96 protein-coding genes and 1 riboswitch (2 of these 97 running past the window's edge) are annotated in these 115,343 nt (G+C 65.4%); of the genes, 52 read left to right on the top strand and 44 right to left on the bottom strand.

Annotation, left to right across the window (positions count from 1 at the left end):
- Window positions 1–1,549: the 5' portion of a hypothetical protein gene (locus CH306_RS04705; protein WP_094645848.1), read on the bottom strand. The gene continues 440 nt to the left of window position 1, outside the view; the window shows 1,549 of its 1,989 coding nt (coding positions 1–1,549); its start codon is at window positions 1,547–1,549; its stop codon lies beyond the left edge, outside the window.
- Between the two features lie 41 nt (window positions 1,550–1,590).
- Window positions 1,591–2,832, bottom strand: a complete 1,242-nt coding sequence (locus tag CH306_RS04700) for an ATP-grasp domain-containing protein (protein WP_094645777.1) — start codon at window positions 2,830–2,832, stop codon at window positions 1,591–1,593.
- Between the two features lie 299 nt (window positions 2,833–3,131).
- Between CH306_RS04700 and CH306_RS04695 the strand changes: the two genes are divergently transcribed.
- The 4 genes from CH306_RS04695 (at window position 3,132) to CH306_RS04680 (ending at window position 8,349) form a co-directional block, all read left to right on the top strand.
- Window positions 3,132–6,287 (top strand): DUF4132 domain-containing protein, encoded by a 3,156-nt coding sequence (locus CH306_RS04695; protein WP_179272983.1) that lies wholly within the window; start codon window positions 3,132–3,134, stop codon window positions 6,285–6,287.
- 99 nt (window positions 6,288–6,386) lie between these two features.
- A complete protein-coding gene (locus CH306_RS04690; RefSeq protein WP_094645775.1) occupies window positions 6,387–6,728 on the top strand; it encodes a GNAT family N-acetyltransferase in 342 nt (113 codons plus the stop codon).
- 81 nt (window positions 6,729–6,809) lie between these two features.
- A complete protein-coding gene (locus CH306_RS04685) occupies window positions 6,810–7,745 on the top strand; it encodes a pirin family protein (protein WP_094645774.1) in 936 nt (311 codons plus the stop codon).
- A 28-nt stretch (window positions 7,746–7,773) separates the two neighbouring features.
- The gene (locus CH306_RS04680) at window positions 7,774–8,349 is read left to right on the top strand and encodes a hypothetical protein (RefSeq protein ID WP_094630395.1); all 576 of its coding nucleotides are present in this window, start codon (window positions 7,774–7,776) and stop codon (window positions 8,347–8,349) included.
- Here the strand turns inward: CH306_RS04680 and CH306_RS04675 are convergent.
- Window positions 8,346–9,299: a DAPG hydrolase family protein gene (locus CH306_RS04675; RefSeq protein ID WP_256981030.1), complete on the bottom strand. Its 954-nt coding sequence runs from the start codon at window positions 9,297–9,299 to the stop codon at window positions 8,346–8,348. The two genes, CH306_RS04680 and CH306_RS04675, sit on opposite strands and share 4 nt — an antisense overlap.
- Window positions 9,300–9,359: 60 nt before the next feature.
- Here CH306_RS04675 and CH306_RS04670 point away from each other — a divergent pair, with 60 nt between their 5' ends.
- Window positions 9,360–9,974 carry a TetR/AcrR family transcriptional regulator gene (locus tag CH306_RS04670; protein ID WP_052049656.1) on the top strand — a complete coding sequence of 205 codons (615 nt, stop codon included), beginning with the start codon at window positions 9,360–9,362 and terminating at the stop codon, window positions 9,972–9,974.
- Between the two features lie 15 nt (window positions 9,975–9,989).
- On the opposite strand, the gene CH306_RS04665 is transcribed toward CH306_RS04670, so the two are convergent.
- From CH306_RS04665 to CH306_RS04630, 8 genes are all read right to left on the bottom strand, one after another.
- Window positions 9,990–10,715: a YoaK family protein gene (locus tag CH306_RS04665; protein ID WP_045196782.1), complete on the bottom strand. Its 726-nt coding sequence runs from the start codon at window positions 10,713–10,715 to the stop codon at window positions 9,990–9,992.
- Between the two features lie 50 nt (window positions 10,716–10,765).
- Window positions 10,766–11,518, bottom strand: a complete 753-nt coding sequence (locus CH306_RS04660) for a TauD/TfdA dioxygenase family protein (protein ID WP_094645773.1) — start codon at window positions 11,516–11,518, stop codon at window positions 10,766–10,768.
- Entirely contained in the window at window positions 11,515–12,537 is a 1,023-nt protein-coding gene (locus CH306_RS04655) for a D-alanine--D-alanine ligase family protein (RefSeq protein ID WP_094645772.1), read from the bottom strand. Before CH306_RS04655 ends, CH306_RS04660 begins: the two co-directional genes overlap by 4 nt.
- Window positions 12,537–13,823, bottom strand: a complete 1,287-nt coding sequence (locus tag CH306_RS04650) for an ATP-grasp enzyme (protein WP_032395995.1) — start codon at window positions 13,821–13,823, stop codon at window positions 12,537–12,539. The genes CH306_RS04655 and CH306_RS04650 overlap by 1 nt, the downstream gene beginning before the upstream one ends.
- Window positions 13,820–14,599: an O-methyltransferase gene (locus CH306_RS04645; RefSeq protein WP_094645847.1), complete on the bottom strand. Its 780-nt coding sequence runs from the start codon at window positions 14,597–14,599 to the stop codon at window positions 13,820–13,822. The genes CH306_RS04650 and CH306_RS04645 overlap by 4 nt, the downstream gene beginning before the upstream one ends.
- 17 nt (window positions 14,600–14,616) lie before the next feature.
- The gene (locus CH306_RS04640; protein WP_094645771.1) at window positions 14,617–15,828 is read right to left on the bottom strand and encodes a sedoheptulose 7-phosphate cyclase; all 1,212 of its coding nucleotides are present in this window, start codon (window positions 15,826–15,828) and stop codon (window positions 14,617–14,619) included.
- 61 nt (window positions 15,829–15,889) lie between these two features.
- Window positions 15,890–16,555: an HAD-IA family hydrolase gene (locus CH306_RS04635; RefSeq protein WP_032395993.1), complete on the bottom strand. Its 666-nt coding sequence runs from the start codon at window positions 16,553–16,555 to the stop codon at window positions 15,890–15,892.
- 134 nt (window positions 16,556–16,689) lie between these two features.
- Complete coding sequence (locus CH306_RS04630; protein ID WP_094645770.1) at window positions 16,690–18,195, bottom strand: adenylate/guanylate cyclase domain-containing protein; 1,506 nt, start codon at window positions 18,193–18,195, stop codon at window positions 16,690–16,692.
- 153 nt (window positions 18,196–18,348) lie between these two features.
- On the opposite strand from CH306_RS04630, the gene CH306_RS04625 reads away from it, so the two are divergent.
- From CH306_RS04625 to CH306_RS04610, 4 genes are all read left to right on the top strand, one after another.
- Window positions 18,349–19,254, top strand: a complete 906-nt coding sequence (locus CH306_RS04625) for an AurF N-oxygenase family protein (protein WP_045200329.1) — start codon at window positions 18,349–18,351, stop codon at window positions 19,252–19,254.
- 44 nt (window positions 19,255–19,298) lie between these two features.
- Window positions 19,299–20,795, top strand: a complete 1,497-nt coding sequence (locus CH306_RS04620; protein ID WP_094645769.1) for an FAD-dependent oxidoreductase — start codon at window positions 19,299–19,301, stop codon at window positions 20,793–20,795.
- Between the two features lie 99 nt (window positions 20,796–20,894).
- A complete protein-coding gene (locus CH306_RS04615) occupies window positions 20,895–21,992 on the top strand; it encodes a ferredoxin reductase (RefSeq protein ID WP_179272981.1) in 1,098 nt (365 codons plus the stop codon).
- Between the two features lie 24 nt (window positions 21,993–22,016).
- Window positions 22,017–23,459 (top strand): fatty acid desaturase family protein, encoded by a 1,443-nt coding sequence (locus tag CH306_RS04610; protein WP_094645767.1) that lies wholly within the window; start codon window positions 22,017–22,019, stop codon window positions 23,457–23,459.
- Between the two features lie 75 nt (window positions 23,460–23,534).
- On the opposite strand, the gene CH306_RS04605 is transcribed toward CH306_RS04610, so the two are convergent.
- Window positions 23,535–24,887 carry an MFS transporter gene (locus CH306_RS04605; RefSeq protein ID WP_094645766.1) on the bottom strand — a complete coding sequence of 451 codons (1,353 nt, stop codon included), beginning with the start codon at window positions 24,885–24,887 and terminating at the stop codon, window positions 23,535–23,537.
- Between the two features lie 224 nt (window positions 24,888–25,111).
- Between CH306_RS04605 and CH306_RS04600 the strand changes: the two genes are divergently transcribed.
- The gene (locus tag CH306_RS04600) at window positions 25,112–25,933 is read left to right on the top strand and encodes a class I SAM-dependent methyltransferase (protein WP_094645765.1); all 822 of its coding nucleotides are present in this window, start codon (window positions 25,112–25,114) and stop codon (window positions 25,931–25,933) included.
- A 6-nt stretch (window positions 25,934–25,939) separates the two neighbouring features.
- On the opposite strand, the gene CH306_RS04595 is transcribed toward CH306_RS04600, so the two are convergent.
- Both CH306_RS04595 and CH306_RS04590 read right to left on the bottom strand, forming a co-directional pair.
- A complete protein-coding gene (locus CH306_RS04595) occupies window positions 25,940–26,380 on the bottom strand; it encodes an SRPBCC family protein (protein WP_094645764.1) in 441 nt (146 codons plus the stop codon).
- 28 nt (window positions 26,381–26,408) lie between these two features.
- Window positions 26,409–26,876 (bottom strand): SRPBCC domain-containing protein, encoded by a 468-nt coding sequence (locus CH306_RS04590; protein WP_032395985.1) that lies wholly within the window; start codon window positions 26,874–26,876, stop codon window positions 26,409–26,411.
- 191 nt (window positions 26,877–27,067) lie between these two features.
- Here CH306_RS04590 and CH306_RS04585 point away from each other — a divergent pair, with 191 nt between their 5' ends.
- The gene (locus CH306_RS04585; protein ID WP_032395984.1) at window positions 27,068–29,248 is read left to right on the top strand and encodes a glutamine synthetase III family protein; all 2,181 of its coding nucleotides are present in this window, start codon (window positions 27,068–27,070) and stop codon (window positions 29,246–29,248) included.
- Window positions 29,249–29,446: 198 nt separating this feature from the next.
- Entirely contained in the window at window positions 29,447–30,520 is a 1,074-nt protein-coding gene (locus CH306_RS04580; RefSeq protein WP_094645763.1) for an alkene reductase, read from the top strand.
- Between the two features lie 102 nt (window positions 30,521–30,622).
- Here CH306_RS04580 and CH306_RS04575 read toward each other — a convergent pair whose 3' ends face one another.
- Genes CH306_RS04575 through CH306_RS04565 form a run of 3 tightly spaced genes read right to left on the bottom strand, consistent with a single transcriptional unit; the run spans window position 30,623 to window position 33,661 of the window.
- Entirely contained in the window at window positions 30,623–32,128 is a 1,506-nt protein-coding gene (locus tag CH306_RS04575) for a tripartite tricarboxylate transporter permease (RefSeq protein ID WP_032395982.1), read from the bottom strand.
- A 16-nt stretch (window positions 32,129–32,144) separates the two neighbouring features.
- Window positions 32,145–32,675 (bottom strand): tripartite tricarboxylate transporter TctB family protein, encoded by a 531-nt coding sequence (locus CH306_RS04570; protein WP_032395981.1) that lies wholly within the window; start codon window positions 32,673–32,675, stop codon window positions 32,145–32,147.
- Window positions 32,672–33,661 carry a Bug family tripartite tricarboxylate transporter substrate binding protein gene (locus CH306_RS04565; protein ID WP_032395980.1) on the bottom strand — a complete coding sequence of 330 codons (990 nt, stop codon included), beginning with the start codon at window positions 33,659–33,661 and terminating at the stop codon, window positions 32,672–32,674. Before CH306_RS04565 ends, CH306_RS04570 begins: the two co-directional genes overlap by 4 nt.
- A gap of 89 nt (window positions 33,662–33,750) precedes the next feature.
- On the opposite strand from CH306_RS04565, the gene CH306_RS04560 reads away from it, so the two are divergent.
- The 3 genes from CH306_RS04560 to CH306_RS04550 all read left to right on the top strand — a co-directional run bounded on the left by CH306_RS04560 (window position 33,751) and on the right by CH306_RS04550 (window position 36,733).
- Window positions 33,751–34,182, top strand: a complete 432-nt coding sequence (locus CH306_RS04560) for a universal stress protein (protein WP_230596844.1) — start codon at window positions 33,751–33,753, stop codon at window positions 34,180–34,182.
- 131 nt (window positions 34,183–34,313) lie between these two features.
- Window positions 34,314–35,717, top strand: a complete 1,404-nt coding sequence (locus tag CH306_RS04555; protein WP_094630407.1) for a hemolysin family protein — start codon at window positions 34,314–34,316, stop codon at window positions 35,715–35,717.
- Window positions 35,714–36,733 carry a hemolysin family protein gene (locus tag CH306_RS04550; protein ID WP_094645762.1) on the top strand — a complete coding sequence of 340 codons (1,020 nt, stop codon included), beginning with the start codon at window positions 35,714–35,716 and terminating at the stop codon, window positions 36,731–36,733. The genes CH306_RS04555 and CH306_RS04550 overlap by 4 nt, the downstream gene beginning before the upstream one ends.
- 320 nt (window positions 36,734–37,053) lie before the next feature.
- Here CH306_RS04550 and CH306_RS04545 read toward each other — a convergent pair whose 3' ends face one another.
- On the bottom strand, window positions 37,054–37,533 hold the full coding sequence (locus CH306_RS04545; protein ID WP_032395976.1) for a DUF6764 family protein: 480 nt from the start codon (window positions 37,531–37,533) through the stop codon (window positions 37,054–37,056).
- A gap of 207 nt (window positions 37,534–37,740) precedes the next feature.
- On the opposite strand from CH306_RS04545, the gene CH306_RS04540 reads away from it, so the two are divergent.
- A complete protein-coding gene (locus tag CH306_RS04540) occupies window positions 37,741–38,091 on the top strand; it encodes a VOC family protein (protein ID WP_045196759.1) in 351 nt (116 codons plus the stop codon).
- 10 nt (window positions 38,092–38,101) lie between these two features.
- Here CH306_RS04540 and CH306_RS04535 read toward each other — a convergent pair whose 3' ends face one another.
- The gene (locus tag CH306_RS04535; protein WP_032395975.1) at window positions 38,102–38,476 is read right to left on the bottom strand and encodes a winged helix-turn-helix transcriptional regulator; all 375 of its coding nucleotides are present in this window, start codon (window positions 38,474–38,476) and stop codon (window positions 38,102–38,104) included.
- A 113-nt stretch (window positions 38,477–38,589) separates the two neighbouring features.
- Here CH306_RS04535 and CH306_RS04530 point away from each other — a divergent pair, with 113 nt between their 5' ends.
- Both CH306_RS04530 and CH306_RS04525 read left to right on the top strand, forming a co-directional pair.
- Window positions 38,590–39,444, top strand: a complete 855-nt coding sequence (locus CH306_RS04530) for an SDR family oxidoreductase (RefSeq protein WP_045196757.1) — start codon at window positions 38,590–38,592, stop codon at window positions 39,442–39,444.
- 59 nt (window positions 39,445–39,503) lie between these two features.
- Window positions 39,504–40,088, top strand: a complete 585-nt coding sequence (locus tag CH306_RS04525; RefSeq protein ID WP_094645846.1) for an FKBP-type peptidyl-prolyl cis-trans isomerase — start codon at window positions 39,504–39,506, stop codon at window positions 40,086–40,088.
- 70 nt (window positions 40,089–40,158) lie between these two features.
- Here CH306_RS04525 and CH306_RS04520 read toward each other — a convergent pair whose 3' ends face one another.
- Both CH306_RS04520 and CH306_RS04515 read right to left on the bottom strand, forming a co-directional pair.
- A complete protein-coding gene (locus CH306_RS04520) occupies window positions 40,159–40,788 on the bottom strand; it encodes a lipocalin family protein (RefSeq protein WP_094645761.1) in 630 nt (209 codons plus the stop codon).
- Window positions 40,788–42,851, bottom strand: coding sequence for an MMPL family transporter (locus tag CH306_RS04515; protein ID WP_373453964.1), 2,064 nt, complete (start codon window positions 42,849–42,851; stop codon window positions 40,788–40,790). The genes CH306_RS04520 and CH306_RS04515 overlap by 1 nt, the downstream gene beginning before the upstream one ends.
- A gap of 148 nt (window positions 42,852–42,999) precedes the next feature.
- Here CH306_RS04515 and CH306_RS04510 point away from each other — a divergent pair, with 148 nt between their 5' ends.
- Together CH306_RS04510 and CH306_RS04505 are read left to right on the top strand one after the other, a co-directional pair.
- Entirely contained in the window at window positions 43,000–43,479 is a 480-nt protein-coding gene (locus CH306_RS04510; protein WP_045196752.1) for a MarR family winged helix-turn-helix transcriptional regulator, read from the top strand.
- Between the two features lie 279 nt (window positions 43,480–43,758).
- Complete coding sequence (locus tag CH306_RS04505; protein ID WP_230596842.1) at window positions 43,759–44,097, top strand: STAS domain-containing protein; 339 nt, start codon at window positions 43,759–43,761, stop codon at window positions 44,095–44,097.
- A gap of 167 nt (window positions 44,098–44,264) precedes the next feature.
- Here CH306_RS04505 and CH306_RS04500 read toward each other — a convergent pair whose 3' ends face one another.
- The 3 genes from CH306_RS04500 to pruA form a co-directional block, all read right to left on the bottom strand.
- A complete protein-coding gene (locus CH306_RS04500; RefSeq protein WP_045196749.1) occupies window positions 44,265–44,453 on the bottom strand; it encodes a hypothetical protein in 189 nt (62 codons plus the stop codon).
- 262 nt (window positions 44,454–44,715) lie between these two features.
- Window positions 44,716–45,660 (bottom strand): proline dehydrogenase family protein, encoded by a 945-nt coding sequence (locus CH306_RS04495; protein ID WP_094645760.1) that lies wholly within the window; start codon window positions 45,658–45,660, stop codon window positions 44,716–44,718.
- The gene (pruA, locus tag CH306_RS04490) at window positions 45,657–47,306 is read right to left on the bottom strand and encodes an L-glutamate gamma-semialdehyde dehydrogenase (protein ID WP_094645759.1); all 1,650 of its coding nucleotides are present in this window, start codon (window positions 47,304–47,306) and stop codon (window positions 45,657–45,659) included. The genes CH306_RS04495 and pruA overlap by 4 nt, the downstream gene beginning before the upstream one ends.
- Window positions 47,307–47,405: 99 nt before the next feature.
- Between pruA and CH306_RS04485 the strand changes: the two genes are divergently transcribed.
- Window positions 47,406–48,977: a PucR family transcriptional regulator gene (locus CH306_RS04485; RefSeq protein WP_094630410.1), complete on the top strand. Its 1,572-nt coding sequence runs from the start codon at window positions 47,406–47,408 to the stop codon at window positions 48,975–48,977.
- A gap of 49 nt (window positions 48,978–49,026) precedes the next feature.
- On the opposite strand, the gene CH306_RS04480 is transcribed toward CH306_RS04485, so the two are convergent.
- The 8 genes from CH306_RS04480 to CH306_RS04445 all read right to left on the bottom strand — a co-directional run bounded on the left by CH306_RS04480 (window position 49,027) and on the right by CH306_RS04445 (window position 57,267).
- Entirely contained in the window at window positions 49,027–50,037 is a 1,011-nt protein-coding gene (locus tag CH306_RS04480; RefSeq protein WP_045196742.1) for a LacI family DNA-binding transcriptional regulator, read from the bottom strand.
- A gap of 75 nt (window positions 50,038–50,112) precedes the next feature.
- Window positions 50,113–51,444 (bottom strand): multiple monosaccharide ABC transporter permease, encoded by a 1,332-nt coding sequence (mmsB, locus tag CH306_RS04475; RefSeq protein ID WP_094645758.1) that lies wholly within the window; start codon window positions 51,442–51,444, stop codon window positions 50,113–50,115.
- The gene (gene mmsA, locus CH306_RS04470) at window positions 51,441–52,979 is read right to left on the bottom strand and encodes a multiple monosaccharide ABC transporter ATP-binding protein (protein WP_094645844.1); all 1,539 of its coding nucleotides are present in this window, start codon (window positions 52,977–52,979) and stop codon (window positions 51,441–51,443) included. Before mmsA ends, mmsB begins: the two co-directional genes overlap by 4 nt.
- 8 nt (window positions 52,980–52,987) lie before the next feature.
- Window positions 52,988–54,124, bottom strand: a complete 1,137-nt coding sequence (chvE, locus tag CH306_RS04465; RefSeq protein WP_032395966.1) for a multiple monosaccharide ABC transporter substrate-binding protein — start codon at window positions 54,122–54,124, stop codon at window positions 52,988–52,990.
- Between the two features lie 196 nt (window positions 54,125–54,320).
- Window positions 54,321–55,124, bottom strand: coding sequence for a hypothetical protein (locus CH306_RS04460; protein ID WP_037194493.1), 804 nt, complete (start codon window positions 55,122–55,124; stop codon window positions 54,321–54,323).
- Window positions 55,125–55,156: 32 nt separating this feature from the next.
- Complete coding sequence (locus tag CH306_RS04455) at window positions 55,157–55,471, bottom strand: DMT family transporter (RefSeq protein WP_094645757.1); 315 nt, start codon at window positions 55,469–55,471, stop codon at window positions 55,157–55,159.
- Between the two features lie 12 nt (window positions 55,472–55,483).
- A riboswitch (guanidine-III (ykkC-III) riboswitch) is annotated at window positions 55,484–55,546 on the bottom strand.
- A gap of 36 nt (window positions 55,547–55,582) precedes the next feature.
- Window positions 55,583–56,320, bottom strand: coding sequence for a TIGR03943 family putative permease subunit (locus tag CH306_RS04450; protein ID WP_094645756.1), 738 nt, complete (start codon window positions 56,318–56,320; stop codon window positions 55,583–55,585).
- A complete protein-coding gene (locus tag CH306_RS04445; RefSeq protein ID WP_256981029.1) occupies window positions 56,317–57,267 on the bottom strand; it encodes a permease in 951 nt (316 codons plus the stop codon). The genes CH306_RS04450 and CH306_RS04445 overlap by 4 nt, the downstream gene beginning before the upstream one ends.
- Window positions 57,268–57,405: 138 nt before the next feature.
- Between CH306_RS04445 and CH306_RS04440 the strand changes: the two genes are divergently transcribed.
- Together CH306_RS04440 and CH306_RS04435 are read left to right on the top strand one after the other, a co-directional pair.
- Window positions 57,406–58,113, top strand: coding sequence for a response regulator transcription factor (locus CH306_RS04440; RefSeq protein ID WP_032396315.1), 708 nt, complete (start codon window positions 57,406–57,408; stop codon window positions 58,111–58,113).
- A gap of 26 nt (window positions 58,114–58,139) precedes the next feature.
- Window positions 58,140–59,525: a sensor histidine kinase gene (locus CH306_RS04435; protein WP_052049787.1), complete on the top strand. Its 1,386-nt coding sequence runs from the start codon at window positions 58,140–58,142 to the stop codon at window positions 59,523–59,525.
- Here CH306_RS04435 and CH306_RS04430 read toward each other — a convergent pair.
- From CH306_RS04430 to CH306_RS04420, 3 genes are read right to left on the bottom strand one after another with little or no spacing between them, the layout of a single operon-like run.
- Window positions 59,505–60,626 (bottom strand): AbrB family transcriptional regulator, encoded by a 1,122-nt coding sequence (locus tag CH306_RS04430; RefSeq protein WP_094645754.1) that lies wholly within the window; start codon window positions 60,624–60,626, stop codon window positions 59,505–59,507. The genes CH306_RS04435 and CH306_RS04430 overlap by 21 nt on opposite strands.
- Window positions 60,623–61,033: a universal stress protein gene (locus tag CH306_RS04425; protein WP_032395960.1), complete on the bottom strand. Its 411-nt coding sequence runs from the start codon at window positions 61,031–61,033 to the stop codon at window positions 60,623–60,625. Before CH306_RS04425 ends, CH306_RS04430 begins: the two co-directional genes overlap by 4 nt.
- A 33-nt stretch (window positions 61,034–61,066) precedes the next feature.
- Window positions 61,067–62,449, bottom strand: coding sequence for a CitMHS family transporter (locus tag CH306_RS04420; RefSeq protein WP_094645753.1), 1,383 nt, complete (start codon window positions 62,447–62,449; stop codon window positions 61,067–61,069).
- Between the two features lie 168 nt (window positions 62,450–62,617).
- Between CH306_RS04420 and CH306_RS04415 the strand changes: the two genes are divergently transcribed.
- Together CH306_RS04415 and CH306_RS04410 are read left to right on the top strand one after the other, a co-directional pair.
- Window positions 62,618–64,282 (top strand): sensor histidine kinase, encoded by a 1,665-nt coding sequence (locus tag CH306_RS04415; RefSeq protein ID WP_094645752.1) that lies wholly within the window; start codon window positions 62,618–62,620, stop codon window positions 64,280–64,282.
- Entirely contained in the window at window positions 64,279–64,935 is a 657-nt protein-coding gene (locus CH306_RS04410) for a response regulator (RefSeq protein ID WP_094645751.1), read from the top strand. Before CH306_RS04415 ends, CH306_RS04410 begins: the two co-directional genes overlap by 4 nt.
- Here the strand turns inward: CH306_RS04410 and CH306_RS04405 are convergent.
- The gene (locus CH306_RS04405) at window positions 64,918–66,300 is read right to left on the bottom strand and encodes an MFS transporter (RefSeq protein ID WP_094645750.1); all 1,383 of its coding nucleotides are present in this window, start codon (window positions 66,298–66,300) and stop codon (window positions 64,918–64,920) included. The genes CH306_RS04410 and CH306_RS04405 overlap by 18 nt on opposite strands.
- Window positions 66,301–66,374: 74 nt before the next feature.
- Between CH306_RS04405 and CH306_RS04400 the strand changes: the two genes are divergently transcribed.
- Window positions 66,375–66,899 carry a winged helix-turn-helix transcriptional regulator gene (locus CH306_RS04400; RefSeq protein WP_094645749.1) on the top strand — a complete coding sequence of 175 codons (525 nt, stop codon included), beginning with the start codon at window positions 66,375–66,377 and terminating at the stop codon, window positions 66,897–66,899.
- Window positions 66,900–66,909: 10 nt separating this feature from the next.
- Here the strand turns inward: CH306_RS04400 and CH306_RS04395 are convergent, their stop codons facing one another.
- Window positions 66,910–67,335: an HIT family protein gene (locus CH306_RS04395; protein ID WP_094645748.1), complete on the bottom strand. Its 426-nt coding sequence runs from the start codon at window positions 67,333–67,335 to the stop codon at window positions 66,910–66,912.
- 114 nt (window positions 67,336–67,449) lie between these two features.
- Here CH306_RS04395 and CH306_RS04390 point away from each other — a divergent pair, with 114 nt between their 5' ends.
- The 4 genes from CH306_RS04390 to CH306_RS04375 all read left to right on the top strand — a co-directional run bounded on the left by CH306_RS04390 (window position 67,450) and on the right by CH306_RS04375 (window position 73,410).
- Complete coding sequence (locus tag CH306_RS04390; RefSeq protein ID WP_032395953.1) at window positions 67,450–68,703, top strand: bifunctional glycosyltransferase family 2/GtrA family protein; 1,254 nt, start codon at window positions 67,450–67,452, stop codon at window positions 68,701–68,703.
- Complete coding sequence (locus CH306_RS04385) at window positions 68,700–70,754, top strand: ArnT family glycosyltransferase (protein ID WP_094645747.1); 2,055 nt, start codon at window positions 68,700–68,702, stop codon at window positions 70,752–70,754. Before CH306_RS04390 ends, CH306_RS04385 begins: the two co-directional genes overlap by 4 nt.
- 78 nt (window positions 70,755–70,832) lie before the next feature.
- Entirely contained in the window at window positions 70,833–72,083 is a 1,251-nt protein-coding gene (gene purD, locus CH306_RS04380) for a phosphoribosylamine--glycine ligase (RefSeq protein WP_094645746.1), read from the top strand.
- Between the two features lie 178 nt (window positions 72,084–72,261).
- Entirely contained in the window at window positions 72,262–73,410 is a 1,149-nt protein-coding gene (locus CH306_RS04375; RefSeq protein WP_094645745.1) for a pyridoxal phosphate-dependent aminotransferase, read from the top strand.
- A 65-nt stretch (window positions 73,411–73,475) separates the two neighbouring features.
- Here CH306_RS04375 and CH306_RS04370 read toward each other — a convergent pair whose 3' ends face one another.
- A complete protein-coding gene (locus tag CH306_RS04370; RefSeq protein ID WP_256981028.1) occupies window positions 73,476–74,489 on the bottom strand; it encodes a threonine aldolase family protein in 1,014 nt (337 codons plus the stop codon).
- 67 nt (window positions 74,490–74,556) lie between these two features.
- On the opposite strand from CH306_RS04370, the gene CH306_RS04365 reads away from it, so the two are divergent.
- On the top strand, window positions 74,557–75,195 hold the full coding sequence (locus CH306_RS04365) for a TetR/AcrR family transcriptional regulator (protein WP_045196709.1): 639 nt from the start codon (window positions 74,557–74,559) through the stop codon (window positions 75,193–75,195).
- 3 nt (window positions 75,196–75,198) lie between these two features.
- Here the strand turns inward: CH306_RS04365 and CH306_RS28970 are convergent, their stop codons facing one another.
- Together CH306_RS28970 and CH306_RS04360 are read right to left on the bottom strand one after the other, a co-directional pair.
- On the bottom strand, window positions 75,199–75,339 hold the full coding sequence (locus CH306_RS28970; RefSeq protein ID WP_155290808.1) for a hypothetical protein: 141 nt from the start codon (window positions 75,337–75,339) through the stop codon (window positions 75,199–75,201).
- Window positions 75,336–75,986 (bottom strand): DsbA family oxidoreductase, encoded by a 651-nt coding sequence (locus CH306_RS04360; protein ID WP_094645743.1) that lies wholly within the window; start codon window positions 75,984–75,986, stop codon window positions 75,336–75,338. The genes CH306_RS28970 and CH306_RS04360 overlap by 4 nt, the downstream gene beginning before the upstream one ends.
- Window positions 75,987–76,144: 158 nt before the next feature.
- Between CH306_RS04360 and purB the strand changes: the two genes are divergently transcribed.
- Complete coding sequence (gene purB / locus CH306_RS04355; protein WP_045200318.1) at window positions 76,145–77,563, top strand: adenylosuccinate lyase; 1,419 nt, start codon at window positions 76,145–76,147, stop codon at window positions 77,561–77,563.
- Here the strand turns inward: purB and CH306_RS04350 are convergent, their stop codons facing one another.
- Window positions 77,564–78,355: an HAD-IIA family hydrolase gene (locus CH306_RS04350; RefSeq protein ID WP_032395946.1), complete on the bottom strand. Its 792-nt coding sequence runs from the start codon at window positions 78,353–78,355 to the stop codon at window positions 77,564–77,566.
- A gap of 96 nt (window positions 78,356–78,451) precedes the next feature.
- Here CH306_RS04350 and CH306_RS04345 point away from each other — a divergent pair, with 96 nt between their 5' ends.
- Both CH306_RS04345 and CH306_RS04340 read left to right on the top strand, forming a co-directional pair.
- Window positions 78,452–79,498 (top strand): hypothetical protein, encoded by a 1,047-nt coding sequence (locus tag CH306_RS04345; protein WP_094645742.1) that lies wholly within the window; start codon window positions 78,452–78,454, stop codon window positions 79,496–79,498.
- An 11-nt stretch (window positions 79,499–79,509) separates the two neighbouring features.
- Entirely contained in the window at window positions 79,510–79,935 is a 426-nt protein-coding gene (locus CH306_RS04340; protein WP_045196704.1) for an HIT family protein, read from the top strand.
- Here the strand turns inward: CH306_RS04340 and CH306_RS04335 are convergent.
- The gene (locus CH306_RS04335; protein ID WP_094645741.1) at window positions 79,922–81,043 is read right to left on the bottom strand and encodes an ABC transporter substrate-binding protein; all 1,122 of its coding nucleotides are present in this window, start codon (window positions 81,041–81,043) and stop codon (window positions 79,922–79,924) included. The genes CH306_RS04340 and CH306_RS04335 overlap by 14 nt on opposite strands.
- A gap of 197 nt (window positions 81,044–81,240) precedes the next feature.
- On the opposite strand from CH306_RS04335, the gene CH306_RS04330 reads away from it, so the two are divergent.
- The 13 genes from CH306_RS04330 to CH306_RS04270 all read left to right on the top strand — a co-directional run bounded on the left by CH306_RS04330 (window position 81,241) and on the right by CH306_RS04270 (window position 107,592).
- The gene (locus tag CH306_RS04330) at window positions 81,241–84,726 is read left to right on the top strand and encodes a non-ribosomal peptide synthetase (RefSeq protein WP_094645740.1); all 3,486 of its coding nucleotides are present in this window, start codon (window positions 81,241–81,243) and stop codon (window positions 84,724–84,726) included.
- A gap of 6 nt (window positions 84,727–84,732) precedes the next feature.
- Entirely contained in the window at window positions 84,733–86,427 is a 1,695-nt protein-coding gene (locus CH306_RS04325; RefSeq protein WP_179272980.1) for a (2,3-dihydroxybenzoyl)adenylate synthase, read from the top strand.
- On the top strand, window positions 86,424–89,786 hold the full coding sequence (locus CH306_RS04320) for a non-ribosomal peptide synthetase (protein ID WP_094645739.1): 3,363 nt from the start codon (window positions 86,424–86,426) through the stop codon (window positions 89,784–89,786). Before CH306_RS04325 ends, CH306_RS04320 begins: the two co-directional genes overlap by 4 nt.
- Window positions 89,787–97,430, top strand: a complete 7,644-nt coding sequence (locus CH306_RS04315) for a non-ribosomal peptide synthetase (protein ID WP_094645738.1) — start codon at window positions 89,787–89,789, stop codon at window positions 97,428–97,430.
- A gap of 80 nt (window positions 97,431–97,510) precedes the next feature.
- Window positions 97,511–98,584, top strand: coding sequence for an ABC transporter substrate-binding protein (locus CH306_RS04310; RefSeq protein WP_256981027.1), 1,074 nt, complete (start codon window positions 97,511–97,513; stop codon window positions 98,582–98,584).
- A 65-nt stretch (window positions 98,585–98,649) separates the two neighbouring features.
- Entirely contained in the window at window positions 98,650–100,542 is a 1,893-nt protein-coding gene (locus CH306_RS04305; protein WP_094645737.1) for a siderophore-interacting protein, read from the top strand.
- A gap of 105 nt (window positions 100,543–100,647) precedes the next feature.
- Entirely contained in the window at window positions 100,648–101,994 is a 1,347-nt protein-coding gene (locus CH306_RS04300; protein ID WP_094630435.1) for a salicylate synthase, read from the top strand.
- Entirely contained in the window at window positions 101,994–102,410 is a 417-nt protein-coding gene (gene panD, locus CH306_RS04295; RefSeq protein ID WP_032395938.1) for an aspartate 1-decarboxylase, read from the top strand. The genes CH306_RS04300 and panD overlap by 1 nt, the downstream gene beginning before the upstream one ends.
- Window positions 102,407–103,678: a lysine N(6)-hydroxylase/L-ornithine N(5)-oxygenase family protein gene (locus CH306_RS04290; RefSeq protein ID WP_045196691.1), complete on the top strand. Its 1,272-nt coding sequence runs from the start codon at window positions 102,407–102,409 to the stop codon at window positions 103,676–103,678. The genes panD and CH306_RS04290 overlap by 4 nt, the downstream gene beginning before the upstream one ends.
- Window positions 103,679–103,683: 5 nt before the next feature.
- Window positions 103,684–104,748, top strand: a complete 1,065-nt coding sequence (locus CH306_RS04285; RefSeq protein ID WP_094630650.1) for an iron chelate uptake ABC transporter family permease subunit — start codon at window positions 103,684–103,686, stop codon at window positions 104,746–104,748.
- A complete protein-coding gene (locus tag CH306_RS04280; protein ID WP_094645841.1) occupies window positions 104,748–105,812 on the top strand; it encodes a FecCD family ABC transporter permease in 1,065 nt (354 codons plus the stop codon). The genes CH306_RS04285 and CH306_RS04280 overlap by 1 nt, the downstream gene beginning before the upstream one ends.
- Window positions 105,809–106,615, top strand: a complete 807-nt coding sequence (locus CH306_RS04275; RefSeq protein WP_094630436.1) for an ABC transporter ATP-binding protein — start codon at window positions 105,809–105,811, stop codon at window positions 106,613–106,615. Before CH306_RS04280 ends, CH306_RS04275 begins: the two co-directional genes overlap by 4 nt.
- An 83-nt stretch (window positions 106,616–106,698) precedes the next feature.
- A complete protein-coding gene (locus CH306_RS04270) occupies window positions 106,699–107,592 on the top strand; it encodes a siderophore-interacting protein (RefSeq protein WP_094645736.1) in 894 nt (297 codons plus the stop codon).
- Between the two features lie 29 nt (window positions 107,593–107,621).
- Here CH306_RS04270 and CH306_RS04265 read toward each other — a convergent pair whose 3' ends face one another.
- Entirely contained in the window at window positions 107,622–108,830 is a 1,209-nt protein-coding gene (locus tag CH306_RS04265) for an FAD-dependent monooxygenase (protein ID WP_094645735.1), read from the bottom strand.
- 118 nt (window positions 108,831–108,948) lie between these two features.
- On the opposite strand from CH306_RS04265, the gene CH306_RS04260 reads away from it, so the two are divergent.
- From CH306_RS04260 to CH306_RS04250, 3 genes are read left to right on the top strand one after another with little or no spacing between them, the layout of a single operon-like run.
- The gene (locus CH306_RS04260; RefSeq protein WP_094645734.1) at window positions 108,949–109,992 is read left to right on the top strand and encodes an iron ABC transporter substrate-binding protein; all 1,044 of its coding nucleotides are present in this window, start codon (window positions 108,949–108,951) and stop codon (window positions 109,990–109,992) included.
- A 21-nt stretch (window positions 109,993–110,013) separates the two neighbouring features.
- On the top strand, window positions 110,014–111,576 hold the full coding sequence (locus CH306_RS04255; protein WP_256981026.1) for an ABC transporter permease: 1,563 nt from the start codon (window positions 110,014–110,016) through the stop codon (window positions 111,574–111,576).
- A complete protein-coding gene (locus CH306_RS04250; protein WP_094645733.1) occupies window positions 111,573–112,628 on the top strand; it encodes an ABC transporter ATP-binding protein in 1,056 nt (351 codons plus the stop codon). The genes CH306_RS04255 and CH306_RS04250 overlap by 4 nt, the downstream gene beginning before the upstream one ends.
- Before the next feature lie 97 nt (window positions 112,629–112,725).
- Here CH306_RS04250 and CH306_RS04245 read toward each other — a convergent pair whose 3' ends face one another.
- The gene (locus CH306_RS04245) at window positions 112,726–114,138 is read right to left on the bottom strand and encodes an MDR family MFS transporter (protein ID WP_045200315.1); all 1,413 of its coding nucleotides are present in this window, start codon (window positions 114,136–114,138) and stop codon (window positions 112,726–112,728) included.
- Between the two features lie 62 nt (window positions 114,139–114,200).
- Here CH306_RS04245 and CH306_RS04240 point away from each other — a divergent pair, with 62 nt between their 5' ends.
- Together CH306_RS04240 and CH306_RS04235 are read left to right on the top strand one after the other, a co-directional pair.
- On the top strand, window positions 114,201–115,085 hold the full coding sequence (locus CH306_RS04240) for a phosphoribosylaminoimidazolesuccinocarboxamide synthase (RefSeq protein ID WP_045200314.1): 885 nt from the start codon (window positions 114,201–114,203) through the stop codon (window positions 115,083–115,085).
- Window positions 115,082–115,343 carry the start of a S9 family peptidase gene (locus tag CH306_RS04235; RefSeq protein WP_094645732.1) on the top strand. Its footprint extends 1,865 nt past the window's final position, so 262 of the gene's 2,127 nt are visible here — the first part of the coding sequence; it begins with the start codon at window positions 115,082–115,084; its stop codon lies off the right edge, out of view. Before CH306_RS04240 ends, CH306_RS04235 begins: the two co-directional genes overlap by 4 nt.

Below are 115,343 nucleotides of genomic sequence, written 5' to 3'. Positions count from 1 at the left end.
GATTGCCGGTCGCGACGTCGACGTCGATGTGGAATTCGCGTGCCGACCACCAGCCGTGGAACTCGGGGTTGACCCAGCGGTGCGGATCACCGGGACGATCGGCGCAACGGCGGACCATCTCGGCGTAGATGCGGTCGAGGTGCGGAACCAACAACAACGACGCGGGATCGAGGTCAACCGGATCGGACGTGGCGACGCCGCTGACGCTCTCGGTCGACGAGATCGACTGCCCCTCGAAGTGCATGACGATCTCCTCGTCACGCGCCGCCCACACCACCATCTGCAGCAAGTAGTCGGGATCGTTGTAGGCCCACATCGACAACGCCCGCGCCGACTGACACGTCGGGTTGTCCCCCTGGCCGACGCCCAGGGGCTGCCCGAGCATCGAGAGCAAACCCCCGAGCAAGCGTGACTCCGGCGCGGGGACGGGCCCGAACGAGGTGATCAGTCGCTCCCGCACCGCGGGAGCGAGTTTCAGCGAGATCTGGCGCCACAGGGACGGCACGATCGGCGGCTGATGCAGAATTCCCCGATCGAGCAGCAGCGCCAATCCGTAGAGGCACTGCGCGGTCTCGGGATACACCGTCTCCTCGATGAGGCGATGAACCAGTTCGGGATACCGCGTCAGGCAGGTCCGGCCGGTATCGGACAGACCGAGCGCCTCGGGCAGAACATACGAGTAATGGTCGACGAGATACTGCGTCAGCGTCGCGTGGTACGGCGAGACCAGACCGGTGTCGTGCATGGCCCGCGCGAATCCACGGGCCTCGAACTGCAATGCCTCGACGTCCATCGCCTCGAGCCGAGACCGGTACACCTCGACGCCCGGGTCCTCGCGGCAGGCATCGGTGGTGCCGAACAGCGCCGTGATCAATCGATCGAGGCCCTGCCCGGAGTTGCCGAGGTCCACGGTCGGGTCGTCGCGATAGATGGCGATGCGCGTGACCATCGCCTTGATGGTGTCCACCTGAATCGGACGCTGGCGCAGAATCCGCCAGATCTCCTCGACCAACTCGTCGAGCACGCTGTCGTACCCGATCTGCTGCGCGACGTAGCCGAACAGATCACGAATCAGATGCGCGGTGCGGCCCAATCGAACTCGCTCCGACTCCGACGGCGGTGTGAAGAGCACGTCGAGGTTGAGTGCGAGAACCTGCGAGAGAAATCGTCGAGCCTCCTCGGCGGTCACGGCCGGATGCTCGTACTCACCCGCGACGATCGCGATCATGCGCAGTTCGCTGGTCGCCTCGAGCACCACGGTGTCGTCGTTGCCGCTGCGCAGGCTCGGCCCCACGAACGCCGGGACGAGAATGTCCGGCTGGGCCCAGTCGGTACCTGCGAACAGTCCGGCCTGCTCGAGCATCGCGGCGCGTTCGCGAATTGCGCTGCAACCGCCAGGCTGCAACAACACTCGATGCAGGCCGTCGAGAACCCGTCGCACCTTGGTGTTCTTGCTGAACTCGGGTGCTCCGGCCAGCGCCTCGGTGGCGTGGTCCAGCTGGGCCAGCCGTGACACCAGAGCCTTGTCGACCGGTGCAGAGTCGTTCATCGTCTGCGTCGATGGTTCGTGGTCGTTGCCGAGTTGCTGCTTCACACGTAGAAGTCCAGTTCTTCCTGTTGCCTGAGCAGATCACGCATTCGGTACGGGTCCTCGCCGAAGAAGTACAGCAGGCCCCAGTGAGTACCGAATGCTGTTCTCTTGGTGACGGTTTCCTCGACCGGAGCGGACAGGTCGTTGGTCTCGTAGTAGTCGTCGTCTGCGGTGACATCGGGGATGACGAGATCGCTGACGACGCGTCGCCGCGGGTAGACGCCGAAGCACCCGGCGTGACCGGTGGCGTCGACCACCTCCTTCGGGAAGAAGGCGTCGATCTCCTCCTCGGTGGTTTTCGGGTCGAACGCCAATGCCAAGCCCTGGTAGGCGTTGAATCCGTAGGCTCGCTCCAGCAGCTCGAACACCTTGAAACCCGGTGGCCGGTAAGCCACTTCACCGAAGTACATTTCACCGTCACTGGTCACGAAGTACTCGGGGTGAATGAATCCGAACTCGATGTCGAAGGTCTTGATCAGCTTCTCGATCTGCACCGTGATCTGCTCGCGGTACTTCTCCAGCTCGGGTGTCGCAGGAACGAACACCGAGTAGCCGAGCGTGACGTACTCCGAGATGTTGAGAAACTTGATCTTGCCGTTGTGAATCCATGCTTCGACAGCGAACTCCCAGCCGTCGAGGTGAGATTCCATCAGCGCCGGAAATTCCTCGTCGGGAATGGAGTCGACCTCGTCAGGGGTGCGAATGACGCGGTGGCCCAGGCAACCGGCCTTGTCGAAAGCCTTGACATGAATCGGGTCGTTGGGATCGCCGTCGAGCTTGAGTAGCGTTTGGTTGACACGTTTGAGGAATCGAATGACGTCCTCACGGTCGTGGGCTTCCTCGAAGATGCCCACCCGAATGCCGCCGAGCTGAGCACGGCGCTTCATCAAGGACTTGTCGCGCAACAGCATTGCCTGACCGAACAGGCGTGGGTTGCCGAGCAACACCGAATTGATGGCGCCGGCCCACTCCACTGTCTCCTCGTAGAGCGGGATCGCGACGTCCACGCCTTTGCTCTGCAGTGTTTCGGCGATCTCGAGCGAGCGATCGTTGAGTCGCTCGAAGTTCCACGGTAGGTACGGAATGTCGTGCTCGGTGCAGTACGCCTCGGCCCACTCCGGGGCAACGACGACGTAGCGCCGATCGAACTTGTCCAGTGCTTCCACCGCGGCCAAACTCCACCCCAGCAGGGCCACGAAACCCTTGTTCGGGTCTTTCTCCAGCCTGTCTGGCTGAGCCATGAAGTTCCTTCCCCTTGATGATTCATCGGTCGAGGTCCTTCGCTCCACCGTACAGAGGCGCTGGTCGGCAATTCCGAGCGGTGTTGAACTGGGCTTATGCGACGACGTCGTATCGGAATCAGCCTCCCGACTTTCCCGCCGGCGTAGGCGTTCTGTTCTATGGTCGTCGGGTGGGTGCGCGACAGACCGGATGGCAAGTCCCCGCTTTGTGGTGGCGACGCGGCGAGGCGTTCCACGGACGGAGTCCGCAACCTCGATCCACCCGGCCGAGAGCCAGCACGAAGGCGGCAGTCACAGCGGTGGCTGCGAAGGAAGCCGCTATCGACGACCTGCTTGTTCGAACCGCCGGACGTTTCGGCGAAACAGTCGACCATCCCGAGTCGAATTCGGAGCTGTCGGCGGCCGCGCACGCGTTCGTCGACGGACGGTTCTCGGGCACCGGTGTGACCCCTACCGGTGCTGCTGTGACTCTTACGGTCGTCACCGATCAGCCGGAGCACAAGATGCGAGTTCCATTCGTGGACTTCGTCATCGGCCGCTTCGGCGCGGTATTCGCTGCGGAGATGCTCGCCGAGGCCGTAGGCGTGGAGTTGGTGACCCGCGAACTCGTACCGGATCGATCGCGTACCCGGCACTCACTCGGCGTGCGAGATCCCGACGACCTTCGCAATGTCGTGTTCGGAGATTCGGCGAGCAGGGTGCGCACGGCGTTGGCTGCCCTCCCCGCCGACGACTATGCGAACGCGGTGGACAGGCTCGCGCCGCAGCGTGGCGCGCGAATCGGGTGCAATCTGTTGACGTCGTTCCTGTTCCCGACCCAGCACGAGTGGGTTGCTGCGGACATCGCGCGGTCGCAGACCGTCCACCGCTATTACCGGAGCTACTGCTATTACCTCTTGGCCAGCGTCGACTCGGTCGAGTCGGTCGAGAAAATTCTCGCGCTCGAAGAAACCCGAGATCATGCGATCTGGTCCACCGGGATGAGCATGAACTTCGTATACGCACTGTGTGCGAATATCGGACCGGGTGTCGAGCCCTTCGTAGCCGAGTTGTTCGAGGGCAACCTGTCTGCCCAGCACAAGAAATGGTGTGCCGGGATACTCGGTGAGATAGACACGGACTCGGGATTCGAGCACTTGGTGTCTCGGCTGGGTAGCAAGTACATCGAGCCCGCCGTGATCGAGGCGATAGCACGATCGCCCGAGCGAGCCGCGCGGTTGCTGGCCGACGCCTCCGGGCCGGAGGCGGAGCGGCTGCGCCGGGATCTGGAGCACGTTCATCCGGAGTCCGCGATGCGCAAGCGGGTATCCGGAACAACGCTCGAATCGTCGGATGTCCCTGCGCTGCTGCGTGATCCACCGTGGCTCGACCGCGCCGAATCCATGGATCGCGGAGACGTCCGAGAGCAGGTATTTCGTCTCGAAAGTCCCCCAGCGCCGCTGCGTGTGGCATGGCGGGGAGACGAGCAGCGACAGTGGGCCGAGGCCATCGACGTCTATGTGCCCTATCTCGGGCGCCGGGATTGGCCGGAGGTGGTCGCCGCGTTCGGTCGAGGCACAGGTTTCTGGTCGTTGCACGAGATCTCGTACGCTCCGGAACATCTGCTGCGTCCGGTGCTGTCGTACGCCCCGACGCCGCGTTACGCGTATCGAGGTGCCATCTCGTTGGGCCGACTGTTGGCCCGATTCGAAGGCGATGCACTCGATTTCGTGCTTCGTGCCGTCCTCGCTGCACCGGCCGGTCAGGCGCAGGTGTTACTGCCCGTCGTCGGGGGACAACTGACGACGACAATGCTCGAATGGCTCGGCAAGAAGTCGCTCAGACCGGTCGCGTTCGAATGGTTCGATCGCCACATCGACAGTGCAACATCGGATCTGGTTCCTCTTGCTCTCGGCCGTACCGGACCGAGCCGAACCCTTGCCCGACGCGCACTGTGCACTCTTGCGCGACGCGGACATCGAGACGCCGTGGTCGCTGCTGGACGGTCGTACGGGGCGCCGGCTGATGCGGCGATAGTAGATATCGTCGACGCAGATCCACTTCTGGACCTGCCGCGGCACATTCCGGTCATCCCGGACTGGCTGGACCCGGCGTTGCTCCCCCCGTTGACGTTGCAGGGAGAGCGCGCACAGCTGCCGTCCGACGCGATCCGCACGATCTGCACCATGTTCTCGCTGTCACGAATGGACGAGGTGTACGCCGGCGTCGATATCGTTCGTGAACTCGTCGGCCATCCCGAACTCGCGAAGTTCGTCTGGGACATGTTCGAGAGGTGGTTGCGGGCGGGCGCTCCGGAAGCGCAGAGCTGGACTCTCGACGCCCTCGGGATAGTGGGTGACGACGACACTGCGCGGCAATTGACCCCGCTGATCAGGACCTGGCCGCTTCAGTCGGCGCACCGACGCGCGGCGATGGGACTCGAGGCCCTCGCCATGATCGGGAGCGACGCCGCGCTCGGACACCTGTGGTCGATCTCGCAGTCGCTCCGGTTTCCTGCTCTTCGCGCCAAGGCCGACAAACTGATTCACCGAATCGCCGACGAGCTGAATCTGACGCCTCTCGAACTTGCCGACCGATTGGTGCCGAACCTGGGGCTCGATGCGGACGGTACGACGACCTTCGATTACGGAGACCGAACCTTCACCCTCACGTTCGATCACGAGCTTCGAATAGTGGTCGAAGACAACGACGGTAGGGTCCGAGACCGGGTACCGAGGCCCGGCCGCACCGATTCCGACGGTGCGCGCGAGGAATACCGTCGGTACACCGACCTGAGGAAGGATCTCGAGGGGGTGCGCACCGAACTCGTTTCTCGGTTCGAGAAAGCCATGGTGAACCAGCGGCGCTGGACCCTGTCGCAGGTTCGGACCCATCTCGTCGGGCATCCGTTGACCTGGCATCTGTGCAGTGCTCTGGTGTGGTCGACGACGGACGGACGATACTTCCGATTTTCCGAGCTGCGTCGCCCCGTGGGCCCGGACGGCCGCGATATCGAGGTCGCAGACGGCGATCTTGTTGTCGTGGCCCACCCGGCAACGATGGGCGACTCGCTCGGCAGCTGGACCTTCATGCCGGAACAGGCTTTCGAGCAGGTCCGACGGGAGGTCTTCAGGACGGATGTCGCCGCCGAGATGGCAGCACTCAAGGGTCGCAAGACGACTACCGATCAGCTGCTCGCGCTGGGTGAAAGAGGATGGAAGCGTGAGGATCCGCAAGACAAGGGTGCCCAGATCTCGCTGAACAAGCGTCTGGATTCCACGACGGCGGTGATCATGGCGTTTCCCGGCTTCAATGTGTCGAATCCGAGAATGTGGGGCGAACAGAAGATCGTCCACGTCTTTCACAGTGGACTCGAATTGTCGGTGATTGCGGCATCGGAACTGCTCCGTGATCTGGCGATGCTCGAGACCGAGCCGATTCGAGGCGACGAACCCGACCTTCGAGGTGAACCGTGATTGTCCGTACGGTCGAGTTCTTCGAACGGCTGCAATTTCGACGAGAATGATCGACGATGATTCGGCGCGGTATGCGCCTGGCGAAGCGAGGAGCGCGACATGACGGTCGACAAAACGGGTGCGCAGGTCGAAATCACCCAGCAGGCAGATCGTTTCACCGTCTCGGTGGAGGGTTCGCAGGTCGGCTTCACCGAGTTCGCCGACGACGAGCAGGGCAGGCGCATCTTCTTCCACACCGAGGTCGACGCAGCCTACGGCGGACGTGGTCTGGCAACGATTCTCGTGCAGCAGGCGCTCGACGCCACCCGTTCCGACGCCAGGCGAATCGTTCCGATCTGCGAACTGGTGGCCGCCTTCGTGGGTAAGCATCGGGAGTACGACGACATCGTCGAACCGGTCACCGACGAGATCCGGCAGTGGCTGGCCGACCGGCAGGGCTGACCGCGGGAATACCGTCGGACACCGCCGGGTTGAAGCGCGTAGAGTAGTTGCAGAGTCAACTACATTGCCGAAAGGGAGCCCATGCCCGCAGTGACGGTCGACAACATCCTCGCGTTGCCCCGCATCCCCATGCCCGACGCCACCGCCGTCCCCCGGCCGGTCCGGTCGGTCACGACGGCACCGACGGGATACGAGGGGGAGGGCTTTCCCGTTCGCAGAGCATTCGCCGGGCTGGACATGTCGTCCCTCGACCCGTTCATTCACATGGATCAGATGGGCGAGGTGAATTACGCGCCCGGTGAGCCGAAGGGGACGCCGTGGCATCCGCACCGCGGGTTCGAGACGGTGACCTACATGATCGATGGGATCATGGAGCACAAGGACTCCCACGGCGGCGGCGGAATCATCAGCGGTGGCGACACCCAGTGGATGACGGCGGGCGGTGGCATTCTGCACATCGAGGCTCCGCCCGAGCATCTGGTGATGTCGGGCGGGCTGTTCCACGGTGTGCAACTCTGGGTCAATCTGCCGCGCGAGAACAAGATGGCGCATCCGCGTTACCAGGACATCACCGGGAGCAAGGTATCGCTGGCGTCGAGTCCGGACGGCGGTGCGCTGGTGCGTGTCATCGCCGGCGAGATCGCCGGTATGCAGGGACCGGGTTCGACGTACACCCCGATTGCGCTCTCGCACAGCACGATCGCGCCGGGAGCGGCGCTGACGCTGCCGTGGAATCGAGAATTCAACGCACTCGTCTATGTTCTCGCGGGAGAGGGCACGGTGGGCGCGGAGAAGCGTCCGATCAGGATGGGGCAGACGGCACTGTTCGGCCGCGGCGACACCATCGAGATGTCCGCATCCGCGGTGGGGGAGTCGCTCGAGGTGTTCGTTCTGGGTGGCCGGCCGATACGGGAACCCGTCGCGATGGCAGGCCCGTTCGTGATGAACACCAAGTCCGAAGTGCTGCAGGCGTTCGAGGACTACCAGGCCGGTCGGCTCGGAGTCCCCGTCGAATAATCGCGCCTACCGTGCAACGATCTCCGGCATGAGCGACGCAGAACCCGGTATCGGTGGAACACGGCTGTACAGCCGATTGGTCACCCGCGCGGACGGCCCGCTCGAGCCCGCGCGGGCGGCCAGGAGGCTTTCCGCCTACGTCTACGGAAACATCCTGGTCCTCGCGGCGGTCGCAGCATCGACGCCCAGCTCGATCGAGCACGGAACGGCGGCTGTTCTGGTTCTGGCCACTGCGGTGACGACGTTTCTCGCGCATGTGTTCGCGGACTTCGTCGCGGGCAGTCAGATCCCCGAAGCGCACGGTGATGCCACCGACGAGCAACGCAAGTTCAAGGCCGTCGAGGAATTTCGCGATGCCGTTCCCATCCTGAGTTCCGGCACCGTCCCTGCGTTGATGCTGGCCCTCGGTTGGTTGTCGGTGCTCCCGGGCCAGTGGTCGGAATTGCTGGCCGGCGGAGTGATCGTGGTGCGCATCGCCACGATTCAGATGGTCACCCAGCGAATTCGCGGCAATCGCTTGACCTTCCGTGCCTTTCTGGGTGGCCTGGCCACCGCTGCGGTTGCTGCGTCGATCGTGCTGGCGAAGGTGTTCCTGGGGCACTAGCTCCCGAACTCGGCGTACAACTCCGGTAGGAAGCCCGCGAGATGGTTCATCTCCTGTCCGCAGTGCAGCAGGAGGTCTCGGGCGAGATCGAGGCCAAGAACGAGGTCCGTCGGGTCCACCGACGCCCCACGGCCGACGGCGCACGCGGCCTGCTTGACGTCCGGTACGTGGAGCCCTCGTAGGTTCAGGAAGAAGCGGCTACGCATCTCGGCACCACCGTCGACAGGGCGCACCTGGTGGGCCAGCCAGCCCAGATCCACCGGTGCGATGGAACTGCCCACTCGGCCGAAGACGATCGTCTGATCTGCGGGAACGTCGAATCCGTGCGCGATCGGATCGCGAAAGGCAATGCCCAGCTGCTGCAGCTTCGGACCGACGTATTCGTCCACGAACGTCGTGTTGCCGATGTACTTGGCCTTGTCGGGAATGTCGAGTGACGTTCGATCCTCGGCGAAGTCTGCGTAGAGGTGGGCATCGGGATGCCACAGCTTGTATCGCGCGGCCTCGGTGGAATGCCAGCCGAACCACCAGTCCCACATCGCTGCCGTCACGCGCGGCATCACCGTACGGACCGCTACGAACGTCACCCCGTCGGCGCGGCGACCGTATCCGGTCTCGATCGTGGAGTAGCCGGTGGACGCGAGATCGGTTGTGATCGCATCGAATCCGGGGATCGACTCGGGCGCGAGGGCAGGTCCCGCGTAGGCGTCCGCGACGACCGCCGGTGCGGGCGTCGTCCTCGGTGCCATGTATCTGGCATACGGCAGGTTTCGATCGGCCTCGCGGTAGCCCTGGTAGCGCTCGGTGCACTGGCCGCCCGAGCCGGTCGCCGGGGCCGCTGCCGCCTTGGCGACCGGGCCGACGACGGCGATGGTGGCCGCGGCAGCCGCTCCGATCATGATCTGGCGTCTGGTGGGCCCCCGGCCCGTGTTCCCCCCGTTGCTCAACATCGGTTGAGACTAGGTCTCGGAATCGACGAATGTCAACGGCCTGGCACTACACTGCGCGGTATGAGGTCGGCACACTCCAAGGACGACGAGTCGAGAGTGCGTCGGCGCGACGAGATCGCCACTGCCGCCATCGAGGTGCTCGCCACGCAGGGGCTGCGCGGCTTGACCCACCGGGCGGTGGACGCCGCAGCGGGACTCGGCCCCGGATCGGTGAACTACCACGCGCCCACCCGGAGTCGGCTGCTTCACCTGGCTCTCGGTCAACTGTTCGTCCGCGACTTCGAGGTGGCCGGAGCGACGTTCGGCACTCTGGTGGACGTCAAACCGCTCACCGTCGACGTCGTGATCTCCCACATCATCGACTTCATCGACGCCATGACATCGGCAGACGCGGTCAAACGGGTGATCGCGCGCCACATCATGCTCGGCGAGGCGCAGCACGACGACGAAATCCGCGAGTTGTTCGACAGTCAACGTGCAGCATTCGTCACCTACACCCAGTGGATCGTCGCCTCGCTGGACTCCGAGGATCCGCCCTCCGACGCCGAAACTCTCGTGGTGATGATCGAAGGTCTCGTTCAGCGGCAAGTGCTGATCGGATCGCGCCTTTCCCCCACCTTCATCGAGCAGATGTTGCGCAAGATCATCGTGGCCTCGCCGTTGGTCGAGGGCTGACCGGGGGACGTTGCTTCATCCCAGCAGCGTGCGACGCTCGGTGTGGGTGAAGGTGAAGATCGTTGCGCCGAAGCTGAGCAGTGCGGTCAGAAGCAGCACCTGGGGTCCGGTGATGACGACGCCGATGAAGGCTCCGATCGCTCCGCCCAACGCGAACGATCCGAGAAGGGCTGTGTAGCACAGCCAGTCGTAGCGCGTTCCCCCGCCGAACAGGTGCCGTTCGATACCCTGGCCCAGCTTCACCAGCGTTCCGGTGACGTAGCTCAGCGGAATGTAGGTCTCTTCCTTCTTCGTGAACGCGGTGTTGAGTGCGCCGAGTGCGAAGGCCACCAACAGAATCGGGTAGAAGTTCACGTTCGCCGACGACCATCCCGAGATGGCGATGTCGATGGCTCCCGCTCCGGCGAGCGCGATCGTGGTCAGCACCGTTGCTCCGTGGGGATGGTTCGACCAGTACCGACGGCGGCAGATCGACGAGATCACCACCCCGGCCAGAAAAGAGCCCATGAGCGCGAGAGCCGCTATCGGTGAGGCGCCCGGGGTGACCTCCTTGCCCTCGGGGTGCCCGAAGTGCCCGACGACAGCACGTTCGGTGTTGCCGGTCATGAAGGTCACGAAGTAGCCGGCAGAATGCAAGAACGCCACTGCGCCCACCATCCCGGCCAGTCCGGACAATATCCAGGACAGACGAGCTTCGGGACCGACTGCTGTGTCGCGGCTGATTGCCACCGGAGAAGTCATGACTCGATTCTCCTGGCTACGGGCGAACCGGCAAATCTTTGAGTTGTCAATCACATAACCGACGCCGATTCACCATTCGCCACCATTCCGCGATGCATCACCCTGTTTCCCACGACTCCGCTGTGATCGGCTCGATGCATCACACATCGGTTGTCCCACATCACCACATCGCCGGGTGCCCACGCATGCCGCAACAGGTTGGTTTCGCGAGTCGAGTGCTCGAACAGCACTCGCACGGTCTCGTGCGCCTCCTCGGAGGACATTCCACTGATCGCGACGCACCGCGCCGGTGCCGACAACGCCAGTGCAGTGCGCCCGGACACGGGATGCACTGCGAACAGGGGATGTTCGGCACTGGAATCGGTGTCCGACGCCACCCCGGTCACTCGATGCGTCACGGTTCGCCCGGCCAGGTTCGCTTTCAGGTCGGCGGGCAGTGTGTCGTAGGCCTCGTACTGGTCGCTGAACAGCGTGCTGCCTCCGGCTTCCGGTACCTCGACCGCGCGTAACGCGGTGTAGGCAGGCGGATTCGGCACATACGTGGTGTCGACGTGGAACGTCGACTTCGGCGGGGTGGTTCGGCCGACGTTGCTGATGACGTTCAGATCGGGGAAGCCCGGCACCGGCGTCTCGCCCTCGGTGAACATCATGTCGCCGAACCGTCGGAGAAACGCCAGGAAACCCGCGTCGTCCAAGGGCTGCTCGCGCAGAATCAGCACGCCGTGTTCGGCCAACAGCGCTCGCAGTTCTTCGGTGTCGGTAGAGCTCAGGTCCAGCTCGGCGATCTCGATTCCCAACGTCACGAGGACAGCTCCTTCACCGACAGTTCGTCGAGCGATCGTGCGAACAGTTCGTCGACGGCGATGCCCGCCGCCGAGGCCATCACCGCGAGCACGCTCGACGGCGAGTACGAGCAGTACAACCCGGCCTCGAGGAACCACGGCTCCCCGTCGGGGTCGATTCGGAAGTCGAAGAGACCGTAGTGTCGGCAGCCGAGAGAGCGATAGCACGATCGTGCTGCGGCCCAGACCTTCTCGGTGATCGGATCGGAGACGTCGACCATCCACGCCTTGGTCTGCTCCTTCGCGACCAGGTACAGATCTCCGTCCGAGGTGCGATTCAACTTGTCGGCGCTGGTGCGGATCGACTCGACGGCGTACTCCTCGAGCGGAAGACAGATCAGCTCGTCGCCTCGGGCGATGATGCCGCAACGTACCTCCCGGCCGAGTGGAACGTACGACTCCACCAGTGCCGCAGACGAGTACGCCAGAGCCTCGCTCACTGCGGTTGCCAGACGGTCGGATTCGCGAACGAGCGCGACGCCCATCGAGTTGTCCGAGTCGACCGGCTTGACGACCACGGGCAGGTCGACGTCGATGTCGTCGCCGCAGCGGACCACCACCCCGGTGGGTACGGCGACCCCGGCCGCAGCGACGACGGCTCGGGCACGGGCCTTGTCCGCCGTCATCGCCATCACGTCCGGACCGTTGCCCACGTACGGCACGCCCAACAGATCGAACAGACTGCGGTACGTCGTCATCCCGGGCAGGCAGAACATCTGCGGCACCATGACGTCGAAATGCCACGACGACATGATTTCCACTGCCTGTGCCAACGACATCTGCTGCGCCGCAGCCACACTGGCGGCATCGATACCGCCGGGGAAGCTCCAGAGCCCACCGGGGGAGACGAACGCCACCTCGAAGCGGTAGTCGGGATTCCCGCCGAGCGCGTCGAGGAATCCGCCCGCGTACACCCGTGACAGATCGCAATGGAACTCGTCCACCGACGATCCGACCAACACCAGTACCGACAAGGTCATCAGTCGCCTCCGTTCTCCACGAGCTTGCCGATGTTGAAGTCGATGCGCGACCAGCCACGTCGCGCCAGCAGATTGCGCAGCAACAGGGACGGGATCTGGAGGTGGTGCACGAGAAAGTACGGCAGAGGATCCCATCCGGTCAGGATGGCGTCCTTGCCGCGGAAGATGCTGCGAAGGCGAGCTTTTCGGTTGCCCTCGGAGAACAAGCGCCATATCTCGTGGTAGACCCAGTAGGTCGGCCGAGCCGTCGGACGCGGCACGATCACCGGGTGGCCGTCGTCGAGATACGCGGCCGCCAGGTCGGGATGGTCGTAGAACATCGTGATGGCCGAGTGGGTGCGGGGGTTGCATTCGATCGCGTATATGTGGCCGTCGGCGGCGGATTCTATGAAGTCGAACGACAGCTGGCCGGTCACGTCCAGAGAAGAGACGAATGTTTCCACCCAGCGCAGGATGTCCGGCTTGTCCACCATCTCGTAGTTGACCTGGAACGCCGAGGACACGCAACAGCCGTACACCTGCAGCCGACCCTGGCGTACCGTGCCGTGCGTGCAGTACTCCTGACCGGCGATGAACTCCTGCAGAATCCACGGATCGTCGTCCGTGATGTGCAGGCTCCTGGCGAACGACGAGTTCCGCTCCGGTGTGCGTGCCGACAACCGCGTCAGGTCCATTCGCCCGACCGGGTTGTACGAGATCCGTTTCAGAATGTATTCGCGACCCGGCGGAAACTCGAAGTCGTCGATCTGGGCCGGATCGGTGATCCGCCGGAAGTCGGGCACGCGAAGTCCCAACGATGTTGCGTGCTCGGAGAATCGGGACTTGTCGTCGACCATTCGCACGGTGTCCGCGTCGCCGTGGATCACTTCGCAGTGCGGGTCGAGCACGGCCCTGGCGTCTGCGTCGTGAATGCTCGCCGCAGGGCTGGCCACGGGGACGAAGACATCGACGTTCTCGCGTCGCACGATGTCCAGCAGAGCCTGCGCGTATCCCGGGGCACCCGGATCGGGTACACAGTGAAATCGGTCGACGGCCCGGGAGAACCGGTGGCCGGTGAAGCGGTACTTGGCCGATTCCACCAGGATCACCCGATGCCCGGCGAGGTGAAAGGAGCGAGCGAGCTGCAGTGCCTTGGTCATCTTGCCGCCGCTGATCAGCACCGTTCTGGGTGACTCGGATCGGCGGGTGGGCGGCGCAGTGCCACCGATCGCGGCCACCGCCGTCGCCGCGAGGTCGACGGGCAGGGTGGCCGCGAGACCGAGCAGCGCGGCAACCGTACGAATCATGTTCGACGGATGAGCGTGACGCCGTCGCGCAGAGGAAGCAGAACCTGCTCCACGCGAGGGTCTTTCGCTACGTAGTCGTTGAATTCGGCGACGGCCCTGCCGTTCTCGGTTGGCTGCTCGCTGTACGGCTGGCCCTGCAGCAGCGTGTTGTCGACCGCGATCACGGCGTTCTCGGCGAGCAGTTCGCTACCGAGCAGATACTCCACGTAGGCGCGGTACCCGGTTTTGTCGGCGTCGATGAATACCAGGTCGAAGCGACCGTCGAGCCGTCGAAGGGTCTCCAGTGCCGGACCGACCTCCACCGTGATGGACGAGCCGGCAGGTGATTCCGCGAAGCAGGACTGCGCGAACTCGGCCACGTACGGATCCACCTCGCACGCCACCACCTCACCGCCCGCAGGCAGAGCCTCGGCCATCGCCAGTGCCGAATAGCCGGTGAACATACCGATCTCGAGTACCCGCTTCGCCCCGGACATGTGCACGAGAAACGCGAGGAAGCGTCCCTCCACGTGGCCGGAGAGCATCTCCATCTCCAGGGGCCCCGAGCCGGAGACCACGTCGCGTGATCTCCAGTCCTCGGTGCGGGTCCGCGACGCCAGTGTCGCCAGCGCTGCGGATTGGGAGGTGGTACAGGTGTCGAGATACGGGTCGAGTCCCGCTGCGAGATCGCGGGCTCGATGAACACGGGTGGTCAGCTCGTCGGTCACCCCGGTGCCGGCGTCGAGCAGATCTGCTATCTCGCTCAGCTCACGCGCCAGAATGGTCGTCGGGGTCACCGGTCGCGGGGCCTTCGTCACGGCGTCGGCGCGGTGAACATGTCGAGGCCCTCGCCTGCCCGGGGGAAGTCCAGGCAGATCTTCTTGTGCAGCGTCAGGACATCGGCCAGCTCCGCTGCGTCGAGGTCGTTGAGGAAGCGGCACGTGCCGATCGGATCGGGCACCGCGGCACGCAGGATCCCGTCGCGTGTCTTGAGGATCGATGCCGTTGCCTCGGAAAGCAATTCGGGTGTCAGGTACGGGCTGTCCAGGGCCAGGCCGATGCTGGACATCACACCGAGTACGCGATCGCGGTCGGCCGTGGACAGATGTCCGCGTTGCTCGGCGACGGTCGTCGAGAGCGCCATGTCGATGTTGATCGCGTGACCGTGGAAGAACGGTGCAGGCGGGGTCAGCTCGAGCGTCGGACTCCAGGTGTGACCGAAGGCGATGACGCGATCGAGATCGATCTCGTGCAGATTGGGGGCCTCGAGTTCGAGCATCGTCGCGATCGCCGAGTAGGTCAGTTTGTCTGCGACCGAACGTAATTCCGCTGTTCCGTCGAGATGGCCGAATCGGGTTCGCAGCAGTTCGGGCCCGTACTGTTCGAGCATCTCGAAGATTTCCAGATTGCCGACCACGGAGATCTTGATCAGCTCGGCCATGCCGTTGCGCACCTGGTCCTCGGGCAGCGTGCCGAGGAACGAGAAGTCCAGCAGCACCTTCTGTGACGCGTGGTAGGCACCGACGCGGTTCTTGTGCTTTCCGTAGTTGACGGCCACCTTGATGGACACGCTTGCATCGATCAAGCCGATCAGGGTGGTGGGAATGCGGATGTACGGGGTGTTGCGGCGGTAGCTGGCGCACGCGAATCCTGCTACGTCCGTTGTCAGTCCGCCGCCCACCACCAGTACCGGCTCGGTGCGGACCAGACCGAATGCATCGAACTCACCCACGATGCGCTCGAAGGTCTCCAGCGACTTGGCGGTCTCCGCGATGTGCACCGGAACCACCGTCAGCGCGATCTCGTGGTGATCGAAGTATGCGCTGATCCGGTCGCCGTAGATGTCGTGCACCGCTTCGTCGACGACCATCAGCGCGCGACCGTACGGCCGGTAGCTGTCGGCCAATTCGGTGTTCTCGATCGCGAACACCCCGTCGACGTAGATCAGGTCGTACTCGATGCGCTCGTATCCCTCGACGCGAAACGACCTGTCCCCGGCAACGACCTGGGCCTGAAGATTGCTCACTGGTTACTCCTGGAGGATTGGATGAAAAGGTCAGACAAAACGCGCGCTCCGCAGGTCGGGCTCAGGCGGAGAGCAGAGCTCGGACGCGCTCGGGATCGAGTGCATCGACGGTCTCGGTGGCCGAGTCGAATTCGGTGCCTGCAGTGTTCTCGTTGGGGAATGCCACACAGGTGATGCCCGCAGCCGCTGCCGCCTGGACACCGCCGGCGTTGTCTTCGATGGCCACACTGTCGGACGCGTTCTCGCCCAGCGTCTTCAGCGCGTACTGGTACGAGGCGGGGTCGGGCTTTCCCGGCTCGACCGAGGTGGCGTCGACGATGACGTCGAACGAGTCGGCGGTGAGTTCGGGAGACAGAGCCGCGAGGAGCGCGTCGATGTTCTCTCGCGAGGTCGTCGTCACGAAGCCGACTTTGAGGCCGTTCGCTTTGGCGGAGTCGATCGTGTCGGCGACTCCCGGACGTGTCTTGACGTCGGACTCGCCGATCAGTCGTTGGAAGATCTCCGATTTGGTGGCGTGTACGGCCGCGGCGTCCACCTCGGTTCCGGTCTCGGACGCGTATTCGCTGATTCGGTCGGCACCACCGTTCGAGCCGAGCATGGCCCGGTAGTCGTCCCGGGACCAGTTCCAGTTCAGATCGTGCGCTGCGAACGCCTCGTTGAACGAGCGACGCTGCAGTTCGGACGTGTCGACGAGTGTGCTGATCGAGCCGAACAGAATTGCGGGCATGGTTGCCTTTCGGAGCGAGAGACGTTGTACCAGTCAACGTCTCGCGTAAGCGCGATGGGGTGAGTTGGTTCGGGGGGTATGCCCCATCGGAGTCGAACGGGAAACCTTCGAATTTTTTTTCGGCCGAGCGTTCGTCAGCGGGGCCGCACGGGTGCAGCCAGAATGGTCGGTGTCGAGCGGCCGCGCAGTGTCACCGTCTCGCCCGTCGTCCAGTGCGTGCGTTCGTCGTCGGATGCGTGATCGAGCACCGTCGACGACGTGAGCACATCGGTGTCGGGGTCATCCTTGGCGAGATCGGTGAGCCGGGCCGCCTGGTTCACCGTGTCGCCGATGACGGTGTACTCGAAACGCGACTCGGCGCCGATGTTGCCTGCGATGACCGATCCGTACGTGACTCCGATGCCCAACTCGTAGTCGCCGTCGATGGACAGTTCGGCCGCCAGGGTGCGCGCGGTGCGTAGTGCGGCGGTCGCGGGATCCGGGTGATCGACCGGAGCACCGAAGATCAGCAATGCGGCATCACCCTCGAACTTGTTGACGAATCCGCCGCCTCGCTCGCCGTGCTCCACGACGACCGCGAAGAATCGATTGAGCCAGTCCACCACGGCTTCGGCCGATTCTCGTTCGGCGCGAGCCGTCGAACCCACGAGATCGACGAACAGCACCGCCACAGTCCGATTCTCGCCGCCGAGGCGGGGTGCGCTCGCGAGCGCTCGCTGGGCGACGTCGTGGCCCACGTGGCGACCGAACAGCGATCGGAGACGTTCGCGCTCGTCCAGTCCGACCACCATCTTGTTGAACCCGTTCTGCAAACGGCCGATCTCGGAGGCGTCGTAGACGTCGACACGGGTATCGGTCGCCCCGGCTTCGACGCGTTGCATGGCGCTGCTGACCTGCTGCAGCGGGTCCGAGACGGAGCGTCCGACCAGAAACATGCCGCCGAATCCGACGACCAGGGCAACCGCGGAGAGCGACACCATCGCGGGGGAAAGATCGACGTCGGGAGGGATGACGGTGTCGATCAACCTGCCGAGTCCGATGAGGCCCAACCCGAGAACGGGAATCGCTGTGCTCAGGACCCAGATGAGAACGACACGAAGCCGAACACCGAGAGCTGCGGAATCGGTGACCGCACCGACGTCCATCACCGCGGCTGTGATCGGGCGAAGAGTTCGTTCGGCCACCAGGTAACCCAGCGAGCACGTTGCCAAGCCGCCGAAGCTGACGGCGATCGCCACGATGATCGACAGCGCCGCACCGGCCGACGCATTGACCGAGACGAACACCGCGACGCCGAGCGCCCACAGCAGAACGTGGACGCCGAGTTGGCGCAACGGCAGTCGGACGACGCCGATCGCGGTCTCGTCCGTCGGTGTTCCTCCGGTGTGCAGCCACCGAATCAGGGGTGCTGCGACGCGGAGCCCGAGCCCGATACCGATGGCTATCGCGACCGGTAGGTACACGAAGAACGCCAGGTAATTTCGGTCCGACAGGATCTCTTCGGAACCGACCGGCAGCGGCAGGACGAAGCGCGCCAATACGAACACGATGACGGCCCCGATGGCGTTGGCCGACACCATTCCCACCGCGTACAGACGCATGGGTCTGCGTTCGAGGGCAGATCGCAGGGCGGCGATCACCGGTGGTTCTCCGTGTTCGGCACGCTCGAACTCTAGGGGTCCGGCGAAAAGAATCCAGGAACTTCTGCCCGAACGACTACCTGTGTCGCTGAGTACCTGGTAATCTCCGTAACAGTTACCTACAGCTTTTCGACGATGGAAGGAACCACGGCGATGACCAGCACACTGTCCCGGAACGACGTTCTCGAGCCGGAGGACGTTTCCGCTCGTCTGCTCGATTCCGCCGCCCAGCTGTCCTACGACCCGTCCGAGGAAGTCGACTGGGAAGCCGACCTCGATCCCTCCCTCTACGGACTCAATCCGGAGTGGAGCACCCTGTACGGGACGAAGCTGTGGGACGAGATGAGCGAGGAGCAGCGCATCACGCTCACTCGCCACGAGGTCTGCTCCATCATGAGCACCGGCATCTGGTTCGAGATGATCCTGCAGCAGATGGTTCTGCGCGATCAGTACTGCAAGGACTCGTCGAACTCCGACTTCCAGTTCGCGCTCACCGAGATCGCCGACGAGTGCCGTCACTCGATCATGTTCGCCCGCGCCTGCCAGAAGATGGGCATCAAGGCATACCTGCCGCGTCGATCGAGCATCGAACTCGGCCGCGGCTTCAAGGCTCTGGCGTCCGCCGAGGTCGCCTACGGCGGCATCCTCGTCGCCGAAGAGGTGCTCGACGTCATGCAGCGCGACTGGATGCGCGGCGAGAACGTGCTGCCACTCGTGCGCACCACCAGCAAGATCCACGTCGTCGAGGAATCACGGCACATGACCTTCGCGCGCGCTCAGATGCGTGAGGAGATCGCCCAGAAGAGCCCGGCTCGCCGCAAGACCAGTGCGCTCGTCGTCGCGATCGCTGCTCGGCTGATCGTGTCCAACATGGTCAACAAGGAGGTCTACGCAGCAGCGGGCCTCGACGTCGACCGCGCGGTGAAGGAAGCGAAGAACAACGCGCACCACCACACGATGATGCGTACTTCGAGCGAGCACCTGATGGCATTTCTTCTCGACTGCGGTTTGATCACCAAGCCGGCCGAGATGATCTACCGTCGCTTGCACATGCTCTGATCGCACCGCTCCCGCTCGAGGCCGTGAAGGACATCCGATAACCCATGCCGTTCGCGATCACGCAGAACTGTTGCAACGACGCATCCTGCCTGTCGGTGTGTCCGGTCAATTGCATTCACCCGACACCCGACGAGCCGGACTTCGGTAAGACGGAGCTGCTCTACATCGATCCGCGCTCGTGCATCGACTGCGGAGCCTGCGCCGACGCGTGTCCGGTGGACGCGATCACGCGCGTCTCGAGACTGACGCCGGATCAGCAGATCTATGCCGACATCAACGCCGACTACTACAAGGACAAGCCCGCCGTGGCCGAGTGGGGCGCGCCCCGATTCCCGGTGGCGACGGTCAACGACCTACCGCCGATCGACATCGCCATCGTCGGAACCGGGCCTGCGGCCTGCTACACCGCTCAGGCGTTGCTGAGGGTGCCCGGCACCAGCGTCACCTTCTACGACCGGCTGCCCGTCGCGGGCGGTCTCGCCCGCTACGGCGTCGCTCCCGATCACCTGGGTACCCGACGCATCAGCGAGCACTTCCGTGGGATCTTCGCCCATCCTCGGGTGACGATGAAGCTGGGCGTCGAGGTCGGCAAGGACGTCGACCACGTCGAACTGGCCCGCAAGTTCGATTCGGTGGTCTACGCCGTCGGTGCCGACAAGGACCGGTCCCTCGAGATTCCCGGTATCGACCTCGACGGATCCGTCAGCGCGCGCACCCTGGTGGGCTGGTACACCGGCCACCCCGACGTTCCCGCCGACGCGATCGATCTCGCCGGCGTCGACCGCGTCACCATCATCGGAAACGGCAACGTCGCGCTCGACGCGGCTCGTATCCTCACCGCCGACCCGGACGGGCTCGACGGAACCGAGATCGCCCCGCACGCGCTGGCCGAGCTGCGTCGCCATCGAGTGAACGAGGTCGTCGTACTCGCCCGTCGTGGGCCCGAGTTCGCGGCGTTCACTCGTTCCGAGTGCAAGGCTCTGGTCGATCGGGCAGGCGTCGACGTCGTGGTGGCAGGTCCGGACGGAATCGTCGACGCGATCGATCGGCTGCCGTTGTCCGCTCCCGCATCGGCTCTTGCCGGGGCAACGCGAGTCGAGCTGGGATCGTCTGTGCAGGGCCGCCGCATCGTCTTTGCGTTCGGCCGGGCACCGGCTGCTCTGCACGGAAGCGGCTCGGTGGAGTCCATCGAGGTGGGGGTGGGTGAACACGCGGTCACTCTCTCGTCGGAGCTGGTGCTGCTCGCGATCGGATACCGCGGAACTCCGTCGCCGGGCATTCCGTTCGACGACATCACGGGCACCATTCGCAACGAGGGTGGTCGTATCACCGCCGCCGACGGCACTCCGGTTCCAGGCTGTTACGTCGTCGGTTGGGCCAAGAGAGGTGCCACCGGTGGCATCGGCGACAACAAGATCGACGCCGAGGAAACCGCCGAAGCGCTGCTGGCCGACGTGCCGACACGCGGGTCTGCGCGTCCGCTCGGGTGGTACGGAAAAGTGAGCGCGGCCCTGGGCGACCGCGTCTCGCGAGTGCGCTGACCGGCCGGTATCGCTCGGTTCTGTTCACCTTGTGTAGCAGTCTCATTCGAGTCTGAGCGATTCGGATGTGCAGCGCGGCGCGCAGGGTTACCGTTGAGTATGGCTGAACGGGGGGCCAAGCCCCAGGTTTCTTTTGTGAGACGGACGATGCTGCGCGCAGTCCGATCGTTGTTCAATCCGCTCCGGCCCGACGACTACCTGTCGATGATCAATCCGCTGTGGACCACTCGCGAACTTCGAGGGAAGGTCGAGCGGGTGGTTCCGGAGGGGTCGGAGGCCGTCTCGGTGTACATCCGTCCAGGTTTCGAGTGGCAGGGCCACACGCCCGGGCAGTACGTCCGACTCGGAGTGCTCATCGACGGTCGGTACCACTGGCGGGCGTATTCGATCACCTCCGATCCGGATCCGGTGGACGGCCTGGTCAGTGTCAGCCCCAAGCTGGTGCCCTCGGGCACTGTCTCGCCGTACCTGGTGGGCACCATCAGAACGGGCGATATCGTCCGGCTCAGCGAAGTCGAGGGTGAGTTCACTCTGCCGAGCCCGATTCCGGAAAAAATGGTCTTCATCAGCGCGGGCAGCGGGATCACGCCCATCATCAGCATGTTGCGCGCCCTCGACCACCACGATCAGGTGACCGATGCAGTCGTGGTGCACTCGGTGCACAACCGCGAGCAGTTGATGTTCGCGGACACGCTCGACGAGCTGGAAGCCAAGCACGCCGGGCTCACGGTGAAGTTGCGGATCACCAGCGACGAGGGGCGGATGAAGGCCTCCGAACTGGACGAGCTGGTTCCGGATTGGCGTGAGCGGGAAGCATTCTGCTCCGGCCCGGGTGAACATCTGGACGATCTGCGCTCGTACTGGAAAGACCAGGGCGACTACGACAGATTCCATCACGAGAGCTTCCAGCCCGTCATCGGCGGCGGAGACGATGCAGGTGAGGGCGGCACGGTCAAGTTCCTCAACAGCAAGAAGGACGTCGAATGTGACGGCGGCACAACGATTCTCGCAGCAGGCGAAGAAGCCGGGCTGGATCTGACGTTCGGCTGCCGCATCGGCATCTGTCACACCTGCGTAGGTACCCTGAAGAAGGGGCGTTTACGTGACCTACGTAACGGGGATATCTCCGAACCTACGGGGCAAGCGGTTCGGATCTGTGTCAACACTGCTGAGGGCGACATCGAAATCGAACTCTGATCAACACATCGAACAGGGGAATTCATGACGATCGACGAAACCACCAGGCGTACCGGCACCAGTGACGAACCGGTGAACCCGCTGGCACACCTGAGCGACGAGACCATTGCCGAACTGGCCAAGGAGTTCGACGCGATCCACGACGAGGTGTACGCCAGCCTCGGTGACAAGGATCGCAAGTACATCACGTCGGTGATCGCCGCCCAGCGTCAGTTGCTGGTCGCGGGGCGTGTGCTGCTTCTCGGCTCCACCAGCAAGCCGGCCTGGCTCGCCGGAACGACATGCCTCGGGATCGCGAAGATCCTCGAGAACATGGAGATCGGCCACAACGTCATGCACGGCCAGTGGGACTGGATGAACGATCCGGAAATCCATTCGTCCGTGTGGGACTGGGACACCGCCTCCACCGCCAGTTCGTGGAAGCACTCCCACAACTACGTGCACCACACGTACACGAACATTCGCGGCAAGGACAAGGATCTCGGGTACGAGATCATGCGTATCGACCCACGTCAGAAGTGGCACCCTGCGTACCTGGCCCAGCCGTTCTACAACGTTCTGCTGATGGCGTTCTTCGAGTGGGGCGTCGCCCTGCACGATCTCGACATCGAGGCCATCCGTCGTGGCGAGAAGCCGATCAAGGATCTCGTCGAGGACCTCAAGGGCATCGGCGTCAAGGCTCGTAAGCAGTTCGTCAAGGACTACGTGGGCTGGCCGATCATCAGCGCCGGTGCGTTCGCGCTGGCGCAGCTGGCTTCGGGTGGCCGGTTGCCCGAGAGCAAGAGGTCGCGTCTGGCGTCCAAGCTGCGTGGGTCGGCTCGGTTCGGCAAGAACCGCCGGACGGCCGCTCTGTTGGACAGCCGCCTCAGTGGTGTCGAGAGCACGTTCCTGTCCACGTTGGCCGCCAACTTCACCGCCAACATCATTCGCAACGTCTGGTCGAACGCGATCATCTTCTGCGGCCACTTTCCCGACCAGGCCTACACCTTCAGCCAGGAAGAGGTCGAGAACGAGACTCGCGGCGGATGGTACGTCCGTCAGCTGGTCGGTGCCGCCAACATCGACGGCGGACCACTGTTCCACCTGATGAGCGGCAACCTCAGCTACCAGGTGGAACACCACCTCTACCCGGACATGCCCAGCACTCGCTACGCGGACGTCGCGCCGAAGATCAAGGACATCTGCGAGCGCTACGAACTTCCGTACAACACCGGACCGTTCTTCAAGCAGTGGGGCATGGTCCAGCGGACCATCGCACGGCTGGCGTTCCCGGGCGGCAAGACTCGGCCGAAGCCGGGCCCCTACCGGCCTGAGGAGAGCTGGCGTCGTAAGTTCGCCGAGGGTGCCACCAAGGACAGCGAGGCCGCGAAGACGCGTGGGCGCGTGCCCGCCGGGCACCCGGCAGCCGGGCCCGAGCACAACTCCGGTGGCGTCGACGTTGCGCCACCGCCCCGCGGCGACGACTGAGTTTCGTCCGTAGAGAGCCGACAAGAACCGCGGCCACCCGACTTCCGGGTGGCCGCGGTTCTGCGTTGTGGTGGGTCAGGTCATGTCGACGTCCTTGGTCTCGATCAGCCTCTTGGTGCACACCAGACTCAGTACCGACAACAGGGCCAGCATGACGCCGATGGAGATGCTGCCGAATGCGGCCGTGAGCGGTGCGGCGAGCATCGGCGGAATCGCTCCACCGAGAACTCCGGCGAGGTTGTAGCCCAAACCTGCTCCGGTGTAACGGAATCGAGTCTGGAACAGCTCGGGGAGCAGGGCTCCGGTCGGTCCGTAGGCCACTCCGAAGATGGCCAGCGTGACGCACATGCCGATCACGAACGCTGCCGGTGACCCGGTGTCGAGAACGGGGAACAGTGCGATCGACCAGGGTATCGCGATGATGCACGCTCCCATGATCACCCGCCGACGTCCCACGCGATCGGAGTAGGTGGCAGAGACTGCGATCGCGATTCCGAAGATCACCGCGGCTCCGATTCCGGTGATCAACACGAACGGGCGCTCGAATCCGAGTGTCTTGGTGCCGTAGCTCGTCAGGTACGCGGTTCCCATGTAGAAGAAGGCGAACAGTGATGCCAATGCACCTGCAGCAGTGATGATTTCGCGCTTCTGGATGCGCCAGGCGTCGAAGATCGGCAGTTTCGTCGGAGCCGCGTTCGCCGGTGCCTGCTCCTCGACGAGTTTGTTGGCGCGAAAGACCGGGGTCTCCTCGATGGCCAACCGCATGTACAGGCCGATGAGTACCAGAACGGCGCTGAGCAGGAACGGGATTCGCCAACCGTAATTGAGGAACGTCGCGTTGGTATCGCCGAGCAGGAGGCCGGTCGCGAGGAATGTGGCGCTGGAGAAGATGAAGGCGGCCGACGGTCCCAGCTGGGGGAACATCGCGTAGAACCCGCGTTTGCCGGGCGGTGCGTATTCGGCCGTGAGCAGGGTCGCGCCGGCCCATTCGCCGCCGACCGCGAACCCTTGTCCGAACCTGAGCAGTACCAGGATGATCGGCGCGGCCACGCCGATGGTCTCGGCGCCGGGGAGCAGACCGATCGCGAACGTGGACACACCCATCAGCAGCAGTGTCGAGATCAGGGTCTTCTTGCGGCCGATGCGGTCACCGAAGTGTCCGAACAGCACTGCGCCGACGGGCCTGGCGATGAACGCGACGGCGAACGTCGCGAACGAGGCCACCGTGCCTGCGGTGGAGCCGAGGGCCGGGAAGAAGATCGTCGGGAAGACCAGCGCTGCTGCGGTGCCGTAGATGAAGAAGTCGTAGAACTCGATCGTCGTGCCGATGCCACTGGCGACAGCGACCCGGCGGACACTGGTCTTGGTCTGCACCGCAGGTGGCGTCGACGCGGACACACCCGGGTCGTCGGGTGAGACAGTGGTCATTGTTCCTCCGTTTTGTCGGGTATCGGGTAAATGTGCGATACCGAGTGCGACGAACGGTAGTGACACGGGTCACCCCACGAATACCCCCGGATGGGGGTGTGGGTGGCGGAGAGTGCGCACGTCCGCCGAGGGTTCGACTCAGGCGCACCTCAGGGTTCGCCGGTACCGTTTCGTCACGGGGGCGGAGAGCCCGTTTCTGCGGTCGGTGAAGCGGAGGTGTTCGTATGTCCATAGACCACAATCGAGACGTGTTCGACAGCGCGCGGGTAGCCGCTGCATACGTGGAGTACGCGGGTCCCACCGATGGGTTTCTCGACCGTGGGGAGGCGGCGGCGCTGGTCGCAGCAGCCGGGGTTGCTCGCGGGAGACCGGTACTGGATGTGGGCGTCGGCAGCGGCCGAACCACGGCGCTGCTGCGACTGCTCAGCGACAACTACGTCGCGATCGACTACGCACCGAACATGATCGCGAGCTTTCGACGGAACTTTCCCGACCTACCGGCGCACGTGGCCGACGCACGTGATCTCGCGGACTTCGCCGACGGGGAGTTCGGCTTGGTTGTGTTCAGCAACAACGGAATCGACACCGTGACACACGATGAACGCCGTCGGGTACTGGCAGAATTCCACCGAGTCCTCGGCGAGTCCGGAACTCTGGTCTTCTCCACTCTCAACCGCAACGGACCGTCGTTCGGGGAGAAGCCGTTTCAGCTGAGCAGGCCGACCCAGAAATTCACGTTCTCACTCGAGCGCATCGTGACCGCCGTCGGCAGGCGACTGCTCGATCCCGCCGGAGTCGTTCGTAGCGTTGCCAATTGGTGGTCTGCGCGCAGTCGAGTCGTCGATCGCGGAACGTGGGCCGTCGCTCCGCTCGCTGCGCACGATTTCGCTCCGTTCATGCACTTCACCACGGTGACGGATGTGCGACGACTGGTGACCGACGCCGGATTCACCATCTCCGAGATCTTCGCCGACGACGGTTCGATCGTGGCCCCCGACGCTCCGACGAGCTCGGCGGACAACTTCACCGTCGTCGCGCGAAAGTAAGGGCCCTCAGCCCAATCGCTCGAGTGCCTCGGTCATCTTCTCCACCGTATCCGGCGCGACCTTGGCCTCGAACCCTGCCTTCAGAAACGGGCCGGCCACCTTGGCGGCACCGTTGAATTCGATTTTCGCGTGGTAGTCGACTCGGGTCGAGCGCGGTCCTTCGGCGGTCAACGTGATGTCGTCGACGCTCGTGGCCGTCTTGTTCTCACCTTCGAACACGACGTGATCGGGCTCGTCGGTGACCAATGTGTAGGCCAGTTCGGTGGTGATACCGAACAACTTCGAAACGTTGTGCCACTGCGTGCCGACGGCAACCGGACCGTCGGAAATCTGTGTACAACTCTGGGTCCCGGGATCCCACGCTGCCGCATTGGAGAAGTCCCGGAGAAATGCCGCTGCCTTCTCGATCTCCACTGCGGCGGTGAATGTTCTGGTGACGTCGACCATGACGCTCTCTCTTTCTTCTTCGTGTGGATCAGTCTTCGAGGCGGACGCCGAGATGGTCGGCGAGACGGCGCATGGTGTCGACGATCTGATCCTCGGTCACCCGGGGGAAGCCGGCCATCTTCCTGAACTCCTGGTCGGTGACGCGTGACCAGTCGTAGACCTGAGTCAGGGCAGTGCGATCCTCGGAGACCGCGTCGAGCTCCCAGGACCACCGCGTACCGCGAGGCTCCATGCCTCGACGACGAGGAATCCATCCGATGCGCCGGTCCTGCTCGAACACGAACACGGTGTTCTCCATGACGTACTCGCCGAGCTCCGGCTGATACATGTCCATCGCGAAGGTGTCGCCCACGGCCCCCAACGGCATCGGGTCGATAGCCCCACGCAGCATTTCCGAGCCGTCGACCGCGGCCTGGACCTCGGGGTTGACGAGCGCGGTGAACACGGAGGCGGGGGGAGCGTCGATCACGCGCCGAACGGTCAACTCGTCGGTCATGGAACACGCCTTTCAGTTGTTTGTGCTGGCTACGGACTTACCCCCGGCTGCGGGGAAAGAAACTCCGATCGCCGTTTTTGCCTCGCAGTGGACACAGCGACGAAACACGACCGCCACCAATCGTTCGTACAGTCGCCGGGTCGGACTCCGCACAATCCAGGTGCGGAGCAGCACCTTGTCAAGGGGTAGCCATGAGTGGAAATACCGTCCGCCTGCAGGCGATCAAAGACGTCGAGGCGTATGTACCGCCTGCGGTCAGCTTCGTCGGAGACGAGAAGCCGGGCGAGATCTTCGGTGAGAACGTCTTCAGCAAGGTCGTCATGCAGAAGCGTCTGCCCAAATCGGTCTTCAAATCGGTGATGGCAACGATCGACAAAGGCAAGAAGCTCGACCCCATGGTCGCCGACGCTGTCGCGTCGGCGATGAAGGACTGGGCACTCGAGAAAGGCGCGACGCACTACGCGCACGTCTTCTACCCGCTCACCGGGTTGACGGCCGAGAAGCACGACAGCTTCTTCGATCCGGTCGGTGACGGCAGCGCACTCGCGGAATTCGCGGGCAAGACCCTGATCCAGGGCGAGCCCGACGCATCGAGCTTCCCCAACGGCGGCCTGCGCAACACGTTCGAGGCGCGCGGATACACCGGCTGGGACGTCACCAGCCCGGCATACGTGCTCGAGAACCCGAACGGCAACACTCTCTGTATCCCGACGGTGTTCGTCTCGATGACCGGTGAAGCCCTCGACCACAAAACGCCGCTGCTGCGCAGCCAGCAGGCGATGGGCGGTCATGCCGAGCGCATCCTGAAGCTCTTCGGCCACGAGAACGTCGAGAACATCGTCTCGTTCTGCGGCCCCGAGCAGGAGTACTTCCTCGTCGACAGGCACTTCTTCCTCGCCCGGCCGGACCTGCTCAATGCGGGCCGCACCCTGTTCGGCTCGAAGCCGCCCAAGGGCCAGGAGTTCGACGATCACTACTTCGGTGCCATCCCCGAGCGGGTGCTCGGCTTCATGATGGACACCGAACGCGAGCTGTTCAAGCTCGGCATCCCGGCCAAGACCAGGCACAACGAGGTCGCACCCGGACAGTTCGAGATCGCCCCGATGTTCGAGCGCGGAAACATCGCGGCCGATCACCAGCAACTGCTGATGACGACGTTCAAGACCATCGCCAAGAAGCACGGCATGGAGTGCCTGTTCCACGAGAAGCCCTTCGAGGGCGTCAACGGCTCCGGCAAGCACGTCAACTTCTCGCTCGGAAACTCCGACCTCGGATCGCTGCTGGTTCCCGGCGACAACCCACACGACAACGCGCAGTTCCTGGTCTTCTGTGCCGCCGTCATCCGCGCGGTACACAAGTACGGCGGTCTGCTGCGCGCGTCGGTGGCGTCGGCGACCAACGATCACCGCCTCGGCGCGAACGAGGCTCCGCCCGCGATCATCTCGATCTTCCTCGGCGATCAGCTCGCCGACGTGTTCGATCAGATCGCCAAGGGCGCGGCCACCTCGTCGAAGGGTAAGGGCACCATGATGATCGGTGCCGACACCCTGCCCGTGCTGCCGACCGATCCCGGTGACCGCAACCGAACCAGCCCGTTCGCCTTCACCGGCAACAGGTTCGAGTTCCGTGCACCCGGTTCGATGCAGACCGTCAACGGCCCCATGGTCACGATCAACACGATCATGGCCGAGGCTCTCGACTACATGGCGACCAACCTCGAGACGGCCGTCGCCGACGGCACCGATTTCGACACCGCGGTGCAGAACCTGTTGACGGAGATCATCACCGAACACGGCGCCGTGGTGTTCAACGGCGACGGCTACTCCGACAACTGGCAGATCGAGGCCGAGGCACGCGGTCTACCGAACCTGCGTACGACGCTCGACGCGTTGCCGGAGCTGATCTCGGATTCGGCCATGGAGCTGTTCGAGAAGTACAAGGTCTTCAACCACCGTGAGATGCACTCGCGCTACGAGGTGGGACTCGAACAGTACGCGTTGACGGTGTTCGTCGAGGCTCGTCTGACCCTCGAGATGGGCCAGACCTCCATCCTGCCCGCAGCGGTGCGATACCAGACCGAGTTGGCGCAGAACGTCAGCGCGCTCAAGGGTGCCGGTGTCGACGATGTGGACATGACTGCGCTGCAAGCAGTGTCGGCTCCACTGTCGGAGCTGCGCGCAGCGTTGACGACGTTGAAGACCGCCCTCGAAGCCGATCCCGGCGGCGAGGCACTCGCCGAGGCGACACACGCGAAGGACGAACTGCTGCCGGCAATGGCCGCCGTTCGATCTGCCGCGGACACCCTCGAGGCAATGGTGGCGGACGATCTCTGGCCGCTGCCGACGTACCAGGAGATGCTGTACATCCTGTAGTGCGCTGCGGGCAGGAGTGGAGCCTGCGGAACGACCGGGTAGCGCAGTGGTGTGGATAAATGCCCCGGAGGGCACTTATCCACACCACTGTTGTGTTCGGGGTGAGCAATATCTCGAGTCGGAATAGCTCGATGGATCTTTCGGGTTCGGAGTGGACAGTGGCAAAGACTGTGCACGCACTCGTGAGGAGAGAGATTCATGAAGTTGTTTTCCCCGTTGGCACTCGGTGAGCTGAAGCTCGACAACCGGTTGGTGATGGCCCCGTTGACACGCGTGCGTTCCGGCAAGGACGGTGTGCCGGGCCCGCTGGTGGTCGAGCACTACAAGCAGCGCGCATCGCTGGGGCTGATCGTCAGCGAAGGCACCTACCCGAGCCGCGCCGGCCAGGGCTTCCCGGGTCAGCCGGGCCTGGTGACGGACGAGCAGATCGCCGGCTGGCGCAATGTCGCCGACGCGGTGCATGCCGACGGCGGACTGATCGTCGCGCAGGTGATGCACGCCGGTCGGGTGACGCACGAGGCGACGACGGGTGGCCACGAGGTCGTCGGACCCAGTGCCATCGCCATCGAGGGGGACACCCACACCTACGAGGGTAAGAAGCCGTACCCCACCCCGCGTGCGCTGCGCGAAGACGAATTGCCCTCCGTGATCGCAGATTTCGTGCAGGCGTCGAAGAATGCCATCGCCGCCGGAATGGACGGCGTCGAGATTCACGGTGCCAACGGCTACCTGTTGCACGAGTTCCTCTCGCCCGCCTCGAACCAGCGCGACGACGCCTACGGTGGCTCGCCGGAAAACCGGGTGCGCTTCGTGGCCGAGGTCGTCGAAGCAGTGGTCGCTGCTCTCGGAGCGGGCAAGGTCGGAATTCGCATCTCTCCCGAGCACAACATCCAGGATGCGCTCGAGACGGACGCCGACGACGTGCGCGCCACCTACCGTGCGTTGGTCGAGCGGCTCGCGCCGCTGGGACTGGCGTACCTCAGTGTGCTGCACAAGGATCCGTCGGGCGATCTGGTCCAGGATCTGCGACAGGCGTTCGGCGGACCGGTGCTCGTCAACAGTGGCTTCGGTGAGATCACCACCCGCGACGAGGCGCTCTCACTCCTCGACAACGGAATCGGCGACGCAGTTGTCGTCGGCCGTCCGGCGATCGCGAACCCCGACCTCGCCTACCGTTGGCGCGAGGATCTGCCGTTGAACGAGCCCGATCCGAGCACCTTCTACACCGATGGTGCCAAGGGCTACACGGATTACCCGGCCCTGCAGCACTGAGAGTGCCTGCGGCAGTGGTGCGGTCGAGTGCCCCTGAGGGCACGCAGGGGTGGAGCCTGCGGAACGACCCGAGAACAGAGCCGCACCACTGCGCGGAGCGCACTAGAAGTCGGCGGTCTTGCGGGCCCTGATCTTGCTGACGATCGAGAACACCACGGCGATGATCATCAGTGCGTAGAGCACGATGGTGATCGCGCTGCCGACCAGGATCGACGGGTCGCCCTCGCTGACGGCCAGTGCGCGTCGGAGTGACTCCTCGGCCAGCGGGCCGAGGATCACCGCGATCAACACCGGTGCCAACGGAATGTCGTATCGGCGCATCATGAATCCGACTATGCCGAGCCCGAGCATGAAGATCAGATCCACGATCGAGGCACTCGATGCGTACACGCCGAGGGCCGCGAACACCGAGATGCCGGCGTAGAGGTAGTTCTTCGGGATCTTGAGCAACTGCGCCCACAACGGTGCGAACGGCAGGTTGAGGATCAACAGCACGATCATCGCCACGAACAGGCTGGCCAGTAGGGCCCAGACGATGTCGCCGCTGCGCTCGAACAACAGCGGTCCGGGCTGCATGCCGTACTGCTGGAAGGCAGCCAACATGATGGCCGCCGTCGCCGACGTCGGAAGACCCAGGGCCAGAAGCGCTCCCATGGCCGTACCGGCCGTGGAGTTGCCGGCTGCCTCGGGTCCCGCGACACCGCGAATGGCACCCTTTCCGAACATCGGCTTCGTGCGCTTGCGATCGAGTCTGCGCTCGGTGCCGTACGCCAGGAAGCTCGGCACTTCGGCACCACCTGCGGGGATCACACCGAACGGCACACCGAATGCCGTGCCGCGCAACCACGCCGGCATCGCATCGCGGAACTCGGCCTTGCTCAGCCAGGGGCGTCCCTGCGACTTGATCAGGCTGCGATCCTCGGGTCGACCGATCTTGGACGCGATGTGGATGACCTCACCGAGCGCGAGCATCGCGACGGTGATGACGACGATGTGAATGCCGTCGAACAGGGCGGGTACCTCGAACGTGAATCGTGAAGCGCCCGAGGGGCCGTCGATGCCGATCACGGCCAGGGTGAGGCCGATCAGGAGTGCGGTCAGGCCTTTGAGGGCCGAGTCCGAGACCACGGCCGAGGTGGCGATGAACGCGAACACCGCGAGGGCCAGGTACTCGGCCGGGCCGAAGTTCGTCGCCAACGACGCAAGGGTGGGAGCGAAGAACACCACCAGGGTGGTGGCGACGATGCCGCCGATGAACGCTCCGATGGCGGAGGTGGCCAAAGCCTGTGGGGCGCGGCCGTTCTTGGCCATCCGGTGCCCCTCGAACGTCCCGGCGATCGCGGTGCTGTTGCCGGGTGTGTTCATCAGGATGCCGGAGATGGAATCGCCGAACAGGCCGCCGAAATACACGCCGGCGAACATGATCAGCGCTGCGGTGGGGTCGAGGGTGAAGGTGACGGGCAGCAGCAGGGCCACCGCCATGGCGGAGCCGAGACCGGGTAGGACGCCGACGGCGGTGCCGAGCAGCGCGCCGACGAACACCCAGACCAGGTTCATCGGGGTCAGCGCGGTGCCGAACCCGTCGATCAGATTGCTCAGTGAATCCATCGTAAGTTCAGCTCCGTCAGAAGATCTGGGCGAGAACGCCGCCGGGGAGGGTCAGGCCGAGGCCCGCGGAGAATGCGATCTGAACCGCGCTCGAGACCAGCAGAGCGACGGCGGCGTCGAATACGTAACGGCGACCGCCCAATCCGATCGAGACACCCCAGAACAACAGCGCGCCGGCGAGAACCCACCCGAGCGGATCGAGCAGTGCGATGAACACCGCCACCGATCCGACGGTGATCGACAGGGTTCGCCAGTTGCTGACGGTGCCGGTGTGCGGCACGCCGTCGCCGTCCACCCCACGGTCGACGACGTCGGGCTTGATCAACAGTTGAAGGGTGACCAGCAGGGCGACGACGAAGCAGCCTCCTGCAACGATGGCCGGAAAGACCTGCGGGCCAGGTGATGTGGCGGTGGGCGGAACCTGCATCGTGACGGTTCCGTAGACCAGGAAGGCTCCGAGTGCGACGAGCAGCGCCGGAACGATCAGTCCACTGCGGCCCGTCCAGAACGATCGGGATGTGTCCGTGTCGGTGGTCGTCGTTGTCATACCAGTCCCAACTCCTCGAGAATTCCGGTGATACGTGTCTGTTCGACGTCGAGGAACTCTCCGAATTCGTCTCCGGTCAGAACCGATTCCTTCCAGCGGTTGCGTTCGACGGCCGTGGCCCACTGTTCGGTCTCGACCATCTCGGAGACGATCTCGACCAGCGTCTGTCGGTCCTCGTCCGAGATGCCGGGTGGGGCAACGATTCCGCGCCAGTTGACGAGGTCGACGTTGTACCCCTGTTCGATGAACGTGTCCACGTCGAATCCCTCGAGGGGCTCGGGCGCGGCGACTGCGAGTGCGCGCACATTGCCCGCCTCGATCTGATCGCGGAAGTCGTTGAACCCACTCACTGCCACACCGACGGTGTTCGACAGCAGTGACGTGAGTACTTCACCGCCGCCGGAGTAGGCGATGTAATTGATTGCGGCCGGATCGATGTCGGCTTCCTGTGCCAACTGGCCCGCGACGATGTGGTCGATGCCGCCGAGCGAACCGCCGCCGATCGGAAGTCCTCCGGGGTTCGCCCGCCACGCCTCGATCATGTCTTCGAGATTCTGGATCGGTGAATCCCTCGGCACGACGAACACTTCGAAGTCCTCGGCCAGTTTCGCGATCGGGACGGTGTCGGCCAGAGTGGTCTCGGAGTTGTTGATCGCGATGCCGCCGAGCATGACGGTGCCGGTGATCATGACGGTGGTGGGTTGTCCGCTCAGGTTCTCGAGCTGGCTCAGACCGATGGTGCCGCCTGCACCGGGGACGTTGACGACCTGGGCGTTGTTGACGATGCCGTCGCTGCGCAGTGCCTGCTGCGATTCACGGGCGACGAGATCCCAGCCGCCACCTGCGGCGGCGGGCGCGATCAGCGTCAGTTTCGCTCGTGCGTCCGAGCCGCTGGCGCTGCGAGCGGCATCGATACCTGCCACGGTCACCGCTCCCACCACCACCAATGCGCCGACCGTCCGTAGCAGTGTGGGCGATATCGCCATCAGAGACCTTTCGTGTGGTGTGTCACAGCGTCAGGTTAGATACAGTTTGTCTGATTAGTCCAGTTCACAACTCTCCGAGGTGATCCTCGGTGGATACGACCAACGAGCAACGAACAACGGGAGAGAACGTGTCGGTATCGAGCGCAGTGGCAGTGGCGATGAGCAACACACCGGAGGGGCAGGAAGCGTTGCGTCGCGGTGCCGCCGAGGCCGAACTTCGTCAGGCTCCGTTGATCGTATTGTCCGTGGTGGACCGGGATTCGGTGTCCGCGGACGACCGCAACTCCGCGCAGGCCGAGGTCGAACGGACTCTGCCCGGTATCGCGACCATGGTTCGAGTGGAACCCGACGGCGGAGACCCGGCCGGTGCTCTGGTCGACCTCGTCGCGGACGTCGGTGCGGGAATGGTCGTCATCGGTTCCAAGCGTCGATCCGCGGTCGGCAAGTTCTTGATGGGCAGCACCGTGCAGAGAGTGCTGCTCGACTGCCCGGTGCCCGTTCTCGTCGTCAAGGCACCGTGACCACGACGTCGCACGGTAGTATCGGACAAAACTCTCACCACACGACCCTGAGGAATCATGGACAGCGATAAACCCGGGCCGGACACGGCTCCCCGCACTACGGCTACTACGTGCGAGGCGGTGTCCGGCGAATGAGCGTAGTGCTCACTCTCTTGCTCGGCCTGCTCGTCGTTTTTCTCATCACCGTCGCGACCGGCTACTTCGTAGCCCAGGAATTCGCGTACATGACCGTCGACCGCTCCCGGCTCAAGGCTCGCGCCGAGGCCGGTGACGCCGTCGCGGCTCGGACGTTGACGGTCACCAAACGCACCTCCTTCATGCTGTCCGGTGCGCAGTTGGGCATCACGGTCACCGGCCTGCTCGTCGGCTACGTGGCCGAACCGCTGATCGGGCAGTCGTTCGGCGCGATACTGGGCGGCGTCGGGGTTCCGACGGCCGTCGGTGTCGGACTCGGTGCCGTACTGGCGATCACGTTCGCGACATTCGTGCAGATGCTCTTCGGTGAACTGTTTCCGAAGAACTTCGCCATCGCGCGTCCCGAGCCGGTGGCCCGCTGGCTGTCGCTCTCGACCACCATCTACCTCAAACTCTTCGGCTGGTTGATCACCATCTTCGACCAGTCGTCGAACCTGCTGCTCAAAGCGCTCAAGATCGAGCCGGTGCACGACGTGGAGCATTCGGCCAGCCTGCGCGACCTCGAGCACATCGTCTCGGACTCACGCGAGACAGGCGATCTGCCCGACGAACTGTCGACACTGCTCGACCGTATCCTCGACTTCCCAACTCGCACAGTCGAACACGCGATGATTCCGCGTTCGCGCTCGGCCACGGTCCGAGACACCGACACCCTTGCCGAGGTCGCGGCTCTGATGGGCCAGGAGCATTCTCGATATCCGGTGCTCGACGAGGACGACGGCATCGTCGGCGTCGTCCATCTCGCGGACGTCCTGTCCGCGACGGTGCCGGGGTCCACCCCGATCTCCGAGCTCACGCGGGACGCGCTGATCCTCCCGGAGATTCAGAGCCTGCCCGACGCGATGCGCGAGTTGCGCTCGACGAAGAACCAATTGGCCTGTGTGATCGACGAATACGGCGGTCTGACCGGTGTCATCACGATCGAGGACCTGGCCGAGGAACTGGTCGGCGAGATCACCGACGAGCACGACGACGACCTGTCCGATCCGAGCCCGGTCAGTGCCGACGACGGCAGCTGGACAATGGCCGGTGAGGTACACGTCGACGAGGTCGAGCGAGCGATCGGCATCGATCTTCCCGAGGGCGATTACGAGACCATCGCCGGTTTCGCCATCGCGCACAACGGATCTCTCCCCGACGTCGGGGAACGGATCGAAGTGGACCTACCACCGGACAACGCCGATCTGGCGAACGACGAGGAGAGTCCCGTTCGCTTCGTGATCCTGGAGATCGAAGAGATCGACAGCCACGTCCCGTCCCTGCTGACCCTGACGCTCGGCGAGCGTGACCCCGAGCACGACGACGAGTCGGCCGAGACGAAGGAAAGTGTGCACCGATGAGCAACATCTGGGTCTTCCTGGCCGTCACGATCGGCCTCATCGCTGCCAGTGCCTTCTTCGTCGCCGTCGAGTTCGCGCTGTTGGCCGCCAAGCGGCACCGACTCGAGGACGCCGCTCCCAATTCACGCTCTGCGCGGGCAGCTCTGCGCAGCTCGTCCGAGCTGACAGTCCTGCTCGCCGGCTCCCAGCTGGGTATCACCGTCTGCACCCTCGGTCTCGGTGCGACGACCAAACCGGCCGTGCACTACTGGCTCACGCCGCTGTTCGAGAGCGGCGGCCTGCCGTACTGGTTCGCCGACGTTCTCGGCTTCGTGCTCGCGCTGATCGTCGTCACCTTCCTGCACCTGGTGGTCGGAGAGATGGCTCCGAAGTCCTGGGCCATCGCCCATCCGGAGAAGTCCGCGACGATGCTCGCAATCCCGATGCGCGGCTTCATGTTTCTCACCCGTCCGGTGCTGACGGCGCTGAACAACATGGCCAACTGGTGCCTGCGGCGGGTCGGCGTCGAGCCGGCCGACACCGTGGGCACGGGCCAGAACGCGGACGATCTGCGTCAGCTGGTGGAGCATTCGGTGAATGTCGGTGCTCTCGATGCCAGCTACCAGGCGCAGATCTCGAGTGCGCTCGAACTGCAGGAGCTGACGGTCGGTGACCTGGTGCGCGAGTTCGGCAAGCCCACGTCGGTACCGTCGACGGCGACCATCGACGACGTGCGCGAGGCCTCGCGTCGCTCGGGGCATCTGCGGATCCTGGTCAGCGACGCGGATGTGGTCAAGGGCGTGGTGCACGTCCGCGACACGTTGACCGCACCGCAGACCCTCGCCGAGATCACGCGTCCGGCGTACACGCTGGAGGCGACGACCCCGGTGTACGTTGCGCTGCAGTCGATGCGGGAGACCAGGCACCACCTGGCGCTGGTGGTCGACGGTTCTGCTGCCGCTGACGATCCGGCGCGCAGCGTCGGCGTCGTGACACTGTCCGATGTGCTGACGCGGCTGTTGCCCCAACCCGTCTGATTCGATTCCGCCTTCGAACGAGGCATCCCCGCCCGGCCTGCGTGGCCGAGCGGGGATGCTTTGTCGTATCGGGTCGTAGATCTCAGACCGGGGCGACAACCAGCAGGTGTGCCCAGTACGACGCGACGTCGTGGCCGAGTTGGGGGAGCAGAACGTCGTAGAGCAGGTAGGACATCATTGCCGTCGAACTCCTTGTTCAGCGGGTCGTTGCCGACTCGCGTTCCGAGACTGTGGGTGACCGAGACTGTGGGTCATTCAGACTCTAGATCACGCGGCCGTCGGTGACATCCATATCGCGCACTCGCCCCCCGTGGCGCACGTCAGCCGATGCAGCCCTGCAGGGTGGTGAAGCTGCCCGCGATTCCGGCACCGTCGCACACCGCGCCGGTCGGGGTGAGGGTGACGGTGGATCCCGGTGCTGCCACCGCGATGGAGAGCCCGAGGCCGGCTGCCGTGTTCTGTGCCACGGCACCGGGGCCGAATGCGATCGCTGCAGGCGCACCACCGAAACTGCCGTTGCTGACTGCGGTTCCACCGTTCAGTCCGAGTGCAAGGGCTGCGGCATTGTTCATTGCCTCGGCCGAACCCCACCCCTCGAGGCCGAGGCCGGCCGCTGCACTCGCGACGTCTGCGGAGCTGTCGCACTGCGATCCTCCGAGGATCGCAGCGATATCCGCCCCTCCCGGTGCGGTGGTGCATGCGACCGGCGCTGCTGATGCGGTGCCGGGTACCAGTGCCGCGAACGCGCAGGCGAATCCGAATGCTGCGGCTCCGCCGACAATCCTCTTGGTGTGGAACATGGTGAATGCCTCCCGAGATCGGTGCGTCGGCACCGGTGTGCCGAGCGTGACGGTCGCTGGGCCGTGTTACTGGGGACCCGACTCCCTGATACCGAGTCTCGACCCGCCCGGGCGCAGCGGGGGTTCGGCAATATCTCGAAAACGTCTCGTTAGAATAACGCTGAGGTAACAGTGTTGAGGAGTGTGGTCGGTCCCTACGATTGCTTGATGATCGGACGTATCGATGAGGTCGTTTTCGACTGCTCGGATCCGGCGTTGCTCGCGCAATTCTGGGCCGGCGTGCTCGGTGGGAAACCCGCAGTACGCGACGACCGCTGGCATTACGTCGACGTTCCCGGCTTCACCCGGCTGGCGTTTCAGCGGGTCCCGGAGGGCAAGTCGGTCAAAAATCGACTCCATCTCGACGTCGACGTGCCGAGCATCGACGTTGCTGTCGAGCAGGCTATTGCGATGGGTGCGTCGGTGTTCGGCGACCGGCACTCCGACGCGGCGGGATCCTTTCAGGTGCTCCTCGACCCCGAGGGCAACGAGTGGTGCCTGGTGACGCCGCCCGGGTGAGCTCGGTCGATCAGCGAGTGTCGTGTTCGGCGCGTGATTCGAGGACGGTGGGCATGTTGCCCTCGATGAGTTCGATGAGATCGCTCAATCGGGTACCGACTTCGCGTCCCAGCGGGGTGAGGCTGTACTCCACCTTGGGCGGAATGGTCCCCTGCACGGTGCGAATCACGAGGCCATCCCGTTCCAGGGTCTGCAGAGTCTGCGAGAGCATGCGTTCGCTGACGCCGTCGACGCGTCGGCGCAACGCATTGAACCGGTAATCACCCTCGGTGAGCGCCGCGAGCGCGAGCACGCCCCACCTGCTGGTGGCGTTCTGCAACGTCTGCCTCGACGCACAGTCCCGCGCGAAGACGGACGCTTCGAGTGATTCGGTGGCCTCGGACATACCTCCATGCTAGCGCATGCGAAAGGCATAGTGATGACCATGGGGGTTGCACTGCACGAAAAGTAAGTGCATAGTGGGTGAGTACTTGAAACCTCAACCTCAGGAGCTCGATCATGACTACAGCGGTAACCGGAGCAACGGGCAACCTCGGCGGCCTCGTCGTCGACGCACTCATCGAGCGTGGCGTTGCACCCGCCGAGATCGTGGCGGTGGTCCGAAACGCAGACAAGGCCTCGCCACTGGCCGAACGAGGCGTCGTGGTTCGGGTTGCCGACTACTCCGATTCGGCCGCGATGACGGCAGCTCTCGCAGGCGTCGACAAGCTGCTGCTCGTCTCGGGTTCGGAGGTAGGTCAGCGAATTGCACAGCACACCAACGTGATCGAGGCAGCCGAGACAGCCGGAGTCGGCCTCATCGCCTACACGAGCCTGCTGGCCGCCGATACATCCGGAGTGAGCCTCGCGCCCGAGCACAAGGCCACCGAGGAACGCCTCGCCGCGTCCAGCGTTCCCGCGGTGTTCCTGCGCAACGGCTGGTACTGGGAGAACTACCTCGGCTCGCTCGCGCAGACCATCGAGGGCGGAGTGCTCCTCGGCGCGGCAGGAAACGGCAAGCTGGCCGCCGCGTCCCGCGTCGACTTCGCGCACGCGGCCGCCGCCGTGCTGACGCTCGACGATCAGGGCGGAAAGATCTACGAGCTCGGTGGCGACGAACGCCTCACCTACGCCGAGCTCGCGGCCGTCATCGGCGAGATCTCCGGCAAGTCGATCGCTTACAAGGACGTTTCCGAGTCCGAGTACGCCGCGATTCTCCAGGGCGCAGGACTGCCCGACTTCGTGGCAACCATGTTGGCCAGCGCAGATGCGGGAATCGCGCGCGGCGAGCTCGACACCGACTCCGGCGACCTGCAGGCCCTGATCGGTCGAGCATCCACTCCGGCCGCAGAAGTACTCCGCGCCGCAGTGTGACGGGCATCGGGGGCGGTACTTGTAGCGTGGGCGCGGTGAATCACTCCTACACCCGCACCATGTTCCTGGCCGCCTCCGTCTCGCTCGTCCTACTGACGGGTGCGTGCAGCTCGGACTCCGACGCCTCGTCCTCGGCGACGTCCACGTCCTTGGCTTCGTCCGCCGCCGGTGCCCCGGCCGCCGCGAGCACCTGCCCCACAGCGGCACCCGACGCCGCGGCCACCCCCGACTGGACCCTCGACGGGGACTCGGGCAGCATCGCCGTCGTCGGATCCACCGACACCGCCGCGCCCGCGGTCACCGTCGACACCCCGTTCAGCGTCGCCGAGACCCAGGTCGAAACGTTGACAGCGGGGGACGGGCCGGTCATCGCGTCCGACGCCGAGGTGTCGGTCTGCTACGTGGGCGTCAACGGACGTACCGGAGAGACGTTCGACAGCAGCTTCGAGCGGGGTGCACCGATCGAATTTCCACTGGACGGAGTCGTCGCCGGCTTCCAGAAGGCCATCGCCGGACAGACCGTCGGCTCGACCGTCGCCGTGGCGGTCACCTCGGCCGATGGATACGCGACCGGCAATCCGGCAGCCGGAATCGAGCCGGGAGACAGCTTGATCTTCGCGATCTCGATCCTGTCCGCGAGCTGAGTGCCTCCGGCAGTGGTGCGGTTGTGCGCCCTCCGCGGCACACAACCGCACCACTGCGGCTCCGCCGCACTTACACCGTCGAGAGCTGCTGAATGGTCGTCGCGCCGCCCGGCGTGGGTGTCGTGGTGATGAAGTTCGAGTCGTAACCCAGCGATTCGACGACTCCGCGGATCTCGCGGAACTGCTCGACGCTGACGTCGGGCGTGCGCTTGAGCACGAATCCGGACGTGCGGTTGGGGCTTCCGACGAACGCCCACGAGTAGTCGTCGGCAATGTAGGCGACGATGTAGTTGGTCGGACCGTCGAGGCTCTCCTGGGTGGGCACCCCCGGGAAGCTCACGTGCAGTTGGGCATTGGTGACGGTGTCGTTGACCCTGGCGTTTCCGACGATGCGGTTCTCGCCGCCGGTCCAGGTGGTGCAGGTGTTCTCGACGCGAATGTTGGTTTCGTCGATCATCTGGTAGTTCGCCTGGGTGTCACGAGCACAGATCAGGTTGAACGGCTGTGGCACCGCGGCAACCTGGTTCCAGGTGCCCAGGTAGCGCTCGACATCGAGTGACGGGATCGGAGCCAGCGGCTCCAGGCCGACCGATCCCAGTGGACCGACCGGCTGCGCCTGAGCCGGGGCCGCGGTCAGCAGTGCGCCTGCGGCCAATGCTCCGGCAATTGCGGTGCGTCCGAGTGCGGTACGGATGTTCATCAATTCGCTCCTTGGGTTGCGGTTGTGGTTACGGTCTCGCTGGAATCGATTCTGTTCGGCCACCAGATTTTCGGGCCGATGAGGGTGAACAGGGCGGGAATCACGACGGTGCGCACCACGAAGGTATCGAGCAGAATGCCGAGTCCGACGATGATGCCGAGTTGGGTCAGGGTGATCAGGGGCAGGACGCCGAGCACGCAGAAGACTGCTGCCAGAACGATTCCCGCGCTCGTGATGACACCGCCGGTGGCCGAGACGGCGCGCACGATGGCCGATCCGGTGCCGTGCCGAGGCGTCTCCTCGCGGGTGCGAGTGACCAGGAAGATGGTGTAGTCCACACCGAGCGCGACCAGGAACAGGAACGCGAACAGCGGGGTGTTGTCGTCGAGGGCGGGGAAGCCGAAGACGTGCAGGCTCACCCAGCTGCCGATTCCGATCGCTGCTACTGCACTCAATACCGTTGTGGCAACCAGGATCACGGGTGCGACGAGGGCACGCAGCAGTACCAGGAGCACGGCGAGCACGACCGCGAGGATCGCGGGGATGACCACGAGGCGATCGCGGGCGGCTGCGTCGGATGTGTCGAGTGCCTTGGCGTCGCTGCCGCCGACCTGTGCGCGGTCCACGCCAGCGAGTGCGGCGCGCAGGTCCTGTACGACGGCGAACGACTCGTCCGACGCGGGGGCCGCAGCGGTGACGACCGAGAGGCGGGTGAGTCCGGTGTCGGAATCCGCGACGCGATCGACCGACACGACACCGTCGATGCCCTGGGCGGTGCCGATGACTGCGTCGATGTCTGCGGTGGGAGCCAGGACCGTCATCGGATCGGCGGATCCGGCCGGAAAGTGTTGCGAGAGAGTCTCGAAGCCTTCGACGGACTCGGCGGTGACACGGAACTGCTCGGTCTGCGAGAGTCCGATCTGCGTTCCGAACAAGGCCGCGCAGCAGGCCAGCAGCGCGACGATGGTCACCGAGGCCGTCGCCACGGGGCGTCGGGCAACACCTGCCGCGATCGAGTGCCAGACGCCCTCCGTGGTGGTGTCACGGTCGGACTCCTTGGGCACGAAGGGCCAGAACAGCTTCGGGCCACACAGTGCCAGCAGGGGCGGCAGTACGAACAGCACGAACACCGCTGCCACGACGAGGCCTGCGGCGGCCAGGGCACCCAGGCTGCGGGTGCTGGGCAATATTGCCAGGAGCAAGGTCAGAAGTGCCAGGACGACGGTGGCGTTGCTGGCGAGGATGGCGGGCCCGGCCTGGCGAACGGCGTGGCGCAGGGCGAGGCGATGATCGGGCTCGCGCCGCAGTTCCTCGCGGTACCGTGAGATCAACAGCAGCGCATAGTTGGTGCCGGCACCGAAGACCAGCACGCTGGTGATGCCCGACGTGGACCCGTCGAAGGACAGGCCGGTGACCTCGGCCAGCGCGGTGCCGACGGTAGTGGCGAATCGGTCTGCGAAACCGATGACGGCCAACGGCACCAACCACAGGACGGGCGATCGGTAGGTGACGATGAGCAGAACGGCCACCACGAGCGCGGTGACGGCGAGAAGGGTGAAGTTGGCACCGGAGAACGAGTTCGCGATGTCGGCTCCGAAGGCCGGTCCGCCGGTGACCTGGGCGGTCAGATCGGGCGACAGGCCCTCGGTTGCTGCGGACCGCAGTTCGGTGATCAGTTCGTTGAGGGTGAAGCCCGACAACTCGGAATCGACCTGAACCAGCGCGATCGCAGCTCTGCCGTCGGGTGCGACGATCGGGGGCGGGCCGGGCTCGTCCGGTACCGAGCGATCCACGGCGATCAACCGGCTCTGGGCGGCAGCTGCGTCCTCGATGTCGGCCGGTGTGAGGTCACCGCCGTCTGTGCGGCTCAGAACCAGAATGACGGGTGCGGTGTCGGAGTCGGGGAACTGAGAGAGGAGCTCGTCCACCTGGTAGGACTCGGCCGACGTCGGCAACGAGTTCGGTGACTGGCCGGCGGAGTCGTTGCTGCCGACCAGACCCATGACGGCGACGGACAGAACGAGGACGGCGAGCGCGATCGCCCACGATCCACGGTGCGTCACGACTGAGGCGACGCGGTCCCAGGCTGCGGTGTTCTCGGTTCGAGTGTCGTCCACGTGACAAACAATCTCATTTACTTAGATATTAAGCAACTGAATCTCTTGTGGGCAGTAGTCTGACCATGACCACAGCGAAGGAGTTACCACCGACATGGCCGACCGAAACCAGCTCGAATCCGCGATCTCCGCGGATCTCCGAGCGCTGTCGTCGGTCTCGGAACAGATCGGCCAAGTGTTCGGTGCTCTGCACAGCCTGCGGCCCAACGACTTTCGTGCGCTGCTCCACGTCATGGTTGCCGACGTCGAGGGTGCGCCGCTGACGGCGGGGGAACTGGGCACGATGTTGGGGCTGTCGTCGGCGGCGATGACCTACCTCGTCGAACGCATGATCACCTCCGGGCACATCCGCCGCGAATCCGACGCATCCGATCGACGCAAGGTCATTCTGCGATACGACGAGCACGGAATGGAGGTTGCACGCGGGTTCTTCGGCCCCCTCGGCAGGCGCACGAGCGCCGCGTTGGCGGACCTTCCCGACGCCGATCTCGCCGCCGCACATCGGGTGTTCGAAGCGCTCATCGGAGCCATGCGAGAACACCACGCCGACCTGGGAGACAGCCGCCGGTCGTAGCGAATGTTCCCGGTCCGATGTTCGAACCGCTGGTGGACGGCCTGCGCAGAATCGATGCTGGACTCCGAGCGTGCGAGTGCCGTAGGGTTGGCGCTGGTTGAGCTAACAGCCGGTCACGGGGAAACGCAGCGAAGTCGGCGTCCGGGTCAGGCTCCATTCTGCTCCCGCTGCATCGATCGGTTTCCCCCTCAGTTCGACCGATCGATGGGATCTGCCATGAGTGTTGAATCTTCAGGCAACAAAGTTCGAACCACCCCGGTGACTGTCGCGGAGAAGTCCGTGTCCGTCGCAGCGACCGGAGCAATCTTCACCGCGCACGACGGCCCCGACGGTTCACTCGTCGTCGCCGTCCACGGCGACATCGACATGCGCAGCGCGCCGATGTTCTCCGATTTCGTCTGCAGCCGCATGTCCAGCAAAAGGCATGTCACTCTCGATCTGTCCGATGTCGAATTCTTCGGCATCGCAGGTCTCACAGTCTTCGATGCAGTCCGTGAGTACACGGTAGGCATCGGCGCATCATGGTCGATCGTCGCAGGACGCTCGGTCTCACGTCTGATCCAGGTCGCCGACCTCGAGTCCACGATTCCGACGGCTCGTCCCTCGAACGACCGGTAGTACTCCGGCGATCATCGCCGCGACAAGAGGTGGGCAGCTCCGATTCAGGGGCTGCCCACTGTTCGTTCGGCCCCCGATCGCATCACCCCGACTCACAGATCGGACGACCCCGATCGACGGTGTGACCGAAGTTCGGGATCGTCCGAAACTGTTGCAACACAGGCGAACTAGTCTTTGGTTCCTTCGGAGTCGCTGAAGAACGCCCACTCGCCGTCGTGCTCGACCTCGAGCCGCCACCCCAACTCCTCGTTGTCGGCGCGGCTGTCCTTGAACCAGGCGTGCGCGTCCTCGGAACTGGCGATGTCCTTGGTCTCGACGACGGTTCCGTGCGGATCGATAACTCTGTAATTTGCCATGCAGCCAGGGTGCCCCGATGTCGCAGAACCTAATCCACGTCGGGATGCCGCGGCCGACTCCTGGGATCCGCACATGCGCGCGCATTCGTCGAATGCGCGCAGAATCGCCTCCGAAACGATGAGATTCTGCGCGCGGATGACAAACGCGCGCGCGTTTGCGGGGACCGGGTGGTGCGGCGACCGGGTGGTGCGGCGACCGGGTGGTGCGGCGACCGGGTGGTGCGGCGACCGGGTGGTGCGGCGAGTGAGTTCCGGTGCACCCTCAGGTGCGCGAGAGGACCGATCGCGCGAAGAACACCAGGTTCGCGGGGCGTTCGGCAAGCCTGCGCATGAAGTAGCCGTACCACTGCGATCCGTACGGGACGTACACGCGTACTTTGCGTCCCGCGTCCACGAGTCGACGCTGTTCGGGATCGCGGATTCCGTACAGCATCTGGAACTCGAAGTCCTCGGACGATCGTCCCGCAGCCGACGCCAGCCTGTCCGCCGCCTCGATCATCTCCGGGTCGTGAGAGGCCACCATGGGGTAGCCGCAGCCGTTCATCAGGATCTGCAGGCATCGGAGGTAGGAGTCGGAGACCTCGCGTGCACCCTGGAACGCCACCGACGACGGTTCGTTGTACGCACCTTTGCACAGTCGGATACGAGATCTCGGCCCGGACAGGTCGTGGCAGTCGGCTTCGGTGCGCCGCAGGTAGGCCTGCAACACCGTGCCCAGGTCGGGGAAGTCGACGCGTAGTTCGCGGACGATCGACAGGGTCGAATCGGTGGTGGTGTGGTCCTCGGCATCGACCGTCACCCACACCCCGGCCGCGGCGGCGGCCGTACAGATCGTCCGTGCGTTCTCGAGCGCCAGAGTCCGGTCGATTCCCTGGCCGAGTGCGGACAGCTTGAGTGATATCTCGAGCGCGGTTGCATCGGCTTCTCGCGTCGAAAAGCGTTGTACAAGTGAGAGATAGGCGTCCACGGTTGCCTTCGCCTGGCCTCGGTCGGTGGTGTCCTCACCGAGGTAGTCCACCGAGACGAACCGGCCCGACGCCAGCAGGGCGTCGACTGCGCTGACGGCCGCGGGCTCGGATTCGCCCGCAACGAAGCGGTCGACGAGGGACCGGGTGGCGCGTAGACGTGTCACGGTCGCCTGCAGTTTGGGTGAACGTGCGGCCGCGAGCAGGGCCGGACGCAGCGGATTGCTCAGCAGGGTGGTCATCGCGTGCCCTCGCCTTCCTGATGCGGGTAGCCGTGAGTGGTCGGCGGGACGAACGTTTCCTTCACGGTGCGGGCCGAGGTCCACCGCAGCAGGTTCTGCGGTGAGCCCGCCTTGTCGTTGGTTCCCGACGCGCGGGCCCCGCCGAACGGTTGCTGTCCCACCACCGCGCCGGTCGGTTTGTCGTTGACGTAGAAATTGCCTGCGGCGAATCGCAGTGCCGCATGGGCCTGTTCGACGGCGGTGCGATCGGTGGCGATGACCGCTCCGGTCAACGCGTACTTCGATCCGGTGTCGACGGTGCGCAGTGTCTCGGCATAGGCGTCCGGCCTGCTGTCGTCGTAGACGTGCACGGCCAGGATCGGCCCGAAGTACTCGGTGGTGAAGGCCTCGTCGGTGGGGTCGTCCCCGAGAAGCACCGTGGGGGAGACGAAGTACCCCTCCGAGTCGTCGCAGGTACCACCGGCGGCGATGGTCAGGCCGGGAACGGACTTCGCTCGATCGAGAGCAGCTGCGTTGCGGTCGAACGCCTTTCGGTCGATGACGGCACCGCCGTAGTTGGACAGGTCGGTCACGTCGCCGTACTTCAGTGCCGAGACCTGCTCGATGAACCCGTCGCCCATCGAAGCCCACAGCGACTTCGGTACGAAGGCCCTCGACGCTGCCGAGCACTTCTGACCCTGGAAGTCGAAGGCACCGCGAATCATGGCGGTGGTCAGCACATCCGGATCGGCGGAGCTGTGCGCGACGACGAAGTCCTTGCCGCCGGTCTCACCCACGAGCCGTGGATACGAGTGGTAGTTCGAGATGTTGTTGCCCACCTCGCGCCACAGCGTCTGGAATGTCGCGGTGGACCCGGTGAAATGGATACCGGCCAGCCGTGGATCGGCAAGGGCCACTTCGGAAACCATCGGTCCGTCACCGAGAACCAGATTGATCACCCCCGGCGGAAGGCCTGCGGCTTCGAGCAACTGGAGCGTCAGATATGCAGCGACGGCCTGCGTGGGCGAGGGCTTCCACAGCACGGTGTTGCCCATCAGCGCAGGTGCGGTGGGCAGATTGCCTGCGATGGCGGTGAAGTTGAACGGGGTGATGGCGTAGACGAAGCCTTCGAGCGGACGGTATTCGACGCGATTCCACACTCCCGGTGCCGAGACCGGCTGCTCGGCGAGAATCTGCCGGGCGAACGCGACGTTGAACCGCCAGAAGTCGATCAGCTCGCAGGGTGCGTCGATCTCCGCCTGGTAGGCCGACTTGGACTGACCGAGCATCGTTGCCGCAGCTATTCTTTCGCGCCACGGACCGGACAGCAGATCGGCGGCTCGCAGGAACACCGCGGCGCGCTCGTCGAAGGGAAGCTCGCGCCACGCGGGGGCCGCTGCCGTCGCAGCATCGATGGCGTCGCGCACGTCCCGGTGGGTGGCACCGGTGAAGCCACCGATGACCGACGAGTGTCTGTGCGGTTCGACGACGTTCTCGACCGGGCCGTCGGCCTCTCGGTGAATGCCGCCGATGACCTGACGGATCTCGACGGGGGAACTCCGGAGCTCGTCCAATCGGCTGCGCAAGCGGGCCCGTTCCGGGCTTCCGGGGGCGTAGGTGTTGACCGGCTCGTTGATGGGGGTGGGGACGGATGTGACGGCGTCCATGGCTGCTCCTCGTCTTCGGTGTGTGCTGCTCATTGAAGTCCGATCCGCACCTCGTTCAATCAGCCCACCGGCCAAAGAATCGGTGATCTACTTGTCCGCATGGCCAACACTGTGTCGCTGCGTTCGATGCTGACCTCGCTGCACAGCGCTGTCGTCGAACTCGTCCTCGCGCCGGCAGGAACGGATATGGAGGTCGAGTCCGTCGCGCTGCTCGATGCCGACGACCTGCGGCTGCCTCCGGGAGCATCCTCCGATCTGACGCTGCTGGTGGGCGTGACCGAGGCCGACGTGGTGCGGTGGTTCGACGATCTCGCGTTGCGCCCGGTGGCGGATCGACCGCTCGCGGTGCTGACCAAGGTCGCCGCCTCGACTGCGCTGTCCCACGGTGCGCGGGAGGCAGGTATCGCACTGGTCGCGGTGCACCAGCAGACACGGTGGGAGCTGTTGCTGTCGATGATGCGGGGAGTTCTCGACCAGGTCCGTGCCCAGAGCTCCGACGACGGACTGTTCGGAGCCGATACCGATCTCTACGAACTCGCGCAGACGGTGGCGTCGCTGACGAAGGGCATGGTGAGCATCGAGGACGAGCGCTCACATGTGTTGGCCTACTCGGCATCCGACGACGCGGCCGACGAACTGCGGACCCTGTCGATCCTCGGACGCGAAGGTCCGGCCGACTACCTGCGCAGACTGCACGAGCGAGGTGTGTTCGATCGACTCCGCCGCACCGACGACGTGATCGACGTACCGGCCGATACCGAACTGGGAATTCGGCGACGCCTCGCGGTCGGGATACGTCGCATGCACGGGAGCGCGACGACTCTCGGGACGATCTGGGTGCAGGAGGGTGCCGCCCCGCTCGCCGCCGACGCCGACGCGGTACTGCGCGGTGCCTCGGCCGTCGCGGCTCGACTGATCACCCGCATCGCGAACGCCCCGACCAACGAGGCCCTGCAGATTCAGCGCCTGCTCGGTGCACGGGGTGGCGGTGTCGACGTCCCGTCGCTCGCGTCGGCACTGTCGATCCCCGCCTCGGGATCGGCGGCGGTCGTCGGATTCGCTGCCTGCGGGGAATTCGAGATCAGCGCCCTGGCACCGTCTATCCGATTGCACGCCAGCGCTTTTCGCCGTGACTCGTTGGTCACCACCATCGGTGAGAGGATCTACGCACTGTTTCCCGGGGTGGCGTCGGGCACGGGGATCGCGGCGTGGACCGCCGATGCCGTCGGGCGAATCGAGACGCGCACCTCGCTGGCGTTGCGCGCTGCGGTCGCCGCACCGATCGCCGATCTCGACGGGGTGGCCGTGGCCAGATTCGAGGTCGACCGAGTGCTCGACGGCACCACCGGCGAGGTGCGGGTCACGACGCTCGAGGAGTCGAGAACCTCCGTGCTGCTGGGCGAAATCCTGGAACTGATCGCCAATCACGAACAGCTACGAGACCCGCGCATCACCGCCCTCGACCGATACGACGCGACCAACGACTCCAGAATGCGCGAGAGTCTCGAGTCGTACCTGGCGTGTTTCGGTGACGTTCGGGCGGCCGCCGAGCGACTGCACATCCACCCGAACACCCTGCGCTACCGCATTCGCCGCGTCGAGCAGATCCTGGACCTCGATCTCGGCGATTCCGATGCTCGCCTGTTGGTGGAACTGCAGCTGCGCATGTGAGAGCGGCTTCGCCGCACGTGAGCGGAAATTCGTAGCCGGCTACGAATTTTCATGCACGTGCGGCACCGGTGCTCGACCTGATCACCAGGCTCGGTTCGATGCTCGAACGCATGGTGCTTCGATTTCCGGTGTCGATCTGGTCGAGCAGAATCTCGACGCTCCGGATGCCGACGTCGGTGAACTCCTGGCGGATGGTGGTCAGGGGCGGCGAGAAGAATTCCGCGTCGGGAACGTCGTCGAAGCCGACCACACTGACGTCCTGCGGTACTCGCCTGCCGTGGACGTCCAGTGCGCGAAGCACCCCGAGCGCCATGGAGTCGTTGCCTGCGAACACCGCGGTGACGTCGGCGTTCCCGGCCAGTTCGCTGCCGGCCTCGAACCCCGATCTCGCGGTCCAGTCGCCGCCGAGAGTGGGCGGTGGCTCCACGCCGGCATCCTCGTGGGCCATCCGCCACCCGGTGACGCGATCGGTGGCCTCGTACCACCCCAGCGGCCCGGCAACGTGCCACACGGCGCGGTGCCCGAGCGAGAGCAGGTGCGCGGTTGCGGCCTTGGCTCCGGCGATCTGATCGACCGAGACCACGGCCAGATCACCGGCGGGCGAACCCTCGACGGCCACCAGCGGCAGCTCCCCGGCCAGATCGGCGATGTCGCCGCCGTCGGTGCGCAGTGGCGCGATGACGACCACGCCGTCGACGCCCTGCTTCTGCAACCGGCGCACGCAGGTGATGATCGCCGATTCGTCGAAGGAGGTGGGGACGGCGACCACCACCGAGTAGCCGGCGTGGCGTGCTGCGTACTCGACGCTGTAAAGGGTCGAGACCGGGCCGTACAGAGCGTTTCCGGTGCCGACGATTCCGATGGTCTTGCTGCGGCCGGTCACCAGAGCACGAGCGGCGGTGTTGGGGCGGTATCCGAGCTCCGAGATCGCCCGATCCACTTTCGTTCGCGTCGCCTCGGTCACGTTGGGATGACCGTTGATGACGCGGGAGACGGTCTGGTGGGACACACCTGCGAGCCGGGCGACATCGGTCATGGCTGGTCCGCGTGTCGGCGTCATCGTCGTGCTGCTCCTCTCGCGTCGTCGAAGACAATCACAGCATGCCGGGTCCCTCGGCGCCCGCGAACATGCACGTCAGGTGGGTGTGTTCACCGCCGTGCCGGTCGTGGTGGGCGCAGGCTTGCCCTGCTCGGCACCGGTGAACATCTCGGCGGGCACGGGCACACCGAGATAGCTGCTCGGGGGCGCGGCTTTGTCGCCCTTGTTGCCCTTGCCGCTCGCTGCTCGACGCTTGGTCCAGATGTCGAACGCAACCGCCGCGAGCAGGACCAGGCCCTTGACCAGCTGAACGCGCTCACTGGGCGAGCCGATGAGCGACATTCCACTGTTGATCACGGCGATGATCAGCCCGCCGGTGAGTGCGCCGACGATGCGGCCGACGCCGCCCTGCACTGCCGCGCCGCCGATGAAGGCCGCCGCGATGGCGTCGAGCTCGAAGCCGTTGCCCGCGGTGGGTCCGGCCTGATTGAGTCGACCGGCGAAGATGATTCCGGCCAGAGCCGAGAGCACGCCCATGTTGACGAAGATCCAGAAGGTGACCGGCTTGACCTTGATGCCGGACAGCGAGGCAGCGTGGATGTTGCCGCCGATCGCGTACACGTGCCGACCGAACACCGTCTTGCCCGCGAGGGTGGAGTAGCCCATCACCAGCACGGCGAGCAGGATCAGTACGTACGGCAGGTTCTTGAACCGCGCCAGCTGCACCGCGATGGCGAGTACGAGAGCGGCAGCGAAGGCCATCTTGATCAGGAACAGCGGCAGTGCGTCCACGGTCTGGCCGTACTTCTGCCGACCCGTGCGAGATCGCCACTGGCCGAACACGATTCCGACGACGGCCACAATGGCGACGAGCAACGTGAAGATGTCGGCCCCACCCAGTGGTCCGAGTCCCACGTTGCCGAGGAAGCCGGGCAGGAAGCCGTTGGACAGGGTGCGGACCGGTCCGGGGAACGGCCCGATGCCCTGGTTGCCGAGAACGATGAGAGTGACTGCGCGGAAGACGAGCATGCCTGCCAGCGTCACGATGAACGCCGGTATGCCGAAGTACGCGACCCAATAGCCCTGCCAGGCACCGATCAGGCCGCCGACGATCAACGTGATGAGCACCGCCAGTGGCCACGGCACGTTCTGTTGAACCATGAGGACACCGGCGATGGCACCGGTGGCCGCGACGACCGAGCCGACGGACAGGTCGATGTGGCCCGCGATGATGATCACGACCATGCCGATGGCCAGGATGAGGATGTACGAGTTCTGCACCACCATGTTGCTGATGTTCTGCGGCACCAGAAGCTGACCGCCCGTCAGCACGGTGAACAGCACGATGATCAGCGCGAAGGCGATGAAGATTCCGCTCTGGCGAAGGTTGCGCGTGAGCAACCCCCGCACGGTCGACAACTGATTCATCGAAGTACTCCTGTTCCACGGGTCATGAGATGCATGAGCGATTCCTGGGTCGCGTCCTCGCGAGTGACCTCACCGGTGATACGGCCTGCCGACAGTGCATAGATCCGATCGCACAGCCCGAGCAGTTCCGGGAGCTCGGAGGAGATCACCAGGACCGCCTTCCCGGCGTCGGCGAGATCGTTGATGATCGAATAGATTTCGAACTTCGCGCCGACGTCGATTCCTCGTGTCGGTTCGTCGAGAATGAGCACATCGGGATCGCTGAAGATCCATTTGCTCAACACGACCTTCTGCTGATTGCCGCCGGAGAGTTTGCCGACCACGGCGGCCACGTTCGGTGCCTTGATGTTCATGCTCTTGCGGAAACCCTCGGCGACCTTGAACTCCTGGTTGTCGTCGACGAAGCCTCCCGTCACCAGCTTGTCCAGGGCGGCGGTGGAGATGTTGCGCTTGATGTCGTCGATCAGATTGAGGCCGTACCGCTTTCGGTCCTCGGTGGCGTAGGCGATCCCGTGATGGATGGCATCGTTGACCGACTTGACGTGAATTTCCTTGCCGTACTTGTACAGTCGCCCCGAGATGTCGATGCCGTAGCTTCGGCCGAAGACGCTCATGGCCAACTCGGTGCGTCCGGCACCCATCAAGCCGGCAAGACCGACGATCTCCCCGCGGCGCAGACTGAGATTCGCCTTGTCGACAACGGTCCGGCCGTGTTGCGTAGGACTGTGCACGGTCCAGTCCTCGATGCGCAGAACTTCCTCTCCCACGGTCGATTCGTGCGGCGGAAACCGGTGCTCGAGATCGCGGCCGACCATGAGCGAGATGATGCGATCCTCGGTGACGTCCGGGTCTCGCATATCCAGGGTCTTGATGGTCCGGCCGTCACGGATGATCGTCGTCCGGTCCGCGATGGCCGCGATCTCGTTGAGCTTGTGCGAGATGATCACGCACGTGATGCCCTCGTCCCGCAGACCGCGTAGCAGGTCGAGGAGGTGAGCGGAATCCGAATCGTTCAGTGCCGCAGTCGGTTCGTCGAGAATCAGCAGCGTCACGTCCTTGGACAACGCCTTGGCGATCTCGACGAGCTGCTGCTTGCCGACACCGAGGTCGCTGACGACGCTGACGGGGTTCTCCCGCAGCCCTACCCGGTTCAGTAGGGCTGCGGCCTCGGAATTGGTGCGGTTCCAGTCGATGAACCCGCGCTTGGACCGCTCGTTGCCGAGAAAGATGTTCTCGGCGATCGAGAGGTACGGACTCAGTGCGAGTTCCTGATGGATGATGACGATGCCCTCGGCCTCGCTGCCCCGGATGTCGGAGAACTCGCACGGCTTACCGTCGAACACGATGTCGCCGTCGAAGGTGTCGTGTGGATACACACCCGACAAGACCTTCATGAGCGTCGACTTGCCTGCGCCGTTCTCGCCGCAGATCGCGTGGATTTCGCCGCGATTCACCGAGAGAGTGACGTCCTGTAGAGCCTTGACGCCGGGAAAGGTCTTGGTGATGCCACGCATCTCCAGGATCGGGCTCGTCATCGCCGAACTCACTTCAACTGATCCTCGGTGTAGTAGCCACCCTCGACCAGCAGCTTCTCGTAGTTGTCCTTGTAGACGATCTCGGGCTGCAGCAGGTACGCGGGAACGACCTTGTCGCCGTTGTCGTAATCGGTGGTGTTGTTGGTCTCGGGCGTCTGACCGTCGAGCATGGCCTGAGCCATCGCGATCGTGACCTCGGCCAGCTGACGGGTGTCCTTGTAGATCGTGGAGTACTGCTCACCGGCGATGATGGACTTCACGGACGGCACCTCGGCGTCCTGTCCGGTGACGATCGGGTACGGCTGCCCTGCTGTTCCGTATCCGTTGCTCTTGAGTGCGGAGAGGATGCCGATGGACAAGCCGTCGTACGGCGAGAGCACGCCCTGCACCTTCTGGCCGGAGGAATACGTCTTGGTGAGCAGATCCTCCATGCGCTTCTGGGCGGTGGCCGGATCCCAGCGCAGTGTCGCAGCCGTCTCGAAATCGGACTCGCCGCTGCCGATCTTCAGAGTTCCCTTGTCCAGGTACGGCTTCAGGGTGTCCATGGCACCGTCGAAGAAGAAGGTTGCGTTGTTGTCGTCGGGCGAACCGGCGAAGACCTCGATGTTCAACGGGCCGGCCGGGGCATCGGCCTTGTCGGTGCCGTCCTCGTTCTTCAGGCCGAGACCGACGAGAAGTGACGTGGCCTGGTCGACGCCGACCTTGTAGTTGTCGAACGTCGCGTAGTAGTCGACGTTGGGCGAGTTACGGATGAGGCGGTCGTAGGCGATGACGCCGATGCCGTTGTCCTTTGCTTCCTGCAGCTGGGTGGTGATGGCGGTGCCGTCCACGGAGGCCACGATGAGAAGCTTTGCGCCCTGGGTGATCTGGTTCTCGATCTGGTTCACCTGGGTGGGAATGTCGTTCTCGGCGTACTGCAGATCGACCTTGTAGCCCTGCCCCTCCAGCGCGCTCTTCAGGTTGTCGCCGTCGGCGATCCATCGAGCCGAGGATTTCGTCGGCATCGTGACGCCGATCAGGGCGCCCGCCGTGCTTCCGCCTTCGGCCGGAGCCTGGTCCGCGGTCTTGGTGCTCGATCCACACGCGCCGAGCGTGAGGGTGAGCGCCACCGCGGCTGCGGCGATGGATAGGTGTCGAAACTTCATCGTTTCTCCCTGCGTAGTGGAGTAGACCGTGAAGCGGGGTCCGCCGGGGTGTCCCGTGTGGTTCGCATCACATCAAGACGAAAGTGTGAGCGATAACATCGGCATTGTCAAAGATTTCATTTTTGCACCCACGTGACCAGTGTGAGCGCTAACATCGGCCGACCCGAGAACGCCCGGGACGTACCCGTGGGACGGGTCAGTGCAGTTCGTGCACCGACTGCTTGCCGCTCTTGAGCCACCGACTCGGAAGTCGCCCGACCAGCTCTCCCAGCGGATGTACCGCGGCCGAAAGGATCTCCACGGAATCCTGCAGGATGTCGATCGAGATGCTCATCCGCTCGATGTTGGGGGCCACCGACGTCAACGTCTCCGAGAGCTTGACCAACTGATCGAGTGGGCCACCCTTGGCGGTCAGTCGCTCGATGGCTCCGTCCTCGGCGAGGAGCGTTTCGAGGATGCCCTCCTCGGCGATGGCGCGTTCGATGAGGCCGTCCTGACGCGTGAGCACCTCGAGCGGACCGTCCTTGGCCGTCAGTCGTTCCAGCGGTCCGTTGGTGGCGGTGATGCGGTCCAGCAGACCGCCTTCGGCGAGCAGTCGTTCGAGCGGTCCGTCCTCGGCGAGCAGCCGGTCCAGGGGTCCGCCGGGGGCCAGGATTCGCTCGACCGGGCCGCCAGGGGACAGCAGCCGCTCGAGGGTGCCGTCCTCGGAGGTGAGGCGGTCCACGACGCCACCCTGGGCGAGCAGGCGATCGAGTGGCCCGCCTTCCTTGAGGGCGTTGCCCAGGGCGCGGTCGTCGGAGGTGAGCTGGCCGAGCTGGGCCAGCAGTTGCATCGTGCCGCCGCGCGGGTTGGCGAGCGAGGCGACACCAGCGGTGCCCGACGCACCGGTGGCCAAGGCCATCCTGGTGGTCGCCAGAGCGACCTCCGCGACGCCGATCGCCTGTTCGGCGATGGCAATTCCGGCGCGCGCGGGCAGTGTGATCGCTGACACCCAGTTCATCGTTTTACTGTAACTGCTCGTAGCCCGGAAAATCAGTGAAGAACCTTCAGTCCGACGACGCATCCGACGATGCCGACCAGAAGCGCAACCTTGAGCAGCGAGGCGGATTCGGCACCGGTGATCATCGCGTACGCGACGGTGAGGGTGGCACCGATTCCCACCCAGACGGCGTAGGCGGTGCCGGTGGGCAACGATCGCATCGCGATCGCGAGTCCGATCATGCTGAGCACCACCGCGACGCCGAAGACGACGGACGGTCCGAGTTTGGTGAAGCCCTCGGACTTACCGAGTGCGGTTGCCCAGATCGCTTCGAGGACGCCGGAGACGACGAGAATCAGCCAAGCCATGAGAAATCACTCCTTGCACCGTCTTGTCGCTGTTCGGGTACGGTGCGCTCGTCCGATTGTCGGAAGTGACTTGTACGATCGTACCAATTTGTGTGCACGGTGGCCATGGCGTCAGTAGGCGTACGTGTTCGCCGGTGCCTCGATCCGCGCGACCGCCGACACCGTCATCGTGGGTGTGAACGACGTGTCCTCGGTCGCGGTCGCCGCGTCGACCGTCCCCGAGATCTCCAGCCAGGTGCCGTCCGGAATGTCGTCGAGAGCCGCGCTACCTGCGTCGAGATGGATGCGAACGGACCTGGCGTCGGCCGCGCAACAGATGATGAGAATGCGGGCGAGGTCGAGGCCCTCTCTCGTGCCGTCGGCGCGCGGCGAGCCTCCGTTCGCGGTGGCGACGGCGAATCCGGTGACGCGAATCTCCCGTCCGTCCAGGCTGCCTTCGGTGTCCCTGACCGCGCGTTGTACGACATCGAGCAGCGGAACCTCGGGCGCGTACTCGTCCGGCAGGGGTGGAAACGCCGTCCTCTGACGATCGGCCGCCGAGGTGACGGATCGGTCACCCACTGCCGAGACTCCCAGCGCGGGCGGTGCGACGAACTGGATGACCGCGAGCGGGACCAGGAGCAGCCAGTACGGTCGCGAATCATGGTCGTGTCCGTCGTCTCCGGGCCCACCGCGGCGGATGTCGGCGACGATCGACGCGATCGCCAGGGCGGCGATCAACACCCCGGCGGTCAGCAGATACGGATGCAGTGACGGTTTGACGTATCGCACAAAGCTTCCGTCCACCGAGATCTTGACCGTGGCTCCGCCGAGGAGCAGCAGCAGCAGATTCTGTACCTCGCGTCTCATCGCACACCCAGGAACACGTAGCCGCTCACCGAGGCGCACACGATCGCCACGACGAAGGTCAGGGGAGCGAAGCGAGCCACGAAGCCGCGTCCGAAGCTGCCCGCCTGCATCGCCATCAGCTTCACGTCGACAGCTGGTCCCACCACCAGGAAGACCAGCCGCGGCAGCAGCGGCAGCATCGACATGCTCGCCGCGACGAACGCGTCGGCCTCCGAGCACAGCGCCAGGACCACCGCGAGGACGGCCATCACCAGGATCGACAGCAACAACTGGCCGGCGAGATGGGCGAACACCCAGTCGGGGACCACCAGATGGAGCAACGCGGCGGCCGCTGCTCCGAACACGAGAAAGGCTCCGGCCTGCAGCAGGTCCGCACGCGCGGACTCACGGAACGTCTCCCACTTCGAGGTGCCGTGCCGGTGTTCGCGATCGGCGAGGCGAGCGGTGATCCACTCGGCCTTGCCGAACCTTGTCCACAGCCGGCCCATCACCAGAGCGGTGGCGAGCGAGCCGAAGAACCGCGCGAGAACCATCGCCGGCTCGCCGGGAAAGGCCACCGCGGTGGAGACCAGGACGACGGGGTTGATCGCCGGTGCCGAGAGCAGAAACGCCAGGGCTGCAGACGTCGGAACACCCTGATCCATCAGCCGGCGCGAAACGGGAACGGCACCGCACTCGCAACCGGGCAACGCCATTCCCGCCAGTCCGCTCACTCCGACGGCAGCGGTGGCGTTCTTCGGCACCACCTTCTGCAGCACCGCGGGCGAGACGAACGCGGCGATGCCTCCGCTGACGAGCACTCCGAGCACCAGGAACGGCGTCGCCTGCACGAAGATCCCGGTGAACACCGTCGCTCCGGTCCGCAGTGCAGGGGACGAGTCGACCCACCGGGCCACGTCGGCACCGAACGCGATGCCCAACACGAGCAGAGTTGCGAATACGTGCATGGATGACACGAGAGGCCGAACCCTGGTGCGGGTGCCCGGGTTCGCGTCGACCATGGTGCTGCCATCATGCCTCCTCGTCGGGGGCTCACAGCAACCTCACAGCGAGAGTCCAGCGAACGGGCAGCATCTCGCGCGATGATGGACACCGTGAGCGAGACACCCGAGGCCCGAGTCCTGATCGTCGACGACGAACCGACGATCGTCGAACTGCTGTCGGTCAGCCTCAGGTACCAGGGATTCGAGGTGGCGACGGCGTCGTCCGGCCCCGAGGCATTGGACAAGGCCCGCAACTTCAGGCCCGAGGCTCTCATTCTCGACGTGATGATGCCCGGCATGGACGGCTTCGGTCTGCTGCGTCGGCTGCGGGCGGACGGAATCGATGCGCCCGCACTGTTCCTGACCGCACGAGACTCCGTGGAGGACAAGGTGACCGGGCTGACCCTCGGTGCGGACGACTACGTGACCAAGCCGTTCTCGCTCGAGGAGGTGGTGGCCCGACTCCGGGTGATCCTGCGCCGTTCGGGCAAGAGCGAGGACGCGCAGCCCTCCCGAGTTGCGTTCGCGGACATCGAACTCGACGACGACACCCACGAGGTCTGGAAGGCGGGCGAGCCGGTCTCGCTCTCGCCCACCGAATTCACACTGCTGCGGTACTTCATGGTCAATGCGGGAACGGTACTGAGCAAGCCGCGGATTCTCGATCACGTGTGGCACTACGACTTCGGCGGAGAAGTGGGAGTGGTGGAGTCCTACGTGTCCTATCTGCGCCGCAAGGTCGATACGGGCGACACCCGATTGATCCACACGTTGCGGGGCGTCGGCTACGTCATGCGCCAGCCACGGTGACGGGCATTCGAGGTCGGATTCGAAGTCTGCCGCTGCGCTTCACCTTGGTCGCCGCGTTGTTGCTCCTGGTCGGTCTCGGCCTGTTGGCGTCGGGGATTGCAGTGACCTCCTCGCTCGAGACGTCGTTGATGCGTCGTCTCGATCAACAACTGATCGAGGCGTCCGTGGGCTGGGCCAGGCCGGGTAACGAACGCCCGCCCTTCCCGGTCGACGAGCCCAATCCAAGTCGCCCGCCGTCCAACTTCTACGTTCGTTTCGTCGCCGACGACGGTACCGTGCGCGGCCCGATCAACGATGTGACAGAGGATGTTCCGGATCTGTCGGGCACGCCGTCGGCGGCCCCGAAAACCGTCGGTTCCGAGGGCGACCCGTCGAAGCAGTGGCGGGTGATCACGGTGACCAACAACGAGGGCTCCACCACCGTCGGAATGTCGCTCAGCGCCAATCAGCAGACCGTCAGCAGACTCGTGGTACTCCAGTTCTACATCGGCGCAGCCGTGTTGCTGGCACTGGCCGTGATCGCCTACTTCGTGGTGCGGCGCAGCCTGCGACCGTTGCGTGAGGTGGAGACCACTGCCGCGGCCATCGCCGCCGGAGACCTCCACCGTCGAGTTCCCGAGTGGAGTGAGAAGACCGAGGTGGGCCGGTTGTCGGCGGCGCTGAACGGCATGCTCTCGCAGATTCAGCGTGCGTTCGCGGCCACTGCCGCCTCCGAGGAGGCCGCGCGCGCATCCGAGGATCGAATGCGCCGCTTCGTCGCCGATGCCAGCCACGAATTACGAACACCGCTGACGACCATTCGCGGGTTCGCCGAGCTGTACCGGCAGGGTGCGATGAGCGACATCTCGCTGCTGATGAATCGAATCGAGGGCGAGTCGGCGCGCATGGGCCTGCTCGTCGAAGACCTGTTGATGCTCGCGCGCCTCGACGCGCAACGGCCTCTGGACATGCGGCGCGTCGACCTGCTGACCGTCGCCGCCGATGCCGTGCACGACGCCAAGGCCGTCTCGCCCACGCGGGACATCTCCCTGAAAGTGTTGGCCGGGCCGGGAATACCCGAAGTCCGCGGCGACGACGCGCGGCTGCGTCAGGTGCTCGCGAACCTCGTCGGAAACGCCGTACGGCACACGCCGGAATCCGCGTCGATCACCGTGTGCGTCGGGACCACCCAGTCGTCGGTGCTGCTCGAAGTACAGGACACCGGACCCGGTCTGGGCAAGGAAGAGGCCGCACACGTCTTCGAGCGCTTCTATCGAGCCGACTCCTCGCGCACACGCGAGAGCGGGGGCAGCGGGCTCGGTCTGTCGATCGTGGCGGCCCTGGTCGCGGCGCACAGCGGAACTGTGACAGTGCAGAGCGCCCCGGGGCAGGGCGCGACCTTCCGAGTCGAATTACCCCGCGCCGACGGATGATTCGCGTGCCGTTGCGGCCTTCTTGCGGTCGGCCAGCTTCGTGTACGCGGCTGCGGCGAGTGGCGCGGCGACGAGCATCGACACCAACCGAATCACCTGAACGCACGCGACGAAGGTGACGTCCGATCCCGTCGTCGCGGACACGGCCAGCACGGCGGCCAATCCACCGGGCGTGGTCGCGAGGTAGCCGGTGAGCATGCTGACTCCGGTGATCGCAGACAGTGCCCAGCCGAACAATGCGCAGATCACCCCGATCGATACGACCAGCAGTGCAGCCCACGGGAAGATGCGACCGATCGCCCGCAGGCTGGAGACGGTGAAGGCGAGCCCCGCCTGCCATCCGATGACGATGAACGCCACCGGCAGCAGCACGGCGGGTACCGAGATGTCGACCGGCCAGCCGAGCAGTTCGCAGGTGCCGGCGACGATCAGTGGTCCGAGGGTGGCGGGCGCGGGCAGTCGGATGATCCGAGCGAGAACGATTCCGGCGATGACGGCAGCGATCAGAAAGGCGGTACCGATGTACCAGGGCGTCGTCAAACGCTCGGACGATGCTGTCCCACCACCGGTGTCGGTATGGAACGCGAACGTGACGATCAGCGGCATCGTGACCACCACGAGTGCGACGCGTAGGTACTGGACCACCGCGACGATGCGCTCGTCCCCGCCGAGTTCTCGGGCGATGGACACCAGACCCGTTGCGCCACCGGCAATCAGGGACAGCGCTCCGGTGACCGGGTCGACATCGCGATGCAGAGCCAGCAGCGCGCCGCAGCCTGCACTGACGACCAGTGTCCCCGCACCGACGAGAACTGCGGGAATCCAGTTCTCGCCCAACGCACCCAGTGTGTCGGTGTCGAGCATCAACCCGATCGTCACCGCCAGTGTGCCCTGCGCCGCCATCGATGCCGGACGGGGGACGGCAGCCGGACCGAGGCCGGTGAGTGCGAAGACAACGGCGACGACAAGTGCGGCGAACAGCGACGGTGCTGTCAGACCCAGAGTCGCGAAAAGGGCCCAGCCCCCGACGGATACGGCCGCGAGGCCGATCCATCGGAGGCTGTACCCGAGTACTCGTTTCATCGGTGTGGGAGCACTCATGCTCCGGACTTGACCAGCAGAACCGGGACCGGGATCTCGAGGAGCAGACGCTGAATGGTCTGTCCCATCAGGAACTTTCCGACCGCCGAGCGGTGCCGCGAACCCACCACCAGGATCTCCGACTTCTGCTCCTCCACCAGGGTCAGCAGTGTGTTGACGGCGTCGGGGTCGGGCCGACCCACTGCCACGGTCCAGGAGACCGCGTCGGCGTGGTCGATGTCGGTCAGAGCGGTCTCCACCGACGTGGACACGGCCTGCGTCTCGGCGGCCTCGGCGGACGGTTCGGCCGATCCGGAGAGTGCGTGCAGGACGACCAGGTCCGTCTCGCGGATGCGTGCTTCTCGAACGGCTGCCGCCAGTGCTGCGCGGCCCTCGGGTGAATTGTTGTGCAGTACGCCAACAGTCATGACGGTTTCTCCTACGCGAGATGGGGTGGGGGATCAGCCGAACGGGATCTGGCCGAGGACGATGCCGACGGCAAGCATCGCGAGGGAGACGACCACCGCTCGCCACAGCACCTTCTTGTGGTGATCGGCCAGTGACACTCCGGCGAGGGTGACCAGCAGCAGGATGGCCGGAACCAGCGGGCTCTGCAGGTGGACGGGCTGACCGGTGATCGACGCACGGGCCATCTCGACCGGGTCGATGCCGTACTTGCCTGCGGTCTCGGTCAGCACCGGCAGGATGCCGAAGTAGAAGGCGTCGTTGGTCATGAAGAACGTCAGCGGGATGCTCAGGATGCCGGTGATGACGGCCAGGTACGGGCCCATGCCGGACGGGATGACGTTGAGCAGCCACTCCGCCATGGCCTCGACCATGCCGGTGCCCTGGAAGACGCCGGTCAGAATTGCCGCGGCGAGCACCATGGCTACCACCGAGACGATGGACGACGAGTGCCGTGCGATCGCGTCGCCCTGCTCCTTGACCTTGGGGAAGTTGACCGTCAGGGCAATGGAGGCAGCGATCATGAACAGCACCGGGATGGGCAGGATGTCCATGACGAGGATGACGAGGAGGATGACCGTCAGAGCAGCGTTGAACCACAGCAGCTTCGGGCGCAGGGTGTCGCGGTTGGGGTCGAGACCGTCGAAGAACTGACCCGATTCGCCGTCGTCCGATCCGCCGGTGCCTGCACCGCCGGTTGCCTTGCCACCCTTGCGGATACTGCCGCCGCCACCGGAGGCCACCAACTCGGGCTCGTAGATCAGCTTGCCGATGCGTCGGCGCTCCATGATGCCCAGGTGAACGGCGAAGAGCAGCACGATGATCAGGCCGACGATCATGGAAGGAACCATCGGAACGAACACGTCGGACGGGGAGATGCCGAGAGCGGAAGCAGCGCGAACCGTCGGGCCGCCCCACGGAATGATGTTCATCGTGCCGTTGGCGAGACCGGCGACGACCGTCAGAATGACCGGGCTGACATCGAGTTTGAGATACAGCGGCAACAGGGCGGACGTGACGATGATGAACGTGGTGGAGCCGTCACCGTCGAGCGAGACGACCATGGCCAGAATGGCCGTTCCGACAACGAGTTTCATCGGATCGTTGCGCACCAGGCGCAGAATGCCGCGCACCAGTGGGTCGAACAGTCCGACGTCGATCATGATGCCGAAGAAGATGATGGCGAAGAACAGCAGGGCCGCGGTGGGGGCCAGCGACTTGATGCCGTCGGTGATCATGTCACCGATGCCGAGCCCTGCGCCGGCCAGCAGACCGAAGATGACGGGTACGAGGGTGAGTGCGACGACGGGCGTGGCTCTCTTGGTCAGGATCAAGAACATGAAGGCGGCTACCATGAGGAAGCCGAGTATCACCAACATCGTGCACTCCTTCTCGAATGTGTGAGGTGGGTCCGGTTGGACTGCGTGTGTGACTGAAGTTACGTAACCGGCATCACATGGTCGCCGTTGTGCGCACTACCCGCGCAAGCAACGTAAAGAGCCTTTTGCGCATTGTGCTCGAGCCCGCCCGACGCATAGCCTGAACGAGTGCGATTGAGGACCCAGGTGCTGTTGTTGCAGGCAGCGCTGGTGGCGGTGGCCCTGGCTGTGGCGTTCGGGGTGTTCGCGATCAGCAGCGGCAGGCAGGCGAGCGAGGAGTACGGCGAGCGCGCGCTCGCGGTCGCCCGGACGGTGGCGTCGGACCCGGAGGTGCGCTCGCTCGTCGAGCAGTTCTCGGCAGTCGACACCGCAGGCACCGACGCCGCGCCCGCGGGAGTGCTGGCGGGCGGGGCCTTGCAGCGCGCGGCCGAGGGCGCCCGCACCCGCACCGACGCCCTGTTCGTCGTCATCACCGACGATCGCGGTCTTCGCTTGGCGCACCCCGATCCGACGGTGTTGGGCCAGCGGGTGAGTACCGATCCATCCGGTGCGCTGGCGGGCAACGAGGTGGTCGAGCAGGAGCGCGGCACCCTCGGCGACTCCGTACGCGCGAAAGTGCCTGTGCTGGCGCTCGGTTCGACCGACGTGGTGGTCGGCGAAGTGAGCGTGGGCATATCGACCACGGCCGTGCGTACCGAGCTGGTGAAGGATCTGGTCAACGGCGGGTTGGTGACCGGTGCCGTGCTGTTGCTCGGGCTGGCCGGCTCGACCCTGTTGGCGCGCAGGTGGAAACGACTGACGCTGGGGCTCGAGCCGGAGGAGCTCGCCGAATTGGTGCGTGAACAGGAGGCCGTGCTGCACGGCATCGGCGAGGGCGTGGTCGCCATCGATCCGAACGGCGTCGTCACGGTCGTCAACGACGAAGCGCGCGCGTTGCTCTCGATCGACGGTAAGCCGGGGATGCGGATCGAGGACGTCGGTCTGACTCCGAGACTGCTCGAGGTCATCGAATCTCCGACGGCCGAACCCGTACTCGCGGCGGTGAACGAGGTCGTGGTCGTCGCAGCCGCTCGAAAAGTGCTGCGTGACAATCGAAATCTGGGTACGGTGCTGACCGTGCGTGACCGAACGGACGTCGAGACGCTGACGCGTCAACTCGACGCGGTGCAGTCGATGTCCGCCGTACTGCGCGCCCAGCGCCACGAGTTCGCGAACCGAATGCATCTGGTCAGCGGACTGCTGCACGAGGGCCACCCGGATCGTGCGTCGCAGTACATCGACGAAATACTCGGCGTGGGGCCGAGATCGGAAACCGTCGAGGGTATCGATGCGCTGTCCGACGCCTATCTGCGGTCGTTCCTGACCGCGAAAGCCGCGCACGCGCGTGAGAGCGGGGTGCGAATGGTGTTGGGCGAGAACACCTGGGTCGGGGGAGAGGTCGCCGTTCCCGTCGACGTGACGACTGTGCTGGGCAACCTCGTCGACAATGCGATCGATGCTGCCAGGCTGGGAGTCCGCAGGCCCGCCGAGGTGGAAGTGGAACTGGTGCAGGACGGTTCGACCCTGCACATCGTGGTCGTCGATTCCGGCGACGGTGTGGATCTGGAAGTCGATCAGGTGTTCGTGGAGGGAGTCTCGACCAAGTCGACGGCGGACTCTCCGGGCGGCCGAGGGGTGGGATTGGCGCTGAGTCGGCAGATCGCACGTACCCGCGGCGGCGACGTGACGCTGGCCGATGTCGGTGGGCAGATCACCGACGAGAACGAACGAGGAGGCGCAGTGTTCATCGCGTCGATCCCGGACGCACTACTGACCGACGAGGTGTCGCAATGAGAGTACTGGTGGTGGACGACGACTTCCGGGTCGCGGATCTACATGCGGCACTGGTGAATTCGCTGGCCGACTACGAGGTGGCCGCGGTGGCGACGAGCATCGCCCAGGCGCGGGAGTTGGCGTCGACGCAGGCGTTCGATCTGGCGCTGGTCGACGTCTATCTGCCCGACGGATCGGGAATCGACCTGGTACGCGAACTCGAGTGCGACGCCGTGGTGCTCTCCGCCGCGGCGGATCAGCAGACCGTTCGATCGGCGTTGGCCGCGGGTGCCTGGACGTATCTGATCAAACCGTTTCCGCGCTCGGCGTTGGTCGATCGCCTCACCGGATACCGGACGTACCGCGGCGCTCTCGACCGTTCGGACGAGCTGAGCCAGGCCGACATCGACAGCGGACTCGACGCGTTGCGTCCGCGCGCGGCGGCACCGCTGCCGTCCTCGCAGTCCGTCACCCGTGATCTGGTGCTCGACGCCGTGCGCGCGACCGCCGATCCGATGTCCGCGGGTGAAGTTGCTGCGGCCATCGGCATTTCACGTGCGACCGCGCAGCGTTACCTGGCCACCCTCGTGTCCAAGGGTCGACTGCGCATGCAGCTGCGCTATGGGTCGACCGGCAGGCCGGAGCAGGAGTACTCGCTACCGCCGGGAGCGTGAGACCGCCACGACCACGGCCCCGAGCACCGATATCGCAGCAGTCACCAAGGCTGCCGTGTTCCAGCCCGTCGTCAGCGCCGCCGCGGAATGCTCGCCCGATGGGACAGCCACCACCGCAACGACGGTGACTCCGATGGCGGAGCCGACGTAGCGCGCGGTGTTGTTGGCACCGCTGCCCATGCCGCCGCGGCCGGTGGGCACGCTGGCCACGGCCTCGCGTCCGAGAGCGGCGTTGAGTACCCCGCTGGCGACTCCTGCCACGAGCAGTCCCGGCAGCAGTCGCGGCCAGGATGCGTTCTCGGACAACCCCGTGAGCATCACCATGCCGATCGCGACGCCGACCAGACCGACGGCGAGTTGCGTCCGACCGCTCATCGATGCGGGCAGCCTGCGGGCGAGCAAGGCGGTGACCACGGACGTGGCCGACCACCCGAACAGCAGCAGGGCGGCACCGAGCGCATCGATTCCCAGAACGGTTCCGAGAAATCCCGGCATGTACGACATCAGGGCGATGATGCCGCCGCCGGTGGCCAGCGCGGCGACCGTGGCGGCCAGAAACGGTGGGTGCCGGAAGAGTGTCAGATCGAGCATCGCAGTGGCACCGCGCAATTCGAGGACCACGAACGCGGACAGTAGCAGGGCCGCGAGGACGAAGAGCACGATCGGAGTGACGGCGATCCAGCCCTGCCTGCCCTCGACGAGAGCGGCCAGCAACGCGGCGACGCCCGTGGCCAACAGCAGCGCACCGACCGGATCGAGGCCACGCGGGGCGTCGGACCTGGATTCTTCGACGAGCACATGCGCGGCGACGGCCAATGCGACCGTGGCGACCGCGAGAACCACGTAGGCCTCACGCCAACTCGCCCAGCGATCGAGTACGGCGGCGAGCAGCGGGCCGAGAGCGATGCCTGCACCCACGCTCGCGCCCCACACCCCGCTCGCCTTCGCACGCACCGGACCGGCCGGGTGAGTGTGCGCGATGATCCCCAGGCTCGACGCGATGACGGCCGCGCCGCCGAGACCCTGCAGGATGCGGGCGAGGACGAAGATCAGAGTGTCGGGAGAGACGGCGCAGACGATCGCACCGACGGCCAGCACCGCCGCACCGAGTGCGAAGGTGCGTCGACGGCCGAAGTCGTCGGCGACGGTACCGGTGGTGAGCAGGGCGGCAGCGAGGCCGATGCTCATCGAGCTGAGAATCCAGGTGCGTCCTGCTGCGTCGGACATCAGGTCCGCGGCGGTGCTGTTGATCGTGGCGAGTGGTGCGGTGAACGCCATCAGAGTCAGCAGGGTGCCCAGCGCTGCGATGGTGAGCGCGCGGGTGCTGTTGTCGGTGCTGACGGGCGAGGGTGCAGCGTCGGTCATCGTCGTCCTTTTGGTCTGGTGATCGAACTGTAAACGCCCAACTTGGTTCGGTCAACAGACTGTACTATCGCGTCATGGCACTCGGAATCGACTACGCCCGCCAGGACTGCTCGCTGGCCCGTGCCCTCGAACTCGTCGGCGAGCGATGGACGATGCTCATCGTGCGCGATTGCTTCTTCGGGGTCCGACGCTTCGGTGATTTCCAGGTCCACCTCGACATCTCCAAGGCGGTCCTCGCGCAACGACTCGGCGCACTGGTCGAGGCCGGGCTGCTCGAACGACGAGCCCGCGCCGTCGAGGGCGGACGCGACGACTACGTCCCGACCGTCGCCCTCGAACGACTGTGGCCCGCCGTGTTCGCCCTGAGCTACTGGGGTGAGGAACAGACGGCGAAACCCGCAGGGAAGCGTCGACGGTTCCTGCACGCGACCTGCGGAACCGACCTCGGACCGTTGGGGATCTGCCCCGAATGCGGACTCGCGCCCGGTCCGCACGACATCGACACCGATATCGGCCCGGGCTACGACCCCGACACCCGATCCGACGAGGTGTCCATGCACCTGCGGACGCGTCGACGCTTGCTCACGCCTCTGCGGTGAGCGAGGTGCGTCAGTCCGGGACGTGAGCCGCGTGCCCGAGTTCACGCAACGCCGCGCGCAGCTTGGTCGCTGCCTCGTCCTGCGACTCCGCCGACGGATTCGGGTCGGCACCGGAGATGTCGAAGTTGCCCATGTCGTATGCCGGAAACACGTGCAGATGCAGGTGCGGCACTTCGAGCCCGGCGATCAGCAGTCCGGCGCGGGGAGCGTCGAACGCGGTCCTGACCGCCTGGCCGATGATCTGGGCAACGGCAGTGATCTTCGCGAACGTGGCACCGTCGACGTCCTGCCACTGGTCGATCTCCTCGCGCGGAACCACCAGTGTGTGGCCCTGAGTGACCGGTGCGATCGTCAGAAACGCCACCACGTCGTCGTCCTGCCAGACGAAACGTCCCGGGATTTCGCCGGCGATGATCTTGCTGAAAATGGAAGCCATGGGAACAGGATGCCCTACCCGATTCGACCGGGGCCGTTCCACCGGTCGCGTCTCCCAGGTGATTGCCAGGTTCATCGCAGGGTGGGTCCAGCTCGGGGCCCGATTCTGGTCCACATGACAACGAATTCCCTCGCACGAGCAGGCCAGCGGCCCGGCTCGAACGCCACGGCCACTCTCGAGGTGGTCATCCCGGTATACAACGAAGAGGCGGATCTCGAACAGTGCATTCGTCGTCTACACGAGCATCTGGAAGACCGGATCCCGTTCCGGTCGCGCATCACGATCGCCGACAACGCCAGTACCGACGGCACCCTCGCGGTGGCACACCGGCTGGCCGACGAGATCGAGGGAGTTCGGGTTCATCACCTGGACGAGAAGGGCCGCGGACGGGCACTCAAAGCCGTCTGGCTCGCATCGGACGCCGATGTCGTGGCCTACATGGACGTCGATCTGTCGACCGACCTCAACGCTCTGATGCCGCTGATCGCGCCGTTGATGTCCGGTCACTCGGACCTCGCCATCGGATCACGACTCAACCGATCGTCCCGGGTGGTCCGCGGTGCGAAACGCGAATTCATCTCGCGCAGTTACAATCTCATTCTGCGCACATCGCTGCGCGCACGCTTCTCGGATGCGCAGTGCGGTTTCAAGGCCATGCGCACCGACGTCGCCCGACAGCTGTTGCCGCTCGTCGAGGACACCGGATGGTTCTTCGACACCGAATTGCTCGTCATCGCAGAGAAAGTCGGCCTGCGTATCCACGAGGTGCCCGTCGACTGGGTCGACGACCCGAACAGCAGCGTCAACATCGTCGACACCGCCGTCAAGGACCTGCAGGGATGCTGGCGCGTCGGCCGCGCCCTGGCCACCGGCGTACTGCCGGTCGCCGAACTGCGTCGAAGCCTGGGACGGGAGCCGCTCGTGCCCGGAGTGCCGCACGGAATGATCAGCCAGATGGTGCGATTCGGCATCATCGGTATCGCCAGCACCGTCGCGTACGCGCTGCTGTACCTGGTGCTGCACTCGTTGATCGGCGCGCAGGCCGCGAACTTCTTCGGACTACTGATCACCGCGGTACTCAACACTGCGGCCAATCGCGCCTTCACCTTCGGCGTCCGCGGATCGGACGGCGCAGGCAAGCATCAGCTGCAGGGACTGGCGATCTTCGGTTTCGCTCTGCTCGTCACCAGCGGATCGCTCGCGGTACTGCATGCCTGGGTGCCCGATGTGTCCCGGCACGTCGAACTCGCCGTCCTCATCGTCGCCAATCTCGTTGCCACGGTGTGCCGATTCGTCGCACTGCGGTGGGTCTTCCGTAGCTCCACGTCGTCCGATTCGCAGTCCGCCGGTTCGGAGAAGAATCTGTGACGACGACGATCGAACGCCCCGCCGCGGACGCCTCGGCCGCGCCCGTCACCTCCCCGCGATGGGAGTGGATCGGTCTGGTCGCGTTGCTGGTCGGCACCGGCGTCGCCTACATCTGGGGACTCGGTGCCTCGGGTTGGGCCAACTCCTTCTATTCCGCTGCGGTGCAGGCGGGTTCGGTGTCGTGGAAGGCATTCTTCTTCGGATCCTCCGACGCCGCCAACTCGATCACCGTCGACAAGCCCCCGATGTCGCTGTGGCTGATGTCGTTGTCGGTGCGCATCTTCGGCCTCAACACCTGGGCGATGCTGGTGCCGCAGGCGCTCCTCGGAGTCGCCTCGGTGGCCCTGCTGCGCGCCACCGTCAAGCGTCGCTTCGGTGGCGCGGCCGGTCTGCTCGCAGGCCTGGTGCTGGCCGTGACTCCGGTCGCCGCACTGATGTTCCGGTTCAACAATCCCGACGCGCTGCTCGTGCTGCTGATGATCGCATCGGTGTGGGCACTGCTGCGCGGCGTCGAGACCGGAAAGACCAAGTGGCTGTTGATCACCGGCATGTTCGTCGGATTCGGCTTCCTCACCAAGCAGCTCCAGGTGATGCTCGTCGTACCGCCGCTGGCGTTGACCTACCTGATCGCCGGACCGCCGAAGTTTCTCACCCGGCTGATGCAGTTGTTCGGTGCACTCGGCGCGATGATCGTCTCGGCCGGATGGTGGATTCTGATCGTGGAATTCTGGCCGGCGTCGTCGCGGCCGTGGGTCGGCGGTTCGCAGAACAATTCGATCCTCGAACTCACGCTCGGCTACAACGGATTCGGTCGGCTCAGCGGTGACGAAACCGGAAGTGTCACCCCCGGCCGCGGCGGTATGGGCGGGGGTATGGGTGCCGACATGGCCGGGGGAATGCCCGGGGGCATGCCCGGTGGTATCTGGGGAGAGACCGGCATCCTCCGCATGTTCGACGCCTCGCAGGGCGGCCAGATCGCCTGGCTTCTCCCGGCCGCGTTGATCCTGTTCGTGGTCGGACTCGTGTTGCGCGGCAGGGCACCTCGAACCGACGGGCAGCGTGCGTCGCTGATCGTGTGGGGATCGTGGTTGCTCGTGACGGGGCTGACGTTCAGTTTCATGGCCGGAATCTTCCACGCGTACTACACCGTTGCTCTCGCACCTGCCGTCGCCGCACTGATCGGCATCGGCAGCGTGGTGCTGTGGCGTCGACGCGATACGTACTGGGTACGCATCGCGATGGCCGCCGCCGTGGCGTCCACCGTGGCGATGGCGTGGGTGTTGTTGCGCCGCAGTGAGAGTTTCGTGCCGTGGTTGAAGTGGGCGATTCTCGTCGTCGGAGTTGTTGCCGTCGTGACGCTGCTCGTACCCGCGCTGACCCGGGGCAGGCTGGCGGCGGCGTCGATCCTGGCGGTGATGTTCGCCGGACTCGCCGGGCCGACGGCCTACGCGGTCGACACGATCGGTACTTCGCACACCGGCGCCATCGTCTCGGCCGGCCCGAACACCGGTATGCGCGGGTTCGGCGGTATGGGCGAGGGCCGTCGCGGTCAGGGCGGTATGCCGGGCGGAATGCAGTTGCCGGCAGGCGTCCAGCTACCGGCCGGGATGCAGCCACCGGCGGGATTCCCGGGACAGGCCGGTGCTCCCGGCCAGATGCCGGGTGGTGCCGAGATGGGCGGCATGGGCGGCGCAATGGGCGGTCTTCTCGAGGGCAGCAAGCCGACCACCGCGATCACCGAGATGCTCGAGCAGGACGCCGACTCCTACACCTGGGTGGCAGCGGCCATCGGAGCCAACACGGCGGCCGGCTATCAATTGGCCACCGAGGAGCCCGTCATGCCCGTCGGCGGGTTCAACGGCACCGACCCGTCCCCGACTCTCGCCGAGTTCCAGCAGTACGTCGCCGAGGGACAGATCCACTACTTCATCGGCGGCGGAGGGATGCCGGGAATGGAGTCGGGTACCTCGGCGGAGATCTCCGCCTGGGTCACCGAGAACTTCACCGCGACCACGGTCGACAACGTGACGTTCTACGACCTCACGCAGTGACACCGAACCACCACGAAAGAGCCCCGCACCATGACAGGTGCGGGGCGCTTTCGCGTCGAGCAGATAGTCTGATGCACTGTGCGCGTACTAGTCATTGGTTCCGGTGCTCGTGAGCACGCCCTTCTACTTGCGTTGAAGGCCGATCCGTCGGTCGAGAAGCTGTTCGTGGCTCCCGGCAACGCAGGCACCGCGAAGCTCGCCGAGCAGCACGTGGTCGACGTCGCTTCCGGTGAGGCGGTGACCGCGCTGGCGAAGAAACTCGACGCCGACCTGGTCGTCATCGGACCGGAGGTGCCCCTGGTCCTCGGTGTGGCCGACGCACTCCGCGAGGCAGGCATCGCCGCATTCGGACCGTCCGCCGACGCCGCTCGCATCGAGGGATCCAAGGCCTTCGCCAAGGACGTGATGGCAGCAGCAGGTGTCCGCACCGCGCACAGCGAAATCGTCGACTCACCCGCCCTGCTCGACGCAGCCCTCGACCGCTTCGGCCCCAACTGGGTGGTCAAGGACGACGGCCTGGCTGCAGGCAAGGGAGTTGTCGTCACCACCGACCGCCTCGTCGCGCGCGATCACGCTGCCGAACTGCTCGAGAACGGCCACCCGGTGTTGCTCGAATCGTTCCTCGACGGACCCGAGGTGTCCCTGTTCTGCCTCGTCGACGGCGAGACCGTGGTGCCTCTGCTGCCCGCGCAGGACCACAAACGCGTCGGCGACGGCGACACCGGGCCCAACACCGGCGGCATGGGCGCATACACCCCGCTGCCGTGGTTGCCCGAGGGCGCAGTCGAGGAGATCGTCCGTGACGTCGTGAAACCCGTTGCCGCCGAGATGGTGCAGCGTGGCGTGCCGTTCTCCGGTCTGCTGTACGCCGGTCTGGCGATGGGTGCCGACGGCCCGGCGGTCGTCGAATTCAACTGCCGCTTCGGTGATCCCGAGACCCAGGCGGTGCTGGCGCTGCTCGATTCCCCTCTCGGTGAGGTGCTGAACGCGACGGCGACCGGCACGCTTGCCTCACTGCCGCCGTTGCGCTGGAAGGACGGTGCGGCCGTCACCGTCGTCATCGCCGCCGAGAACTACCCCGGTCGACCGCGCACCGGTGACGAGATCCTCGGCTCCGACGGGGAAGGCGTGCTGCACGCAGGCACCGCGGTGAAGGACGGCGCAGTCGTCTCCGCGGGCGGACGCGTGCTGAGCGTGGTCGGCACCGGATTCGACCTCACCGCCGCCCGCGACGACGCATACTCCCGTATCGCGGGAATCCGATTGCCGGGCAGTCACTTCCGCACCGACATCGGCCTGGCTGCGGTGGAGGGTCGCATCTCGCTGTAGGTGCGCCGCGTCGGCCGGGTTCGTCGAAGCCGGTCGTCGGGGGCAAACGCGCGCGCATTTGTCGGATGCGAGCGAAATCGCCTCCGAAACGACGCGATTTTGCGCGCACATGGCACATGCGCGCGCGTTTGCGAAGGCGTGAGGTACCGAGCGTCCCGGGATCAGTAGGGTCGAAACAATGCACAGTGAATCCCAGCGATCGATGGTCGAGCCGTTCCACGTGATGGATGTGTTCGCCGCGGCGGCCGAGCGGGCGCGCACTCACGGCGACGTGCTCTCTCTTGCTGCAGGTCAGCCCTCGACGCGAGCGCCCGAGCCGGTACTGCGCGCCACCCGCGAGGCCCTGGACGCGCAGCTGCTCGGGTACACCGAGACGCTGGGCATTCTGCCGCTGCGTCGCGCGATTGCCGAGTACCACAGCGCGCGGTACGGTATCTCCGTCGACGCCGACGACGTGGTGATCACGACCGGGTCGTCGGGCGCATTCACGTTGCTGTTCCTCGCTGCGTTCGACGCGGGGGACACGGTCGTCATGGCCAGGCCGGGTTATCCGGCGTATCGAAACACGTTGGCGGCGTTGGGCTGTCGCGTCGTCGAACTGGATTGCGTCGAAGAGACCCGGTTCCAACCGACCGTCGCCATGCTCGAGGAACTGCCCGAGCCGCCCGCCGGGCTCATCATCGCGAGCCCGGCCAACCCCACCGGCACGATCATCGACCCCGACGAGCTCGCCGCGATCGCGCGCTGGTGCGACGAGCACGGAACTCTGTTGATCTCGGACGAGATCTACCACGGCATCGCCTACGGGGACGCGCGGACGTCCAGCGCCTGGGAGACCTCCAAGGAATCCGTCGCCATCGGATCGGTGTCGAAGTACTTCTCGATGACCGGGTGGCGTCTGGGCTGGATGCTGCTGCCGACGCGATTGCGCAGAGCCGTCGAACGATTGGCGTCGAACATGACGGTCTGCCCACCGGCGATCTCCCAGGTTGCCGCCATCGCGGCGTTCACCGAGGAGTCCCGCATCGAGCTGGATTCACATGTCGAGCGCTACGCCGTCAACCGTCGCATTCTGCTCGACGGTTTGCCGGCCATGGGGATCACCGACCTCGCACCGGCCGATGGTGCCTTCTACGTGTACGCCGACATCGCGCACCTGACCGACGAATCACGAAGTTGGTGTGCGCGAGTGCTGTCCGAGACCGGGGTCGCATTGGCACCGGGCATCGATTTCGACACCGTACGCGGGAACCACACCGTGCGATTCTCGTTCGCAGGCACCACGGCCGACGTCGAGGAGGCGTTGGAGCGCCTTCGTCGCAATTGAGTGTTTCCTCGTAGCAGACTACGAGGCAGGAGTGGAGCCTGCGGAACGACAGGAAGGCACGGCGCTCACATGCTGCGCAGCCGCTCCAGCGCCTCGGCGATATCGGCGGCATCGACGTCGCGGTGGGTCACGAAACGCACCTTGCCCGCGACGGTCACCGCGGCGATACCCGACTCGGCCAACTCGGTGACCGTCGATGCCGGGTCGGGAACCGTTGCGAGCACGATGTTCGTCTCCGGCTCGGTCACCTCCCAACCACGCTCGCGCAAACCGGACGCGAGGGTCGATGCGTTGGCGTGATCGACGGCCAGATCACCGATCCGATCCAACGCCACGAGCCCGGCCGCAGCCAGGACGCCACCCTGACGGACGCCGCCGCCCAACATCTTTCGTACACGCCGAGCCTCGTGAATCCTCGCGGAATCCGAGACCAACATCGAACCGACCGGCGCGCCGAGGCCCTTGCTCAGGCACACCTGCACCGTGTCCGCACCGGCAGCGAGCGAGGCGATCGGAACATCCAGAGCCACAGCGGCATTCCACAGTCGCGCCCCGTCCAGGTGCACCTTCAGTCCGCAATCACGGCCGGCGGCAACGAGATCCGACCACTCGTCCGCTCCGAACACGGTACCGCCTGCGAAATTGTGGGTGTTCTCGAGCGACAGCAGCGTGGTCCGCAGCGCGAAGTACGGTCCGTCGCCGCCGGCTTTCGCGCGCACCGTCGACGCGAGGGGACGGCCGGGCCCACCGTCGTGGGGTAGGGCGTCGGGCATTCCGCCCGCCAACCATGCGGCGGTACCGAGCTCGGACCCCAGCACATGGGCGTGCTCGGGTGCCAGGAATCGATCGCCGCGCTGCAGATGCAGCATCAGCGCGATGATGTTGCCCATCGACCCCGACGGCACCCACAGTGCCGCCTCGAATCCGAGCAGACCTGCAACGGCTTCTTCCAGTGCCGCCATCGTCGGATCGTGATCGAGGACGTCGTCGCCCACTTCGGCGTCGGCCATGGCTTTTCGCATGACCGAATCGGGTCGGGTGATGGTGTCGGAGCGGAGGTCGATCGTTCGATGTGCCACGAATACTGACAATTCCATAGCGCGAAAGCAGTCCGACGAACGGCCTCGAGCTGGCACGATGACTTGAATGTCCGCAGGTCCGACCGAGTCGCAGCACAAGGTGTCGGGTGCGACTCCGAAGGGGGTGCGCCGCCGGCAGGCACTGGCGTCGGCCGCTGCGGACCTTCTCGTCGAAGGCGGATTCGACGCGGTGCGGCACCGTTCCGTGGCCGCACGAGCCGGGCTCCCTCTTGCGTCGACCACCTACTATTTCGAGTCCCTCGGAGACCTGGTGGCCGCGGCGGTCGACGTCGTGGGCACCCGTGAGATCGATGTGATGCGCGGCCGCATCGAGGACGAGGGCAAGTGCTCGAACGAAATGGAGTCGACGGTCGACCTCATCGTCGACCTGCTGATCGGACCCCAGGACGGACACGAGCAGCTGATCGCGAGATACGAACGCTTCATCGCCTCGGCACGCCATCCCGAGCTACGGGAGGTTCAGCTGCGCCTACGCGCCCAGATCGACGACCTGCTCACCGACGTCCTGCGCCGGTCGGGTCGAACCGTGCAGGAAGAGCAGCTTCGACGACTCGTGGCGGTGGTGGACGGAGCCGTGGTGGGCGCGCTCAGCGAAGTGGACCCCGACCCCCGCCACATGGCCCGAAGCATGTTGCTGGCCGTCATCGACATCGTCGCACCGGCGGAACAGGTGCCGGCGGACTGACTGCTACCTAGCCGAGATGTTCGGCCCCGACTCGGCCCGGTCGGTCTCGCCGGAGTCTGCGTCGTGGATCGGTGGCACCTCGCACACGCCGTCCGTGCAGACGAGGCCGTGGTCGTCGCCGACGATCTCCAGAGGACCGCTCATGAGCCGGCAGCGGCCTTCTGCAGGACGTCGGCGAACACCGACGGGTCCTGAGCGCCGGACACACCGAACCGTCCGTCGATCACGAAGAACGGCACACCGTTGATTCCGTAGGCGATGGCCTGCTCCTTGTCCGCGCGCACCGCCGGCAGGAATTCCTCGGACTTCAGCGCCTCGACCACCTCGTCACGGTCGAGGCCGACCTCCGCGGCCAGGTCGGCGAGGTCATCGGTGCGGCCGACATGGCGCCCCTCCTCGAAATAGGCCGCCAGCAGGCGCTCCTTCATCTCGACCTGCTTGCCCTTCGACTTGGCGAAATGCAGCAGCTCGTGCGCCTTGACTGTGTTGGTGTGCTGCAGGGCGTCGAAGTCGTACGCGAGCCCCTCGCCTGCGGCCAGCTCGGTCATCTGCCCCAACATCTGCGTGACCTGGGCGGCCGGCATGCCTTTGTGGGAGACGAGAAAATCGACCTCGCTGCCGTCGAAGTCGACCGGTGTGTCGGGTGCCAGCTCGAACGAGTGGAACTCCACCTCGAGTGTCCCACCCCCGGCGGTGAATTCCGCGGCGCCTGCCTCGAAACGGCGCTTACCGACGAAGCACCACGGGCATGCGATATCGGACCAGATGTCGACCTTCACTGTTCGGCTCACGACGCCTCCAACAGCGGAATGCGCTGCGGTTATTCCACGCGGCGTCGACGGGCGAACGAGACGCGTGCACGAACGCGGGCGGTCGGTGGTGCAGTCCTTTCCGAAAGAGTGCAGTCGTCTTCCGAGGCCGACAACTGCGCCACGTAAGCTGGGTGCTCGTGAGCATCCCGAATGTCCTGGCCACCCGTTACGCGAGTCCCGAACTGGTGGAGCTGTGGTCTCCGGAGCACAAGATCGCCCTGGAACGCCAACTGTGGATCGCTGTGCTGCGCGCGCAGTCCTCCCTGGGAGTCGACGTACCCAACGCTGCGATTGCCGACTACGAAGCCGTCGTGGACCAGGTCGATCTCGCGTCCATCGCCGAGCGTGAGCGCGTCACCCGGCACGACGTGAAGGCACGCATCGAGGAGTTCAACGCCCTCGCCGGCCACGAGCACATCCACAAGGGGCTCACCAGCCGCGACCTCACCGAGAACGTCGAGCAACTGCAGATTCTGCGTTCACTCGAACACGTGCACGCGCACGGTGTCGCCGTCGCGAAACGGTTGGCCGAGCGCGCTGCCGAATACTCCTCCCTGGTGATGGCCGGCCGCAGCCACAACGTCGCAGCTCAGGCCACGACGCTGGGCAAGCGTTTCGCGTCCGCGGCGGACGAGCTGCTGCTGGCTCTGGCCCGGGTGCAGGAGCTGATCGCTCGTTATCCGCTCCGCGGAATCAAGGGGCCGATGGGCACCTCGCAGGACATGCTCGATCTCTTCGGCGGCGACTCCGCCAAGCTCGTTGCGCTCGAACGCATCGTCGCCGACCACCTCGGTTTCCGGCACACGCTCACCAGTGTCGGCCAGGTCTACCCCCGTTCGCTCGACCACGAGGTCGTCTCCGCGCTGGTTCAGATCGGTGCCGGACCGTCCTCGTTCGCCCACACCGTTCGCCTGATGGCGGGCCACGAACTCGTCACCGAGGGCTTCCAGGCGGGACAGGTCGGCTCGTCGGCGATGCCGCACAAGATGAACACTCGCTCGTGCGAACGCGTCAACGGCCTGCAGGTGGTGCTGCGCGGCTACGGCTCGATGGCCGCTGAGCTCGCCGGAGCGCAGTGGAACGAGGGCGACGTCTTCTGTTCCGTCGTGCGCCGCGTGGCGCTGCCCGACGCCTTCTTCGCCATCGACGGACTCATCGAGACATTCCTGACGGTGCTCGACGAATTCGGCGCGTACCCGGCCGTCATCGCCAAGGAACTCGACCGCTACCTGCCGTTCCTCGCGACGACCAAGGTGCTGATGGCTGCCGTGCGCGCGGGCGTCGGACGCGAAACCGCACACGAGGCGATCAAAGAACACGCCGTCGCGGTGGCGCTGGCCATGCGTGAGCAGGGACTGGAACCGGACCTGCTCGACCGTCTGGCCGCCGACGATCGCCTGCCCCTCGATCGCGCTGCCCTCGATGCGGCGCTGGCCGACAAGACGGCCTTCATCGGGGCGGCCGACGCCCAGGTCGCTGCCGTCGTCTCGGCAGTGGAGCGGCTGATCGCGAAATTCCCGGCCGGGGCGTCGTACACGCCGTCGCCGATTCTGTAGTCAGGAGAGGACGTCGGGCAGGTCGGCGACAGAGTCGATCACGTGGTCGGGTTCCATCGCGAACTCGTCCGTGATGCGTCGATCGAGCATGTCCTGACGGAACTTTCCGGTGCGCACGAGCACTCCCGTCATCCCGACGACCTGGGCGGCGAGTACGTCGTTGTCCAGATCGTCCCCGACCATGACGACGTCGTCCGGGTCGACGCCCATTCGCTCGGACGCCGTCCGGAATCCCAGCGGTGCAGGTTTTCCGATGGCCTTCGCGGTGTGCCCCGACGCCTGCTCCATACCGCCGAGGTACATGCCCGTGTCGATGCGCAGCCCGGCACCGGTGCTCCACATCAGCGATCGATGCATCGCAACGACGGGTATGCCTCGGCACAGCCAGTCGTAGACGCGGCTGAGCCGCTCGTGCGTGAACTCCGGGCCTGCGCCGCCGACGACCACGACATCGGGATCATCGGACGTCTCGTCGACGAACTCGATTCCCGGCATGTCGCCTGCGATCTCGCCGTTGTTGATCAGCACCACCCGCGCGTCGGGATAGTTCTCCCGGAGATGGTCCGCAGTGAGTGACGCGGCCGTGACGATTTCGTCCGAGTGCACGTCCAGCCCCACCTCGCGCAGTGCCGTAGCGATCTGCTCACGCGTCTTCGACGTCGTATTGGTCAGAAACGCGCGCGCAATGTCCTTGCTGTCCAGGTACTTCAGAGTGTCCGCTGCCCCTGGCACCGCCTGCCACGACGTGACCAGGACGCCGTCGATGTCGAAGAGAACCCCGCCGATGCTCATCGGCAAACAGTAGTCGGGTTACCGAACGCCTGCAGCCTCAGCCATCTCGTCCACGTAGGGTCGACAGCGCCTGATGGAGGCAGTGAGGAGCCGGCGATGGATGCACACCATGTCGCGCGCTGCGCCCGCCACATGGCTGCGAGTGCACTTCTGTCGTCGATGAGCGACCGAGAACTCGCGCGGGCAGTAGCGACGGCCGCTCCGCTCGGTGCAGGAATCGGCGGTCGCTCGATGGCGATGGACCTCGATGGTGACCGGGTCTTCGTCAAACGAATCCCCCTGACCGACATCGAGATGCTGCCGCAGAACATGTTCTCGACCGCGAACGTTTTCGGACTCCCGACGTTCTATCAGTACGGGTTGGGGTCGTCCGGTTTCGGTGCGTGGCGAGAACTCGCCGCTCACACCATGACGACCGAGTGGGTCCTCGGCAGGACCTTTTCAGGATTTCCGTTGATGCATCACTGGCGTATTCTCCCGGACTCGATACCCGAAGGATTCGTCGACGAATTCGGAGGCGTGGAACGCGCGGTGACCTACTGGGAGCGTTCGCCTGCAGTGCGGAGTCGTTTGAAGGCGATCGGCGAGTGCACGCACAGTGTGGTGCTGTTCCTGGAGTACGTGCCACATACCCTCGCCGAATGGATTGCCCTGCAACACAACAATTCCGACACCGACGACGATTCGATGTATTTCTGGATGGAGGACGCACTCGCTCGCGGAACTGCTTTCATGAGTGCGCATGGTCTCGTCCACTTCGATGCTCACTTCGCCAACATTCTGACCGACGGGCAGCAGCTCTACTTCGCGGATTTCGGACTCGCCCTGAGCTCGAGCTTCGACTTGTCGATGCGCGAGTCCACGTTTCTCGCCCGCCACCTGTCGTACGACAGTGTCTACTGCGCCGGGCATTTGCTTCGGTGCGTGATCGCCGAGAAGTTCACCGGGACCGAACGCGCCGAATTTCCGGACACTTGGATCGGACGTGCACGTCCCGATGGCGTCACGTCGGACCTCGCCGCACTGATCGATCGCCACGTTCGTCCGACAGCCCTGCTGAATGCCTTCCATCGACGCCTCGTCAGCGATAGCAAAGAAACGCCTTTCCCGATGGAAGAAATCGAGAGGGAGCGAAAGCCCTAGAGTCGGTGACTGTGAACCCTTACACGATTTTCGCCGAGATCATTGCCGGGACGGCCGAGGCGTCGCGCGTCCACGAGGACGAGACAGCGGTTGCGTTCATGGACATTCGCCCGCTCACCAGCGGACATGTGTTGGTGGTGCCCCGGCAGCAGTTCCGGACATTGGCGGAGTTGCCACCCGAGATCGGGGCGCACCTGTTCGTGGTGGGGCAGAAGGTGGCCGCCGCTGTGCGAGCGAGCAACCCGCGTGTCGCCGGCGTCAACTTCTTTCTCGCCGACGGCACGGTGGCCGGTCAGGAAATCTTCCACGTGCACCTGCACGTCATCCCCCGGATGATCGGCGACGGCTTCGGGCTGCGGGCTCGGCCGTCGTCGCCGCAGCGATCCGAACTGGACAGGCAGGCCGCCGAGATCGCCGCGGCTCTCACTCGGCCGTGACCTTCTGCGCCTTGGACAGTGCGTCGGCGTAGATGTCGATGGTCTTGGTGTACCGGCTGTAGCTCTTGTTGGCGCCGTAGTCCCACAGCACCATCTGCTGGTTGTCGACGGCCGAGATGGCGTCGAAGCCGGGGTAGCGGCCGGGAATGTCCGCAAGCTTCACGTCGGCAGCGTTGGCGACGTCGTGGTAGACGAACGCCACGTCGGCGTCGACGGTCGATACGTTCTCCCACGACACCTTCTTCCAGTACCCGTCGTCGGTACCGTCGGGGGTGTACATCTTCAGTCCCCAGCGTTGGTAGTCGCCGAAGTCTGGGTCCGCAGACGGATCGAGTACGTACGCGACGTCGAGTGGCCAGACTCCGACGCCGGTGAGGTCCTGGCGTTCGGAAGCAACCTTCTCGAAATTCGCGACGGCAGCGTCGTATTCGGCCTTGATGTCTGCCAGTTGTGGGGTGTCGAGGTCGACTCCGAGTGAGGACGCGAGCCCCGCGTAGTTCTCGATGGTCTTTGCCGTCGATGTCGTGTCCAAGGTGACTCCCAGGGTGGGAGCGAGCTGATCGATGGTGTCGGCCTCGGACGAATCGGCCGTGGTGGTCAGCTTGCCGAATTGCCCGAATCGAGGGTTGAACTCACCGACGACCAGATCCGGGTCGAGGCTCGCAGCCTTCTCGAAATCGAATGTCCCCCAGCTCTCGCCGACCGATTCGATGCCGGACAGGTCGGAGCAGCTCAGAATGGGGCTGGTGCTCATCGGCGTCGTCGACCAGATGGCGACGGGTTTGATTCCGTACGACATCAGCGCTGCGGCGGATTCCTCGTCGGCGATGATTCTGGTCGGTTGCGACTCGAGCGAGATGGTCCGACCGCGGCCGTCGGTGTAGGTGAACGGTCCTTCTTCTCGATCGACTGTGTCGACGCGGTCGTTCTCGCTGCACGCGGCCGGGTTGGCGTTCAGGTCGACGACCTGGGTGCCGTGGTCTTCCAGGTCCGTGTCGTTGCTGCTGCACGCCGATGCAGCAAGAAGAACCAGGACCGCGACGCCTCCGACGAGTGCGTGCTGTCGGGATCCGAAGTGGCCCGTCCTGTGGTTGTGGTGGGAAATCATGAGTCACTTCCGTTGTGGGTCTGCCGGTCCGATGTCCTGGGCGGGTGGTGCAGGTCCGACCACTCCTCCGGGCGGACAGATGTTAGCCTGCTGAGGGTCGACTAAGCGAGGGTAGCCTTTCCTTATGCATCTGGGTGGCAAACCTCCTGGCCGCGACCGGTACGACGCACAGCAGCCGATCGAAGGGGATGCACCGAATGGATCAGCAGGGAACAGGGCTCGACGAACTGCGAACGTCGGTCGCAGAGCTGATCGGCTCCGAGCCCGACGCTGTGCCGGTCGATGCGAACCTGTTCGAGTTGGGGCTGGAATCGATCGTGCTGATGCGGTTGGTCGGTAGGTTTCGCAAACAGGGCAGTGCGGTGACGTTCGCCGACCTCGCGGCGCAGCCGACGATATCGGCGTGGTGCGAATTAGTCGGTGCCGCAGACGAACCGGCACCCCGGGCACCCGTCCCCGAGGCGGTAACGGCCGCGCGCACGCTCGACACGGACAGCTTCGATCTCGCTGTACTGCAGCATGCCTACTGGATCGGCCGCAGCGCTGAGCAGCGGTTCGGTGGTGTCTCGCCGCACCTCTACACCGAGTTCGACGGCAGCGCAGTCGATCCCGATCGACTGCGTGTAGCACTCGAAGCCGTGGCCCGCAGGCACGACATGCTGCGGGCTCGGATCACCGACAACGGACAGCAGGTGATCGAGTTCACGCCAGGGTGGCGCGGGTTGACGGTGCACGATCTGCGGAGCGAGGACGACGCAACGGACGAGCTGGAACGAACTCGTCAACGCCTGACGCACCAGATGCTCGACATCGAAGCAGGAGAGGTGTTCTCGGCCGATCTGTCGTTGCTCCCGGACGGTCGAACGCGACTGCATCTCGACATGGACATGATTGCGGGCGACGCCGTCAGCTTCAGAATCCTGGTCGCAGATCTGGCCAAGGTATACGACGGACAGGTGCTTCCCACCGTCGATTACAGCTATGCGCGCTACCTCGCCGACCGCCCGCAGGATCGCCGCGAGGCGCGGGCGCAGGCACAGCGATACTGGACCGATCGACTCGAGGCTCTGCCCGGTGCACCCACTCTGCCTCTGCTGGAACATCATTCGGGATCTCCGTCGGCGACCAGGCGGTCGTTTCACCTCGATGCGCAGAACTATTCGCTCTTGCAGTCGCGGGCTCGCGCACATGGCGTCACCCCGGCGGTAGCGGTGGCATCGGCGTTCGCCGAGGTGGTCGGGGCCTGGTCACGTGAGCAGCGATTTCTGCTCAACGTTCCGATGTTCGACCGCGCCCCGACGCACCCCGCTGTCGGTGCCCTCGTCGGCGACTTCTCGTCCTCGGTCATGCTGGACGTCGATCTGAGCGAGAACCTGTCGTTCGCCGAGCGGTCCCGGCAACTGAGGGCTCGACTGCACGAGGATGCCTCGCACGTCGACTACTCCGGAGTCGAGGTTCTCCGTGACCTCGGCCGTCGTCGGGGAGAACCGGTGCTCGCGCCCGTGGTCTTCACCAGTGCGCTCGGGTTGGGCGAGTTGTTCGACGCCCGCGCGCGGGAGATTTTCGGGGACCCGGTGTGGATCATGTCGCAGGGACCGCAGGTCGTACTGGACGCCCAGATCACCGAGCTCGACGGCGGCGTGCTGGTCAACTGGGACATTCGCGAGAACGAGTTCCTGCCAGGGGTTTCCGAGGCGATGTTCGACGCCTTCGAGGCGCTGGTTCGCGGACTCGTCGTCGACGGTGACACCGTGTGGTCGGAACCGGTGGGTCGGCTGGTTCCGCCGCGTCAGCTGGTCTCACGAACTCCGTCGGCCGATGTGCCCCGAACGGACGCGTCGCAGGCAGCCGGGAACGAGTCCCTGCACCGCGCCTTCTTCGATCACGCGTTGCAGAATCCCGATGCGGTGGCGCTCGAGTGGGGCGAGAACGAGTCGATGACGTACGGCGATCTGTGTGACCGAGCGCTGAGAGTGGCTGCGACACTGAAGGATCGAGATGTGGCAGTGGGCGACACCGTAGGGGTGACGCTGCCGAAGGGGCCCGATCAAGTGGTCGCCGTTCTCGGTGTGCTCGCCGCGGGCGGGGTGTACGTCCCGATCGGCGTCGACCAACCGGCGAGTCGCGCTGCTCTGATCGCGCGAAAAGCAGGGTTCGCGGTGACGATCGGAGGATCGGGTGGCGACGGCCTCGCGGTGTCCGACGCGGTCCTCGCTGACGCTCTGCCCGCCCCACATCTCGGACCCGACACCGCTCCCGCGTACATGATCTTCACCTCCGGTTCGACGGGGGAGCCCAAGGGTGTGGTCGTGTCGCATCGTGCGGCGATGAACACGATCGGCGACTTGGTTGACCGATTCGCGCTGGACGAGCGCTACCGCCCGTTGTGCCTGTCCGAGTTGGATTTCGACCTCTGCACGTTCGACCTGTTCTCGGTATTCGCCGCCGGGGGCAGCGCCGTGCTCGTCCAGGAGCACGAGCGCAAGGATCCGCAGCGGTGGGCCGCTCTGATTCGTGGGCATCGAGTCACGGTGATCAGCTGCGTACCGCCGCTGCTGGACATGATCCTCTCCGCCGGTGAGGATCTGGGTGACTCGCTGCAGGTCGTCATGCTCGGCGGCGACAAGGTCGGTGTCGATCTCTACCGCCGACTGAGGGCAGCCGTTCCGGAATGCCGATTCGCCGGACTCGGCGGCGCAACCGAAACGGCCATCCACAACAGCATCTGCGAGGTCGTCGAGGTCGATCCGCACTGGCGTACGGTGCCGTTCGGACTGCCGCTGCGTTCGATGGCGTTGCGGGTCGTCGATGCGCGTGGGTATCCGGTGCCGGACTGGGTGCCCGGCGAGCTGTGGGTGGCAGGAACAGGATTGGCCGACGGTTACCTGGACGACCCCGAGCGCACGAGCGAACGCTTCGTCGAGGTCGAGGGATATCGCTGGTACCGCACCGGCGATCTGGTTCGCTACGGCACGGACTCGATGGTGGAATTCGTCGGCCGCGTCGACAATCAGATCAAGATCAACGGGTTTCGCATCGAGCTGGGAGAGATTGAGTCGGTCCTGGTCGGCGATCCCGACGTAGCCGCCGCCGCGGCAGTTGTCGATCGCTCGGGCGCTGCGGTGGTGATGGCAGCGGTGGTGCTCGGCGATTCCGACGCAGATTCCGACGAGACCGTCGCGGGCATCACCGCCAGGGTTGCCGACCGTTTGCCTGCCCACATGGTGCCGGACCGGATGGTGGCACTGCGGGCCCTGCCGCTGACCGTCAACGGGAAGATCGATTCGGCGGCAATCGTCCGACTGTGCCGGGCGGCAGGTGATACCGAGCGGGCCAGGGCTCGTGTCGCGCCTCGAACTCGACTCGAGGGTGCACTCGCCCTGATCTGGCAGAGCGTGCTCGGTGCCGAGGAGGTGGGAGTCACCGACACCCTGTTCGCGCTGGGCGGCGACTCAGTGCTCGCGACCACCATTGTCGCTCGAATTCGCGCGGCCTTCGACATCACCTCCGTCACGGTGAGGATGCTGTTCTCCGCGCCGACCGTGTCGGGTCTGGCGGAGTCGATGATCGCAGCCGAAGGTGACGCCGAACTGCTGGAGGCGACCGCAGAGATCTACGTATCGATCGAATCCATGACGGAGGACCAACTGCTGGCCGCACTCGACCACCAGCACACCCCCTGAATCGACATGCCCACCCACTCCTTCCACGATCGGGAATCCACAGTGCACCCAGTCATCGAGCACAACGCTGACTTCGTACCGTTCGACCGGGGCCGCTCCCGAACGTACCTCGACGCCGGACTCTGGCGCGAGACAACACTTCCCGACGTGTTCACCTCGTGGGTGCACCGCTTCGGCTCCAGACGCGCGGTAGTGGACGAATCCGAGGAGCTGACGTACGACGAGCTGTATTCGCGAGTACGAGCGACCGCAGCAGGGTTTGCCGACCGCGGCATCGGGCCGGGGGATCGAGTGGTGGTGCAACTACCCAATTCGGTGTCGTTCGCGGTCGTACTGCTGGCGTTGCTCGAGTGCGGCGCGGTCCCGGTACTGACTCTCCCCGCACATCGCCGACGCGAAATCATCCATCTGGCAGCCACATCGAAGGCCGTGGCGTACGTGATCGCCGACCGGGACGGACAGTTCGACTACCGTGCGCTCGCCGACGAGACAGTGGCGGCGGTACCGAGCATTCGGGACGTCTTCGTCGATGGATCGTGCGGCTCGCACAGTCCGTTGTCCGAGGTCGTCGGTACGCCACGGGATCTTCCGCGCGCGGCCCCTGCGGATATCGCGGTGCTGTTGGTATCCGGCGGAACGACGGGTCTGCCGAAGTTGATTCCGCGTACCCACAACGACTACGAGTACAACGCACGGGCCAGCGCGGAGGTCTGTGAGCTGACGGCCGAGGACGTGTATCTCGCGGTTCTGCCTGCCGCGCACAACTTTCCGCTGGCCTGTCCTGGTCTGCTCGGTGCTCTCGGGGTCGGAGCAACAGTGGTGTTCTCCCGTACCCCCAGTCCCGATCAGGTGTTCACGGTGATCGAGCGGCATCGGGTCACGGTCACCGCGCTGGTTCCGACGTTGACACATCTGTGGTGCGAGGCGACGGACTGGGAAGAGGCGGACCTGTCCAGCCTGCGCTTGTTGCAGGTCGGGGGAGCGAAGCTGACACCCGAGATCGCCAAGATCGTCGAACCGTCGCTCGGGTGCCGGTTGCAGCAGGTGTTCGGGATGGCCGAGGGGCTCTTGAACTACACACGGACCGACGACGCACCGGAGCTGGTGATCGGCACCCAAGGACGTCCCCTGTCCGAGCACGACGAGATCCGGATCGTCGACGCCGACGGTCACGACGTCCCAGCAGGGCAGACGGGCGAGCTGCTCACCCGCGGCCCGTACACCATCAACGGCTACTACGCTGCGGCAGAGCACAATACGACGGCCATCACCCCCGACGGTTTCTACCGCAGCGGAGATCAGGTACGACGATTGCCTTCCGGTCACCTGGTCGTCACCGGCCGGATCAAGGACGTCATCACCCGCAACGGGGAGAACGTCGCGGCCGACGAGCTCGAGGATCTCCTGCTCACCCATCCCGGAGTTGCCCGAGCCGCGGTGATCGGAGTACCCGATCCCGATGTGGGCGAGAGCATCTGCGCCGTGATCGTGCCGAACGACAGTACTGGGAACGACAGCGCTGGAAACGACAGCGCTCCGACCGTCGCCGAGGTGCGAGCATTCCTCACGGCCGCAGGCTGCGCGGGGTTCAAGCTGCCCGACCGCGTGGTGACCCGACCGTCGCTGCCCGTGACGGCAATCGGCAAAGTGGACAAGTCCTTGCTCGTCACGCAATCCTCCGAACGGCAGGCGACTCGATGAAGGCGACGGATCTCGACGATATCAAGCGCCGGTTGCTGGCGGATCGGCTCCGGCGCGCCCGGGGTGGCGAGACCGCCGAGATCGAGCGCGGTCCTCTCGCCGACCTCGAATCACCCGAATTCGGTTCGCTGAAAGCACGATTCGGCTCCGTCGACGATGTATGGCCGTTGTCTGCGCTGCAGCTCGGGCTGGTCTATCAGGTCGGCGTGGATGCGGACGCCACCGAGCTCTACACCGTTCGTACCGTGGTCGAGGTGAACCGGGTTCTGGACGGCGACAGGGTTCGTCGTGCTCTGCAGTCGGTGGTCGACTCCACTGCGGCGCTGCGCACGGCATTCGTCACTCCCGACGGCGGCATGCCGGTGCAAGTGGTTCTGTCGACGGTGCAGGCACCGTTGACGGTGGTGGACCTCGGTAGCTGCTCGGCGAGCGAGATCGACCAGCAGTGGAACCGGATACTCGCCGACGACCGGCAGCGGTCGTTCGACATCGCTGCGCCGCCACTGTTCCGGGTCACGCTCGTGCACTTTCCCGACGGTGTCGATCGCCTGTTGACGACCTATTGGTTCGGGTGTTTCGACGGCGGGTCCTCGGCGTTGTTGGTCTCGCGTGTCCTGGAACAGTACGACGGCGCGAGCCCGAACCTCGATCACGGCTACCGGGAGTATCTGCGCTGGTTGGCCTCTCGCGACCGGGTCGAGTCCGAGCGGGCATGGCAGCGCTGGTTCGGCGATGTCGACACGCCCACGCTGGTGGCCGAATCGGGTCAGGGCGGCGACGAGGCTCCTCGACGCGTCGAACGGAGACTGTCGCAGGCGGTCTCCGGACGACTGGATTCGATTGCGCGCGAATCCGGGTCGACGCTCTTCACCGTGTTGGCGGCCGCGTGGGCCGGCGTGCTCATGCGCATATCCGGTCGGTCCGACGTGGTGTTCGGTACCGCCGTTGCCGGGCGCCCGATGGAGGTGCCGGGCTCGGAGCATGCCATCGGCGCGTTCATCAGTACCGTTCCCCTCCGGGTCACGGCAGGCGGATCCGACACTGTCGCGGGCATCGCTGCGCGAGTGCAGGATCAGCGCCTGGATCTGATGGCACACGACATCCTCGGTCTCGGCGGAATTCAGAAGGCGATCGGTGCCGGTGCGCTGTTCGACACCCTGCTGGTGCTGCGCAACGCGGCCGGTCCTGCAGGCGACACCGGTGCTCCGTCGGAGCGGCAGGTGCGACACGTCTCGACCGTCGACGGCTCGGAGTTCCCGGTGTCGATTGCCGTCGACCCGGGTAGCGAGCTGAACCTGTCGGTGACGTACCTGCCCGACTCGGTGGACGACGATCGCGCACGGTATCTGCTCGAGTCCTTCGAGAACGCTCTGAAAACCGTTGCCGAGCAGCCCGATCTGCCGATATCGCAGTGGCCGGCACCGGCCACCGAATCGGTGAGCATCGTGGACAACGGTTTCGACGACAGGCTCGAGCGCCTGGGCGATTCCACGATCGCCGAGTTGCTCGCCGACCGGGCCGCATTCGTGCCCGACGCGACCGCGCTGGTGTTCGGGGCCGAACGAGTGACGTTCGGAGACTTGGACGCGCGCGTCGGTGCGTGCGCACGGGCACTCCTGCGCCGAGGTGCCGGTCCGGAACGCATCGTCGCCCTCGCGCTGCCGCGGTCGGTGGAGATGGTGGTGGCGCTGTTCGCGGTACTGCGCACCGGCTCGGCCTATCTGCCCCTCGAACTCGACTATCCGAGCGATCGCCTCGACCTGATGTTGGCCGACGCGCGGCCCGCGATCCTGGTGACGACCACCGAGACGCAGGCCCGAGGACTGACGACCGACGCCACCGCGATGATCGTCGACGATCCCGCCGTGGCAGCCGAATTGGCGGAACTCGTCAACGCGTCGGAGTTCGACTCGGGGCCGTTCGCGCCGGGGACACCCGGCCGCCTCGAGCACCCGGCCTACGTCATCTACACCTCGGGCTCGACCGGCACGCCCAAAGGCGTCGTCACCCCGTACCGGGGTCTGACGAACATGCAGATCAACCACCGAGACGAGATCTTCGTTCCGACCATCGCCGCGGCCGGGGATCGGACGCTGCGGATCGCGCACACCGTTTCGTTCTCCTTCGACATGTCGTGGGAAGAGCTGCTGTGGCTCGTCGAAGGCCACGAGGTGCATGTCTGCGACGAGGAATTACGCCGTGACGGTGAAGCATTGGCGCGATACTGCGAGCAGAACCTGATCGACGTGGTGAACGTGACGCCCACGTACGCCGGGCACCTGCTGGACCTGGGATTGCTGAACGAGCACGACGGACATCGGATTCCGCTGGTGCTCCTCGGCGGGGAAGCGGTACCCGATTCGTTGTGGCAGCAGCTCGGCGGTGTCGGCTACAACCTCTACGGACCTACCGAGTACACGATCAATGCGCTCGGTGCGGGTACCCGAGACAGCGACACCCCGTCGATCGGTGCACCGATCCTCGGAACCCGCGCGTACGTTCTGGATCAGTGGCTACGTCCCGTCCCCGTGGGATCTGTCGGTGAGCTGCATCTGTCGGGTGTGGGTCTGGCCCGCGGTTACCTGCACCGATACGCGCAGACGGCAACCAGTTTCGTTGCCGATCCCTGGTCGCCGGGCGAGCGGATGTACCGCACCGGCGATCTGGTGCGGATCAGGCCCGATGGCCTGTTCGACTATCTGGGCCGTGCCGACGACCAGGTCAAGATCCGCGGCTATCGCGTGGAGACCGCGGAAGTCGAGCGGGCAGTGACGAACTGCGACGCGGTTGCCGGTGCGGTGGTGCGAGCGGTGGAGATCGGCGCGGGTACCCGGGCGCTCGCCGCGTACGTGGTTCCCCGCGATGCCGCTGCGGGCGAGGACCATTCCGCGTTGTTCGGATCCATTCGGGACGAGCTTGCGGCCGTCCTGCCGGAGTACATGGTGCCCACGCTGTTCGCCGCTCTGGATCGCGTTCCTATGACGATCAACGGCAAGCTCGATGTACGAGCTCTGCCCGCCGTCGACGCCGCGGGCGGCGGTACGTTCGTGCCGCCGCGAACACCGGTGGAGACGATGTTGTGCGAGATCGTCGAGGCGGTTCTCGGGGTCGGCCGGGTGGGTATCGACGACGATTTCTTCGCTCTCGGCGGTGACAGCATCACCTCCCTCGCCGTGGCATCGCGGGCGCGCAAGGCCTCGATACCGCTGGCACCGCGTGAGGTGATGCGCAACCGAACAGTGCGGATGTTCGGTGCGGAGCTCGTCACCGACGACTCCGCCCGGCCTGCGGTCTCTGCTGCGGCGGTCACCGTGGATCTGTCCCAGGACGAGCTCGACGAATTCGAAAGCAGTATCTGAGTGACCGAGACGACGACCGATACCGCGGCCGCTTCGCAATCCAAGATCGCCGCTGTCCTCCCGCTGACGGCGCTGCAGACCGGCATGTACCTGCAGTCGAGTCTTGCTGCGGCGACACAGGACCCGTACCTGTCGCAGACAGTGCTCGACCTGTCTGCTCCGGTGGATCGCGGCCGTCTCACCCGCGCCCTCGAACATCTGCTCGAGCGTCATCCGAACATCAAAGCGCAGCTGCGCCAGCGCCGTAACGGCGACCTGGTGTGGGTGGTTCCGCGCGCATCGACACCGGAACCGACACCTGTCGTCGGAGAGTGGAACGATCATCTGGGCCGCGACAGGTCCGCCGGATTCGCGTTCTTCGAAGGTCCGTTGATCCGATTCGCGTACTCCACCGATCCTCGGTCGCCACGGGTACTGATCACCTACCATCACGCCTTGATGGACGGATGGTCCGAGGCCATCTTCGTTCGTGAATTGATCGCCCTCTACACATCGGTGGAGTCGGCTGCTCTACCCCCTGCTCCGGACTTTTCCGACTACCTGGCCTGGACGGCCGGTCAGGATCGTGATGCGGCGCTGGCGCGGTGGGCGAAGTATCTCGACGGCTTCGATTCTCCGACCCTGATCGCAGACGGCGCACCGTCACAGGCGAATTCATCCTCCCGTATCGATCTCGACATCGACGACCGGCTGGGACGACGCGTCGCCGACTACGCGCGGAGCCGCGGAGTGACCACGAACGTGGTGGTGCAGGTGGCGTGGGCGTCGATGCTGGCAGCTCGCACCGGAGCAGTCGACGTGTCGTTCGGAATGGCGAGCTCCATCAGGCCGTTCGATCTGGACGGGGCCGAGGCGATGGTCGGTCTGCTGCTCAACACCGTGCCCGTGCGGCTTCGGTTCGATTCGACGTCGGCGGTCGCAGAAGTGGTCGACAGCCTACAGGCAGACCATCTCGACCTGGACGAGCACCGATTCCTCGGCCTGTCCGACATCGCCGGAACCATTGGTGGCGGTGAATTGTTCGACACCATCGTCGTGTACCAGAACTATCCGGCACCGGTCCCGAATGCGAGCGAGGCGGCCGTCGAGCACCCCGTCGTGGACGAGGTCACGGTACTGGGCGCGCACATGAGTTTTCCGATGGCTCTGATCGTCGGGCCCGACCCGACGCTGTGGGCATTCGTCCTGCACGACGACGCAGCCGTCGATCATCGTTCGGCCACGGTGTGCGCCGAGACCTTCGTCGAGATGCTGGACCGACTGACGAGCCGTCCGGACGTCGATGTGCCGCAGCTCTTGTCGGCCCCGGACGGCCAGGGATACAGCATCGGGCCACACCGGTCGGTGCCGACGCTGGAAGCGGCCCTTGCAGACAGGTTCGCGCGGTCGAGCGAGGACATCGCGCTGGTGGTCGGCGACAATGAGACGACGTACGGCCGACTCCGGACTCGGGTGTCCGAGGTGTCGGCGCTCCTGCGCGCCCACGGCGTCGGGACCGAGAGCCGTGTCGCTATCGCCCTCGGCAGGGGTACAGACATGGTGGCCGCGCTGCTGGCGACCATCGACGTGGGTGCGGTGTTCGTTCCCATCGACATTCGCTACCCGCGCGAGCGGATCGACCACCTGTTGTCGGATTCGTGCCACGACATCCTGTTGGTCGACGACGCCACACCTGCCGCGCTGGCCGAACTCGAGACCGCGACGAGAATCCGTTCGAGTTCGGCTACGGGGGCGGTGGAAGAAGCCTTCACCCTGAGCATTCCGGGCGGCTGCGGGGCCTATCTCGTCTACACCTCGGGTTCGACGGGTACACCCAAGGGTGTGCTCGGCTCCAGGAACGCGCTCGCCAATCGCCTGCACTGGGCGACCGAGCGATGGGGCGGACCCACGAGTCGGATTGCCAAGAGCTCGCTGTCGTTCATCGACGGGGCCACGGAACTGCTCACCGGAATCCTCGCGGGTCAACGAGTGGTGTTGGCGCAGGACCACGAGTACGCCGACGCGGGCGCGTTGGCTGCGCTCCTCGAACGATCCGGTGCCGAGCAGATCACCGCCGTCGGGTCACTCGCTGCGGCATTGGCAACCACCTCGACGCCGGAATGCCGTTCGCTGACCGGTTGGATACTCAGCGGAGAGCCGTTGACCAGCAGCACGATCGACGCCATCGGACACGCCACGCCCCACGCCTCGGTACACAACTCCTACGGTTCGTCCGAGGTGGCCGGGGACGTCGCGGTGCATCGCGTCGCAGGTGATCCGACGGTCATCGGAACGGCAGTGAACAACACGGTCCTGGGGTTGCTCGACGGCCGCTTGCTCCCGGTACGGACGGGCGTCGGCGGCGACATCTACGTCTCGGGAGCCCAACTTGCCCGCGGGTACGCCGGCAGGCCTGCGGACACCGCGGCTCGCTTCGTCGCGGACCCTCGCGTCGACGGTGGGCGAATGTATCGCACCGGTGACCGCGCCCGCATCGTCGACGACGGAGCGCTGGAATTCCTGGGACGCGACGACAGGCAGGTCAAGGTCCGGGGACATCGCGTCGAGCTCGGTGAGGTCGAGAGCCTCACGGCCGACTGCGAATCCGTGAACGAGTGTGCGGTGGTGGCGGTGACGGACAGCGCAGGCGCGACCGTGCTCGTTGCTTACCTGACCCCCGCGAGTGTCGATACCGCGGTGGTACGCGACGCTCTGCGCGCCCGTGTACCCGACTACCTGGTGCCGGTGTTCTGGGTGCCGCTCGACCGACTGCCGAACACTCCCAACGGCAAGACGGACCGGATCGCTCTGGTACAGAGGGGAATTCCGGAGAGCGAACCCAGCCGCTCACGTGCAGCTGCCACCGACGACGAGCGTTGCCTCGTCGGCCTTTTCGTCGACGCCACTCGTTCGGGTGCCGAGTCCATCGGCGTCGACGACGACTTCTTCGCACTGGGCGGCGACAGCATCACCGCCATCACGCTCGTGTATCACGCGCGGGGAGCCGGATTGGCCATCACCACGGCGGACGTTTTCGAATGCCGTACCGTCTCCGGCCTCGTCCGACGAGCCCGACAGGCCGAATGTGCCGTCGGCGCAGCGGAACCCGACAGCACTACCCCGTTGCTCGATGCAGACGATCTGGCCGAACTGAGCCGACTCGGTGTCGACGCCGATCTCGCACGTCCGGCGACTCCGCTGCAGCAGGGTCTGGCATTCCAGTCCGTTGCCGCCGGGGACGGCGTCGAGGAGATCTACGTCATCGCCACCGAGTTCGAGGTGCGCGGCGAGCTACGCACCGATCGACTCGACGCCGCGCTGGACGCGCTGTTCGATCGTCATCCTGCTCTGCGCTCACGCTTTCTCACGCTGAGTACGGGGACCACCGTCGCCGTCCGTGATGCGGGTCGGGTTCCGGTCGTCAGGCACGCGGTGGACGATCCGGATTCGTACTCGGCGCGCGCATCGGTGCTCGAGGATCGTCGTACCTTCGATATCGAGCACGATCCGCTCGTGCGAATTCTCGTGCTGGACTGCGGAGAACAGCTGCACCGAGTGGTGCTGACCGTGCACCATCTGCTCGTCGACGGGTGGTCCATGGGGACCGTCGGCACCGAGTTGTTCATGCTGTACCGAGGCCGAGATCTACCGGCTCCGGCTCCGTTCGACGACTACCTGCAGTGGCTGTCGCGTCGGGACGACTCGTCGATCGATGTATGGCGCGAGGCGCTCGGCCCGGACGTCGCTCCCACGACCATCGCGCCGTCCGCACCGCTGACCTCGAACGACCGGTCCGAGGTTCGGGAGATCGAGATCGGCTGGGATGCCGACGACACTGCTCGCCTCACCGACTCCGCCCGTCGGCGATCGGTGACGGCGAGCGAGCTGATCAATGCGGCATGGGCCGTGGTTCTGTCGTCCTTCACCGACAGCGAATCGGTCGTGTTCGGGTCGACGGTATCCGGCCGCCCGACGGACCTGGACCGTGTCGGGGACATGGTCGGGTTGTTCATCAACACCATCCCGGTGCGCGCCGCGGTCGGTCGCGATGCCACCCTGTCGTCGATTCTCGCAGGCCTACGCGAGTTCTCCATCGCCGTTGCCGCGCATCATCACGTCGGCCTGTCGGACATCCAGAAGGCAGTCGGCCGGGGGACACTGTTCGACACCCTTGTGGTGTTCGAGAACTTCGCCACCGCCGAAACGAACGGTATCGACTCGGAGGACTTCTCGGTCTCGGTCGCCCGGTTCCATACGGTGACTCATTACCCACTGACGTTGACGGTGTTCCCCGGCGAAAGACTGCGGCTGGTGCTCGAATACCGCAGCGACGCCGTGTCGGCGGAGCGCGCACATGCGGTGGCGTCGGCCATGACGGCAATGCTTCGAACGTTCGCCGAGCCGGGCGACCCGCCCATCGCATCGGTGTCCCTCGTGGACGAGTCGACGGCGGCACGGCTGACCTCGGAGTGCGCCGGCATCGAGCGCGCCTACCCTGACGGAACAATGGTCGACCTGTTCACCGATCGTGTTGCGCAGCAGTCCGATTCGATCGCTGTTCGGGACGACACCACGGTGTGGACGTTCGCGGAGTTGGATCGCGTGTCCAATCGAGTTGCACGATCGCTCATCGGCTCCGGAATCGGCGCCGAGGACATCGTGGCCGTCGAGGCCCCGCGCACGGCGACGACGATGGCAGCGATCCTCGGCGTGATGAAGTCGGGGGCTGCCTACCTGCCGATGGATCCGAACTGGCCGGTCGAGCGTACTCGCCAGATCCTCGACGAAGCACAGCCGGTGGTTACGATGACCACGGATTCCGTTGCGGCGCTGCAGCCGTCGTCCACGGATTCCGTCGCCGTGACCGATGCGGAGCGTCGGGCATCGTTGCATCCCGATCATCCGGTGTACACGATCTACACCTCCGGTACGACGGGTGTGCCCAAGGGCGTTCTGGTCTCGCATCGAGGCCTGGCCAATCTGTACCACTCGCACCGCGAGAACGTGCACACTCCGGCGATCGCTCGCGCGGGCAGGCCCACACTGAACGTTGCGCACGCGTGGTCGATGGCCTTCGACGCGTCCTGGCAACCGCAGCTGTGGCTGTTCGGCGGTCACACACTTCATCTGATCGATCCGGCGACCGTCCTCGACCCGGTGGAACTGGCAGCCCGGCTGACGGAGCTGTCGGCGGACTTCGTCGAGGTCGTGCCGTCGTTGCTCGAGCAGATGATGCGAGTGGGATCGATCGACACGCTGTCCACGGTCGGGGTCGGCGGAGAAGCGGTATCTGCGGACTTGTGGAATCGACTGCGCACCAGTGAAACCCTGGTGGCCTACAACTTCTACGGCCCGACCGAGGCGACGGTGGATGCGGTGTACACCTCCACCGAACTGGTGAGCGAGCCGGTGATCGGTAGGCCGGTGACCAACATGCGGGCATATGTGCTGGACCGCAATCTGCGGCTGGTCCCGCCCGGCGTGCTCGGCGAGCTCTACCTGGCCGGTCCCGGAGTCGCGCGGGGCTACCGGCACGCACCGGGGCGTACGGCTCACCGCTTCGTTGCCGATCCCTTCGCTGCGGACGGCACGCGGTTGTACCGGACCGGAGATCTCGTGGCGTGGACCGAGAACGCTGCGCTGCGATACGGCGGCCGCTCGGACGATCAGGTCAAGATTCGTGGCCACCGAGTGGAGGTGGGGGAGGTCGAGGCTCGATTGCGCGACCTCGACGCAGTCGCCGACGCGCGAGTGGTGGTCCGAGGTGCCGATACCGGGAACGCCACGCTCGCCGGGTATCTGGTTGCGGCGTCGGATCGCGAGCTCGACACGAATCTTGCCCGTGCCCGGTTGCGGGCTCTGCTGCCGTCGTACATGGTGCCGGCGTCACTGACCGTGCTCGATGCTTTTCCGCTGTTGCCGAACGGCAAGGTCGATGCCTCCGCGTTGCCCGAGCCCGTGTTCTCGATACGGACCGGGCGTGCTCCACGTACCGATGCCGAGCGGCGGATCTGCGCTGCCGTGGCCGAGGTGTTGCACCTGCCCCAGGTCGGTGCCGACGACGATTTCTTCGATCTGGGTGGCGACAGCATCATGGCGATGGAGCTGTCCGCGAGGCTCCGATCGGCCGGCGTCGGGGTGTCACCGCGGCACATCGTGTCGCTCCGTACGCCGGAAACCATTGCAGGTCAGCTCGAGTCGAGCGAACCGTCGAACGCAACCCCTGCTGTCGGCCCCTACGGGGACGTTCCGCTGACACCGATCGTCCGGTGGATGGACGCACTCGACGGGCCCATCGACGAGATCTCGCAGGCGGTGTTGCTCGATGCTCCGGCGTCGCTCACCGAGGACTCGCTGACGCAGCTCCTCGTCCGCCTCGTTGCTCGGCATCCGATTCTGCATTCTCGATTCCAGCGGAGCCCGGGTTCGGAGTCCGGCTTCACGGTGTTGCCGGACGGCACCGCCGATGTGACCGAGTGGATTCGCATCGAGGATTGCGACGGAACGACCGAGTTCGAGCCGGCGGATCGGGTCGCTGCCGAATCACGTTCTGCACGTGCGCGGTTGAATCCGGCCGCGGCGAGGATGGTCGATGTCGTGTGGCTGCGGCACGGACGCGATCCCGCGTCGTCGGGAGAGCTGCTGATCACGCTGCATCACCTCGTGGTCGACGGAGTGAGTTGGCGGATACTGTTGCCCGATCTGGTCGGTTGCTGGACGCAGGCCGCCGTCGAGCGAAACCCCGTCGGTCCGTCGATGCGGCAGTGGGCGTACGAGATGCGCAGTCTCGCAGACTCGCCCGAGGTGCTCGCCGATCTCGACTACTGGGCGAGCATCGGTGACGGAGCGGCGCAGATTCCGTCGACGCGGCCACTCGACCCGTCGATCGACACCGGTGCCCGCGTGCGTACCACTCTCTTCGCCCTGTCGGAGGACGAGAGTGCAGGGCTGATATCGGCGGCTCGTACTCACCTCGGAGTCTCCGTCGAACACCTGCTGTTGGCGACTTTCGCTGCGGCAGCGGCACACTGGACGAATCCCGATGCGGTGGACCCGCAGTCGTTCGTCGTCGATGTCGAAGGTCACGGACGCTCGGGAGTGGCCTCCGACCGAGTGGACGGCTCGGCCGTGGTCGGATGGCTCACTGCGGTGTTCCCGCTCCGTCTGACCGCGAAGCCTCGGGATCACCGCACCTTGACCGCGCACGAGGGGAATCTCCCTGCGGCAGAGTCCGTTCTGCGTGAACTGACAACCGCCGCCAAGGCGTCCAGGGACTCGGTGCCGGGAGACGGATCGACCTATGGACTGTTGCGGTGGATGGGCGGCGACGCCGGCGAGTCTCTGCGCGGAACACCCGGTGCAGACATCGAATTCAACTACCTCGGTCGTTTCGACGCGACAACCGACGGGCCGTTCGGTGCCAGTCGGCTGCGCAGCAGCCTCGACTCGACCCCCGGGGTGAACACCCCCTGCGGCTACGCGTTGATCGTGGACAGTTACATCCACGACCTCCGTGGCTCGTCCGTGCTGGGTGTGACGATGAGCTGGCCGGAGGGGGTGCTGTCCGGTGTCGAGGAACTCGCAGGGCTGTGGCACGACGCGTTGTCGGCCACGTGCCGAATACTCGCTGCCGGCGCTCCTAGTGAGGCAAGGGTTACCTCATAAGTGTTACCTTGTCAGTCGCCTCACCCGGTCGGGTGTTGGACGCCGAAGCGCGTGGTCGAGTCGAGAGGTACCGAGCAACGATGAAGGTTCGTACGAAGTGGATGAGGAGCGCCGCGTCGATCGCGCTCGCCGGAGGGCTGACCATCGCCCTCGCCGCCGGGTGCAGCAGTAGTACCGACGACGCACCCACAGCCGAATCCACGACTGCTGCGCAGGAATCGGCATTCCCGGTCACCATCGATTCCGCACTCGGATCCGCGACGATCCCCGAGGCACCCGAGCGGATCGCCACCTGGGGTTGGTCCAACCAGGACGCCATTCTCGCCCTCGGTGTCGTGCCCGTCGCCATGCCGACCTTCGACGGCGCTCAGTACGGAGCGGACGACCGCGGCATTCTGCAGTGGGACGCGAAGGCGCTCGCCGACCTAGGCGGCGAAACGCCCACGCTGCTCTCCGGTGACGGAACCGGCGCGGTCCCGGTCGAGCAGTTCGCCGCCGCCGCCCCCGATCTCATCTTCGCCCCGTACTCGGGACTGACCCAGGAGGAGTTCGACCAGCTCTCCGACATCGCGCCGGTCGTCGCGTACCCGGACGAGCAGTGGACCACCTCGTGGGAGGACCAGCTGACCATCGCGGGCAAGGCCCTGGGCAAGGAGAAGGAGGCCGCCGATCTGGTGTCCGGAGTCGAGGGTTCCATCGCCGACGCGGCTGCGAAATATCCGGCGCTGAAGGGTAAGACGGTCACCATCGCGCTGCCCAACGCGCCCGGCACGTTCGCCGTCAGCAAGGACGACGACGTACGCGTCGAGTTCCTCGAACAGCTCGGTCTGGTCAACGAGCCCACCATCCAGGAAGCCGACCCGGTCGAGGATCCCGATGCCGTGTACTTCGAGCTCAGCCTCGAGCAGGCCTCGCTGCTGAAGTCGGATGTGTTGTTCGTCGTCGCCTACGACAAGGAATCGCTGGGTGCCTTCCTCGTCGAACCGGCCGTGGCCTCGCAGCCCGTGCTGGCGCAGGGGCGCACTGCATCGACCGAGAACCTCAGTGCAGACAAGAACTTCGCGTTCGGCGGCCTGACGGTGCTCACCATTCCGTACATCCTCGACGACGTGGCATCGGCGCTGAACACCGCCGCCGAGAACGTCCAGGGCTGATCCGAGCGCAGGCCCACCCGACGCACCGCAGACGTGCATTCATCCGAGAAGGAGCGTGTTTCACCGTGGCAAGGTCCCACCGACTTCAGGTCGTCTTTCCCGAAGTCATCCGTACGGCCACCGTGATCGACACGCGGCAACTCGGTCCTGGAATGCGCAGGATCGTGTTGGGTGGGCCGCAGCTGCGTGAGTTCACGCGTGACGGATTCGAGTTCCCGGCGCTGCGCAGTGAGGGATTCGACGATTTCGTTCGCCTGTTCTTTCCCCTCGACGACATGGGCACGATGGCGCTGCCCGTCCAGCACGAGCGCACGGTGGAGTGGCCGCGCGACCCGCGGCCGGTTACTCGCAACTACACCGTGCGCAGCGTCGATACCGACAGTGCGGAACTGACGCTCGATTTCGTCACCCACGACACCGGAATTGCATCGACGTGGGGGCGTCGCTGCTCGGTGGGTGACTCCATCCCGCTGCTCGGTCCGGTGCGGTCGGGTCATGCACCCGCCGAAGTGGATTGGGTGTTGCTCGTCGGCGACGAGACAGCGTTGCCTGCCGTTGCTCGCTATCTCGACGAGGCCGCGGCTGGGGAGCGAATCCGGGTGTTCGTCGAGGTGGCCGACGCCGAGCGAGAACTACCGCTGCCGACGGCCGCCGACGCCGAGATCACCTGGCTCCACCGCGACGGCGCAGTTGCAGGCACCGGGGATCTGCTCGAAACGGCCGTGCGCAGAGCGCCCTGGTGGGACGGAACCGTGTTCGCCTGGGTCGCAGGCGAATCCACAGCCCTCAAGGGCATCAGGCGATACCTGCGGGAGGATCGCGCCCTACCGCCCGAAATGGTCGAGGTCACCGGATACTGGCGTCGCGCAGAGGTTCTCACTCGCACGGACGATCCGGAAGTTCCCGATCTGACCGCCCGCGAATCCGAGCCGTTCGACAGGCTCGCCGAACGTGCGGAGTTGTTCTCGCCCTTCGCAATCAGAGCGGCCAACACCTTGCGCATCCCGCTGCATGTCTCGCGCGGCGTACGCACCGTTGGTGAGCTGGCGACGGTCACCGGCACCGACGTGCGAGCCTTGGCAAAATTCGTCCGCTATCTGCGGGCCGTCGACGTGCTCGGCGAGGACTCGGACGGCGGTGTGGTCCTCGCCGATATCGGTGAGGCCATGCTCGGTGACGACTGGATCTCGCATTGGCTGGATCTCGAGGGAATCGAGGCGCGAGTGGAACTGTCGATCACCGGCCTCGTCGAGAGCCTGCGCACCGGCGGTGCCAGCGCCAGCCTGCTCACCGGCAGGACGTTGAGTGAGGACCTCGCAGGTTCGTCCCGGCTGACCGAACTGCATCACAACCACATCGCCGACGAGGCTGCGTTCCTCGGTCCGGCCCTCGTGCAGGACTATTCGTTCGACGACGTGTCGACGCTGGCGGTGACCGGTGCGGCCTCCGGTGTGGTGCTCGGCTCGATCCTGACGGCCCACGACGCGATATCGGCAACCGTTCTCGGATTGCCGAGCGAGCTCGACCTCGTCCGACGTGATCTGCAGACGAGGCCGGAACTTCCGGCGCGCGTGACCGAGTGCGCTCAGAGCATCGTGTCCGAACCGCGTACGACCCCGGCCGGTGGATTCGACGCGTATCTGTTGCTCGAGGTCACCGGGCACTACCGCGACGACGATCTGGCGTTGCTGCTGGCGAGTGCCGCATCGGGCGTCTCCGAGAGCGGCAAACTGATTGTGGTGGAACGGCTGTCGGACGAGCAGTCGATCAACGAGGACCAGGCCGAGTTCGATCTGCTGATGCTGTGCATGCACGGCAGCGGAGTGCGAACCAGAGCCGAGTTCGACTCGGTGGCAGCCGCGGCGGGACTGACGGTGACCGCGTCTCGACTGGTCGGTTGGGGCATCGCCGTACTCGACCTGCGGCGTGCGTCCGAAGCCGTTGTGCGCGAGACCTAGTTAGGTTAGCGTTGCCTACTGAAGGCGCGCGGCGATGCTCTCGGCATGTCGGTTGCGCGCGATGCGCGGTCTCGGACCGATTCACCGTCAGGAGTGCACATACACATGACCGTTGTCGAAGAAACGGCGTCGGGCACGGCCGATACGACCATCCTGCAGCGCGGGTTGCAGACGGTGGTCACGTTGGCCGAGTCCGGCTTGTTCGACGAGTACGTCGTGTACGAGGACAGAGGACGCTGGGTGTTCGCGGGTGGCGTGGTCGCTCGCATCGTCCTGCAACCGGATGTCGTCACGACAACGTGGGGGAGCGGGGCACCGACGGTGCGTCGGTGGTCCGGCAACCCGGCGGCGGCGTTGCGTGAGGCCTGCGACGGTCTCACTCGCGAATCCTGGAATGCGTACGGCTACGTCGGATTCGGGTTCGCAGCCCACCTGCACGACGCCGTCGCCGAGTCCGAGTCCGACGAGGTGCTCGCCCATTTGGTCGTGCCGCGAGTCGAGGTCCGATTCGGACATGACTGCGACGATATCGAGGTCACCGGGACCGAGGAGGACCGCGCCGCGGTGTTCGCCGTACTCACCGCCGCCTCCGTCGACGAGCCCCCGACGGTCCACCCGCTCGATGTCGGCGGCGACCTCGACGACTATCGCGGTCGGGTGGCGCAAGCTGTTGCAGAGATTCACCGAGGTGAGTACGCCAAGGTCATTCTCTCTCGCACGGTGCGTATTCCGTTCGATCTGGACATGCCCGGTACCTACCGGGCGGGGCGAGCAGCGAACACTCCGGCTCGCTCGTTCCTTTTGCACCTCGGTGACCTACGTGCCTCGGGTTTCAGCCCGGAGCTGGTTGCGTCCGTCGACGCACGTGGTGTGGTCACCACCGAACCGTTGGCAGGCACGCGGGCCTTCGGCTTGGGTTCCGATGCCGACTCCGCAGCGAAATCCGATCTCGAGCAGGATCCCAAGGAGATCACCGAACACGCTGTGTCCGTTCGTACCTCGTTCGAGGAGCTGGAATCGATCGCACGACCCGGGTCGACCGCCGTGTCGGACTTCATGAGTGTGCGAGAGCGCGGAAGCGTCCAGCACCTCGCGTCGACCGTGCGGGCACGTCTGCGTGACGACCTGTCCTGCTGGGACGCTTTCGGGGCACTGTTCCCGGCCGTCACGGCATCGGGCATTCCCAAACGTGAGGCCATCGAGGCGATAGGGCGGCTCGACGACCCGCCTCGCGGCCTGTACTCCGGGGCCGTCGTGAAGGCGTCGTCCGCGGGGGAACTCGAAGCGGCGCTGGTGCTTCGAGCTGTGTACGAACAGCGCGGATCGGCATGGCTGCGTGCCGGTGCCGGCATCGTCGGCCAGTCGACTCCCGATCGTGAATTCGACGAAACCTGCGAGAAACTCGGCAGCGTCGCCCCGTATCTCGTCCGTAAGAAGGAGGAAGACGCCTGATGCATCGCACCATGTTGGGTGGAAAGATCCACCGCGCCACTGTCACTCACGCCGACCTGCACTACGTCGGTTCGATCACCATCGACTCCACTTTGATGCACGCCGCCGATCTGATCGAGGGCGAACAGGTTCACGTCGTCGACATCACCAACGGAGCGCGCCTGGTGACGTATGTGATCGAAGGGCACCCCGGTTCCGGTGTCATCGGAATCAACGGCGCAGCAGCGCATCTGGTGTCTCCAGGTGATCTGGTGATCATCATGTCGTTCCGACAGGTGGAAGACTCCGAGCTGTCCTCGCACACCCCGTCGGTGGTGCACGTCGATTCTGCCAACGAGATCGTCGCTCTCGGAGTCGACCCGTCCGAGCCGGTTCCGGGTGCCGTCGATCAGATGTCGGGGGCGAGCGTTCGATGACGTCGCACGAGAACTACGACATCGTCGGCGTCGGATTCGGGCCCTCCAATCTGGGACTGGCCATCGCGATCGAGGAGCACAACCGAACCTGCGCTCCCACAGAACGGTTGACGGCCTGCTTCGTCGAGTCCAAGGACGAGTTCGCCTGGCACCCCGGCATGTTGTTGCCGGGGACGACGATGCAGATCTCGTTTCTCAAGGACCTGGCGACCCAGCGCAACGCAGGCAGCGAGTACACCTTTCTGGCGTACCTGTCGGAGCACGGTCGACTCAATCACTTCATCAACCTGCAGACGTTCTTCCCCAGCAGGCTCGAATTCCACGACTACCTGACGTGGGCCGCCGGAAAGGTCGACGCGACGGTGCACTACGGCACCCGGGCAGTGGACGTCGTCGACACCGGTGACGGTTACGGCGTCCGAACCGAGGGACGACGAACCGGGACCGTGCGGGGTCGCAACATCGTGCTCGCCGGCGGTTTGACGGCCACCCTGCCGGACGGGGTGACGGCGTCGGCGCGGCAGTTCCACAACCACGATCTCCTCGGGCACCTGGACCGCCTGCCGTCGCGGACGCATCGCACGTTCGTCGTCGTCGGTGCCGGGCAGAGCGCGGCCGAGGTGGTGGACTACCTGCACTCGTCGTACGGCGATTCCTCCGTGCACGCGGTGCTCCGCAAGTACGGGTACAGCCCCGCCGACGACAGCCCCTATGCCAATCGCATCTTCGATCCGACGGCCGTCGACGACTTCTATTCGTCGTCCCACACGCTGCGCGAGCAGCTGCTGCAGTATCACCGCGGTACCAACTACTCCGCCGTCGACCTGCCCCTGATCGAGGAGCTGTACTCGCGCGAGTACGCGGAGCGGGTCAGCGGGCAGCGCAGGCTGTTCGTGCACGGAGCATCTCGAGTGGTCGACGCCGTCGAGGAGCCGTCCGGCGTCCGGGTCGCCGTCGAGCACGGCCCGACGGGTCTGGCCGAGGACATACTGTGCGACGCTGTCGTCTATGCCACCGGCTTCACGTCCCTCGATCTACCCGAGATCCTCGGTCCGCTGTTCGACGCCGTCGAATACGACTCCCGCGGTCCTCGCGTGACGCGGGACTACCGACTCGTGACGCGCGAACCGAGTGCGGGTTCGATCTACCTGCAGGGCGGTACCGAGCACACGCACGGTCTGACCTCGTCGTTGCTGTCGAACATCGCTGTTCGCAGCGGTGAGATCGTGAAGTCCGCAGTGAGCGCGAGGGTGCGATCGGTGGTGTGAATCGGGTGAGTGCGAGCGTGGGCGACGAGCCGGAACAGCGAGATGTTCCGGCCGAAGTCGGTGGTCTCGCTCGCACCGATGCGCGTCGGGCCGCAGGGTTGTTCGTCGTCCTGGGTGTTCTGGCAGCGCTGTGCTTGGTGAGCATTTCGGTGGGCACCGAGTACATCCCGATCGGTCGGGTGTGGCACGGGCTGCTACACGCCGACGGATCCACCGAATCCGTGATCGTCCGCGAACTGCGGCTTCCGCGTACGGTTCTGGGTTTGCTCGTCGGACTCGCCCTCGGGGTCGCCGGTGCGCTGATTCAGGCGATGACGCGAAATCCGCTGGCCGACCCGGGAATTCTCGGCGTCAACGCCGGGGCCGCGTTCTTCGTCGCGATCGCCGTCGGCGTGTTCGGTTTCACCGGAATCGGCTCGTACATCTGGTTCGCGTTCGCCGGGGCGGTGTTCGCAACGATCGTGGTGTACGCGCTGGGGTCACTGGGGCGCGCCGGAGCCACTCCGATTCGCTTGACGCTCTCCGGAATTGCGCTCGGTGCGGTACTGGGCGGCGTCACCTCGGGCATGCTGCTGCTCGATCCGGATGCCTTCGACAGGATGAGGTTCTGGGGCGCGGGGTCGTTGGCCGGTCGAGGCCTGGACATCGCGTCCGAGGTTGCCCCGTTCATCGCGCTCGGAGTCTTTCTGGCGGCCCTGATCGCTCGTCCCCTCAATGCGATATCGCTCGGCGACGATCTGGCCCGGTCACTGGGAGCGAACGTGGTTCGGACGCGAATCGTCGGCGTCGTCGCTGTGACTCTGCTCGCCGGAGCCGCGACGGCGGCGGCCGGGCCCATCGGATTCGTCGGACTGATGATCCCGCACATGGTGCGTTGGATCGTCGGACCGGACCAGCGTTGGATTCTGATCTACACGGTGTTCGCGGCACCGGGATTGCTGCTGCTCTCGGACGTGGTCGGCCGCATCGTCATCAGGCCGGGGGAGCTGCAGGTCGGTATCGTCACCGCGTTCGTCGGCGCACCGGTGCTGATCGTGCTGGTTCGCCGGAAGAAGGCGAGCGGACTGTGATCGGTGAGCAACGCGGCGGCAACATCGATTTCGGCCGAAAGTTGTGGGTCGTGCGAGTGCGGGATCGAGTGGACGGCCGCATCGGCATCCGAACGGTGGGCGTCTGCGCGGCCCTGTTTGCCGTGACGGCGGTGGTCTCCATCGTCGCCGTCGGTACCGGCGACCTCTACATTCCGCCGAACGAGGTGCTCGCCGCAGTGTTCGGCGATGCGCCACGCCTGACCGAGATCGTGGTGATGGAGTGGCGGTTTCCCCGAGTGGCACTGGCCTTCCTGTTCGGTGCCGCCCTCGGTGTATCGGGCGCGGTCTTTCAATCCTTGACGCGAAATCCGTTGGGCAGCCCGGACATCATCGGGTTCGGTACCGGTTCCTACACCGGCGCGCTCGTCGTCATCCTCACTCTCGGTGGTGGCTACTACCGGACCGGAGCAGGCGCGCTCGTCGGCGGACTCGCAACGGCCGCCGTGGTCTACCTGCTCGCGTACCGGCGCGGGGTGCAGGGCTTTCGGTTGATCATCGTCGGGATCGCGGTCAGCGCCGTGCTGGCCTCCGTCAACACCTGGCTGGTGATCAGGGCCGATCTGGACGACGCCATCGCGGCCGCCGTGTGGGGTGCGGGCACCCTGAACGGGCTGGGGTGGTCGCAGGTAGGGCCTGTACTGGCAGTGTCGGTCGTCATCGCGTCGTGCTCGGCGGTGCTCTCGCGTCGGCTGCCGATGCTGGAGATGGGGGACGACGCGGCGAGGGCGCTCGGCGTGCGCGCCGAGCCGACCCGTCTGATGCTGGTGTTTCTGGGTGTCGCGTTGATCGCGATGGTCACCGCGGCCGCGGGACCCATCTCCTTCATCGCGCTCGCCGCGCCGCAGTTGGCTCGCCGCCTCACCGGCACCTCGTCGGTGGCGCTGATGCCTGCCGCGTGCATGGGAGCGCTGCTGCTGGTCGTGAGCGACGTTGTCGCGCAGCGCGTGTTCGCTCCCACCCAGCTGCCGGTGGGTGTGGTGACCGTATCGGTCGGCGGCGCATACTTCGTGTGGTTGTTGGCGCGGGAAGGCAGGAAGCAGTGACGAAGCCTCGATTGCACACCGACGAGATCACGGTCGGATACGACAGCAACGTCATCAGCGAGAACCTGACCGTCGAGATTCCCGACGGCAAGTTCACCGTCGTCGTGGGACCGAATGCCTGTGGTAAGTCGACTCTGCTGCGGGCGCTCTCGCGGCTGCTGAAGCCGACGCACGGAACCGTTCTGCTGGACGGGAAGGCGATCTCGTCGTATCCCGCGAAAGAAGTTGCCCGACGCCTCGGCCTGCTTCCGCAGACCTCCATCGCGCCCGACGGGATCTCGGTGGCCGATCTCGTTGCGCGGGGCCGTTATCCGCATCAGAAGTTGATCCGGCAGTGGTCGGCGGTGGACGAGGCTGCGGTGATCGAGGCCATGAACGCAACGGCAGTGACATCGCTGTCGGCTCGTCCGGTGGACGAACTGTCCGGCGGACAGCAGCAACGCGTCTGGGTGGCAATGGTTCTGGCGCAGCAGACACCGCTGCTGCTGTTGGACGAACCGACCACCTTTCTCGACATCGCCCACCAGATCGAACTGCTCGACCTGTTGGCCACTCTGAACCGCGAGAACGGCCGCACTCTCGTCGCCGTGCTGCACGACCTCAACCACGCCTGCCGGTACGCCGACCACATCATCGCGATGAAGGACGGCGCAGTGGTCACCGAGGGCGCGCCCGCCGACGTCGTCACCGCCGAGCTGGTCGAGGCGGTCTTCGGGCTGCCGTGCCGCATCATCGACGATCCGGAATCGCACACTCCGCTGGTGATCCCCAAGGTGGTCGGTCGCAGGCTAGGCAAGGCTTAGTTTAAAGTTGAGGGAGAACGGCCCCGAGTCGGCCCTGAGGGTTTCTCGCAGGAGTGACGTCGAGATATGTATCGAGGACGAAGATGAGTGAACAACCGCGTGGCTTCCACTACGCCGACGTCGTTGCGGTGGAACGACTCACGGTGCACATGGTGCGTGTGACCTTCGGCGGCGAGCACGTCGCCGGCTACCGCACGCTCGGGGTGCCCGACGAATGCGTCGGAGTCTATTTCCCCAGGGCAGGCGAGGTGATCCCGCCGCCGATGACCGAGGTCGACGGTCTCTGGTGGTTCCACGGTCTCGACGACGCTCCCGAAGGTCGCAACTACACCATTCGCCGCCTCGACGAGGAGCGCGGTGAGCTGACCATCGACTTCTTCGCACACGAGGGCGGTGTCGCATCGACCTGGGCCCAGCAGGCCGCCCCGGGGCAGACGGTGCTGTTCACCCGCCCCCGCTCCTGGTATTCACCGCCCGCCGACGTCGAATGGCTGCTGTTGGTCGCGGACATGACCGGGTTGCCCGCGCTCGGTCGTCTCGTCGAGCAGTTGCCCGCCGGAACGCGTGCGCACGCGATAGTCGAGGTGCTCGAGCGCGGCGACATCCAATCCTTCGAGACCCCCGCCGACGTGACGTTCGATTGGCGTATCGGATCCGGAAACGGCGACAGCGCAAGCGTTCTCGACGACGCGGTGCTGGCGTACCCATTGCCCGAGGGACGTGGCTACGTGTGGTTCGCCGGCGAGGCGTCGTCCTCGCGTCGGGTGCGCAAGCACTTCCGCAAGGAATTGGGCTACGACATCGCGTACTTCGACATCATCGGATACTGGCGCGCCGACTCCGAGAAGTGGCTCGAAAAGTACAAGCAATACCAGGAGGAGGCGCTGGCGGTGTACAACGGCGTCATCGAATCCGGCCGCTCGGAGCAGGAAGCCAGCGAGGCCTTCGATGCGCTGCTGGAACGTGTCGGACTGTAGGTGAGCAGAACTTCGTAGCAGGGGTCGAATTACCGCTCACGTGGGGCTGCGTCGAACTCGTAATCCGGCAGCTCTAGCGTCGCCGCGTCGGGACCGAGGAACTTGCTGGTCACGGCCTGTACAGGCTTGGATCCGGCCAGGCGCAGTACGGTGCGGAATGCAGCGACTCCTGCCGAGGTCTTCGGATGCGCGACGCGAGGCACGCCGGGTGGGAGTTTCTGCGCCTGCTCGACGAACGGACGCATACGCGCCTCGAAGGCCTCGAATCCGGCGCGATGATCATTCGCGCGCGCGAGCTCGCCCGCGAGCACGTACGCGCCGGTGACCGACAACGTTGTTCCCATGCCGCTCAACGGCGTTGCGCACCAGGCGGCATCGCCGAGCATGCCGATTCTGCCGTCGGACCAGCGCGGGGCCTTCACCTGCGCCAGGTAGTCGACGTACAGTTCCGAGTCCGGTCCCAGCGAGTCCAGGATCCGGGGCACTTCCCAACCGACATCGGCGAATGTCGAACGCAGGGCGGCGATGACGCGTTCGGTGGACGCCCCCTCGTAGCCGCTGTCGTCGGACACCCAGGACAGGCTGAATCGCGTCGTGCCGAGGTTGTCCGGTCGTAGATTCGCCACGCGAGATCCGGGGGCGTTGTACCAGCGCCACCAGCCGTCGTCGCTCGGTCCCTTCGGCAGTACGCCGTAGGCGGTGTACAGGCCGACGGGTGTGGTCTCGGCCTCCCCGGAGAACACCAGTTCCCTGCTGCTGGAACGTATTCCGTCGGCGAAGAGAACGAGGTCGAACCTTTCCGCTGCGCCCGTTGCGAATGTCACATCGACTCCGTCGGCATCCTGGACCACGCCGACGACGCGATCGCCGTAGCGATACTCGGTCCGTGGTCCGGCGGACTCGACGAGGATCCGTGCGAACTCGCCGCGCAGAATCTCCAACTCCGCCGTCGGCCCGTCATGGGTTCCGTCGCCGGCCGGGAAGGCCGCGATGGTGGCGTCGGCGTCGTCGACGAATCGGGTGCCCTTCTCGGTGGTGCCGTTCGCGAGGAGGGTCGCGTCCAGGCCCATGCGCTGCAGCACCTTGCGGCCGGAGCCGCGAACGTCGATGTTCTGGCCGCCGAGTCGCAGTTGCGGTGAGCGTTCGAGGACGGTGACCTCGAAGCCGGCTCGGTCCAGCCAGAACGCCACGGTGGGACCGGCGATGCTGGCACCGGTGACGAGAACACGAGAAGTCATGGGGCGCGCATGCCCGGGCGGCCGGTCGTTCAATCCCGGAGGGAAAGTAGCTGAGCCTCACCTTTGTGGTGTACTTTCATCGAATTGTCTTCAATGTCCCGTTTTCGTCAGGAGAACCGTGTTCACCGTTCGCCGTCTGGCGCTGCTCTCGATCAGCGCAACCCTCGCCCTCGGTCTCATCGCATGCAGCTCGGACGGCTCGTCCGACGACGGCACGTCCACCTCCGAGTCCGCCTCCGCTGAGTCTGCCCTCGTGGTCTACTCCGGCCGCGGTGAAGAGCTCGTCGACCCCCTGATCGAGCGCATCGGCGGCGGTATCGAGGTCGATTACTCCGGCAACACCAACGCCCAGGCCGCAAAGATCCTCGAAGAGGGCGACGCGACCCCGGCGGACGTCTTCTACGGACAGGACGCAGGAGCACTCGGTGCCCTCGACGAGGCGGGCGCTCTCGCACCGCTGCCCGAGGACATCCTCTCCCTGGTCCCCGAGCAGTACCGCGGTGCCGACGGCACCTGGGTCGCCACCTCCGCGCGGGCTCGTGTGCTGGCCTACAACTCCGATTCGGTGCAGGCAGCCGACCTGCCCACCGGCATCGACGGACTGCTCGACCCACGCTGGCGCGGACAAATCGGCTACGCACCGACCAACGCCTCGTTCCAGGCCTTCGTCACCGCCCTGCGCGTGCAGCGCGGCGAGGACGGTGCCCGCACCTGGCTCGAGGGATTCGTCGCCAACGAGCCCGTCGCCTTCGAGGGCAACGGCCCGCTGTTGACCGCCGTCAACGACGGACAGGTGGCCACCGGCCTGCTCAACCACTACTACTGGTACCCCTTCAAGGACGAGAACGGCGACGACGCCCCGGTCGAGCTGCACTACTTCGAGCCCGGCGACCCCGGCGCACTGATCAACGTCGCCGGTGCGGGTGTGCTGGCTGCTTCGGACAACCAGGAAGCGGCCTTCGATTTCGTGCGCGAGTTGCTCTCGACCGAATCGCAGACCTACTTCGCGAACGAGACCGCCGAATATCCCGTCATCGACGGAGTCACCTCCGACTACGACCTGCCGCCGCTGTCGGAGCTGGGCTCGACCGATCTCGATCTGGGTCGCCTCTCGTCCCTCGAGGCCACCCAGACCCTGCTGACCGACGTCGGAATCATCTAGGCAATCCTCGGTTCCGGGCTCGTGTCTGCACTCCAGCCGCTTCGGCGGCACCACTTCGGCGGTCGTCCCGTTCTCGGGACGGCCGCGTTGTGCGTGGGAGCGCTGACGCTGACACCGCTGGTGTATCTGTTCGTCCGAGCGTTCGACGGCGGCACCGAGAAGGTCCTGGGGCTGCTGTTGCGGCAACGCACACTCGACCTCGCCATCCGCACGGCAACACTGACGCTCACCGTGCTCGTTGCGTCGGTCGTGGTCGGGACGCTGCTGGCGTGGTTGACCGTACGGACCGATCTACCGGGGCGACGCTTCTTCGCGATGGTGCTCGCCGCCCCGCTGGCCATCCCGTCGTACGTGTCCGGATATCTGTGGATCGCCGAGTTCCCCTCGTTGGCAGGCTTTTCCGGTGCAGCCCTGGTCCTCACGCTGTCCTGTTTCCCGCTGGTGATGCTGCCGGTGTCCGCGGCCTTCGCCACTGCGGACCCGTCGTTGGCCGAGGTCTCGCGCACCCTCGGTCGAGGCGCTGTGCGCACGGCGCTGACCGTCGAGTGCCGTCGCGTCGTTCCGGCCGCGGCGGCGGGTGCGCTGCTGGTCGCGCTCTACACCATCAGTGACTTCGGGGCGGTGGCTCTGATGCGATACGACGCCTTCACGCTCGGCATCTACAGTGCGTACCGCGGGGGACTCGATCGCACCGCGGCCGCGGTTCTCGGACTGGTCCTCGTGGTGGGCGCGTTGGTGCTCACCCTCCTCGAACGGCGTGCCCGACGCGGTGCCACGGCGAGGGTGGGATCTGGAACGGACCGGATGGCCGAGCCTGTGGTTCTGGGCCGGTGGCGCGTGCCTGCTCTGGCCGTTGTCGTTGCAGCCCTCGGTGTTTCGGTGCTGGTACCGATTCTGGCCCTGGCCCGGTGGCTGAGTCGATCGTTGCGCTTCACCGTCGACTGGGTGGACGTGCTGGCCGTCACGGCCAAGACCGTCCAGTACTCCGCGACCGCCGCGGTGGTGGTGGCCGTGCTCGCGTTGCCGGTCGCGCTGTTCGCGGCCCGATCCACGTCGAGGGCCGCCCGCGGTGCCGAATTGTCCACCTACATCGCGCACGGACTACCGGGTATCACCGTCGGGCTCGCCACGGTCTTTCTCGGAATCAGGTTCCTGCCGTCGTTCTACCAGACGGCGGTGCTGCTGGTGCTGGCATACGTGGTGTTGTTCCTGCCGTTGGCCGTCGGCAGTACGAGAGCGGTCGTCGTCGCCACTCCCGTTGTCCTCGAGGATGTCTCACGGACCCTGGGCGCGGGCCGGCTGCACACCGACCTTCGGGTGACGATTCCGATCGCGGCTCCCGGCATCGCCGCCGGGGCCGCTCTGGTGTTCCTGACCGTCGCCAAGGAGCTACCGGCGACGCTGATGCTGCGCCCTCGGGGAGTCGACACGCTCGCGACCACGCTGTGGTCCACCACCGAGGCGTTCCGATACGGCGAGGCGGCTCCCTACGCCCTGGCCCTGATCCTGATCTCGGTGGTCCCGACCGTCGTACTGACACGGGCGCTGGGGCGCACGACGCGGAAGCGAGTAGCACTGCCATGAGCATGGTGATTTCCGGACTCGTTGCCTCGTACGGCAGTACGGCCGTGCTGCACGGGATCGACCTCGACCTCGGCGACGGCGAGATGCTTGCCGTTCTCGGCCCCTCCGGCTGCGGCAAGACGACGCTGTTGCGATCCATTGCGGGACTGCACCGCATCGACGCGGGCCGGATCACCTCGGACGGGCGGGACATCTCGGTGGCGGGGCAGATTCAGGTGCCACCGGAGAAGCGGGGAATAGGCCTGATGCCGCAGGAAGGTGGACTCTTCCCACACCTGACGGTACGAAGAAACATCGAATTCGGTTTGCGTGCAGGGTTTCTGAGACCCCATCTGTCCGGTCGCGCAGAGCGCACGCGGCGGGTCGACGAGATGCTCGAGCTCGTCGGACTGCCCGACGCCGGTGGGGTCAGACCCAGCGAGCTCTCGGGCGGCCAACAGCAGCGCATCGCGTTGGCGCGGGCGCTCGCGCCTGCTCCGTCGGTGGTGCTGATGGACGAGCCGTTCGCCGCCCTCGACGCGGGGCTGCGCACCTCGATCAGGCAGGACGTGCGAGAGTTGTTGCAGTCCAGCAAGACTGCGTCGATCCTGGTCACTCACGACCGCGCCGAGGCACTCGGAACTGCCGATCGGGTCGCCGTGTTACTGGGTGGTCGCTGCGCCCAGATCGACACCCCGCGTGAGGTGTACGAGCGACCCGCCACACCCGCGATCGCGCGCTTCGTCGGCGACGCCTACTTCGTCGACGCTGCGGCCCACGGCGGCCACGTCGACACCGTCCTGGGGCGTCTCGAATCCACAACCCGAGAGACGGGAAACGGACAGGCGTTGCTTCGGCCCGAGCAACTGCTGGTCTCGGAGTTCGACGACGGTGCGTTCGTCGTCGAACACGAGCTCTTCACCGGCCCCGAATCCTCGGTCACCCTGCGGCACAGCGCCACCGGGCTGCGGCTTCGAGCCATCGCCCGGACCGGCGACCGACTCGCCCCCGGCACCGCCGTCGACGTCACGGTGACATCGCCGGTGCACTGGTTCGCGGGTTCGGCGGACTAGTTTTCGCAGACGCACCGGCACGACCGGCCGTGCCCGGCACGATCACGCGCCGGACCGACGAAACGAGGGCCATGCCGACAAGCACCCGAAAGGGACGTTATCGGGTCGGCTCCGCTCCACGCTTGGGCATGAACAGTGCCGCGACGGCCATCACCGCTGCCGCGGCCAGGACACCGAGAAAGACCGGATGGATGGCGTCGGACAGTTGTTCGGGGCTCGGGTCGGCGGAGATCCGTGAGTTGACGATGGCACCGAACACCGCGACTCCGACTGCGCTGCCGATGGAGCGGGCGAACATGTTGGTCGAGGTGGCGACGCCGCGCTCGGACCATTCGACGCTCGACTGAGCGGCGATGAGGGTGGGGCTGGCGATCAGACCCATACCGAGGCCGATGACGAAGCACACCGCGCCCACCTGCCACACCTGTGAACCGGCACCGAGGCCGGTGGCGAAGGCCGCTCCGACGACCGCGATAGAGGCACCGATGAGCGCCGTGGTGCGGAAGCCGAACCGCAGGTACACCCGCCCGGAGAGAGATGCCGCGATGGGCCAGCCGAGTGTGAGGGTGGACAGGGCGAAGCCGGCGACGATCGCCCCGGTGCCGAGCACGCCCTGCACGAACGTCGGAACGTAGGACGTCAGGCCGAGAATCAATGCCCCGACGAGCAGCGAGATGGAACTGCTGACCACCAGCACCCGACGGGTGAACACCCACAGTGGCAGGATCGGCTCCTCGACTTTGGTCTGCACCACCGCGAACGCGGCCAGCAAGGAGAATCCGGCGACGAAGATGGCGATGCTGACGGGGGAGTTCCAGGCCCAGGACTGTCCGCCCTCGAGCAGCCCGAGCAGCACCATCGCTGCGCCCACCGTCAGCAGGCCTGCACCGAGGTAGTCGATCTTGGGCTTGGTGCGCTCCACGGCTCCCTCGTCGAACTTGCGCCACAGCATCACCGCGGCCAGCGCGCACAGCGGAATGTTGACGAAGAAGATCCAACGCCACGTCAGGAACTCGGAGAAGATACCGCCGAGCGCCGGGCCGAGTACCGAGGACATCGCCCAAACGCTGGCGAGGTAGCCCTGCACCTTGGCGCGCTCCGCCAGGGTGTAGATGTCGCCGGCGATGGTGATGGCCATCGGCTGCACGGCACCCGCGCCGAGACCCTGGACAGCACGGAAAGCGATCAGGGCGGGCATGCTCCAGGCCAGGCCGCACAGGATCGAGCCGAGCAGAAACACCGCGATGCCGAACAGCATGATCTTCTTGCGGCCGAACAGGTCGGCCAGTTTGCCGTACAGCGGCACCGATACCGCCTGCGCCAGAAGATAGATGGAGAACAGCCACGGAAACTGAGTGAACCCGCCCAGGTCGTCGACGATGGACAGCACCGCCGTGGCGATGATGGTCGAGTCGAGAGCGACCAGAGACGTGCTGAGCATCAGCGCAACCAGTATCGGTCCTCGTTCGGAGCGGAATCCGACATCCGATGTCGTGTTGTTCGTTGCCACAGCTACCAGTCTGATGCCTGCCGGCACCCCCGCGGCCACCGGCCCAGATAGTGTTGAACACCGTGCGACCATCACTGAGTAGCTACGAGCATCTGGCCGGCGGCAAGGTCCGCGATCTGTACACGATCGACGACGCGCATCTGTTGCTCGTCGCGAGCGACCGAATCTCGGCCTACGACCACATCCTCGACACCCCGATCCCGGACAAGGGACGCGTGCTGACGGCGATGAGCGTGTTCTTCTTCGAGGAGCTCGGCGGCGTCAACCACCTGGCCGGCGATCCGCTCGACGAACGCATTCCCGCCGAACTGCTCGGCCGTGCCCTGGTGGTGAAGAAGCTGAACATGGTGCCGATCGAATGCGTCGCGCGTGGGTACCTCACCGGATCCGGGTTGGCGGACTACAACGCGACCGGAGCCGTGTGCGGCGTGCAGCTTCCCCCCGGGCTCGTGGAATCCAGCAAGCTCGACCAGGCGATCTTCACGCCCGCGTCGAAGGCCGAGATCGGCGACCACGACGAGAACATCACCTTCGACCAGGCCGTCGAGCAGGTCGGTGCCGAACTCGCGTTCAAGCTGCGCGAGGACACCATCGAGATCTACACGCGCGCAGCCAACTTCGCTCTGGAACGCGGAATCATTCTGGCCGACACCAAGTTCGAGTTCGGTACCGACGCCGACGGCAACCTGGTCCTCGCCGACGAGGTTCTCACCCCTGATTCCTCACGCTACTGGCCTGCCGATTCGTACCAGGAAGGCCGCGTCCAGCCCAGCTTCGACAAGCAGTTCGTCCGCGACTGGTTGACGGGCGAATCCGGCTGGGATCGCAGCTCCGACACTCCACCGCCACCGTTGCCGGACGACATCGTCGCCGCAACCCGCAGCCGCTACATCGAGGCCTACGAGCGCATCTCGGGTCTGAACTTCGACGATTGGGTCACGCCATGACGATCACCCCTCCCGTTGCCAAGAAGGTGCCGCACGAGCGCACCCATCACGGGGACACGTTCATCGACAACTACGAGTGGTTGCGGGCCAAGGACGATCCCGAGGTGATCGCCTACCTCGAAGCCGAGAACGCCTACACCGAGCAGCAGACGGCCGGCCTCGAGTCACTGCGAGGAAAGATCTTCGACGAGATCAAGTCGCGAACCCAGGAGACCGACCTGTCCGTGCCCACGCGCATGGGGCAGTGGTGGTACTACT

The sequence above is a fragment of the Rhodococcus sp. 15-725-2-2b genome (assembly GCF_002259075.1).
Taxonomy (GTDB): domain Bacteria; phylum Actinomycetota; class Actinomycetes; order Mycobacteriales; family Mycobacteriaceae; genus Rhodococcoides.
The sequence above is the reverse complement of the archived record's forward strand: the minus strand, read 5'-3'. Positions and strand labels throughout refer to the sequence as shown.

What these genes read in the sequence shown, in the direction of transcription:
- CH306_RS04450 (WP_094645756.1), bottom strand. Translation starts at nt 56,320, where the DNA reads ATGAGACGCGAGGTACAGAATCTGCTGCTGCTGCTCCTCGGCGGAGCC.
- CH306_RS04430 (WP_094645754.1), bottom strand. Translation starts at nt 60,626, where the DNA reads ATGAGTGCTCCCACACCGATGAAACGAGTACTCGGGTACAGCCTCCGA.
- CH306_RS04550 (WP_094645762.1), top strand. Translation starts at nt 35,714, where the DNA reads ATGAGCAACATCTGGGTCTTCCTGGCCGTCACGATCGGCCTCATCGCT.
- CH306_RS04535 (WP_032395975.1), bottom strand. Translation starts at nt 38,476, where the DNA reads ATGTCCGAGGCCACCGAATCACTCGAAGCGTCCGTCTTCGCGCGGGAC.
- CH306_RS04390 (WP_032395953.1), top strand. Translation starts at nt 67,450, where the DNA reads ATGACAACGAATTCCCTCGCACGAGCAGGCCAGCGGCCCGGCTCGAAC.
- CH306_RS04310 (WP_256981027.1), top strand. Translation starts at nt 97,511, where the DNA reads ATGAAGGTTCGTACGAAGTGGATGAGGAGCGCCGCGTCGATCGCGCTC.
- CH306_RS04670 (WP_052049656.1), top strand. Translation starts at nt 9,360, where the DNA reads ATGAGGTCGGCACACTCCAAGGACGACGAGTCGAGAGTGCGTCGGCGC.
- mmsA (WP_094645844.1), bottom strand. Translation starts at nt 52,979, where the DNA reads ATGACGAGCCCGATCCTGGAGATGCGTGGCATCACCAAGACCTTTCCC.
- CH306_RS04420 (WP_094645753.1), bottom strand. Translation starts at nt 62,449, where the DNA reads ATGTTGGTGATACTCGGCTTCCTCATGGTAGCCGCCTTCATGTTCTTG.
- CH306_RS04395 (WP_094645748.1), bottom strand. Translation starts at nt 67,335, where the DNA reads ATGGCTTCCATTTTCAGCAAGATCATCGCCGGCGAAATCCCGGGACGT.
- CH306_RS04580 (WP_094645763.1), top strand. Translation starts at nt 29,447, where the DNA reads ATGAAGTTGTTTTCCCCGTTGGCACTCGGTGAGCTGAAGCTCGACAAC.
- CH306_RS04445 (WP_256981029.1), bottom strand. Translation starts at nt 57,267, where the DNA reads ATGCACGTATTCGCAACTCTGCTCGTGTTGGGCATCGCGTTCGGTGCC.
- CH306_RS28970 (WP_155290808.1), bottom strand. Translation starts at nt 75,339, where the DNA reads ATGAGCGGTCCTCTGGAGATCGTCGGCGACGACCACGGCCTCGTCTGC.
- CH306_RS04635 (WP_032395993.1), bottom strand. Translation starts at nt 16,555, where the DNA reads ATGCCCGCAATTCTGTTCGGCTCGATCAGCACACTCGTCGACACGTCC.
- CH306_RS04700 (WP_094645777.1), bottom strand. Translation starts at nt 2,832, where the DNA reads ATGGCTCAGCCAGACAGGCTGGAGAAAGACCCGAACAAGGGTTTCGTG.
- CH306_RS04480 (WP_045196742.1), bottom strand. Translation starts at nt 50,037, where the DNA reads ATGACGCCGACACGCGGACCAGCCATGACCGATGTCGCCCGGCTCGCA.
- CH306_RS04520 (WP_094645761.1), bottom strand. Translation starts at nt 40,788, where the DNA reads ATGAACATCCGTACCGCACTCGGACGCACCGCAATTGCCGGAGCATTG.
- CH306_RS04555 (WP_094630407.1), top strand. Translation starts at nt 34,314, where the DNA reads ATGAGCGTAGTGCTCACTCTCTTGCTCGGCCTGCTCGTCGTTTTTCTC.
- CH306_RS04665 (WP_045196782.1), bottom strand. Translation starts at nt 10,715, where the DNA reads ATGACTTCTCCGGTGGCAATCAGCCGCGACACAGCAGTCGGTCCCGAA.
- CH306_RS04625 (WP_045200329.1), top strand. Translation starts at nt 18,349, where the DNA reads ATGACCAGCACACTGTCCCGGAACGACGTTCTCGAGCCGGAGGACGTT.
- CH306_RS04500 (WP_045196749.1), bottom strand. Translation starts at nt 44,453, where the DNA reads ATGGCAAATTACAGAGTTATCGATCCGCACGGAACCGTCGTCGAGACC.
- CH306_RS04620 (WP_094645769.1), top strand. Translation starts at nt 19,299, where the DNA reads ATGCCGTTCGCGATCACGCAGAACTGTTGCAACGACGCATCCTGCCTG.
- CH306_RS04400 (WP_094645749.1), top strand. Translation starts at nt 66,375, where the DNA reads ATGGCACTCGGAATCGACTACGCCCGCCAGGACTGCTCGCTGGCCCGT.
- CH306_RS04325 (WP_179272980.1), top strand. Translation starts at nt 84,733, where the DNA reads ATGCCCACCCACTCCTTCCACGATCGGGAATCCACAGTGCACCCAGTC.
- CH306_RS04575 (WP_032395982.1), bottom strand. Translation starts at nt 32,128, where the DNA reads ATGGATTCACTGAGCAATCTGATCGACGGGTTCGGCACCGCGCTGACC.
- chvE (WP_032395966.1), bottom strand. Translation starts at nt 54,124, where the DNA reads ATGAAGTTTCGACACCTATCCATCGCCGCAGCCGCGGTGGCGCTCACC.
- CH306_RS04485 (WP_094630410.1), top strand. Translation starts at nt 47,406, where the DNA reads ATGGCCAACACTGTGTCGCTGCGTTCGATGCTGACCTCGCTGCACAGC.
- CH306_RS04455 (WP_094645757.1), bottom strand. Translation starts at nt 55,471, where the DNA reads ATGGCTTGGCTGATTCTCGTCGTCTCCGGCGTCCTCGAAGCGATCTGG.
- CH306_RS04320 (WP_094645739.1), top strand. Translation starts at nt 86,424, where the DNA reads ATGAAGGCGACGGATCTCGACGATATCAAGCGCCGGTTGCTGGCGGAT.
- CH306_RS04530 (WP_045196757.1), top strand. Translation starts at nt 38,590, where the DNA reads ATGACTACAGCGGTAACCGGAGCAACGGGCAACCTCGGCGGCCTCGTC.
- CH306_RS04600 (WP_094645765.1), top strand. Translation starts at nt 25,112, where the DNA reads ATGTCCATAGACCACAATCGAGACGTGTTCGACAGCGCGCGGGTAGCC.
- CH306_RS04410 (WP_094645751.1), top strand. Translation starts at nt 64,279, where the DNA reads ATGAGAGTACTGGTGGTGGACGACGACTTCCGGGTCGCGGATCTACAT.
- CH306_RS04585 (WP_032395984.1), top strand. Translation starts at nt 27,068, where the DNA reads ATGAGTGGAAATACCGTCCGCCTGCAGGCGATCAAAGACGTCGAGGCG.
- CH306_RS04440 (WP_032396315.1), top strand. Translation starts at nt 57,406, where the DNA reads ATGGACACCGTGAGCGAGACACCCGAGGCCCGAGTCCTGATCGTCGAC.
- CH306_RS04685 (WP_094645774.1), top strand. Translation starts at nt 6,810, where the DNA reads ATGCCCGCAGTGACGGTCGACAACATCCTCGCGTTGCCCCGCATCCCC.
- CH306_RS04690 (WP_094645775.1), top strand. Translation starts at nt 6,387, where the DNA reads ATGACGGTCGACAAAACGGGTGCGCAGGTCGAAATCACCCAGCAGGCA.
- CH306_RS04540 (WP_045196759.1), top strand. Translation starts at nt 37,741, where the DNA reads ATGATCGGACGTATCGATGAGGTCGTTTTCGACTGCTCGGATCCGGCG.
- CH306_RS04345 (WP_094645742.1), top strand. Translation starts at nt 78,452, where the DNA reads ATGGATGCACACCATGTCGCGCGCTGCGCCCGCCACATGGCTGCGAGT.
- CH306_RS04270 (WP_094645736.1), top strand. Translation starts at nt 106,699, where the DNA reads ATGAGTGAACAACCGCGTGGCTTCCACTACGCCGACGTCGTTGCGGTG.
- CH306_RS04595 (WP_094645764.1), bottom strand. Translation starts at nt 26,380, where the DNA reads ATGGTCGACGTCACCAGAACATTCACCGCCGCAGTGGAGATCGAGAAG.
- CH306_RS04375 (WP_094645745.1), top strand. Translation starts at nt 72,262, where the DNA reads ATGCACAGTGAATCCCAGCGATCGATGGTCGAGCCGTTCCACGTGATG.
- CH306_RS04330 (WP_094645740.1), top strand. Translation starts at nt 81,241, where the DNA reads ATGGATCAGCAGGGAACAGGGCTCGACGAACTGCGAACGTCGGTCGCA.
- CH306_RS04300 (WP_094630435.1), top strand. Translation starts at nt 100,648, where the DNA reads ATGACCGTTGTCGAAGAAACGGCGTCGGGCACGGCCGATACGACCATC.
- pruA (WP_094645759.1), bottom strand. Translation starts at nt 47,306, where the DNA reads ATGGACGCCGTCACATCCGTCCCCACCCCCATCAACGAGCCGGTCAAC.
- CH306_RS04265 (WP_094645735.1), bottom strand. Translation starts at nt 108,830, where the DNA reads ATGACTTCTCGTGTTCTCGTCACCGGTGCCAGCATCGCCGGTCCCACC.
- CH306_RS04250 (WP_094645733.1), top strand. Translation starts at nt 111,573, where the DNA reads ATGAGCATGGTGATTTCCGGACTCGTTGCCTCGTACGGCAGTACGGCC.
- CH306_RS04425 (WP_032395960.1), bottom strand. Translation starts at nt 61,033, where the DNA reads ATGACTGTTGGCGTACTGCACAACAATTCACCCGAGGGCCGCGCAGCA.
- mmsB (WP_094645758.1), bottom strand. Translation starts at nt 51,444, where the DNA reads ATGAATCAGTTGTCGACCGTGCGGGGGTTGCTCACGCGCAACCTTCGC.
- CH306_RS04655 (WP_094645772.1), bottom strand. Translation starts at nt 12,537, where the DNA reads ATGACCTTGTCGGTACTGGTGTTGGTCGGATCGTCGGTGGACGAGTTC.
- CH306_RS04290 (WP_045196691.1), top strand. Translation starts at nt 102,407, where the DNA reads ATGACGTCGCACGAGAACTACGACATCGTCGGCGTCGGATTCGGGCCC.
- CH306_RS04680 (WP_094630395.1), top strand. Translation starts at nt 7,774, where the DNA reads ATGAGCGACGCAGAACCCGGTATCGGTGGAACACGGCTGTACAGCCGA.
- CH306_RS04570 (WP_032395981.1), bottom strand. Translation starts at nt 32,675, where the DNA reads ATGACAACGACGACCACCGACACGGACACATCCCGATCGTTCTGGACG.
- CH306_RS04590 (WP_032395985.1), bottom strand. Translation starts at nt 26,876, where the DNA reads ATGACCGACGAGTTGACCGTTCGGCGCGTGATCGACGCTCCCCCCGCC.
- CH306_RS04650 (WP_032395995.1), bottom strand. Translation starts at nt 13,823, where the DNA reads ATGATTCGTACGGTTGCCGCGCTGCTCGGTCTCGCGGCCACCCTGCCC.
- CH306_RS04335 (WP_094645741.1), bottom strand. Translation starts at nt 81,043, where the DNA reads ATGATTTCCCACCACAACCACAGGACGGGCCACTTCGGATCCCGACAG.
- CH306_RS04675 (WP_256981030.1), bottom strand. Translation starts at nt 9,299, where the DNA reads ATGTTGAGCAACGGGGGGAACACGGGCCGGGGGCCCACCAGACGCCAG.
- CH306_RS04365 (WP_045196709.1), top strand. Translation starts at nt 74,557, where the DNA reads ATGTCCGCAGGTCCGACCGAGTCGCAGCACAAGGTGTCGGGTGCGACT.
- CH306_RS04510 (WP_045196752.1), top strand. Translation starts at nt 43,000, where the DNA reads ATGGCCGACCGAAACCAGCTCGAATCCGCGATCTCCGCGGATCTCCGA.
- CH306_RS04545 (WP_032395976.1), bottom strand. Translation starts at nt 37,533, where the DNA reads ATGTTCCACACCAAGAGGATTGTCGGCGGAGCCGCAGCATTCGGATTC.
- CH306_RS04495 (WP_094645760.1), bottom strand. Translation starts at nt 45,660, where the DNA reads ATGACCACCCTGCTGAGCAATCCGCTGCGTCCGGCCCTGCTCGCGGCC.
- CH306_RS04460 (WP_037194493.1), bottom strand. Translation starts at nt 55,124, where the DNA reads ATGAACTGGGTGTCAGCGATCACACTGCCCGCGCGCGCCGGAATTGCC.
- CH306_RS04615 (WP_179272981.1), top strand. Translation starts at nt 20,895, where the DNA reads ATGGCTGAACGGGGGGCCAAGCCCCAGGTTTCTTTTGTGAGACGGACG.
- panD (WP_032395938.1), top strand. Translation starts at nt 101,994, where the DNA reads ATGCATCGCACCATGTTGGGTGGAAAGATCCACCGCGCCACTGTCACT.
- CH306_RS04605 (WP_094645766.1), bottom strand. Translation starts at nt 24,887, where the DNA reads ATGACCACTGTCTCACCCGACGACCCGGGTGTGTCCGCGTCGACGCCA.
- CH306_RS04525 (WP_094645846.1), top strand. Translation starts at nt 39,504, where the DNA reads ATGTTCCTGGCCGCCTCCGTCTCGCTCGTCCTACTGACGGGTGCGTGC.
- CH306_RS04565 (WP_032395980.1), bottom strand. Translation starts at nt 33,661, where the DNA reads ATGGCGATATCGCCCACACTGCTACGGACGGTCGGCGCATTGGTGGTG.
- CH306_RS04610 (WP_094645767.1), top strand. Translation starts at nt 22,017, where the DNA reads ATGACGATCGACGAAACCACCAGGCGTACCGGCACCAGTGACGAACCG.
- CH306_RS04405 (WP_094645750.1), bottom strand. Translation starts at nt 66,300, where the DNA reads ATGACCGACGCTGCACCCTCGCCCGTCAGCACCGACAACAGCACCCGC.
- CH306_RS04350 (WP_032395946.1), bottom strand. Translation starts at nt 78,355, where the DNA reads ATGAGCATCGGCGGGGTTCTCTTCGACATCGACGGCGTCCTGGTCACG.